We start from the raw sequence: 113,216 nt of genomic DNA on the forward strand, positions 1-113,216 counted from the left end.
CGGAGACCGTCCACGGCGCGGCGAGCTGCCGGAACGTGCGCCCCTCCTGCACGACGCGCCGGCTCCAGGCTTCGAGCTCGTCGACCACGAGGTGCTCGCCGTCGTCTGCTCGCCTGCGGCTGAGGTGGGCCGCGGCGATCGGCGTCGGTACGGGCCCGGTTCGTACGGCATCGAGCACGCGCATGAATGCGCCGGTCGAGGCGGCCGGAACGAGGAGGGGTGTGCCGTCGACGACGTGGTCGACCAGGTTCGCGAGGAGACCGGTGCGTGCGTGGCCGACCGTCGTCGGCACCGCGGCATCCGCCTCGAAGTGCTGCACGACATCGAGCGTGTACCAGAGCACGAGGCGGCCACGGGTGCCGTCGACGATGATGCACGGCTCGCTTCGCCGCGCAGCGGTCAGGCTCAGCGCGCAGGCGAGCCGGCGGCCATCGGCGAGGGTCACCACGAGCGAGGAGGTGTCGTCGGCTTCGATGTCGTTCGCCCGATAGAGATCGAGCTCGACGGAGTCGACCGCCGATTCGAGCTCCGCCCCCGCGACGGCGAGTCCGGTTGCGACCGCGTGGGCGAGCGGGTTCGTGACCGCACCGTCGACGACCGGGACGCCGTCGAGGGTCCGGCGCCCCGCCCACGGTGTGCGTCGCCAGTAGTCGGTCGTGCGCACCCAGGTGCCGAGGGCGCCGAACCGCACGGGCTCGCCGATGGTTCCCGCCGCGATCAGTTCTCGCATCGCGGGCACCGCTGCCGAGCCGAGGCTCTGGAACCCGATCTGCACGCCGAGGCCGGTGGCGGCGGAGGCATCGACGAGGCGGTGGAAGTCGTCGAGCGTCGGCGTCGGCGGCTTCTCGAGCAGGAGCCGTGCACCGGTGTCGAGCGCGGCGAGCGCGAGCGGGAGGTGGGTGTGCATGGGGGTTGAAAGCACGACGATGTCGAGCGCCGCCTCGGTGATCATCTGTCGTGCGTCCGAGTACACGGTCGCGCCCTGCACGTCATCGGTCGGTGCGCGGTGGTCGGCGAGGGCGACGAGCGAGGCGCGGCCTTCGCGTTCGAGGGAGCGAGCCGCGGCGACGTGGCTCGCCCCGTGGCCGTGAATGCCGGCGATGCCGATTCGCGGAAGCGTCGCCGTCAACTGCGCGGCCTTGGGTTCGGCATCGACGGGGTCGTCTCCCGGTTGGCGAGCGCCGGACGCACGTCGATGCCGTCTACGACCGCGTTGGCGTGCGTACCGAGCACCGCGGCGAGCCGCTCGAGCTCGTCGGGATCGGTGATGGCGCGGTCGATGAGCAGCGCATCGAGTCCGAGTTCGAGGGTGCCGCCCTCGGCGACCTCGACGAGCTCGTTCCAGGCGATCGCGGGCCCGATGCCGAGGTACTCGCCGACCCGGGCGAACCACGGCACGGCCGGGCGGTCTGCGGGCTGGGCGAGCAGCACCGTCACCCGACGCTCAGCGTCGGCGACCGCGAGCCAGGGCGAGTTCGAGCCGTGCGCCGTGGCCTCGCCCGTGCCGTCACGGGTGACGACGGTGGCCTCCCATCGGGGGAACCGCCAGAACACGCCTCCGTAGCCGGCGCCCTCGCGGCCGTTCGTGGCCGGGGAGCCGAAGGTGAGGGCGCCGAAGTTGGCGGTGAGGGTGCTGCGCCAGCCGAGCGTCCACGCCTCGCGCTCGCCGATGCGAGCGGCCCGGCCCGTGAGGATGCGCAGCTCGCTGAGCTGGGCGACGTCGCGTTCGTCGATCCAGGTGAGCCGCTCGACGAGCGCGTCGCCGTCGGCATCGACCGAGAGTTCGTCGCGGCGCTGCCTGCCCTGGTTCTCGAGCATGATGGAGCCGACATCCTGCACGTAGGTGCGGCCGCCCCAGTACGAGGTGCCGTTCACGTCGGGCAGGGCGACGCCGATGCCGAAGTGGTGCAGGTGATCGGTCGGATGGCTGTCGGTGACGCGTACTCCCGCGAGCGTCTCGACGGGGTGCAGGAACGGTCGTGGCGAGAGCACCGAATCGATGCTCGTGCCTTCTTCGTAGCGAGCGACGACGCGGTCGCCGATGCGCAGCACCGGACGGCCGGGGGAGAGCCAGCCGGCCGCTTCGGGCGCAGGGCCGGTGCTGCCTCGGGTTTCGAGGATGGCGCGGTACGAGAGCGGATGCGTCGCCGGCGTACCGGCCATCGCATCACGCAGACGCCGCCACGACTGCGCACCCAGTTCGACCCGCGGCACCGACATCGTCGTGAGCGCCGGCGCAGCGAACCGAGAGAGGGGGATGTCGTCGATGCCGGTGACCGAGACCTCGCCGGGCACGTCGACGCCGAGCTCGCGCAGCCGGGCGAGCAGGCCCAGGGCGACGAGGTCGTTGAACGCGATGACAGCCGTCGACCCCGAGGAGAGCACGTGTTCGGCGGCGCGGTAGCCGTCTTCGACCTGCGAGCCGCCGGCGATGTCCTGCACGTCGAGTCGGTCGTATCGTGCGATGAGTTCGGCGAGGCCGCGGCGTCGCAGGCCGTCGGAATACGCCTGCGGCGGGCCGGAGAGGTAGGCGATGCGCGAGTGGCCGAGGGCCACCAGGTGTTCGCCGAGCGTGCGCACCGCATGCTCGTAGTCGACCGAGAGCTCGGCGGCCGGGTCGCTCGCCACCGGCCGATTCACGACGACGATCGGGCCCGAGCGGGCGAGCAGCGCTTCGAGACGTTCCGCCGGCATGCGCGGCGATACGAGCACGAGGGCATCGCACCGTGATCGCGCCTCGATCGCGATCTCCTCCTCGTCAGCGACGCGCTCGGCTGTGTCGGCCACGAGCACGCGGTATCCGTCGAGCGCCGCCTCACGACTGAGTCCCTTGAGCACGCCCTGGAACATCGGGTTCTCGAGGTCGGGCACGACGAGCGCCACCGTGTTGCTGCGACCGCGTACGAGGTTGCGCGCCATCTGGCTCGGCGAGTAGTTGAGCTTCTCGACGGCGTCGCGCACCTTGGCGGAGATCGCCGGGTCGACGGTCTGGTTGCGATTCAGCACCCGCGACACCGATGCCTGCGACACGCCGGCGTACTCGGCGACCTGGGCGATCGTGACCTGCCGGGGCGGGTTCTGCACGTGGACCTCCATCGTGTGGGTGCTGGTTCGACGGTACGCCCGGTGCGGCGCGAAACCGTGCCGACGCGACGTCGGCGGAGAGTGAGCGGCTGTCGCGCAGGCAGTCGCGACAGCCGCTCGGTGACGGCCAGGAGGACCGTCGTCGGGGTGGATCAGATGGCCGCGTCGTCGAGTGCCCGCTGCAGTTCCTCGATGAAGCTCGCCGCCGCCTGCTCGGGCGTCAGCTCGCCGAACAGCACGAGTTGGGTGTGCTGGTCGATGATCGTCTCGATCATGCCGCCGCCCGGCGGGGTGGCGGGGGGCGCATCGCCGACGGCCGGGGCGAGATCGTCGAGGAAGCCGACGACCGTCTGGTTGACCTCGTCGAGCTTGGGCGTGATGTACTCGCGGATCGTCTCGTTCGCCGGAACGCCCCGCTCGGCGAGCAGCAGATCGGCCGCGTCCTCGCTGTTGGCGAGGTAATCGAGGAACAGGGCGACTTCAGCCGGATGCTCGGTCTTCGCCGAGGCGGACCAGAACATCGACGGCTTGTAGTACGGCCAGCCCTCCGGGGCATCCGATGACGACGGCACGCGAAGCGCGACGAGGTCCTGCCCGCTCGCGTCACGCAGTGCCTGCACCTGGTTCGACCACCACGGACCGAAGGCCGACTGGTTCGTGGCCGTGAACGACTCGGCCAGACCGCCCGACTCCCGCTCGATCGTCGCGGCGGGCACAGGCGTCGCCCCTGCGTCGGTCGCGTCGAGCAGCAGCTGCCACCACGAGGCGAGATCCTCTTCACTCGCGGCGACCTCGCCGTCGTCGGAGTAGAGCGAGCCGCCCTGCTGCCGCAGCCAGTTGTTCAGGCCGCCGTCTTCGAAGCCCCACGACTGGGTGCCGACGACCGTGCCGCCGCTGGCGGCGGTCACGGCCTCTGCGGTCTCGATGAAGTCGTCCCAGGTCCAGGTCTCGTCATCGGGCAGGTCGATGCCGTACTGGTCGAGGAGGTCGGCATTGGCGATGATCGTGTACGAGTTGATGCCCACGGGGACGCCGTACTGCGTGCCGTCGAGCGCCCCGGTGCCGAGCACCGCCTCGGGGAAGTCGCCGGTGTCGAGGTTCGTCGAGATGCCGCCGAGGTCGAGCAGCACGCCGTTGGCGGCGTAGGTCGAGAGCTGCTTCTCGTCCATCTGGATGATGTCGGGGATGTCGCCGGCGGCGACCGTCGTCGAGAGCTTGTCCCAGTAACCGGCCCAGTCGGTGTACTGCGGCTCGATCGTGATGTTCGGGTTCTCCTTCTCGAACGCCGCGATGAGCTCTTCGGTGATGGCGTGGCGGGTGTCGTTGCCCCACCAGGTGAACGAGAGCGTCACGGGTTCGTCGGAGAGCTCGAGCTTCTCGGGGGCCGCGGCCTCGCCGCCGCTGGCGCAGGCCGTGAGCGCGAGCATCGTCGCTGCGCCGAAGGCTGCGGCGACGCCGAGACGGCGTCGGAATGTGCCTCGCATGGTGTGATCCTTCCTGCTGGTGGTGCCGATGGTGGTGGGTGGTGCTGGTGAACCGGCGTCGCCGGTTACTTTCCTCCGGTGGTCGCGATGCCCTTGAGCAGGAAGCGCTGGCCGAAGAGGAAGATGAGGAAGATCGGGATCAGCGACACGACGCTCATCGCGAACATCTCGCCGAAGTCGGTCGCACTCTGGGCGTCTTGGAACGCGTTCAGGGCGAGGGGCACCGTGTAGAGGTCGGGCTTCGTGAGGTAGATCAGCTGGCTGAAGAAGTCGTTCCAGGTCCAGATGAAGGTGAAGATCGCGGTGGTCGCGAGGGCCGGCACCATGAGCGGCAGGATGACCTGCGCGAAGATGCGCGGATGGCCGGCACCGTCGATGCGCGCAGCCTCGTCGAGCTCGCGCGGGATGCCGCGGATGAACTGCACCATGAGGAAGATGAAGAACGCATCGGTGGCCAGCAGCTTCGGCACGATGAGCGGCAGGAACGTGTTCACCCAGCCGAGCGACGAGAACATCACGTACTGCGGCACGATGATGACGTGGATCGGCAACATGATGCTGAGCAACATGATCGCGAACCAGAACCGCTTGCCCGTGAACTCGAGCCGGGCGAAGGCGTAGGCGGCGAGGGAGCACGAGACGAGGTTGCCGACGATGCAGCCGAGCACCACGAGTCCCGAGTTCAGCAGGTAGACGTTGAACGGGTACGAGAGGGCGTTCCAGCCGTCGACGTAGTTCGAGACCTCGAAGCTGTCGAGCACGATGCCCGGTTCGCGGAAGATGAGCTCATTCGGGCGGAGCGAGCTCACGACCATCCAGATCACCGGGTAGAGCATGAGCAGGGCGCTCACGATGAGGATCGCGTGCCGGATGAGACTCGAGACGGGCTTTCGAAGCGGATGCCGCGAGCGCCGCGAATCCCGTACGCGGTCGGCGCTCGCACCGGTCACGACCGACTCGGTGAGCGGTTCGCGGGTCAAGGGGTCGTCAGTCCTGGTCATCGTAGAACACCCAATACTTGGAGGCCCAGAAGTTCAGGGCGGTGAATGCGGCGATGATCACGAGCAGGAGCCAGGCCATCGCCGAGGCGTAGCCCATGTCGAGGTTCGCGAAGCCCCGCTGGTAGAGGTAGAGCGTGTAGAAGAGCGTCGAGTCGACGGGGCCGCCGGTGCCGCCCGAGACGATGAACGCCTGGGTGAACGACTGGAATGCTCCGATGATCTGGAGGATCAGGTTGAAGAAGATGATCGGCGTCAGCATCGGCAGCGTGATGCGCCAGAACTGCTGCGATCGCGTGGCGCCGTCGACCGAAGCGGCCTCGTAGTACATGGCCGGGATCTGGCGGAGGCCGGCGAGGAAGATCACCATCGGCGAGCCGAAGGTCCAGACATTCAGGATCATCAGCGTGCCGAGCGCCGTATCGGGGTTGGAGATCCAGCCCTGGCCCTCGATGCCGAAGAAGCCGAGCACCTGGTTGATGAGCCCGTCGACGCCGAAGAGCTGACGCCAGAGGATCGCGATCGCGACGCTCGCCCCGAGCAGGGAGGGCAGGTAGAACGCCGAGCGGTAGAACGCGAGGCCGCGCAGGCCTCGGTCGAGGGCGATGGCGAGGACGAGCGCGAGACCGAGTTGCAGCGGCACCGAGATGAACACGTACTGGAAGGTGACCCAGAGCGAGGTGTGCAGGCGATCGTCTTCGAGCATGCGCGCGAAGTTGTCGATGCCGTTGAAGCGCGGCGGGCTGAGCAGGTTGTAGCGCGTGAACGAGAGGCCGAGGGAGGCGACCATCGGCCCGACGGTGACGAGCGCGAGACCGAGGAACCAGGGCGCGAGGAAGAGGTACGCCGCGCGGTTCTGCTTGCGCTGCGGCGCTGCACCGGGACCCTTGATGCGGCGCAGTTCACCGAGCGCGCTCATCGCCGACCTCGTGCCCGCGTCGCCGAAGCGCCGGCCAGTGCTGTGGTGGATGCCACGTGAAATTCTCCAGTCATCATCATTGATCACAGGGATGAGAAAGCGCTATCTCATTTGCTGGAGACGTTTCTACCGCACCAGATCAGCACCGCGCAAGCGTTTTCCGAGAATCGGTTCGCCGATCGGGCCTGAATTCAGAAAGGGCTTTCTCGGCTCGCGGACCGCACGCCGGCCCAAGCGGTGCCTCACGAGGCATCCGATCGCCCGATGCCGTTCAGCTCGATGCCAGCGCCCGCGTCGTGCTGGCCCGCACGACGAGGCGAGTCGGCAGTGGGGCTCCCGAATCGGGCAGGGGATCGGCGACCTCGGCCTCGCCGAGCAGGCGCATCACGACGTCGACGGCGAGGCGACCCTGCTCGCCCGGATACTGCTCGACCGTCGTGAGGTCGAACATCTCGGCGTACTCGTGTCCGTCGACGCCGACGATCGAGAGATCCCGCGGCACGGCGACGCCGAGCCGGTCGGCTGCACGCATGGCGCCGAAGGCCACCTCGTCGGATGCCGCGAACAGCGCCGTCGGCCGGTGGCCCGGGTGCCCGAGCAGCTGCAGGGCGGCGCGATAGCCGGCCGGCGTGCTCATCTGGGTCTCGACGATGTCGCCCGATGCCGGGGTGAGGTTCGCCGTCGTCATCGCCTCGAGGTACCCGGCCCGTCGCTGCCCCGACACGCTCGCGGGGTGGTCGCGCGCGCCCGCGCCGGCGAGGTGGGCGATGCGGGTGTGACCGAGGTGGAGCAGGTGCTCGGTGGCGAGCACGGCGACCGCTCTGTCGTCGATGCCCAATCGCGCCCCCGCGCCGCCGCTGCCACCGAGGCATACGAGCGGCTTCTCGCGGCGTTCGAGCGCATCGACCTCGTGCCGGTCGAGGTCCACGCCGACCGCGATGACGGCGTCGACCCGCTTGCGGGCGAGGAAGAAATCGAACACCCTGGCGCGTTCTGGGCCGGTCTCGGCGACGTTGTACAGCGTCAGGTCGTAGCCCGCGGCGAGGAGCGCGCGTTCGATGCCCTCGAGCACCTCGCCGAAGAACCAGCGGTTCACGAACGGAATCACGACGCCGACGTTCTTGGTGCGGCCGGTCACGAGGCTCGCCGCGTCGGGTGAGCCGATGTAGCCGATCTCCGCTGCGGCCGCTTCGACGCGCTGGCGAGTGTCGTCGGCCACGTACCCCCGCCCGCTGAGCGCCCGTGACGCTGTCGCCTTCGAGACGCCCGCGAGGCGCGCGACATCCCCGATCACCGGCATCCGCGCCTCCCTCCATCGGGCTGCTCCGATGCAGAGTGTACTGCTCGCGGCGGTCGAATGTGGAACCGTTTCCTGCCCAGTCACCCGAAGCCCGTACTCGCGCGTGTGAGCGCTCTCACCCGGGAACCGCCGATCGCGACAGGAGGTGTCCGAACCGTGACCTGCGATGACTTGTGAGGAGTCCGCCCGTGTCCTACCGTGGATGCTGGAACCGGTTCCCGGCTTCGCCTGCACCACATTCACTCAACGAGGAGATGACATGAGAATCAGACGGCATCGCCGTTGGATGGCCCCCGTGGTGGCGGCCGCGGCAGTCGGCCTCGCCCTTACGGGCTGCACGGGCGACATCGCTGATCCAGACGCAGCAGACGTCGACTGCGGGCCCTACGAGGAGTACGGCACGTTCGAAGACGCGGCGGTCACGGTCGCCGGCACGATCCTCGACCTCGAGGCCGATCGCCTCATGGAGTCGTGGGCCGACTTCGCGACCTGCACGGGCATCGAGGTCGACTATCAGGGCTCGAGCGAGTTCGAGGCGCAGATCGCGGTGCTCGCCGAGGGCGGCAACGCGCCCGACGTCGGCATCGTGCCGCAGCCCGGCCTGCTCGCCAGGCTCGCGACCGGAGGCTGGCTGATCCCCGCATCCGAGGCCGTCGAGGCCAACGTCGACGAATGGTGGTCGGAAGACTGGAAGCAGTACGGCACCCACGACGGCACGTTCTACGCTGCACCGCTCATGGCCAGCATCAAGGGCTACGTGTGGTACTCGCCGGCCGAGTTCGAAGAGAAGGGGTACGAGATCCCCAAGACCCTCGATGAGCTCACCGAACTCTCGGAAACGATCGCGGCCGAGGGCGAGCACAAGCCCTGGTGCGTCGGCCTCGAGTCCGGTGACGCGACCGGCTGGCCCGGTACCGACTGGGTCGAGGACTACATGCTTCGCCTGCACGGCCCCGACGTCTACGACCAGTGGGTGACCCATGGCATTCCGTTCAACGATCCGCAGGTCGCCGAGGCGTTCGACGCCGTCGGAGAGGTGCTGAAGAGCGAAGACATGGTGAACGGCGGCATCGGAAACGTCTCGACGCAGGTCACCGAGGCGTTCCAGACCGCAGGTCTGCCGATCCTCGACGGCGAGTGCTCGCTGCACCACCAGGCCTCGTTCTACGAGACCTTCTGGAACCCCGAGGGCGGCGACGAGGTCACGGTCGCCTCCGACGGTGACGTGTTCGGCTTCCTCCTCCCGCCCGTCAACGCCGATGACCCGCTGTCGGTCACCGGTGGTGGCGAGTTCCCCGTCGCGTTCCGCGACGCCGAAGAGGTCGAGGCGTTCCGCGCCTACCTGTCGAGCGACACCTGGGCGAACAACAGGGTGAGCCTCGGCGGTGTCATCAGCGCCAACACGGGCGTCGATCCCGAGAACGCGTCGAGTGAGCTGCTGACGCAGTCGATCGAGATCCTCCAAGATCCCGAGACGACGTTCCGCTTCGACGGATCCGACCTGATGCCGGGCGCCGTCGGCGCCGATTCCTTCTGGAAGGGCATCGTGGCCTGGGTCACCGGCGGCGAGACCGCGCAGGTGCTCGACACCATCGAGTCGAGCTGGCCCGCGCAGTAGCGCTGCACGCGCAGATACGGGCATGATCGAGGGGCGGGGCATGACAGCCCCGCCCCTCGTCACCCCACTTCAACGAAGACTCCAGTTTCAGTGAAGAACCTCGGGAGGCACGATGACCACGGCCGATCTGCTCGGCAAGCTGCTCCAGGTGGTGATGGGGCTCGCCGTATTCGCGGCGGTCGTCGGCCTCCTCATCTTCTTCATCGACAAGGCCCCCAAGAAGGGCCGTGACTACTGGCAGCTCACCTTCTTCCTGCTCCCGGCGATGCTCTTCATCGTCGTCGGGCTGGTGTACCCCGCCATCCGCACCAGCCTCCTCGCCTTCCAAGACGCCAGCGGCGACTGGACACTCGACAACTTCGTCTGGACCTTCACCCAGCCGGCCGCGATCCGCACCTTGATCAACACGGTCATCTGGGTACTCCTGGTACCGACCATCTCGACGGCGATCGGGCTCGCCTATGCCGTGTTCATCGACAAGTCTCGCGGCGAACGGTATTACAAGGTCATCCTGTTCATGCCGATCGCGATCTCGTTCGTCGGTGCCGGCGTGATCTGGCGGTTCGTGTACGAGTACCGCGGGGGCGATCGCGACCAGATCGGCCTGCTGAACGCGATGGTGGTCGCCGCGGGCGGTGAACCGGTGCAGTGGCTGCAGACCGACCCGATCAACACCTTCCTGCTGATCGTCGTCATGATCTGGATCCAGACGGGCTTCGCCATGGTGCTGTTGAGCGCGGCCATCAAGGGCGTGCCGACCGAGCAGATCGAGGCGGCGCAGCTCGACGGCACCAACGGCTGGCAGCGGTTCATGAACGTGACGGTCCCCGGCATCCGTGGCGCTCTCGTCGTGGTGCTCACCACCATCTCGATCGCGACGCTGAAGGTCTTCGACATCGTCCGCACGATGACCGCCGGCAACTTCAACACGAGCGTCATCGCCAACGAGATGTACACCCAGGCGTTCCGCGCGAGCGAAGTCGGGCGAGGCTCCGCGCTCGCGCTGATCCTGTTCGTGCTGGTCCTCCCGATCGTGATCTACAACGTCAATGTGCTCCGCAAGCAGAGGGAGATCCGATGAGCAGCGTCGCCCCCGCCGACCTTCCCGTCGGCAAGAACCTCGGCTCGATCGAGTCGGCGGAGCTCGCCGAATCCGCAGACCACGGCACGAAAACGGCGCGGGTCAAGAAGCGATTGACGTCGCGCACCGCCACGGTCATCGCGCTCATCATCGCCGTGGTCTGGACCATCCCCACATTCGGGCTGCTGGTCTCGTCGTTCCGCCCGGCCGAGCTCATCCGCGAGACCGGCTGGTGGACGATCTTCCAGAACCCGGGCTTCACGCTCGACAACTACCGCGACGTGCTGCTCTCGACGTCGTCGTCGTCGCCCCAGCTCGGTGCATACATCGTGAACTCGATCGCGATCGCCGTGCTGGCCACGCTGATCCCGCTCGTGTTCGCGTCGATGGCGGCGTACGCCTTCGCGTGGATCAGGTTCAAGTGGGTCAACTGGCTCTTCATCTTCGTGTTCGCGCTGCAGATCATCCCGCTGCAGATGGCGCTCGTGCCGCTGCTCCAGATCTTCTCGACGTGGCTGCGCCCGATGCAGGCCTGGCTGCACGACGTGGTCCCGATCATCCCCGAGCAGAACTACCTGCCGCTGTGGCTCGCGCACTCGATGTTCGCCCTGCCTCTCGCGATCTTCCTGCTGCACAACTTCATCTCCGAGATTCCGGGAGACGTCATCGAGGCGGCCCGAGTCGACGGCGCCACCCACGGGCAGATCTTCTTCCGCATCGTGCTGCCGCTCGCGACCCCGGCGCTCGCTTCGTTCGCGATCTTCCAGTTCATCTGGGTGTGGAACGACCTGCTCGTCGCTCTCATCTTCTCGGGCGGTACCCAAGACGTCGCGCCGCTCACCCAGCGATTGGCGGAGATGGTCGGTACGAGAGGTCAGGACTGGCAACGGCTCACCGCGGCGGCGTTCATCTCGATCGTCATCCCGCTCGCCGTCTTCTTCGGCCTGCAGCGCTACTTCGTGCGCGGGCTGCTGGCCGGGTCCACGAAGGGGTAGCGGGGCACGCCGACTCGTCGAGTACGGGCAGGGGGCGACGGATGCCGCGGGCAGCAGCCTGCGGCATCCGTCGTGCCGCGCCGCCCCGCCGTTCGCCGTCCCGCCGCCCCGCCGTCCCAGGGCGGGGCACGGCCCCGCATCGCCGCGGGCGAACACCGGCGGCCGTGGCGGGGGCGCGGCATAGGGTGAACCCATGAGCATGCATGGGGGAGCGCCGCGTGGCGGCGGCACTGCCGGCGGCGGGCGCGGCGGCGGCGCGGGAGGTGCCGGCGGTGGCTCGCGCCGGGTGTTCTCAGCCGACGAAGCGGCCCAGCGCGCGGCCAACGCCGAGGCGCCGCGAGTGCCGCACCTGCTGCGCCGCATCTCCGAGCTGTTCGCTCCGCACAAGGCCGCGCTCATCACCACGGTCGTGCTCGTGCTCATCGGTGCGGCGCTCGCCATCATCCCGCCACTGCTGACCCAGCGCGCCTTCGATGACGGGCTGTTCCCGGTGGACGCGAGCGGCGAGGTCTCCGGACCGAACCTGCCGGTGCTCATGTGGCTCGTCATCGCGATGATCGCCGTGTACATCGTCTCGGCCCTGCTCGGCGTGTGGCAGACGTGGCTCACCGCCACGATCGGCAACAAGGTGATGGGCGCCCTGCGCGTGCGACTCTTCACGCACCTGCAGGCGATGGAGCTGAGCTTCTTCACGCGCACGAAGACGGGCGTCATCCAGTCGCGGCTGCAGAACGACGTCGGCGGCGTCGCGGGCGTGCTCACCAACACCGTCTCGAGCGTGCTCGGCAATACCGTCACGGTGATCTCGGCGTTCATCGCGATGCTCATCCTCAACTGGCAGCTGACGATCATCGCCCTCGTGCTGATGCCGTTCATGGTCATCGCCCAGCGCAGGGTCGGCCAGGTGCGGGCGCGCATCGCGGGCAAGACGCAGGAGTCGCTGTCGGAGATGACGGCGATCACGCAGGAGACGCTGAGCGTCTCGGGCATCCTGCTCTCGAAGAGCTTCACCCGGCAGAAGAGTGAGATCGAGCGCTACGCCGACGAGAACCAGAACCAGATCGAGCTGCAGGTCAGGCAGCAGATGACCGGTCAGTGGTTCTTCGCGATGGTCAACATCTTCATGTCGTCGATTCCCGCGATCGTGTACCTGGTCGCGGGCTGGCTCGTCACGGGCGGCGTCGCGGATGTCACGGCGGGCACGATCGTCGCATTCACGACCGTGCAGGCGCGCCTGCTGTTCCCGCTCATGGGGCTCATGCGGGTCGCCCTCGACCTGCAGACCTCGAGCGCCCTGTTCGCGCGCATCTTCGAGTACCTCGACTTGAAGCCGGCGATCACCGACCGGCCCGACGCTCGCGCGGTGCCGTCGGGGCCGGCGCTCGGCCGGGTCGAGTTCGACGAGGTCTCGTTCCGCTACCCCGACGCCGACGACGACTCGCGGCCGACGCTCGACGCGGTGAGCTTCACGATCGAGCCCGGGCAGTTCGCTGCGTTCGTCGGGCCGTCGGGAGCCGGCAAGACGACGGTGTCCTACCTCGTGCCCCGGTTGTACGAGGCATCCGCCGGCGCCGTGCGCTTCGCGGGCGTCGACGTGCGCGATCTCGACCAGGAGTCGCTGATCTCGCACATCGGCATCGTCAGTCAGGAGACGTACCTCTTCCACGCCACGATCGGCGAGAACCTGCGGTACGCGAGGCCGGATGCCTCCGACGCAGAACTCGAGGCCGCGGCGCGTGCCGCGAACATCCACGAGACCATCGCCTCGTTCCCCGATGGCTACGACACGGTCGTGGGTGAACGCGGCTACCGACTCTCGGGCGGCGAGAAGCAGCGCATCGCGATCGCGCGCGTGCTGCTGAAGGACCCCGCGGTGCTCGTGCTCGACGAAGCGACGAGCGCGCTCGACACGATCTCGGAGCGGGTGGTGCAGCAGGCACTCGACGACGCCGCGCGCGGTCGCACGACGATCGCCATCGCGCACCGGCTCTCGACCGTGGTCGCCGCCGACGTGATCTTCGTGGTCGTCGCCGGACGCATCGTCGAACAGGGCACGCACGCCGAGCTCGTCGGCGCCGAGGGCGTGTACGCCTCGCTCTACCGCCAGCAGGAGGAACGGCCAGTGCTCGAGAACTGAGGAATCCGGCCCGCTCCTTGCGCCGCGCACGATCAGGATCGGCACTCGACTTCGGGGGGCCAGCCCTCCCCACCGTCGGGACAGCCCCCTGCCCGGGCGGTGCATCGATCGCAAATATGGTTGGAGACGTGGCCACCGCCCGTCGCGACCTCCTCTCGATTGGATTCACTGAGATGTCAAGCACGTCGACCGCGCACAGCCGGTCCGGCCCGGGCCTCATGACGGCCTTCTTCGCACGCCGAACCTGGCGAGAGTTCGCGTTCATCTGGACGGCGCTGCCCACCGCGATGCTCGAGCTCACCTACCTGTCGTTCGCGTTCCTGCTCGGTCTGCTGGCCGCCCTCAGCTACGTCGGCATCTCGATCGCCGAAACCTTCGCGGAGGGGTCGCGACGCATCGGAATGTTGTCGATCCGGCTCGCGCGTCGCCTGCTCGGACTCGAGATCGCCGATCCGCCGTCGGGCGCCGCGCTGGCAGCCGACGCCGATTGGGCCGAGCGGATGCGCGGTCTGGCCACGCGGCGGACCATCGGCTTCCCCCTGCTGCACCTTCCGCTCGCGGTGCTCAGCTGGGCGGGTTCGACGATCGTGCTCGTGGTCGGGCTCACGCTCTCGACGGAATGGGTCGTGGAGAGCATCCGCCCCGGCAGCGTGCAGGTCGTCGGCTACGTCGCCGATACCCCGCTCATGCACGGCGTCTTCACCATCGCCGGGCTCGTGATCCTCTTCTTCGTGTGGCCCGCGGTCAATCGCCGCCTCGCCGGCTTCCACGGCAACGTGATCGCGAACATGCTGGGACGCACCGCTGCCGAGGAGCGCATCATCGAGCTCACGCGTTCACGTCGTGCCGCCGTGACCGATGCCGACGCCACGCTGCGCCGTATCGAGCGCGACCTGCACGACGGCACCCAGGCCCGGCTCATCGGGCTCGCCATGTCGCTTGGCGACGCCCATGAGCGGCTCGCGCGCGGCGACGACCCCGAGACCGTCGTCGCCCTCGTCGAGTCGGCGCGCGCCGCCACCACCTCGACGCTCGCGGAACTGCGCGACCTGGCCAAGGGCATTCACCCGCCGGTGCTCGATGCCGGTCTCGAAGCCGCGCTCGCCTCTGTTGCCGCAGGCTCACCGCTTCCTGTCGAGATCGACTGCCGAATCCAGGGCAGGCCGTCTGCCGTGATCGAGACGATCGCCTACTTCAGCGTGCTCGAGCTGCTCGGCAACATCGTGAAGCACTCGGGCGCAGGCAGGGCCGATGTCGCCGTGGTGCAGCGTGGGGAGCGACTCATCGTCACGGTCGCCGATGCCGGTCGCGGCGGCGCCCACCTGGCCTTCCGCGGCGAGTCCGGTTCCGGCACGGGGCTCGCGGGATTGAGCGGGCGGGCCCGCTCCGTCGACGGAACGCTCACGATCGAGAGCCCCGTCGGCGGACCGACCCGCGTGACGATCGACCTGCCCATGGTGGTCGCCTGATGCGTGTCGCCGTCGCCGAGGACTCCGCGATCATCCGCGACGGACTCGTGGCCCTGCTCGAGGGTCGCGGGATCGAGGTGACCGGGGCCGTCGGCGACGGCGACAGCCTCATCGCGCTGGTTCGCGCTGACCCGCCGGATGTCGTCATCTCCGACATCCGGATGCCGCCCGGCCACAGCGACGAGGGGCTGCGTGCCGCCCTCCGGATCAAGCGTGAGCGCCCGGCGACGGGTGTGCTGCTGTTCTCGCAGTATGCAGAGACCCGGTACGCCCGCACCCTGCTCGACGCGAGCGGCGAGGGCGTGGGGTACCTGCTCAAGGACCGGGTCGCGGATGTCTCGACCTTCATCGAGTCGGTGCGCCAGGTCGCCGCGGGCCACGTGGTGCTCGATCCCGAGGTCGTGACCTCGCTCCTCGGGCGGCGGCGCGCGGCGGGGCCCCTCGCCGGGCTCACCGAGCGCGAACTCGACATCCTGCGGCTCATGGCCGAGGGCCGGTCCAACTCGGCGATCGCCGTCGCGCTGTTCCTCTCACCCGGCACGGTCGAGAAGCACATCACGGCGATCTTCGGCAAGCTCTCGTTGCCGGCGACATCCGACGATCACCGCCGCGTGCTCGCGGTGCTGCGCTATCTCGCGGCCGGGCAGTCCTCGGCCGAGTGAGCTGACGCCGTCAGCTGCCGTCAGCTGCCGTCAGCTGCCGTCAGCTGCCGTCAGCTGCGCTCGGCGAGCATCTCGGTCATGAGCGCGATCTCCGAGGTCTGGCTGTCGACGATGGATCGCGCGAGGGCGACCACGACGTCGTTCGACGAACGGTCGAGCACCGCGTCTGCCATGTCGACCGCACCCTGGTGGTGCGCGATCATCAGCTCGAGGAACCGACGTTCGGCCTCGACGCCGGAGAGCGAGCGCAGCTCCTCGACCTGCGCGGGCGTGGCGAGACCGGGCATGGGAGCACCGGGGAGATGCGCGGTGTCGTCGTCGCCGACGGACGCATCGTCGGTGTGGGCGCCGTGCCCGGCGGCGCCGTCGACCGAGGGTCGCGTCATCCACGTCATCGACGGCTCGCTGCCGGCCTGCGAGAGGCCCCACTCCGAGAGCCAGCCGTACATCTGGCCGGCCTGCTGGGCCTGCGTCGTGGCGATGTCGTAGCCGAGCAGGCGCACTTCGGGGTCGTCGGTCGCGTCGCGAACGATCATCGCGAGCTCGACGCCCTGCAGATGGTGCACCTGCATGTCGCGGGCGAAACCCGCTTCGGCGCTCGTATCGGCGGGCGTGGGGTCGGCGAGCGTCGAGAGACGACCGATCGAGAACGCCGCGATCGCGACGACGACGAGGGCGACGGATGCCACGACGATGACGGCCACTCGACCGCCACGACGACGCACGGGGTCGGCGCCGCCGTCACCGCGCGACGCGTCGGACTCGGGGTTCGAGGTCACGTCACCTTGCCGGGGGCGTCGTAGGCTCCCGTGCACATGGCGCCCGGCTCTGGCACGTTCTGGCTCTTCCAGTACTCCTCGAAGAACGCCGGGATGCGCTCGTCGTCGGCATCGTCGACGGCGAGCTGGGTGTTCCAGCCGCTCAGCACGATCGGCGAGGGCAGGTCTTCGAAGGGGGAGAGCACGACGTACGTCGAGGGGAGGTGCTTCTTCAGCGCCTCGAGTTCGGCGGCCTGGAGCTCGGGGTCGTACGTCACCCAGATCGCGCCGTGCTCGAGCGAGTGCACGGCGTTCTCGTTGGGCACGGGCTGCTCGTAGACGCCGCAGTTCAGCCACATCTGGTTGTGCTCGCCACCGGCGGGCGGGGTCTGCGCGTAGTCGACGACGCCCTCGACGTGGCCCGCGGCGTTGTCGAAGGTCTCGACGCCCTCGATCTCGGTTCCGTCGCCGCCCGCGCTGTACGAGACCGCCTGCGGGGTGAGCACGATGGCCGCGACGATGAGCCCGACCACCGCGACGCCGCCGACCACGGCCGACCAGATGCCGATGCGCCGGTTGCGCTTGGCTCGCGCCTCGCGCTTCTTGAACTCGGCGAGCTTGCGTTCGCGCTCGGCGGCACGTTGCGCCTTCACGGTCAGCTGCTTCTTCACGGCGGGGGGAACGGGTGGGGTCGCGCTCACGCGGGGGCCTCTCGATCGGGGACGTCAGTCCAATACGAACGCATGCGGCTGGGAGAATGCCGGGTCGCGACATCCGCTCGCCCGTCGCCCGGTGTTCGCCGACTTCCGCAGGGCGACGGGGGCTCGTGCGAACGCTCGCCGACGGCTGCGAGGTGCGCAGTAGGATGGCCACGTGATCCTCGCGCTGTGTTGTCGTCGCCGCTGACGTCGACCGACCCAGGCATGCCCGATCGTTCGCCGCTCTCGTCCGCCCACGAAGCGGGCCGAGCCGACCAGCTAGGACACCAGCATGAAGTACGCAGAAACCATCGTCGACCTCGTCGGCAACACTCCGCTCGTGAAGCTGCACCACGTCACCGAGGGTGTGACGCAGGCCACGGTGCTCGTGAAGCTCGAGTACCTGAACCCGGGCGGCTCCTCGAAAGACCGCATCGCCGGGCGCATCATCGATGCGGCCGAGCGTGAGGGCAAGCTCAAGCCGGGCGGCACGATCGTCGAGCCGACCTCGGGCAACACCGGTGTCGGCCTCGCGCTCGTGGCACAGCAGCGCGGCTACAAGTGCATCTTCGTCTGCCCCGACAAGGTGGGCGAAGACAAGCGCAACGTGCTCACGGCCTACGGTGCCGAGGTCGTCGTGACGCCGACCGCGGTCGCGCCCGACAGCCCCGAGTCGTACTACGGCGTCTCCGACCGGCTCGCCCGCGAGATCCCGGGTGCGTTCAAGCCCGACCAGTACTCCAACCCCAACGGACCCCGCTCGCACTACGAGACCACCGGCCCCGAGATCTGGCGCGATACCGAGGGCAAGGTCACGCACTTCGTCGCGGGCGTCGGCACTGGTGGCACGATCACCGGCACCGGGCGCTATCTGCGTGAGGTGTCCGAAGATCGGGTGCGCATCATCGGCGCCGACCCCGAAGGCTCGGTCTACTCGGGCGGCACCGGCCGGCCGTACCTCGTCGAAGGCGTCGGCGAAGACTTCTGGCCGACGGCCTACGACCCCGCGGTGCCGCACGAGATCATCGCCGTCTCCGACGCCGAGTCCATCGCCATGACGAGACGCCTCGCCCGCGAAGAGGGCATCCTCGTCGGCGGTTCGAGCGGCATGGCCGTCGTCGCGGCGCTCTCGGCCGCAGCATCCGCCGGCCCCGATGACGTGATCGTCGTGCTGCTGCCCGACGGCGGCCGCGGGTACCTCGGCAAGATCTTCAACGACAAGTGGTTGCGCGCCTACGGCTTCTCGAACGCCCCCGCCGGTCACACCATCGCCGAGTTGCTCGCGGCGAAAGCCGACCGTACCGAGCCGCTCGTCTCCGTGCGCCCGAACGACACCGTGCGCGAAGCGATCGACCTCATGACCGAGACCGGAGTCTCGCAGCTGCTCGTGCTCTCCGCCGAGCCGCCGGTGGTGCTCGGCGAGGTGCTCGGCGCGCTCCACGAAGAGGCGCTGCTCGACCTCGTCTTCTCGGGGCAGGCGAAGCTCACCGACAAGGTCTCGAGTGTCGTGGGCGAGCCACTGCCGCTCATCGGGGTCAACGAGCCCGTGGCATCCGCTCGCTCGGCGTTCTCGTCAACCCCCGCGATGCTCGTGACCGACGGGGGCAAGGCCCTCGGCGTCATCACCCGCACCGACCTGCTCAGCTACCTCTCGCACTGAGCTGCGACCACCGAAGGCGATCATCACCATGCACGACAACGCACGCTTCGACACCCGCGCGATCCACGCGGGCCAGGAGTTCGACCCGACCACAGGCGCGGTCATCCCGCCGATCTACGCGACCTCGACCTACGTGCAAGACGGCATCGGCGGCCTCCGCGGCGGCTACGAGTACTCGCGGGGCGGCAACCCCACCCGCACGGCACTCGAGACGCAGCTCGCCGCGCTCGAGGGCGGGGCGACCGGGCTGTCCTTCGCCTCGGGCCTCGCGGCCGAAGACGCCCTGCTGCGCACGCTGCTCGCGCCGGGCGATCACGTCGTCGTCGGCAACGACGTGTACGGCGGCACCCACCGGCTCATCCGTCGCGTGCACGGCGCGTGGGGCGTGCGGCACACGACCGTCGACACGAGCGACCTCGACACGGTGCGCGGGGCGATCGAGCCCGGCACGAAGGTGCTGTGGGTCGAGACCCCGTCGAACCCCCTGATGAAGATCTCGGATGTCGCGGCGCTCGCCGAGCTCGGCCGGTCGGCGGGCCTGCTCGTGGTGGTCGACAACACGTTCGCCTCGCCGGCGCTGCAGCAGCCGCTCGCGCTCGGCGCCGACGTCGTCGTGCACTCCACGACGAAGTACCTCGGCGGCCACTCCGATGTCATCGGCGGCGCCCTCGTCTTCGCCGCCGACAGCGGCGACGGTCGTACCGAGCTCGCCGACCTCGCCGAGCGCGTGACGTTCACCCAGTTCGCTGCGGGCGCGGTCTCTGGCCCGTTCGACGCGTTCCTCACATCTCGGGGCATCAAGACGCTCGGCGTGCGCATGGAGCGGCACAGCTCGAACGCCCTCGCCATCGCGCGTCGCCTCGAGGAGCACGCCGGCATCGAGCGGGTCTACTATCCCGGGCTCGAGTCGCACCCCGGCCACGAGCTGGCCGCCCGGCAGATGTCGGGCTTCGGCGGCATGCTCTCGATCGCGCTCGCCGGAGGCGGGCCGGCCGCGCGCCGCTTCGCCGAGTCGACGCAGCTCTTCCAGCTGGCCGAATCGCTCGGTGGCGTCGAGTCACTCGTCAACTACCCCTCGGAGATGACGCACGCCTCGGTGAAGGGCACCGAGGCGGAGGTGCCCGAGTCGGTCGTGCGCCTCTCGGTCGGCATCGAAGACGTCGACGACCTGCTCGCCGACATCGACGGCGCGCTGGCGCGGCTCTAGACCGCGCTCCGCGAGCGGCGGTCCACAGTGCCCCGCGGACGTGCGCGCGTCAGCGGACGAGACCGTTGCGGTACGCCCAGATGACGATCTGCACGCGATCGCGGAGCTGGAGCTTGGCGAGGATCCGGCCCACGTGCGTCTTCACCGTGGCTTCGGCGAGAAAGACCGTGCTCGCGATCTCGGAATTGCCGAGTCCCTGCGCGACGAGACGCGCGATCTCGAGTTCGCGTTCGGTGAGCGCCGACTCGGCAGCGATACGCAGCCCGGGATCGGGAACCACGGGGAGCATCAGCTCGATCAACCGGCCGGTGGTCGACGGAGAGAGCACGGCGTCGCCCCGATGGACGACTCGGATCGCGGCTGCGAGTTCCTCGACGGAAGCGTCCTTCAGCAGGAATCCGGATGCACCGGCGCGCAGCGCTGCGAAGACGTACTCGTCGGCGTCGAACGTCGTGAGCACGAGCACTCGGGTGTCGGGGTGCTGATCGAGGATGACGCGGGTGGCGTCGATGCCGTCGAGCTGCGGCATCCGGATGTCCATCAGCACGACGTCGGGAGTGGAGCGTGCCGCTTCGCGAACGGCGGCGACGCCGTTCGCGGCCTCGCCGACGACCTCCATGTCGGGCTGCGCGCCGACACTCGCCACGGCGCCGGCCCGCACGAGGTCCTGATCGTCGACGATGAGCACTCGGATCATGCCTGGTGCTCCTGGTCCTGCTCCTGGTCCTGGTGCTCCTGGTGCAGGGCGGTCGTCGCGGTCACCGTGAACCGACCGTCGCCGGGGTCGCCGACGGTGACGGTGCCGCCGACGGCCCGCAATCGCTCGCTCATGCCCTTCAGTCCCATTCCGGGCTCGATCGTATCGACGTCCGGTCGCACCTGGATCCCGTCGTTCACCACGGTCACCGTCAAGCGGTCGCCGCCCCACCGCACCTCGAGGTCGACGGTGGCGTCGGGGCGCGCATGCTTCGCCACGTTCGTGAGCGCCTCCTGCACGAATCGGTAGATCGCCAGCTGTACGGCGTTGCCGATCGGCATCGGTACGCCCACCGTCGTGTGCCGCACCTGCCGGCCGAGCGAACGCGCCTGCTCGACCAGCTCGGGCAGGTCTGCGAGTGCGGGCTGCGGTCGTGCCGGGGCATCGTCGTCGCGGATCATCCGGAGCAGGCCCCGGATCTCGCGCAGCGAGTCGCGGGCGGTCTGCTCGATCGTCGTGAGCGCCGTCGCGGCCTGCGACTCGTTGAACCGGGCCACCCGGGCCTGCCCGACGACGACGGAGAGTGAATGGGCGAGGAGGTCGTGCATGTCTCGGGCGATGCGGGCGCGTTCTTCCGCAGCGGCGAGCGCCTCGCGCTGCATCACATCTCGGCGCTCGCTCTCTGCTCGCTCCTCGGCGAGGTGGGTCGCGTGCAGCTGGGCCCGGCGAAGGGATCCGAGCGTCCACGAGCATGCGAGCACGGCCGTGAAGAGGAGGAACAGCAGCCACGGAGCGGGACCGAAGCCCGAGTCGGCGACGCTCGCGTCGGCGGCGTATCGGCCGGCGGCAACGGCGGAACCGACGAGTCCCACTGCGAGCGCGAGCCATCGCACGCCGTAGGCCGCAGCGGCGTAGATCACCATCGGGAACACGAGCGTCGACGGCAGCACGAAGAAGAGACCGGTCACGGCCACCTCGCCGGCAACGGCCGAGGCGATGACGAGCAACGCGGCCGACGGCCGGGCCCGTCGCCAGAGGAAGGCGGTGTGCGCCACGATCGCGAGCGCCGTGGCGACCAGGGCGGCGTTTCCGGGGAGCGACGAGAACGCGACCACCACGGTCAGCGGGAGGAGCGCGATCGCCGCGACGGCGGCGATCACCGCATCCGCTCGAGTGGGTCTCGTCGTCATCTGGCCTTCATCCGGTGGTCCTCGCCGTGGTCCGCTCCAGAGCCCGCTCGTCGTGCGGCGTGTGTCCATCGACGAAGCGGAGCGTGGCCACGAGCACACACAGTCCGAGCATGAGCCATGTGCCGTAGACGCACAACACCATCACCGTCGTGTCGCGGTCTGCGAACTCGACCCGGCCGGTGGCGACACCCGTCGCCTGTGCGATCAACCCGAAGACCATGAGGAACCCCATGCTGAGCAGGGCCATCGAAGCGACCCAGCCGCCCACGATGAGCAGCCGCGCGGGCACGGGCGCCGTCCGGATCGAGGTGAGGAGCAGCACGAGGCCGAGGGCGGCCGCGAAGGTGAGCAGCTCGAGCACGGGGAACGAGGCAAGGTCGGCCGGCGTTCGGTCCGAGGCATCCTGCACCCACCACACGAGCTTCAGCAGCGGGTATGGAATCGCGAATGCGACCGCGGACCAGACCAGCAGGCGCCTCGTCGTCGGCGAGGCGCCGGCGGCGTTGCCCACGCGCAGCCGCCATGCCCACGCGACGGTGATGAGCGCCGCGATCACGTTCGCCCCCCTGGCGAACGCTCCCGGCCAGTCGACGGTCGCGAAATCGCCGGCGGGAATCCCGGTCGCCCAGAAGAATCCGCGGAACCCGTCGAGGATCACACCGCCCGAGGCGCCGAAGAAGAACACCGCCGCGGCCCATCCGAGTACGCCTGCGGCACGACGGCTGCGTAGGGAGCGCGACGCCGCGAGCGAGGCGAGCAGCAGGGCGAGGGCGATGCAGGTGATCCAGTGCGGCGGGAAGATCAGCGCGTAGTCTTCGGTCGGGCCGATGAGGAGCGCGACGGTCGAGGCGAGCATGGCGAGCGTTCCTGCGCCGAGCGTGGCGATGAGCGTGGCGCGTGAGTTCGAGGTCATGTCTCCAGCGTCGCGGGATGCCGCAGACGGGCGCATCCACCGCGGGTCGCGCTCGATCGAGACCTCGGTATCGCGCGTCCTTCGCAGCGTTGGCAGTATATTGACGTAGCGTGGCATTCTGCCAGCGGCGAGGGTCGGCGGGATGCTCCAGAATGAGCGGGTGACTACGAATCAGCCCGGCGCAGCGGCCGGCACGACACCGGGCCAGACGGCCCATCGCGGCAGCCTCGGGCTCGTGCAGGGCACCGCCCTCTACATCGCCAGCGTGCTCGGCACCGGCATCCTCGTACTGCCGGGACTCGCGGCCGCGGCGGCCGGACCGGCCTCGATCGTGGCCGTCGCCGCGGTCATCGTGCTCTCCATTCCCCTCGCGGGCACCTTCGCGGCGCTCTCTGCGCGATACCCCGACGCCGGCGGCGTGGCGAGCTTCGTGCGACGGGCACTCGGCGGCACCGCTGCACGCATGACGGGGTACTGGTTCTACTTCGGGGTCTGCGTCGGCGCCCCGGTGCTCGCGGTGCTCGGCGGCGAGTACGTCGTGGCCGTGCTCGGCATCGACCGGTCCGCCGTGCCGATCATCGGCTTCGCCGTCTTCATTCCCCCGTTCATCATCAACTGGTTCGGCGTGCGCGTCGCGGGGTGGGTGCAGTTCGTGCTCACGGGCCTGCTGATCGCGGTCGTGGTGGGCGTCGTCGCGGCCACCTTCCCGGCCGTCGAGGTCTCGAACTTCGACCCGTTCCTGCCGAACGGGTGGAGCGGGGTGGGTGTCGCGATCAGCCTCTTCGTCTGGGCGTTCGCCGGCTGGGAGGTCGGCACGCACATCGCCGGGGAGTTCAAGAACCCGCGGCGCACCATCCCGCTCGCGACCGCCATCGCCGTGGCCGTGGTGGGGGTCGCCTACCTCGCCCTGCAGTTCGTCACCGTCGCAGTGCTCGGCGACCGCGCCGGCGACAGCCAGGTGCCGTTGCTCGATCTCGTCGAGACCACCGCGCCGGGCATCGGGCCGGTGCTCGTGGCGATCATCGCGGCGATCGTCACCGTCGGCGTGATGAACGCCTACCTGCCGGCCTTCGGCAAGCTCGGTGCTGCGCTCGGGCGCGACGGCGACCTGCCGCGGTTCTTCGCGAAGGGCGCGGCCGACGGCGAGGTGCCGCGCCGGGCGCTCGCGCTCACCGGCGTGCTCATCGTCATCTACTTCGGGCTCATGCTGCTCAACGACCTCGATCTCACGGGGTTCATCCTCATTCACACGAGCAACATGGTGGCGATCTACGCCGCGGGCATGCTCGCCGCGACCCTGCTGTTGAAGCGCTGGTCGTTCGGCTGGTGGCTCGCCGTCGTCGCGACGATCATGACCGCCGGGCTGCTCGTGCTCGCCTGGACGAACCTCGTGGTGCCGCTCGTGCTCGCGGTCGCCGCAGTGCTCGTCACGGTCGTGCGCCGCGTGCGCGGACGCCGGCGTCCGGCTCGACAGGAGCCGGCTCCGGTCGCGCCGACGGAGTTCATCGGGGCCGGCATCGCCTCCGGCATGGGTTCCACGACCACCACGACCATCGCAAAGGACACACCGTGACCGAGTACCGCGCCCACTTCGACGCCGAGATCGACTTCGTGAACGGCGGCGGCCTTCGAGCCGAGGCGTTCCGGCTCGACCTGCCGTCGGCCGAACTCACCGAGGCCCAGATCGGCGAACTGCTCGTGCGCCACCTCGGACTCGCACTCGTCGGCCGCGTCGCGCTGACGAACCTCGCGATCGTCGAAGAGGCGCACCGCGGGTCGCGGGGCGTCGCCGACGGTTCCGGGTCGAGCGCCGAGACATCCGCTGCTCTCGCGCCCGCCCAGCGCGGACGGCTCGTCGATCTCAGCCACACGATCAGCGCCGGGCTCGTGACGTACCCGGGCATTCCCGCACCGGTGATCACTCCGCACCTCACCCGTGAGGCCTCGCGCGCGCATTACGCACCCGGCACGGAGTTCGAAATCGACGTCATCGCCTTGGCCGGCAACACCGGCACCTATCTCGACAGCCCGTTCCACCGCTACGCCGACGGCGGCGATCTCGCGAGCCTGCCGCTCGAGACCCTGGTCGGCGTGCCGGCCGAGGTGTTCAGACTGACGGATGCAGCGGAGCGCGGCATCCCCGCCGGGGTCTTCCTCGATCGCGACCTCGCCGGCACCGCGGTGCTGCTGCACACCGGTTGGAGCCGTCACTTCGGCCGGTCCGAGTACGCCACGGGTGCGCCCTTCCTCACCGAGGCGGGCGCGCATCACCTCGCCGACGTCGGCGTCGCGATCGTCGGCATCGACTCGCTGAACATCGACGACGCCGAGTCGGGCGGGGAACGCCCGGCGCACTCGATCCTGCTGCGTGCCGGCATCCACGTGGTCGAACACCTGACCGCCCTCGACGCGGTGCCCGTGCGCGGAGCCCGCTTCACGGCGGTGCCGCCGCGGGTCGCGGAGTTCGGCACGTTCCCGGTGCGCGCGTTCGCGGAGCTGCCCACGCAGTCACCTGCCGACTGAGCCGGCGGCGGCTCGCCGAGCCGGGCGTTGCGGTGGCATCCGTCGCCATCGTGCGTGAGGATGGACAGATGATCGCACCCGAGTACTCCCTCCGCGACGGCAACACGATTCCGGCGCTCGGGCTCGGCACCTACGGACTCGACGACCAGATGGGCATCGACGCGATCACCGCCGCCATCGCCGACGGCTACCGACTGATCGACACCGCCTACAACTACGGCAACGAAGAGGCCGTCGGCGAGGCGATCCGTCGCACCGACGTCGACCGCAGCGACCTCGTCATCACCACCAAGCTGCCCGGCCGGCACCACGGGTTCGACGAGACCATCGCGAGCTTCGAGCAGTCGCGTGCGCGCCTCGACCTCGACTGGGTCGACCTGTACCTGATCCACTGGCCGCTGCCGCGCATCGACAAGTACATCGACAGTTGGCGCGCGATGATCTCGCTGCGTGAGAAGGGGCTCGTGCGAGCGATCGGCGTCTCCAACTTCACCCCGGCGATGCTCACCCGTCTCATCGATGAGACCGGGGTCGTGCCGGTCGTGAACCAGGTCGAGCTGCACCCGTACTTCCCGCAAGACGAGCTGCGCGCCTTCCACGACGAGCACGGCATCCGCACCGAGAGCTGGAGCCCGCTCGCGCGGCGCACCGAACTGCTCGCCGAGCCGATCATCGTCGAGATCGCCGCGGCGCACGGCGTCTCGCCCGCGCGGGTCGTCCTGCGCTGGCATGTCGAGCTCGAGGCGGTGCCGATTCCGAAGTCGTCGGATGCCGAGCGCCGACGTGAGAACCTCGACGTCTTCGGGTTCTCGCTCACGGCCGAAGAGATCGATGCGATCTCCGCCCTCTCCCGCGGCCGCATCTGGGGCGCCGACCCCGAAACCCACGAAGAGCTCTGAGCCGCAGCCGGCACTCGTTCGACCGGCGTTCACGGTGGCGTCACATCCTGTTCCGATGCATCCGTGAGCCTCTGACGCATGACCCTATTGCTGAAGGGCGCCGTCGCGGCATCCGTCGCCGCCGTGCTGCTGCTCGCCGCTCCCGGAGTCGCCTCGGCGACGACCGCGGCCGCCGCCTCCGGGCGCCCCGGTCCCACCGGTCCGGCCGTCGTGACGACCGACAACGAGACCCCGGTGCTCTACGACGACGAACAGGGCGGCAACGCGGTCGGCGACGACCCTGCGATCTGGGTGCACCCCGGCGACCCCGATGCGTCGATCGTGATCGTCACCGCCAAGGAGGGCGGGCTGCGCGTCTACGACCTCGGTTCGAGCGAGCTGCAGACGCTGCCGGGCACGATCGCGCCGCGCGCGGACGGCGTTGAGGGGCGTTACAACAACGTCGACATCGCATACGGCGTCGAGCTCGGCGGTGAGGCGGTCGACGTGGCCGTCGTCTCCGACCGCTACAACGACCAGCTGCGCTTCTTCACGATCGACCCGAGCGGCAGCGCCGCCGCCGTGCCGCTCGTCGAGGTCACCGCCGCCGAGCAGCCGTTCCTCTTCAGCGCCGACCGTGCGGCGGTCGACGAAGGCCATACCGCGTACGGCGTCGCCGTCTGGCAGCCGGAGGGCGGCGGCGAAGCGCGCGCCGTCATCACCCAGGAGGGCGCCACGACCCTCGCGACCGCTCGGCTCGTGGAGATCGACGGCGCGCTCGGGTACACGGATGTCGCGACGACCGTGATGCCCGCGTCGTTCCCCCTGCCCGACGGCACGACCTGGACGCCGTGCGACGAGCCAGGCACCGCTCCGCACTTCGAGGGCCTCACGGTCGACCAGCGCACCGGCGTGCTCTACGCCGGGCAGGAGGACGTGGGTCTCTGGCGGTTGCAGCTGCCGCTCGGGTCGGGCGAGCCGACCCTGATCGACCGCGTGAAGGACTTCGGCATCCATGACGCCTACGACCCCGAGACCGAGGAGTGCGCAGCGATCGACCCCGACGCGGTCGGTTACGGCGGTTCGGCGCTCGAAGCCGACGCCGAGGGGCTCGACCTCTACTACGGCCCCGGCGCGACCGGGTACCTCATCGTCTCGAGCCAGGGCGATGACACCTTCGCGGTCTACAACCGTCAGGGCCGCAACGCGCTCGTCGGCACCTTCCGGGTCGATGGCGTCGACGGCGTCGACGAGATCAACGGCTCCGACGGACTCGCCATCACCAACCGACCCGTCGGCGGCTTCACGCGCGGCCTGCTCGTCACCCACGACGAGCCCGAGACCGGCGCAGGCGTCGATGCCGAGCGAGACGCCACCAACTTCTCGTACGTCGCGTGGGAGGACGTCGCGGCGGCGCTGCACCTTCGAGTGAGCACGTCGGCCGGCAACGACCCTCGCTTCCGGTAGGGCGAGCAGGGCGGCGCGACGGCGTGCGGGCGGCCGAGTGCCGGCCGCCACGCGGCATCGCATCTTCCGCTTGAGCTCAAGTGGGGTTGAAGTCGTAGGCTCGACAGAGTGACCGAACCGACTGCCCCGACGCCAGCGCCGCTCTCGACCGACGATCACGAACCTTTCGGGGCAGTCGCGGCGGCGACATCCGCTGCGCCGGTGTCGCCGCCTCCGCCCGTGCCGGCGAAGGGCCCCCTGTCGAAGCCGTACCGCTGGCTGTCGATCGGCATGTTCTCGCTCATCTTCCTCGCGGCGTTCGAGGCGATGGCGGTCACGACGATCATGCCGCTCGTCGCCGATCAGCTCGACGGTGAGTCGCTCTTCGCGCTCGCCTTCGCCGTACCGCTCGCGGCGGGCATCATCGGCATGGTGCTCGCGGGCAACTGGACCGACCGGTCGGGACCGATCCCGTCGCTCGTGACCTCCGCCGTGCTGTTCGTGATCGGCCTCGTGATCGCGGGCACCGCCACGAACATGGAGGTGTTCATCGTCGGGCGCTTCGTGCACGGACTCTCGGGCGCCGCCGTCATCGTGCCCCTCTACGTCATCGTCGGCCGCGTCTACCCCGAGGCCCTGCGGGCGCGAGTCTTCGCGGGCTTCGCCGCGGCGTGGGTCATTCCCTCGATCGTCGGACCGGCACTCGCGGGCATCGTCGCAGAGGCGATCAGCTGGCACTGGGTGTTCCTCGGCGTGATCGTGCTCATGGTTCCGGCCGCGGCGATGATGCTGCCGCCCATCCTCCGGGTACGCGATCAGGTGCAGGGCGACGCCTCGGTGCGCTGGAGCCTCGCGCGCGTCGGGTGGTCGGTGCTCACCGCCGCGGCAGCGCTGTCACTGTCGCTGTCGAAGGAGGTCGGGGAGCCATGGCGGTGGGTCATCGCCGTCGTCGCCATCGTGCTCGTCGCGGTGGCCGTGCGACCGCTGCTGCCAGCCGGCACGCTGCGCGCCGCGCGCGGCATGCCGGCCACCGTGCTGCTCCGGCTCATCGTCGCCGGCGCGTTCTTCGGCTCCGAGATCTACCTGCCGTACCTCTTCATGGAGCGGTACGAGTTCTCACCGAGCCTGGCCGGCGCGGTGCTCACGGGCGCCGGCGTCAGCTGGGCTGCCGCGTCATGGCTGCAGGGTCGTCTCGGCGACCGTGTGTCGAACACGCAGGCGGTGCAGATCGGATCTGCGGTGCTGGCGGCGTCGCTGGCGATCGTGCTGCTCGTCGCGGCCTTCACCCTGACGCCCGCGATCGTATTCGTCGCGTGGACGCTCGCTGGCGGCGCCATGGGCTTCATGTACCCGCGGTTCTCGGTCGCGGTGCTCGCACTCTCGCCGGTATCGGCACAGGGGTTCAACAGTGCGGCTCTCTCGATCGGCGAGTCGCTCGGGGCATCCGTCGCCCTCGCCGTCACCGCACTCGTGGCGAGCGCGATCGTGGGCGGGGCATTCACCGCCGAATTCGCGGTGACCGTCGTGATCGCACTCGTTGCAATGGTGCTGGCGTCTCGTGTGCGACCGCGCGCCGAGGGCTGATCCAGGAGGCCGCTCCCAACGGCCCGCGGCCCGCTGAGGTACCCACCTCTGCGGGTCTGATGCCCGCGAGACCAGCAGATCCGGGCGACTCGAGATGAGGCGAGGCGAGGGACCGGCTCCGCTCCCGGGCGGCGCTACTTCGGTGCTCGACGCGGCGCGGTGAGGCTCCGGCCGCCGAGGAACTCGATCATCTCGATCGCGGGCGCCTCGAGGGTCGGCCCGCGTCCGAACTCCCAGCCTGCATCGGGCGCACGGAGCGCGTGCCCGCGGATGACGGCGCGGATCTCGGTCGGGGCCGTGGCCGCGAGATGGAGCGCGACCGCGCCACTCGTGACCGGAGCGAGGGTCGGTGGGAACGGGGTCTGGCGCACGACCTCGAGGTACAGCAGCACGGCGCGGCTGAGCAGGCGCACCGGGATCTTCCGTGTGCCGGTGCGTGCGATCTGGGCGAAACCCCGAAGCTGCGCGGCGGGCTCGCGCCCGGCGGCCGACTGGGCGCCTCGGGGCGCGACTCTCGCGAGCTCCCGTTCGTCGATGCGCACGGTCGGCACGGCGTCGATCACGATCGCGGTCTGTTCGAGCACTTCGGCGTACTCCGAACGACGATCGGAGTGCACCCCCGATTCATCCGCCCGCTCTCCGTGCGAGAGCGGCAGGTAGCGCATGAAGTCGTTCACCGCTCCATTGTCGCCGTTCGATGAGTCGGCGGCGCCCGGATCGGCCGAGTGACCCACGAAATTCGATGTGACTGTCACACATGTGACGGTCACATTCCGCCACGAGGATGGCATACTGAGTCCTCGAACGCATGTGACCGTGCACATGCGCAACGCGAACGGGGTCGATCGTGTCAGACGAGGCGCAGCGGGGGCGAGCCCCCAGCATCCGCGATGTCGCCCGCATCGCCGGCGTCTCGCACCAGACGGTCTCGCGGGTGCTCAACCATCACCCGAGCCTGCGTCCCGAGACGAAGCAGCGGGTGCTCGACGTCATGGCCGAGCTGCAGTACAAGCCCAATCGCGCCGCACGCGCGCTCGTCACGAGTCGCTCGCGCACCATCGGCATCCTCGCGGCGTCGAGCACGCAGTACGGCCCGGCCTCGAGCATCGCCGCCATCGAGACGGCGGCGCGCGCCGCCGGCTACTGGGTGAGCACGGCGAACATCGAATCGTCGGATGCCGCGTCGATCACCGACGGCCTGGAGCATCTGGCCGCGCAGAGCATCGAGGGGCTCGTCGTCATCGCGCCGCAGGTGCGGGTGTTCGACACCCTCGCCCAGCTGTCGATCGACGTGCCGTACGTGACGTTGCAGTCGACCGATCGCGACCTCGGCCCGACGCTGTCGGTCGACCAGATCGCCGGCGCCAGGCTCGCCACGCGGCACCTGATCGAGCTCGGGCACCGAAACATCTACCACCTCGCCGGGCCGCAGGACTGGATCGAGGCCGAGGCGCGGATGCGCGGATTCCTCGAGGAGATGAGCGCGCAGGATGTCGCGACGACCGCGCCGATCCTCGGCGACTGGACGGCCGAGTTCGGGTACTACGCGGGGCGCGAGCTGCTGACCGTGCGCGACTTCACGGCGATCTTCGCCTCGAACGACCAGATGGCGCTCGGGCTCATGCACGCGATTCGCGACGCCGGCCTCGACATCCCGGGCGACGTCTCGATCATCGGATTCGACGACATCCCCGAGGCGGCGCACTTCTGGCCGCCGCTGACCACGGTGCGCCAGGACTTCGCCGAGATCGGGCGGCGCTGCGTCGCGCTGCTGATCGGGGCGCTCGATCCCAGCACCGTCGAGCATCGCCAGTCGATCGTGCCCGAGCTCATCGTGCGGAGTTCGACGGGCGCGCCGTCGTTCTGAATCGGAGCTGCGCGCGGCCGGGATGAGTCGCCCTCGCCGCCTCGTTATCGTTCTGTGACCCATCCGAGTTGACAGACGGTTCGATCGTAGGGCTAACATGAAACTCGCCATGTGAACGGTCACATCGATCGGGCACCGGCCAGCATCCCCTTGATCGACAAAGGAGTCCACGTGTCCGCCGCACGCTTCGCGCACGATCGCCGCCTGGCTTCGAGCCACGCCGCGCGGTGCCGGAAGGCCGTGCGATGAGCGGGTTCGGACCACAGATCGAGGTGACGATCGCTCGCGTTCGCGCCGACATCGCCAAGCTCCACGCCGACCTCGTGCGGCACGGGCTCGTCGTGTGGACGAGCGGGAACGTCTCGGGCAGGGTGCCGGGAGCCGACCTCTTCGTCATCAAGCCGAGCGGCGTCTTCTACGACGACCTCGCGCCAGAGAACATGATCCTCTGCGACCTCGACGGGGTCGCCGTTCCGGGTACGCCCGGCAGCGAGCAGGCGCCCTCGGGCGACACCGCGGCGCACGCCTACATCTATCGGAACATGCCCGAGGTCGGCGGTGTCGTGCACACCCACTCCACCTACGCCACGGCATGGGCGGCACGGGGCGAAGAGATCCCGTGCGTGATCACCCCCATCGCCGCCGAGTTCGGCGGCCCGGTCCCGGTCGGTCCGCTCGCGGCCGCCGGCGACGACTCGATCGGCCGCGGCATCGTCGAGACGCTCGCCGGCCATCGCAGCCGGGCGGTGCTCATGCGCAATCACGGTCCGTACACGATCGGCGCGAACGCCCGAGAGGCCGTGAAGTCGGCGGTCATGCTCGAAGACGTCGCCCGCACCGTGCACCTGGCGAGCGAGGCCGGTGCCGTCGTGCCCATGCCGCAGCCCGAGATCGACGGACTCTACGACCGCGCCCAGCAGACGTACCTGCTCGCAGCCTCAGCCGGCCGCGTGAAGTCGGCGAAGTCCGCGGCGAAGTCCGCCGCGAAGTCGCCGGCGAAGGCGACCACGAAGTCGGCGCGAGCCACGGCGAAGTCGGCGAAGCCCGCTGCGCCGACCGCCTCGCCGCCGCAGACCGGAGAGCAGGCATCCGATGCCCGCCAGAAGGTCGCTGATCGACGATGACCGAACGATCGGCACCACCAGAAGCTTGCGCAGCTCGCCCCCACGGGCCGGCGCGAGGGAGACGACCGGCATGGACACGGCCGACTCCGACTGTCACCAAGACAATGACGTCCATTGATTGACACAGTGAAAGGACACACCGTGAAGAACTCGAAGAAGGTGCTTCTCGCAACGCTCGCGGCCGGTTCGATGCTCGCGCTCGCCGCGTGCTCGGGCGGCGGCTCCGGCGACGGCGGCGACGGCGGCGGCGAAGGCGGCCTCATCGGCGTCGCGATGCCGACGAAGAGCTCGGAGCGCTGGATCCAGGACGGCGACGCCGTCAAGGCCCAGCTCGAGGAGCAGGGCTTCACCGTCGACCTCCAGTACGCAGAGGACGACATCCCCACGCAGGTCTCGCAGATCGAGAACATGATCACCAAGGGTGCAGAGGCCCTGATCATCGCTTCGATCGACGGCACCACGCTCACGAGCGTGCTGCAGGATGCCGCTGACGCGGACATCCCCGTCATCGCGTACGACCGACTCATCCGCGACACCGAGAACGTCAACTACTACGCATCGTTCGACAACTTCGTCGTCGGTCAGCAGCAGGCGTGGTCGGTGCTCAACGGCCTCGGCCTCGCCGAGCTCGACGGAACGCCGATCGAGGGCGCGCCCGCCGGGCCGTTCAACATCGAGCTGTTCGCCGGCTCGCTCGACGACAACAACGCGTTCTTCTTCTTCGACGGCGCAATGGACGTGCTCCAGCCGCTGATCGACGACGGAACGCTCGTCGTGAAGTCGGGTCAGGTCGACATCGAGCAGGTCGCGACGCTCCGTTGGGACGGCGAGACCGCCCAGAGCCGCATGGAGGACATCCTCACGGCTGACTACTCCGACGGCTCGACGGTCAACGCAGTGCTCTCGCCCTACGACGGCATCTCGCGCGGCATCATCTCGGCCCTCACCGACGCCGGCTACACGGTCGGCGAAGGCTGGCCGGTCATCTCCGGCCAGGACGCCGAGCTCGACTCGGTCAAGGCGATCAACTCGGGTGAGCAGTTCGCGACCATCTTCAAGGACACGCGCCAGCTCGCCGAGGTCGCGGTCGACATGGCCGCAGCGCTGCTGAACGGCGAAGAGCCCGAGGTGAACAACACCGAGGACTACGACAACGGCGTGAAGGTCGTGCCGTCGTACCTGCTCGAGTCGCAGATCGTCGTCAAGGACAACATCACCGAGGTCCTCGTCGACAGCGGTTACTGGACCGAAGAGGAAATCAAGGGCTAGTCAGTACCGGAAATTCGCCGGTCGAGTAGCGGCGAACCCGCATATCGGGACTCGACGAGGGCTACGCTCTCGAACAGGTCTCGATATGCGGGCTTCGCCCGCTGCTCGACCAGCGGCCCGGCAATGAAGCAGGAGCAAGGATGACCACCAACATTCTCGAGATGCGCGGCATCACGAAGACGTTCCCGGGCGTGAAGGCCCTGGCGAATGTGACCCTCTCGGTCGAACGCGGCGAGGTGCACGCCATCTGCGGCGAGAACGGCGCAGGCAAGTCGACCCTGATGAAGGTGCTGTCGGGGGTCTACCCGCACGGCACCTACGACGGCGACATCGTCTTCGAGAACGAGACGGTGGAATTCCGCGACCTCACCGACAGTGAGGCCAAGGGCATCGTCATCATCCACCAGGAACTGGCGCTGAGCCCCTATCTGTCGATCGCCGAGAACATCTTCCTCAACAACGAGTTGAAGGGCCGCGGCGGGCTCATCGACTGGAACAAGACGAACTTCGAGGCGTCGAAGCTGCTCGCCCGGGTCGGCCTGCGCGAGAACCCGACGACCAAGATCATGGACATCGGCGTCGGCAAGCAGCAGCTCGTCGAGATCGCCAAGGCGCTCTCGAAAGAGGTGAAGCTCCTCATCCTCGACGAGCCCACTGCAGCGCTCAACGACGAGGATTCCGACCACCTGCTCGACCTGATCCTGCACCTCAAGGGGCAGGGCATCACGTCGATCATCATCAGCCACAAGCTGAACGAGATCAAGAAGGTCGCCGACTCGGTGACGATCATCCGCGACGGCAAGACGATCGAGACGATCGCGAAGCAGGATGTCACGGAAGACCGCATCATCAAGGACATGGTCGGCCGCGACCTCGAGCACCGCTATCCCGACCACACGCCCAACATCGGCGAGGAGCTCCTGCGGGTCGAGGAGTGGACGGCGCACCACCCGCAGGACACCTCGCGGGTCGTCGTCGACAGCGTCGACCTCCACGTGCGTTCGGGCGAGATCGTCGGCATCGCCGGCCTCATGGGCGCCGGGCGCACGGAGTTCGCGATGAGCCTGTTCGGGCAGTCGTACGGCTCGAAGATCAGCGGCCGGGTGTTCCTTCGCGGCAAGGAGATCAAGACGCGCACGGTCTCCGAAGCGATCGAGCACGGCATCGCCTACGCGACCGAAGATCGCAAGACCTACGGCCTCAACCTCATCGAGGACATCAAGCGAAACATCTCGATGGCATCGCTGAAGAAGCTCGAGAAGTACGGCCTCGTGCACGACAACGAGGAGTACAAGGTCGCGAACGAGTACCGCACCTCGATGAACATCAAGGCGCCGAGCGTGCTCGTGAAGACCGGCAAGCTCTCGGGCGGCAACCAGCAGAAGGTCGTGCTGTCGAAGTGGATCTACTCCGACCCCGACGTGCTGATCCTCGACGAGCCGACCCGCGGTATCGACGTGGGTGCGAAGTACGAGATCTACACGATCATCAACCGTCTCGCCGCCGCGGGAAAGGGCATCATCGTGATCTCGTCGGAGCTGCCCGAACTGCTCGGCATCTCGGATCGCGTGTACGCCCTCTCCGAGGGCCGCATCACGGGTGAGCTCCCGGTCGAGGAGGCCACTCCTGAGGCGATGCTCAAGCTCATGACCATGGAAAAGCCCCGCTAGGGCGCGGACGAACCACGAGACACGGAAGACACGGAGACACCATGTCGAACACCCCAACGCAGACCCCGCCCCCCGGCGACTCGCAGGCGGTCGGCGCGACCATCAACCCGACCCAGAACAAGTTCACCGAACGACTGAGCCACGTGCTCGCCGACCTCGGCAAGAACGGCATCTTCATCGCCCTCATCGCGGTGGTCGTGCTGTTCTCCATCCTCACCAACGGCATCCTGCTGCGGCCGCAGAACATCTCGAACCTCGTGGTGCAGAACGGCTACATCCTCGTGCTCGCGATCGGCATGGTGATGGTCATCATCGCCGGCCACATCGACCTGTCGGTCGGATCGGTCGCCGCGTTCGTCGGCGCGTGCTCCGGCGTCTTCGCCGTGCAATGGGGCCTGCCGTGGTGGCTCGCGGTCATCCTCTCGCTCGGCATCGGCGCCCTCGTGGGCGTGTGGCAGGGCTTCTGGATCGCCTACGTCGGCATACCCGCGTTCATCGTGACACTGGCGGGCATGCTCATCTTCCGCGGCCTCGCGCTCGTCGTGCTCGGCAACGCGAACATCGGCTCCTTCCCGGTCGAGTACCGCGCGCTCGGCAACGGCTTCCTCACGGACGTGTTCGGCGAGTTCGAGATCGATCCACTGACGCTGGGCGTCGGAGCGATCGCGATCATCGCCCTCATCGTGCAGCAGGTGCGCACGCGCCGCGGGCGTCAGAAGTACGGCCAAGAGGTCGAGCCCATCGCGTGGTTCATCACGAAGCTCGTGCTCGTCTCGGCCGGAATCGGCTTCTTCGCCTACTCGCTCGCCTCGTACAAGGGCATCCCGATCACGCTGATCATCCTCGCGGTGCTCGTGCTGGTCTACGGCATCGTCATGAACCGCACGGTCTTCGGCCGGCACATCTACGCGATCGGCGGCAACCGCCACGCTGCAGAGCTGTCGGGCATCAAGACGCGTCGCGTCGACTTCTGGCTCTTCGTGAACATGGGCGTGCTCGCCGCGCTCGCGGGCCTCATCTTCACCGCGCGATTGAACCTCGCGGGGCCGAAGGCCGGTGACGGCTTCGAGCTCGAGGCGATCTCTGCGGCGTTCATCGGTGGTGCGGCGGTGCAGGGTGGCGTCGGCACCATCGGTGGTGCGATCATCGGTGGTCTCATCATCGGTGTGCTCAACAACGGCATGTCGATCCTCGGCATCGGCATCGAGTGGCAGCAGGCCGTGAAGGGCCTCGTGCTGTTGCTCGCCGTCGCGTTCGACGTCTACAACAAGCGCCGCTCCGGCGGTCAGTAGCACTTCTCGAGAACGGGCGGATGTCGCGTGCAGGTCACGCGGCATCCGCCCGTTCGTCGTTGCCGGGTCGCGGTTGCACGGGCGCCGCGTCATCCGTTGCCGAGCCATCCGTCGACCGAGCCTTGGGGTTGAGGGAGCGCATCGTTAGCGCTAACATTGGACTTCGTTAGCGCTAACGACGTGCGCACCGAGCCATCGCGACAGAGGAGTCACCAATGCCCGACGCCACCGAGCAGCCCGCCGCGAGCGCTGACGGCAGCCCCGCGTTCGCGCCAGAGATCGATGCGGCGATCGCACGCGTCCGCGACGATGTGGCACGGCTTCACGGCGAACTGACCCGCAACGGGCTCGTCGTCTGGACGGGCGGCAACGTCTCGGGCCGAGTGCCGGGCGCCGACCTCTTCGTGATCAAGCCGAGCGGCGTGAGCTACGACGAGCTCGCGCCCGAGAACATGATCCTCTGCGACCTCGACGGCAACGTGGTTCCCGGTACGCCCGGCTCCGACCGCAGCCCGTCGAGCGATACCGCTGCGCACGCCTACGTGTACCGGAACATGCCCGAGGTCGGCGGCGTCGTGCACACCCACTCGACCTTCGCGGTCGCGTGGGCTGCTCGTGGTGAAGAGATTCCCTGCGTCATCACCGCGATGGCCGACGAGTTCGGCGGTCCGATCCCGGTCGGCCCGTTCGCGATCATCGGCGACGATTCGATCGGTCGCGGCATCGTCGAGACGCTGTCGGGTCACCGGTCGCCGGCGGTGCTCATGCAGAACCACGGCCCGTTCACGATCGGGGCGAACGCGAAGGCGGCGGTGAAGGCCGCCGTCATGGTCGAGGATGTCGCGCGCAGCGTGCACTTCGCGCGTGAGGCGGGCCCGCTCATTCCCATTCCGCAAGACGCGATCGACCGGCTCTACGACCGCTACCAGAACGTGTACGGGCAGGGCGGCGCAGCCGCACCCGGTGCGACGACCGGGGAGGCAGCCCGATGACCGAGTCCACCACTGCGCAGGCCCTCGCCGAGACGCGGGCCGCGATCCTCGAGGGGCGCACGTCGCTCGGCATCGAGTTCGGGTCCACCCGCATCAAGGCGTGCCTCGTCGGCGACGACCCGACGGTCGTGCTCGCCGTCGGCAGCCACGAGTGGGAGAACCGCTTCGTCGATCGCGTGTGGACCTACTCGCTCGACGACGTGTGGTCGGGCCTGCAGGCGGCCTACGCCGACCTCGTCGCCGACGTGCGACGCCGCTACGACGTCGAACCGCAGACCTTCGGCGCGATCGGCGTCTCGGCGATGATGCACGGCTATCTCGCCTTCGACGCGAACGACGAACTCCTCGTGCCGTTCCGAACCTGGCGCAACACGTCGACCGGGCCGGCGGCGGCCGAGCTCAGCGAGCAGTTCGGCGTCAACATTCCGCTGCGGTGGTCGATCGCCCACCTGCACCAGGCGATCCTCGATGAAGAGCCGCACGTCGCGCAGCTCGACTTCTTCACGACGCTCGCCGGCTACGTGCACTGGCGGCTCACCGGCCGAAAGGTGATCGGCGTCGGCGACGCATCCGGAATGTTCCCGATCGACTCGGCGACGAACGACTACGACGCGTCGCTGCTCGAGGTCTTCGACCGGGTCGTCGCGCAGCGCGCCCCCGAGGTGCGCCTCACCGAACTGCTGCCCGAGGTCCTTCCCGCGGGCAGACAGGCCGGCGAACTGACCGCCGACGGCGCCGCGCTGCTCGACCCGTCGGGCGCGCTCCGGCCCGGCGCGCCGATGTGCCCGCCCGAGGGCGACGCCGGCACCGGCATGGTCGCGACCGGATCGGTCGCCCCCCGTACCGGCAACGTCAGTGCCGGCACGAGCATCTTCGCGATGGTCGTGCTCGAGCGCCCGTTGGAGCACTCCCACCACGAGCTCGACCTGGTCGCCACCCCGGCCGGCGACCCGGTCGCGATGGTGCACTGCAACAACGGCGCGAGCGAGCTGGCGGCGTGGGCGGGCATGTTCGCGCAGTTCGCCGCGGCCGCCGGCGTCTCGATCGACAGCGATCGCGTGTTCGAGGTGCTCCTGACCGAGGCGCTCGCCGGTGAACCCGATGCCGGCGGACTCCTGGCCTACAACCACCTCGCGGGCGAGCCGATCGCGGGGCTCACCGAGGGCCGGCCGCTCTTCGTGCGCACCCCCGAGAGCCGGCTCACGCTCGCGAACTTCATGCGCGCCCAGGTGTACGGCGTCTACGGCACCCTCAGCCTCGGCATGCGCGTGCTCGCGTCCGAGGACGTGGTGCTCGAGCGGATGTTCGCCCACGGCGGCATCTTTCGCACCGCCGGCGTCGCCCAGCGGTTCCTGGCCGGTGCGCTCGACGCTCCGGTCGCCGTCGGCGAGACCGCCTCGGAAGGCGGGGCGTGGGGCATCGCCGTGCTGGCGTCATACCTCTCGTCGGCGTCGGAGCTCGACCTCGCCGCGTATCTCGGCGAGCGCGTCTTCGCGAGCGCCGGGTTCGAGACCGTCGACCCCGAGCCGGCGGATGTCGCCGGCTTCGCCGACTTCCTCGACCGCTACCGGGCGGGGCTGGCCGTCGAGGCCGCCGCCGTCGACGCGCTGTGACCGACTCCGTACGCTTCACGAATCCCGCGCCAGCCACCGACTCCGCTTCACTCACGAACTCCGCTTCACTCACGAACTCCGCATCACTCACGAACTCCGCATCACTCACGAACCTCGCACCAGGGAGAACCGCATGACCCGCACCCCGCTCACCACCTCGCTCGACGGCTACGAGGTCTGGTTCCTCACCGGTAGCCAGAACCTCTACGGCGAAGAGACGCTCCGCCAGGTCGCCGCGCAGTCGCAGCAGATCGCCGAGACCCTCGGCGACGCAGCCGGCGTGCCGGTCAAGGTCGTCTGGCAGCCCGTGCTGAAGGACTCCGACTCGATCCGCCGCATGGCGCTCGAGGCCAATGCAGCAGACCACGTCATCGGCGTCATGGCCTGGATGCACACGTTCAGCCCCGCGAAGATGTGGATCGCGGGCCTCGACGCGCTGCAGAAGCCGCTCCTGCACCTGCACACGCAGGCGAACGTCGAACTGCCCTGGGGCGAGATCGACTTCGACTTCATGAACCTCAACCAGGCCGCGCACGGCGACCGCGAGTTCGGGTACATCCAGACCCGCCTCGGCGTCGCCCGCAAGACCGTCGTCGGCCACGTGAGCGACCCGCGCGTGCAGGCCGAGGTCGGCACCTGGCAGCGGGCCGCGGCCGGCCTCGCGGCATCCCGCAGCCTGAAGCTCGCCCGGTTCGGCGACAACATGCGCTACGTCGCCGTGACCGAGGGCGACAAGACCGAGGCCGAGCTGCGGTTCGGCGTGCAGGTCAACACGTGGGGTGTCAACGAGCTCGCCGACGCCGTGCACGCGGCATCCGATGCCGAGATCGACCTGCTGACCGCGGAATACGAAGACCTCTACGACGTCGTTCCCGAGCTGCGCAAGGGCGGCGACCGCCACGACAGCCTGCGCTACGGCGCCGCGATCGAAGTCGGCCTGCGCTCCTTCCTCGAAGAGGGTGGGTTCGGCGCGTTCACGACCAGCTTCGAAGACCTCGGCGCGCTGCGGCAGTTGCCGGGTCTCGCGGTGCAGCGGCTCATGGCCGAGGGCTACGGCTTCGGTGCCGAGGGCGACTGGAAGACGGCCGTGCTCGTGCGCATCGCGAGCGTCATGGGTGCCGGCCTGCCCGGCGGCGCCTCGCTCATGGAGGACTACACCTACGACCTCACGCCCGGCGACGAGCTCATCCTCGGCGCGCACATGCTCGAGGTGTCGCCGTCGCTGACGACCGCCCGGCCGAGCCTCGAGGTGCACCCGCTCGGCATCGGCGGCAAAGAGGACCCGGTGCGGCTCGTCTTCACCGCCGACCCCGGCCCCGCCGTCGTCGTCGCGCTGAGCGACATGCGCGATCGGTTCCGCCTCACGGCGAACGTGGTCGAGAACGTGGCGCCGCGGCATCCGTTGCCGAACCTGCCTGTCGGCCGCGCAGTGTGGAAGCCCGCCCCCGACTTCGCCACGAGTGCCGCAGCCTGGCTCACCGCCGGCGCGGCGCACCACACGGTGATGTCGACCGCGGTCGGCGTCGAGGTGTTCCGCGACTTCGCCGAGATGGCGAAGACCGAGCTGCTCGTGATCGACGAGGCGACGACGCTGCCCGGGTTCCAGCACGAAGTACGCTGGAACCAGGCGTACTACCGACTGGCACAGGGCCTCTGATCGGGGCGGTTCATGGCTGGGCGGGCATCGCGGGGGAGTGAGGCGGCGGCTGACGCTGCCGGTGCACCGATCGCGGCTGCCGCGCCCGGCGTGCCCACCGTGCCGGCGACCTCGCCGACCGAGGCGCCCGGCACGGGCGTGCCGACCATGTTCGACGTCGCGCGCCTCGCCGGCGTCTCGCACCAGACGGTGTCGCGCGTGCTCAACGACCTCACGGGCGTCGCCGCGTCGACCAAGGTGCGCGTCGAGCAGGCGATCGCCGAGCTGAACTACACGCCGTCGCCCGCAGCGCGAGCCATGGCGAAGCGTCGCTCGGGCAACCTCGGACTCATCCAGGCGGGGCGGCCCGACTACGGTCCGTCGAACGCCGCCCTCGGCTTCAACGAGGCCGCGCACGAGGCCGGCTACACGGTCAGCCAGGCGAGCATGCGTTCGCTCGACGCCGACGTGCTGCGCCAGGCCGTGCACCGGCTCGCGTTGCAGCGGGTCGAGGCGATCGTGCTCATCTCGGGCGAGCGCGAGGGCGTCGGCGTGCTCGGCGGCATCGACGCGGGCGTGCCGCTCGTCGTCGTCGCCTCCGAGCCTGCGCCCGGGCTGCATCGCGTCGCGATGGACCAGTACGAGGGCGCACGGCTCGCCACCCGGCACCTCATCGGGCTCGGTCACCGGGAGATCCGGCACATCGCCGGGCCGAGCGAGTCGATGGATGCCGCGGAGCGCCGCCGCGGTTGGGCCGACGTCATGCGCGAGCACGGGCTCGCGGCGCCCGAGCCGATCGAGGGCGACTGGCTCGCGGCATCCGGATACGAGGCCGGCCTTCGCCTTGCCGCCGACCGTGAGGCGACCGCCGTCTTCAGCGCCAACGACCAGATGTCGCTCGGACTGCTGCACGCCTACCGCGAGGCGGGGGTGCGCGTGCCCGACGAGGTGAGCGTCATCGGCTTCGACGACATTCCCGAAGCGGCGCACTTCGCTCCGCCGCTCACGACCATGCGGCAGGACTTCGACGTGCTCGGCCGCGACGTCGTCGCCACCGTGCTCGACGTGCTGCGCGGCGAAGCGGATGCCGCGGACCGCACCTCACGCGTGCCCGAACTCGTCGTGCGCGGCAGCACGGCGCCGCCTGCGTCTGCGCGCCGCTGACGTTTGCGGTTCCCGCCGGTCGCGCAACGAGCGTGCCTGCGCCGGGCGAGTGGCGAGCGTAGCGAGCGTGCCTCCGCCGGTCGAGTGGTGAGCGCAGCGAGCGTATCGAGACCCGAAGCAGTTGTCTCGATACGTCGCTCGCGCACCTCCTCGATCGACGTCCCTGCGGCTACCCCTGCTGGCTGTAGTCGGGCAGCTGCTGCAGGGTCCAGCTGTTGCCGTCGGGGTCTTTCACCGTGATGAAGCGGCCCCACGCCTGCTCGTCGACGCCTTCGGCCTCGACCCCCTTCGCACGGAGGTCGGCGAGCACGGCGTCGGCGTCGGCGATGACGACCTGGATCGAGTCCTGCGTGCCCGGTGCCAACGTGCCGCCGAGCCCGGTGCCGATCGCGATCGAGCACGCCGAGCCGGGTGGAGTGAGCTGCACGAAGCGCAGCTCCTCGGTGACCTGCTGGTCATGGTCGGCGTTGAAGCCGAGCTTCTCGACGTAGAACTCCTTCGCGCGGTCGACGTCGGTGACGGGCACGAAGATGAGCTCGATCTTCCAGTCCATGGTGACTCCTTCGAGGTTCGAGGTTCGAGGTTCGATGTTTCGATGGTTCGAGGTTCGATGCGAGATGCAGTGGAGATGCGACGCGTCTCATCGAATCGCCTGCTCCGAAGATAGGCAACGAACTGGTCAGTTTCCGTCCGCATTCAACGATCGGTGGATGTCGCGTCGCAGCGACCCGCCGCCGCTCGTGGCGCTGCCGACGTATCCGTGACTCCGGCGCAGACGGGTGGAAGGATGGATCGCATGGCATTGCACATCACGGGAGACCCGGCCGCCGACGAGCTGCTCAGCGACGACGCGTTCGCGCTGCTCACGGGAATGCTCCTCGACCAGCAGGTGACCATGGAGTCGGCGTTCGCCGGACCCGAGAAGATCCGCGCGCGCATCGGCTCGATCGACCCGGCGACGATCGCCGGCTACGAGCCTGAGGCGTTCGTCGAGGTGTTCAAGCAGACGCCGGCCGTCCACCGGTTCCCGGGTTCGATGGCCGGCCGGGTGCAGGCGCTCGCCGAGGCGGTCGTCGCCGACTGGGGCGGCGAGGCATCCGCGATCTGGACGCAGGGCGACCCCTCGGGCGCCGAGGTGCTCGCGCGACTGAAGAAACTGCCCGGCTTCGGCGACCAGAAAGCGCGCATCTTCCTCGCACTGCTCGGCAAGCAGCGCGGGTTGTCGGCGCCGGGCTGGCGCGAGGCCGCGGGTGCGTACGGCGAGGAGGGCGCGTTCCGCTCGGTCGCCGACATCGTCGACCCCGAGTCGCTCACGAAGGTGCGCGCGACCAAGCAGGCCGCGAAGGCCGCCGCCAAGGCCGCGAAGGGCTGAGCCACCGCGTGCCGGGTGCCGGGTGCCGCGTGCTGCGTGCCGGGTGTCGCGAGCCGAGTGCTGCATGCCGGGTCCCGGTGCTGCGTGCCGGGTGCCGGGTGCTGCGTGCCGGGTGCCGCGTGCCGGGTTCGCCGGGCTCCTGGACTTCGTCCCGCTGTCAGGCAATAGGCCGCTCGTCAGGCCGGTCTGGCCAGTTTCGGCCTGAGCAGCGGCTTATTGCCTGAATCTGGGTCTTACCGCGTCGGCTGCCTGGGTCGGGTCGCACCGCGACTGGTTGCCTGAGTCGGGTTGCACCGCAATCCGGATCTTCGTCCCGCTGTCAGGCAATAGGCCGCTCGTCAGGTCGCTCTGGCGAATTGCGGCCTGAGCAGCGGCCTATTGCCTGAATCAGGTCGTACGGCGTCGGGGTGTCTGAGTCGGGTCGTACCATGACGGGCGGCCGCCTGAGTCGGTCGTACGGCGTGGGGGCGTCTGAGTCGGGTCGCACCGCGACGCGGGCGCGTGAGTCGGGTCGTGCCGCGTCGGGGTGCCTGAGCCGGGTGACACCGCGACAGGATGTCTGAGTCGGGTCGTACTGCGTCGGGGTGCGTGAGTCGGGTGGCACCGCGACGCGGGCGCAAGGCGCATCGCTCAGCCGACGAGGAAGCCCGCGATCTTCAGCGCCATCGACTTCGGCTCCCAGGCGTGGTCGGTGGCGGGTGCAGTGTCGAGCACCGCGTTCGGCAGGTTCGCGACGAGCGAGTCGGCCGCCGGACGCATGAGGTCGAGCGTCTGCTCGCCGACGAGCACGAGCACCGGCTGTGCGATGCCGGCCCAGAGCGCCGGCCTCGATGCGCTCTGCGTCCACGCGAGGGCCTCGGAGTCGGGTTCGAGGCTCGGCCCCATCGCCGTCATGATCGGCCAGCCCGGGCTCGCCTTCGAACCCTCGAGCCACTCGCGCGGCATGTCCTTCATGAAGTACTCGATGGTGGCGTCGCCATCGCCGACGGCGAGGCGTTGCCGCAGGCCGGCGAGGAATTCCGCACCGCCGGTGCCGAGCTCTTCATCGAGCGGCACCTCCCAGAGCACGAGCTTCGAGATCGGCAGGCCGGATGCCGCGGCGGCGAGTGCGATCGCTCCGCCCGAGGAGCTTCCGAACAGCGCGACGGCGTCGTCGGCGCCCTCGGTCGCGACGGCCACGAGTGCGCGCAGGTCGTCGAGGGTCTGCTCGAGCGTGATCGGCCCGTCGGCCGGGCTCTCGCCGCGGCCGCGCCGGTCGAAGCGCACGACCGAGAAGCCGTGGCTCGCGAGCTCGGTCGCCAGTTCGCCGCTCGCCGGGTCGAAGGCACGGAACTGCATCGCCCCGTCGACGAGGATGACCGGCGGCCCGGAACCCTGTCGCTCGTAGGCGATCTGCGTGCCGTCGGCGGATGTCACGTACTGGGTCATCGTCGAGTCCTCACTCCCGTGAGGTCAGGCTACCCAGCGGGTGCGACCGCCGCACCTCCCCGCGCGAGACTCCTCAGCCGAGGCGGGCGGATGCCGCGACCGCGAGCGTCTCGGCCGCCGCCAGGGCGGTGTCGACCGACTCGTCGGGTGTCTGCACGGCGAACAGGTAGGCACGGTCGCCCTCGATCTTCGCGACGGTGCCGCCGTCGGTTCCGACCCGGCCGATGCCCACGAAGTCGGGCAGCGCCGTGCCCTGCTCGAGCGAGTCGACGGGTTCGTGCGTGCCGTTCAGGTAGTCGTCGGTGAACTCACCGGCGGGCAGCACGGAGACGAGCACGGTCGTGCCGGCCGACTCCCACTCGCATTCGGTGAAGCCCGCACCGAAGTCGGAGCCTGTGGGCGTCGGCACGGTACCGCCGAACAGGGCGGCGAGTTCGTCATCGGTCACCAGCCCGCAGGAATCGGTCGCGCTGGGCTCGGCTCCGCCGCCGCATTCCGCGCCGATCTCCGCCGCGATCGTGTCGAGGTGCGCAACCGACTCGGGCGTCGCCTGGGTCTCGAACACGTCGGCGAGGGCCTGTTCCTGGGCGGCACGGTCGCTGCCCGCGGCATCCGCTGCCGTGACCGCCGAGTCGAAGATGCTCGCGACGGCCGCCCATTCCTCGGCCACCGCGGGCGGCGGGTCGAGCGACTGCAGGCCGGAGTCGATCGCGCGGGCGGAGTCGAGCAGTGTGTTCGGGTCGAAGTTCGCGTTGAGGTCGGTGAGCGTGCCGGCGAGTGCGGTGAGCTCGGCGCACGCGGCGTCGTCGGATGCCTCGGGCGGCGTGGAGCTCGCAGGTGGCTCGCTCGACTCGGGCGTCGCGTCGGGGGAGCCGCTGCTGCACGCGGTGAGCGTGAGCACGGCCAGTGCAGCGAGACCGAGCAGGCCCGAGGAGACGGCACGCATCAGGGCGTCTCCGGTCCGGCACGGAAGCGAGTTTCGGCACCGGCAGCGGCAGCGGTGAGGCCGCGTACGCGACGAAGCCCGACGAGAGTGGCGCCGGCGAGCAGCAGGGCGAGGCCGACGGATGCCGCACCGACATCCGGCCCGCTCTCGGCGAGCTGCTTGCCTCCGGCTGTCGGAACCGGGGCGGCGCCCGCGGGAGCGGCTCCAGCGCCGGGATCTGCCGGCACCACGGGCACGACGGGCTCCACCGGGTCGACGGGCTCGACCGGCTCGCCGGCGAACGTCAGCGTTCTGGTGATGTAGTCGGCCGGATCCTCGACGGGCGCCCCCGACCCGCAGCTCACACCCATCACGATGACGTCGCCGGGCTCGCTCGCGACCGGCGTCGGCACGACGAACGAGAAGTTGCCGCTCGCATCGGCGGTCGTGTCGTCGAAGTGGGTCACCGGCGGCGGGCCGGCGAAGTCGACGGCGATGAACACCGCTTCGCCGGCGTCGCATCCGCTGCCGTTGACCGTGAAGGACTCTCCGGGCACGACCCCTGCGGCGGGCGTGACCACGGCGGTGAGCGGCGCTCCGGCGTACGCGAGCGCACCGAACCCGATGACCGTCTGTTCGCCGTCGCACGTGACGGTCACGCCGAACTGGGCGATCGGCGGGGCGATCTCGGGCAGCTCTCCCGGTGCACCGTGCACGGCGACGGTGGCGCTGAACGCGCCGGCCCCGTCGGCGGTGACGGTCGTCGATCTCGAGCTCGACGCGCCGCCGATCGCGGGGATCCAGGTGCCGACGAGCACCTCGCTCCCTGCGGAGCATCCGGCGCCCGTCACGTCGATGGTGCCCCCCGGCACCACGACGGTCGGGGTGAACGACGCGGTCGCCGCAGCCATGGCGGCTTGCGCCGGGATCAGCACTGCGGCGAGCGTGAGTGCGGAGGCAGCGCCGAGAGTGGCGAGTCGTAGGGGTCGCATGGATTCCGTTCCTCAGGTCGTCGGCGGGCGCAGTTGCCCTACGCTTGATGCCACCAGCCCAGCGGGCGTCTGTCATCCGTAGCGACTACGGGAGTGTGAGCCGAGATGCACCTCAGGTCGCTCGAGCTCGCCTCGCTGGTCGAGGCCGTCACGGCGGCCGATGCGCCGAGCATTCTCGTCACCGGCGAGCCGGGCGCGGGCAAGAGCTGGCTGATGGCCCGCCTGCGCGACCGGCTCGGCGAGGGCACAGGTGCAGGCGCAGGCGCAGGCGCGGGCGAAGACGAAGGCAAGCGCGAAAGCGCCGGCCAGCGCGCGGCCGCCGGCGCCGACGCGCCCCTGCTCCTCACCGCGAGCGGCCATGCCGCCGAGGAGCACCTGCCGTTCGCCGCGCTGCACCAACTGCTCGAGCCGCTCCTCGACCGGCTCGACGCACTCGCGGAGCCGCAGCGGCTCGCGCTCGCCGGAGCGCTCGCGCTGGCGGTCGCAACCCCGCACGAGCAGTTCGCCGTCGCGGTCGGCGTCAAGGCGCTGCTCCAGGACGCCGCGCGCGAGCGGCGGGTCGTGCTCATCGTCGACGACCTGCACTGGGTCGACGAGTCGACGCGGCAGGTGCTGGTGTTCCTCGCGCGGCGGCTGCGCGGCAGCGGGGTCTCACTCGTGTGTGCATCGCGTCCACCGGTCGACGTCGGTGACAGCGTCGACGTCGCCGACGCCTTCGATCGACGGATGTCCCTCGCCGCCCTCGACGATGTGCAGAGCCGCGAGTTGCTGCGGCAGCGGTACCCCGACCTCGGCACCCTGGCGGCCGGCCGGGTGCTCGAACTCGCCCGCGGGTTGCCGCTCGCGCTCGTGCAGCTGCCCGCCGAACTCGACGCCTCGCAGCGGCGCGACGAAGAGCCGTTGCCCGAGGTGCTGCCGGCCGGCGACCGCCTCGAGCGGCTCTACGCCACGCGCATCGCGGCACTCGACGAGCCGGCGACGATGGCCGCGCTCGCCGTGTGCCTCGCGCCGCTCGACCGCGGTGAGGCCGAGCGGATGCTCGCGCTGCTCGGGCTCGAAGCCGCGGCGCTCGACCGGCCGCAGCGGCTCGGGCTCGTCGAGATGCGCGGGGCGCGGTTCGAGCCGAGCCATCCGACGCTCGCGCCCGTGCTCATCCGCACCGCGACGCACGCGCAGCAGGCCGCCGTGCACCGGGCGCTCGCGACCGTCTTCGCCGACGACGTCGAGCGACGCGCCCTGCACGTGTGGGCCGAGCCCGGCGCCGACCCGCGACGCGTGGCAGCCGCGCTCGATGCCGCCGCCCAGAGTGCAGCGGCACGGTTCGCCTACCCCGAGGCGGCCGAGTTCTGGGAGCGGGCGATCGCCGCGGCATCCGACAGCGCGCAGGTGCTCGAGTGGCAGGCCGCCGCCTTCGAGGCCTATGCGCACATCGGCGCCCGCGCCCCCGCGCTGCGCCTCGTCGACGCGATGATGGCGTCGAGTGACGACGCCGTGCAGCTGGCCCGCTGGCAGATCGACAAGCTGCGACTCGGCTTCTGGACCGACGGCGACCGATCGCGCGACGACCGCAGCGTCGAGCTCGCCGCCGCAGCCGCTCCTCGCGAACCCGAGGTCGCGGCCGAGCTCGTGGTGACGCACGCGATCGAGCTCGCGGTGTTCGGCGAGTTCGCCGCCGCCGCCCAGGTGCTCGAGCGGGCGCACTCGGCGGGGTTGATCGACCGCTCGCGCACCGACGCGGCACCGAGCCTCGTCGACGAGTTCATCCGGGTCATGCTCGCCGACGACGCGGGGCTCGACCTCGACAGCTGGCGCGAACGGATGCTCCGCGCCGACCCCGGCACGGCGAGCGCGGCGTTCCCCTTCATCACCCTGCAGCTCGCCTGGCACGGACGCACCGACGACGCCCTCGCCCTCGTCGCCCACTTCGACGCGCTCGCCGCGCACACGAACCTCGTCGGCCCGCGCACCACCGCACTCGCCGTCGAGGCGGTGGTCGACGTCGTCACCGGGCGGTGGCATGACGCCGACGCCCGCTTCGCGGAGTGCGAGCAGCTCTGCATCGACACCGGCATTCTCGGGCCGCTCAGCTATATACAGCTGCGCCACGCGTGGTTGCTCGCGGCGAGGGGCGCCACCGACGAGGCGCTCGCGCTGTGCGAGCTCGCGGTGCCCGACGCCGAGCGCACGACGCCGCTCTTCCGGCACGTGCTGTGGTGCGCCATGGGGCTCGCGAAGCTCACCGCCGGCGAGCTCACCGAGTCGATCGCCGTGCTCGACGCGGCGGCCGCGCTCGAGGAGCGCGCCGGCATCGTGCAACCCGGCTACAGCTCGCGGTTCGGCGACTGGTTCGAGGCGCGGTGGCGGTATCGCGATTCGGATGTCGCGAGCCTCCGCCGTGAGCTCGAGCGCTTCGAATCCCGCATTCACGCGGCCGACAACCCGGCGAACGCGATCGCGCTGCGCTGCCGGGCGCTGCTCGCGCCCGAGGCAGAGGTGGATGCGGCGTTCGGGGCCGCGCTGCGCGCACACGATCGGCTCATCGACCCGTACCAGGCGGCACGCACGCGGCTGCTCCACGGCATGCGGCTGCGCCGGGCACGACGCAAGGCGGATGCCCGAGGTCCGCTGCGCGAGGCCGCCGCCGCCTTCGACGCGCTGGGGGCGTTCGCCTGGGCGGCGGGGGCGCGATCCGAGCTCGCCGCGTGCGGGGAACGCCGGCCCGTGACCGCGCCGGGCGACCCGCTCGCCGAACTGACGCTGCGCGAGAACGAGATCGCGCGGCTCATCGTCGCCGGGCTGTCGTCGGCGGCTGCGGCGGCGCGACTCAGCGTCTCGGTGCGCACGGTCGACTCGCACCTCGCGTCGATCTACCGCAAGCTCGGCGTGCACGGGCGCGGTGAGCTCGTGGAGTTCGTCGGGCGGTGACGGGCGGGCGGGCGTGCGGGGTCTCGATACGCTCCTTCGTCGCTACTCGACCGGCGGTTGCAGGTCTCGATACGCTCCTTCGTCGCTACTCGACCGGCGGTTGCGTCAGGTCTCGACCGGCGGCGGCGGGAGTGTCGGTGGGTGGTGGCAACATGGGGGTTACAACACCACATGTAGGGGTCGGCACCGCGAATCACCCCCAAGGATTCCGATTCGCGACACGCCCGGCATCCGTCCACAGCCCAAGAGATTTCGATCGCACGGGGTGTGGATAACCTCGGGGCCTACCGCGGAAATACGCCGATCGCCGCGACATCCGTTGTTCACAACCGGTGGAAAACCCGGTGGATAACTACACGAATGTAACTACAGCATGTTGTGGCAGTCGAGTTCCGTGGGCACTAGATGTAGTATTGAGGTACGAAATAGCAACACGGGGGAACGGCTCCTCCAGAGCCTGAGAACGAGGGGAAAACAATGACGGTTACGGTCTACACCAAGCCTTCTTGCGTCCAGTGCAACGCGACGTATCGCGCCCTCGACAGCAAGGGAATCGAGTACGAAGTGCTCGACCTGTCTGTCGACGAGAACGCCCTCGCGCAGGTCAAGGAACTTGGGTACCTGCAGGCTCCGGTCGTCATCACCGATGAGGGCCACTGGTCGGGTTTCCGTCCCGACAAGATCGACGAACTCGCGTCACGACTCGCTTAGCGGCCGCCGGTGAGCTCGGGGGAGTGAGCCGGTGAGGAACGCAATCGCGAAGGACGAACCATGACGAATCTGGTCTACTTCTCGAGCGTTTCGGGCAACACGAAGCGATTCATCGAGAAGCTCGGCCGCCCTGCGGCCCGCATCCCGTTGCACGCTCGTGAAGATGCATTGCATGCCGACGAGCCCTACGTGCTCGTCGTGCCGACCTATGGCGGAGGCGACGGCAAAGGCGCCGTGCCGAAGCAGGTCATCCGCTTCTTGAACGATCCCGACAACCGCTCGAACATCCGCGGCGTGATCAGCGCCGGCAACACCAACTTCGGGTCGGCCTTCGGTCTCGCCGGCGACATCATCGCCGCGAAGACCGGGGTGCCGCACCTCTACCGCTTCGAAGTATTCGGAACCCCTGACGACGTTCGCGCCGTCGATGATGGATTGGACGCATTTTGGCAAACGCAGCAGCAACTGACGGCGTAGCGCTCATGGACGCACCGCGCGTGGCGAGTGGCATGGACTACCACTCCCTCAACGCGATGCTGAACCTCTACGGTCCGAACGGCGAGATCCAGTTCGACAAAGACAAAGAGGCGGCGCGCGAGTACTTCCTGCAGCACGTCAACCAGAACACCGTCTTCTTCCACTCGCTGAAAGAGCGCCTCGACTACCTCGTCGAGAAGGAGTACTACGAGCAGGCCGTGCTCGACCAGTACTCGTTCGAGTTCATCACCAAGCTCAACGACCTCGCGTACTCGAAGAAGTTCCGCTTCGAGACGTTCCTCGGTGCGTTCAAGTACTACACGAGCTACACGCTGAAGACGTTCGACGGCAAGCGCTACCTCGAGCGCTTCGAAGACCGCGTGGTCATGACGGCCCTCGGCCTCGCCCAGGGCGACGAGAAGCTCGCCGTGAACCTCGTCGAAGAGATCATCGGCGGCCGCTTCCAGCCGGCCACGCCGACCTTCCTCAACACGGGCAAGGCGCAGCGCGGCGAGCTCGTCTCCTGCTTCCTGCTGCGCATCGAAGACAACATGGAGTCGATCTCGCGCGGCATCAACTCCGCCCTGCAGCTCTCGAAGCGCGGCGGCGGCGTGGCGCTCTCGCTCTCCAACATCCGTGAGGCCGGCGCCCCGATCAAGCAGATCGAGAACCAGTCTTCGGGCATCATCCCCGTGATGAAGCTCCTCGAAGACAGCTTCAGCTACGCCAACCAGCTCGGTGCCCGCCAGGGCGCAGGTGCGGTGTACCTCAGCGCGCACCACCCCGACATCATGCGGTTCCTCGACACGAAGCGTGAGAACGCCGACGAGAAGATCCGCATCAAGACGCTCTCGCTCGGCGTCGTCGTGCCCGACATCACGTTCGAGCTCGCCAAGAACGGCGAAGACATGTACCTCTTCTCGCCGTACGACGTCGAGAAGGTCTACGGCAAGCCGTTCGGCGACATCTCGGTGACCGAGAAGTACCGCGAGATGGTCGACGACCCCCGCATCAAGAAGACGAAGATCAACGCCCGCGAGTTCTTCCAGACCCTCGCCGAGATCCAGTTCGAGAGCGGTTACCCCTACATCGTGTTCGAAGACACGGTGAACAAGGCGAACCCCATCAAGGGCCGCATCAACATGTCGAACCTCTGCTCCGAAATTCTGCAGGTCAACACGCCGACGACGTACAACGAAGACCTTTCGTACAACGAGATCGGCAAAGACATCTCGTGCAACCTCGGTTCGCTGAACATCGCGCTCACGATGGACTCGCCCGACTTCGGCAAGACGGTCGACACCGCCATCCGCGGCCTCACCGCCGTCTCGAACATGAGCCACATCGCCTCGGTGCGTTCGATCGAAGACGGCAACGACAAGTCGCACGCCATCGGCCTCGGCCAGATGAACCTGCACGGCTACCTCGCCCGTGAGCGCATCTTCTACGGCAGCGAAGAGGGCATCGACTTCACGAACATCTACTTCTACACGGTGCTGTTCCACGCCCTGCGCGCGTCGAACAACATCGCGAAGGAGCGCGGCGAGACCTTCGACGGCTTCGCCGACTCGAAGTACGCGTCGGGTGAGTTCTTCGACAAGTACACGGATGCCGCGTGGGTGCCCGAGACCGCGAAGGTCACGCAGCTCTTCGCCGACTCGAACGTGCACATCCCGACGCAGCAGGACTGGCTCGAGCTGAAGGCCTCCGTGCAGGAGCACGGCATCTACAACCAGAACTTGCAGGCCGTGCCGCCGACCGGTTCGATCTCGTACATCAACAACTCGACGGCATCGATCCACCCGATCGCCTCGAAGATCGAGATCCGCAAAGAGGGCAAGCTCGGTCGCGTCTACTACCCGGCGGCGTTCATGACGAACGACAACCTCGAGTACTACCAGGACGCGTACGAGATCGGCTACGAGAAGGTCATCGACACCTACGCCGCGGCGACGCAGCACGTCGACCAGGGCCTCTCGCTCACGCTCTTCTTCAAAGACACGGCGACGACCCGCGACATCAACAAGGCGCAGATCTACGCATGGAAGAAGGGGATCAAGACGATCTACTACATCCGCCTGCGTCAGATGGCCCTCGAGGGCACGAACCTGGAGGAGTGCGTCAGCTGCATGCTCTGACCCGCCTCAGGCTTCCAAACTGATCACTCCAACTCGAGACATCCGTCAGAAGGATTGAAATGACTCTCACCGATCCAGTGAACTCGGCTCAGAACGACCCCGCACACACGGGCGGCAAGCTGAAGCTCGTCAGCCACGTCAACGCGATCAACTGGAACAAGATCCAAGACGACAAAGACCTCGAAGTCTGGAACCGTCTGGTCAACAACTTCTGGCTGCCCGAGAAGATTCCGCTGTCGAACGACATCCAGTCGTGGAACACGCTGACTCGCGACGAGCAGATTCTGACGATGCGCGTGTTCACCGGTCTGACCCTGCTCGACACGATTCAGGGCACAGTGGGTGCGGTCTCGCTCATCCCCGACGCGATCACGCCCCACGAAGAGGCCGTCTACACGAACATCGCCTTCATGGAGTCGGTGCACGCGAAGAGCTACTCGTCGATCTTCTCGACGCTGTGCTCGACGAAAGACATCGACGATGCGTTCCGCTGGTCGGTCGAGAACGAGAACCTTCAGAAGAAGGCCGCGATCGTCATGGAGTACTACCAGGGTGACTCACCACTGAAGCGCAAGGTCGCCTCGACGCTGCTCGAGAGCTTCCTGTTCTACTCGGGCTTCTACCTGCCGATGTACTGGTCGTCGCGGGCGAAGCTCACCAACACGGCCGACATGATTCGCCTCATCATTCGCGACGAGGCCGTGCACGGGTACTACATCGGCTACAAGTTCCAGAAGGGGCTTGAGCAGCTCTCGCAGGCCGAGCGCGACGACCTGAAGGACTACACGTTCTCGCTGCTCTACGAGCTCTACGATAACGAGGTGCAGTACACGCAAGACCTCTACGACGGCGTCGGCCTGACCGAAGACGTCAAGAAGTTCCTGCACTACAACGCCAACAAGGCCCTCATGAACCTCGGCTACGAGCCGATGTTCCCGAAGACCGTCACCGACGTGAACCCGGCGATCCTCTCGGCGCTGTCGCCCAACGCTGACGAGAACCACGACTTCTTCTCCGGGAGTGGCTCGTCGTATGTCATCGGCAAGGCCGTCGTCACCGAGGATGAGGACTGGGACTTCTGACGAACGAATCCGATCCGGTCCCCGAGGCGCTCCCGTATCCTGCGCCTGAAGGGTGGCTGCCGGACGCGCAGTACTTCTCGACTCCGGTGATCTGGGCCGTGGGTGGTGCCGCGGTGGCGGCCGGCATCGGTTCAGCGCTGCTCACTGCGGCGGGGTCGCTGGTGTGGGGCGTCGTGCTCGCCGTACTCTTCGGGTTGCTCGCGCTGGCGGCTACCGCATTCGGCCTCTTCGCCGTGCGTCGGAGTCCTCCAGTGCTGATCAACGCTGTGACGCTCGGCCGAGCCACGGCGCGGCCTGTCGACGACTGGGTGCACTTCTGCCGTGAGCGCCCAGTGCGGATCTGGAGCGTGCTGTGGTTGATCGTGATGGGGCTCGGCACCGGTGTGCTGCTCGGGCTGGCGATGCCGGGCGTGCTGGGCGCAGCGGGCGGCCTTTGGTGGCTGTTCCTGTTCGTTCCGTTGCTCGCGCTCTGCCTCGTGCCTATCGGGGCCGGGGTGCTCCAACTCCTGCTCGACGGCAAGAACACCTCTTTCGGCAGGATCCCGGTCGGACTCACCCTCAGTCGTCATGGCGTGGCGCGGTATCTGGTCGCCGGAGGTGTGAGGTGGGTGCCGTGGGAGACGATCAGCGGCGTCGAGACGCAGCTCCACTCTCGCGTCAGCATCAGCCGCATCGGTAGGGCCGAGCCGTTGGAGTTCACCGCCGGTGTCTTCGAGCAGGACGCGGTGCTCCTGTACTGTGCGGTGCGTTTCTACGCCGAGCACCCCGAATTGCGCAAGGAGCTCAGCACGATCGTCGCGCAGCGCCGCTTCGAGAGCTGGGATCGCGCACTCAGCCTTCGCTGAAGACCGCGTTCTCTCGGCTTGCGCATGCCCAGTCGTCGCAGACGAGCAGCGCGGGTCTCACAGGCTTCGGGCTGCAGGCACGAGATAATGAAGCATGTCCTCTTCCGTTGAACGCCGTTCCAATCCAACGGCCTGGGCCGCGTTCTGGGTCGCGCTGGCCGGCCTCGTGCTCATGCCCATCCCGCTGTTCATCGGGCTGATCCTCGGCGGCGGCCTCTCGATCGTCGCCGCAATCCTCGCTGTGATCGCCCTCCTCAAGGGGCTCGCGCGTAGCGGCAAGGGCATCGCGCCCGTCGTGTTCGCCGGGATCTTCATCGCGCTCACCTGGGGCGGCATCTCGGTCGGCGGCGGCACGATCTGGTAGGTCGACCGGCCGGCGGTTTCCCGCTCATCAATCCCGCTCCGCGCCACCGCGGGCACGGAGTGCGATGAGTCCGGATGTGCTGTACTCCCGCTCTACGAGACTGTGTAGTACTGCCTAGACTCGATCGCGTGGTCGACGAGGTTATCAACGCGTACTCACGCCGGGCAGCGGAGTACATCGACCTCTTCGGGTCGATGAGCGCAGTGCACCCTTCAGATCGTCAACTCGTGTCGACATGGGCCAGCGGGATCGAGGGCAGCGTCATCGACGCTGGTTGCGGTCCAGGTCAGTGGACGAACTTCCTCGCCGAACGAGGGCTTCCTGTGCTCGGCGTGGATCTGGTCCCCAAATTCATCGAGCGCGCCCGCAGCACGTATCCCGATGTGCCTTTCACGGTCGGCAGTCTCGACGCCCTCGATGCCGAGACAGGTTCCACGGGCGGGGTTCTGTCCTGGTACTCCCTCATCCACCATGAGCCTGGGACGATCCGGGTTCCCCTCCTGAATTTCAGCCGCGTGCTCAGGCCCGATGGCACGCTGCTCATCGGATTCTTCGAGGGCCCGGTAGTCGAACAGTTCGCTCACGCGGTCGCGCCTGCATACCGATGGTCTGTGGATGCCCTCAGCGACGAGCTGATGGAAGCCGGCTTCGATGTGGTCGAATCCCACGTCAGGAAGGCTGCCGGCCAGCGGTCCCAGGCAGCGGTTGTTGCCCGACGGCGAGATGCCCGCTGAGGGCTCCGCTTGCGGACCGGCGTGCGGGGCCGAGGTCGTCGTCGACGACGCACAGACCGCAGGGATACCGCGTCGCGACGCTCAACCGCCGTACCCACTGAACGATTCGCATACGGGACTGGCACCGGGTCGGCGGCATTCGTGTCGAGCCCACCGGGTCATCGAAGAGGAGAATTGAAGCATGACGGAACCGGCCGAGTTCATCGACCGAACGCTTCAAGCCGAGGGCTCCGAAACGCGAGCGCAGGCGGAGGCCGATCGAATCGGCGACAGCCTCAAGTTCTATGGCGCATCAGTGGGAGCGGTGCGGGGAGCCGTGCGTGACGCCCACCGGCGGCATCCGGATCTGACACATGACGAGGTCACCGCGCTCGCGTCGGAGCTGTGGGCTGAGCCGGTGTACGAGCGCCGGCTCGCCGCGGTCGTGCTGCTCCAGGGGCAGGTACCGTCGCTGCTCGTCAGCGACTTCACCCGCTTCGAGCAATTCCTGCGGTCGGCTGGCACGCGAGAACTCGTCGATCCGCTCGTCGCCGATGTCGTGCGCCCGCTGCTTCAGCGAATGGCGGGTGCCGATGCTGCCCGGGCGCGACGCATCGTCGATCGGTGGGCGCACGAAGGCCTGATCGAACCGTAGTCACACGACTGACGCCGTCGCCGGAGCGTGCGAGACTGCCTCGGTGACGGATATCGAGCTCGCGCGCATCGGGGCCGGCACGGTCACCCTCCACGACGCGCGCCGCAAGGTGCGGTGGAGCGTCGACCTCGAGCCGTTCGAGATCGGGGTGTACCCGGTGACGCAGGAGCAGCTCGCCGAGATGATCGGTGAAACTGCGACGCATCCCCGCCGGCCCGCCACGGGCGTGAGTTGGCTGCGTGCGATCAGGTTCTGCAATGCGGCATCCGAATGGGAGGGGCTCGACCCCGCCTACACCTTCGACGGCGAGGATGTCACGTGGCACATCGACGCCGACGGGTACCGCCTGCCGACCGAGGCGGAGTGGGAGTTCGCGTGCCGGGCGGGGTCGACGCGCCCGCACTACGGCCCGCTCGACGAGATCGCCTGGGCGAGCGCCGACGGCGTGACCGCGCCGCAAGACGTCGGCGGGAAGCATCCGAACCTCAACGGACTCTTCGACACCCTCGGCAACGTGTGGGAGTGGTGCTGGGACCTGCTCGACCCTGCCCGCTACGACGCCTACCGCGTGTTCCGCGGAGGCGGGTTCGCCGACGACGCCTGGAGCGTCAGGGCATCGACGCGGCGCGGCGGCGCTCCGCGCATGCACCACGAAGACGTCGGGTTCCGTGTCGCGCGCGGCGGGTTCGATGCGACGGATGCCGCGCAGGGCTGGTCCGCGGAGGCAGACCTGGAGCGCGCGGCGATCGACGGCCCGCTGCCATCGGGGTGGACGCCGCGCCGCTCGTGAAAACGCGAGTGTCGCGGCGTCGGAGACGGGGTCAGTCTGCTGCGGCCGTTTCCCGGGGCGGGTTGTGCATGAACTCGAAGCGGATGCCGTTGTCTTCCTCGACGAAGGACGCGTAGTAGCGGTCGTTGAACCTCGTGAACACCTTCGGCTCGCGCACCGCCGTCCAGCCGGCGCCGATCGCGATCTCGTGCAGGCGATCGACCTCGGCGCGCGACTCGACGGGGAAGGCGAGGTGCTGCCAGCCGACCGTTCCGTGTTCGTGCGGGCCGGTGCCCGACTCCCGCGCGGGGAAGAGGATGAGCTCCTCCTCGCCCTTGTACCAAGAGACGCCGTTGTCGGCATCTTGTCGCGTGCAGCCGAGCGCCTGCATCACGGGGTCGAACTGTGCGATCGAGCGGGGCAGGTCGTCGACGCTGATGCCGAGGTGGTCGAAGAGGGGCATCCGGTCATCCTATGAGACCGTCGGCCGACCCCCAATACTGGGGGAGTGCCGTGGTACGAAGCGCCTCCTCGGCTCTGCCAAGGTGAACGGATGTCTTCAATTCCGCCAGTTCCGGGGCAGCAGCCGGAACCCGCCGCATCACAGCCGACCGCACCGTACGGCGCATCGCCGAGCGGGCAGCCGTACGGCACGTTGCCCGTCGCCGGGCAGCCGCAGTACGCGGCATCCCAGCCAGGGGCACCGACCCCCGCGCCGTCGACGACGAACGGCCTCGGCATCGCCGCGATCGTGCTCGGTGGCATCGGCCTGCTGCTCGCGTTCATTCCGATCATCGGCGGGTTCGGTGGATTCCTCGCCTTCGTCGGCCTCGTGCTCGGCGTGATCGGCCTGTTCCTGAAGAACAAGTCGAAGCTGCCCGCGATCATCGGAGCGAGCCTGTCGGGCCTGGCGCTGCTCCTCTCGATCGTGATGGCGCTCGTGTACACGGCCGCGTTCGTCGCCGCCGTCGACGAGGCCGGCATCGACGCGCCGGCCATCATCGAGGAAGGCGATGACCCCGCGGAAGCACCCGCGGAAGAGGCGCCCGCCAACGATGGGCCTGGCGCTCGTGACAACCCGGCACCGTTCGGCTCGACCGTGGTCATCGACACCTTCGAAGGTGCGGTCTGGGAGGTCACTGCAGCGGCCCCGAACCTCGACGCGACCGCCGATGTGAAGGCGGCGAACGAGTTCAACCCCGACCCTGCGCCCGGCAACGTGTACGCGATCCTGCCGGTGACGGTGACGTACCTCGGTGAAGATTCCGGCACCCCGTTCGAGCTGCGGTTCACGTACGTGAGCCCCGCGGGCCAGTCGTACGAAGGCGGCTTCGTCGTCATGGACGGCCAGCTCTCGGATGTCGCCGAGCTCTACACCGACGCGAGCGGCACCGGCAACGTCATCATCGAGATCCCTGCTGAAGGCGCCGCCGGTGGCGTCTGGGGTGTCGAGTACATCCTGGGCGACGAGCCGATCTTCTTCGGCAACGCTCAGTAGTCTCCAGAGACGACGTCGAGGGTCGGGTCGCTGCGGTGGCCCGACCCTCTCTCGTGCGCGAGCGGATGTCGCGGGCTACAGCTCGAGGAAGTAGTAGAACGCGCGCTCGCCGCTGTCGGGGTCGACGCCGTTGAACCCGTGGCGCTCGTAGAAGCGCTGCGCATCGACATCCTCAGCGTCGACGTTGATCTCGATCGCCGAGACGCCCTGCGCTTCGGAGTCGGCGACCAGCAGGTGGATCATCGCCGCTCCAAGACCGCGACCTCGTTGCTCAGGTGCGACATAGAGCTCGTCGAGCAGGGCCACCGGGCCGTGGTACCAGACGTTGCTTCGCAATGTCACAAGCGCGACGCCCGCGGCCGGCTCGCCCGCGAGGTACGCGATCGTGCTCGGCTCGGCGAGCAGTGACTGCAGGCGTTCGGTCAGAACGGCCGTGCCCGGGGTCGGCGTATCGAATTCGGTGTTGAAGTCGTGCAACAACTGCGCCACCGTCTCGGCATCGTCTGGCCGGGCGCGTCGAGGAGCAGGATCCGCGGGAAGGTCCGACATGAGCGCAAGACTAGCTGCGTGACCCGCTCGCCGCGCCTATCGAATCGTCGACAGTCGCTGCGCGAGTCGGAGCGACTCTGCTGACCCGAGCTGCGGCCGCTGGCGAGGCTTCGCCACGAAATGCTCGAGCACCGTCACGTCGCGAGCGTCGCCGCGAATGCGGATCGTGGTCGCGTCGCCCGGGCCGAACGGCACTCCGACGTGCTCGGCCGCCGAGCGACGAACGGTCAACGTCGGTCGTTCGTCATCGGGGTCGCGGCTCGGCTCGACGCGCTCGACGTCGCGCCATTCGAACACCGTGGCGGCCTCTCTGATGTGCGGCCTTCGAACACCGGCGCCGTGCTTGACGTCGCGGAGCGTGTGCACGGTCAGGTATTCGGGCGCGAGTGTCAACACGGCTACAGGTCGGCGGTGCTTGCGCGTCTCGCGCACGATGTAGGGAACCGCTCCCACGGCGATCGCCGCGAATGCGAGGCCGAACAGGCCGTACATCCATGCGGGCCCCGAGAGGTTGGCGGCGCGTGCCGGTCCGCCCTCGATGGTGGCGTCCCAGCCGAGGGCGGCCCCCACCATGATGGCCGGCACGAGCCAACTCGCAGCGACGATCATCACCGCCATCAGCGTGAAGAGCTGCAGGAGCAATTCGGGAACCCACCGCGAGTGCCCGACGCGCTCGAGCACGCCCGTCACGCCCGGTTTGCCCGAGGTGCGCCAGCCGTAGATCGCTGCATCGCGCGCCGCGCGGCGTCGTTGCGAACCCGTCATGCTGCGAGCGCTCGCCGAGGGGGCCGACAGATCAACGGGGTGCTCAATGGGCGGAGGCCGTGCATGCCCTACAGGCTACGTGCACGGAACGACGGCCGGATGCCTCGGGGGGAACGCTATCCGACGGCGTCGTCGAAGTCGCGCCGCAGGTACTTCGGCGCCTGCACACGCCACGCCTCTGTGACCAACTCGGCGAGATGGTCGTCGTCGATGCCCTCCATGCGGAACGCGACCTTCGGTTCGCCCCAGCGGGTCGTGGTGCCCAGGAACACCTCGGGCGCCATCTCGCGAAGGGCGAGCGCCTCGACGGGGTCGGCGACCTTCACCCCGACGACGAGCTCGGCCGCGATGATCTCGCGCAGGTCTTCGGGGATGCTCGGCCACGGGTGGCACTCCCACGCGAACAGCTTGCCGCGAACGAACCACGCCGCGCCGCCCGTGGTGGCACGCTCCTCGCTGCCCGGCAGCGCGCCGGCGGTACGGCGCAGGTCATCGAGGGTGGCCATGGGAGCGAGCCTATGCCGCACGACCGACAGCGAGGCATCCGAATCAGGCGTCGCTCGCGCGCATGCCCGCTGAGCCCAGCACGCGTTCGACCGTGAGCTCGAGCACGACCCGCTGCGGATTCACGCGGGGCTGCCGGTAGCGTGCGGCATAGAGCTCGACGGCGAGGGCGACCGATTCGGCATCGGTGCGAATGCGAGCCGGACCTTCGAAGCTGATCCAGCGCCGCCCATCGAGGGTGTTGACGCTGGCGCGCCCGCTGCGCTCGGCGTTCACGAACTTCTGCGAGCCGCGGCTGCCGATGACGCGGACGATGCCGTCGAGGTAGGTCATGCCGACCGGCACCGAGTGGATGCGCCCGTCGCGACCGAGCGTCGAGAGCGTGGCGAGGTGGTACTCCGAGAGGAACTCCCGTGCGGTGTCGGTCAGCACTTCGCGCCTTTCGTGCAGGTCGTGGCGGTGTCGCAGAGATCAGGCCCGCACATCGAGTCTACGAAGGGGGCGGATGCTTCGAGGCATCCGGCCTGTCGTCGTGTTGAACCGCGATGCCCCCTCTGCGCGCGGGCCGATGGGGAGTGCTCCCCATTCTCCGGATGCCGCGGTGCGTGGTGTGATCGGTGTGCGCGACAGGGGCGCAGACCACACCGGCCGCCGCTTCGGCGCCCGAGAACGGGGAGATCACTGATGAAGAAACTCAAAAGGGGGATCGCCGGGGGCGTTCTGGCGGTCGCGATCGCCGGGCTCTGCGCCGTCGCACCGACGACCGCGGCGAACGCGTACAGCACGGCGACCGGCAAGGGGTGCACCGCGTACGAGTACTCGAACGGCGGATACGCGACGTGCATCGCACAGATCCAGCGGATGCTGAACGCGCTCGCCCCGAGATACGGCGGCTCAGTGCTGGCCGTCGACAACGGCTTCGGCCCCAAGACCCTGGCGGAGGTGCGCCGATTCCAGTCGTGGGTGTATCTGACGTCCGACGGGATCGTCGGTCGCAACACGTGGAACATGCTCTGCGCGTACGCGGGCCAGGTCAACTTCGCCTACCCGGGCTCCGGTGCGACGAAGAACGTCGCCTGGCAGGCCGCATACGACGCCGGATGCTACGTCGAGAAGCCGGCCGCGGGATCGCCGGGCTACATCACGATCTCGAAGTACTGATCGCACGCGCGCCGCGAACGAAGGGTGGATGCCGCGAGGCATCCACCCTTCGCCGTCTCGCCGATCAGATGGGGCCCTGGCGAGCTGGGTCGAACGCGGCGACGACGACGAGCGTCGTCAGGACGGCGAGGCTCACCGAGCCGGCTCCGCAAGCACCCGGCCGCTGACCGCCAGCGCGAGACCCCGCGGCATGAGTCGCACGAGCGCGCTGGTGAGCGCATTGGTGCGGCCGGAGACGACGCTCGCGACCCGACGGCGACGGTCGAGGCGGCGGAGCGCGAGGCCCACGACCTGCTCGGGCGTCTGGAAGCGGCCGACGGCGGCGTTCTCGGTGCCGACGACGTCGAAGAACTCGGTACGCGTCGCGCCCGGGCTGACGGCGAGCACCTGCAACCCCGACGCGCGGGTCTCGTAGGCGAGCGCCTCGGTGAAGTTCAGTACGAACGACTTGGATGCCCCGTACACCGCCATGTCGGGGCAGGGCTGGTAGGCCGCAACGCTCGCGATGTTCACCAGGGCCCCTCGCCCCTCGTGCACGAGATCGGGCAGGAACTCCTGCGTGATCGCCACGACGGAGGCGACGTTGAGCTGCACCATCTCGGCGATGCGGGCAGGAACCGCGTCGACGAACGCGCCCTTGACCCCGAAGCCGGCGTTGTTGACGAGGGTCTGGATGCGAATGCCCCGTTCGTCGAGGGCGTCGCGCAGCGCTGTGTGGGCATCGTGCCGGGCGAGGTCGAGCACGATGGGCGTCGCGCGTACGCCGTGCTGGCGCTCGATGTTCGCGGCCAGTTCGCGCAGTCGCCCTTCTCGGCGGGCGACGAGCACGACGTCGGCGCCGCGACGAGCGAGTCCGATTGCGAACTCGGCTCCGAGGCCCGAACTCGCACCGGTGATGAGGGCAGTGGTTCCGCTGAAGTCTGTGGTCATGAGTGCAAATGTAGACAGTGACAGCATTGTTGTCAATGTCTACTTTGAGGTAGGGTGCAGGGGTGACCGAACGCGCCTACCATCACGGCAACCTGCGCCAGGCGCTGCTGGAGCGCGCATGGGTGACGATCGACAGTGACGGCCTCGATGTCCTGTCGCTGCGGCAACTCGCCCGCGATGTCGGCGTGAGCCACGGGGCGTCGGCTCGGCATTTCGCCGACCGCACCGCCCTGCTCGACGCGATCGCGGTGGCGGGCTTCGTGCGCATGAACGAAGCGCTCGCCGCGGCTGTTGCGAGCGAGACGACGTTTCCCGAGCAAGTGCGCGGTGCCGGCCTCGCCTACATCGGATTCGCAGTCGAGCACCCCGCGATCCTCGACCTCATGTACAAGGCGAAGCATCATCCCGACGCGTCGGCCGAACTCCGCGGGTTCAGCCGCGCGAGCATGACCGTCGTGGTCGAACTCGTTCGCGCAGCACAGTCTCGAGGCGAGGTTCGACCCGGAGACGTCGAACGCCAGTCGCTCGTCGTGTTCGCCGCGGTGCACGGCGTCGCCGCGCTCGCCACCGACGACCTGCTCGATGGGGTTCCGTGGCGCGATGCCGCCGCCGCGACGATCGATGCCGTGCTCAGTGCGCTCACGGGCGCAGCGGCGACCTGACGCAGGCGAAGCGGTCTCCTCGCCGTGTCGGCCGGCCCATCTACTCGACGAGCTTGCCGGCGACCGACACCTCGCGCATGAGGGCGGCGATCTCCGCCGGGATCGGCGGGATCTCCTCACGCGTCACGCCCGCCGTGGGCGACCAGACGAGGTTCACCTGCAGCGAGGCATCCGTCTCGGGGTGGTCGCTGCGGTTGTGGCATCCGCGGGTCTCGCGCCGTTCGAGCGCTGCCTCGAGGGTGGCGCGCGCGGCGAGGGCGGCCGACTTGAGGTCGAAGGCGTGGGCCAGGTCCTGGTACCCGGCGATGTCGGGGTGCACGCCGATGTCGGCCATGCGGGCCTCGATCGCGTCGAGCTCCGCGAGTCCGGCGAGGAGGCCTGCTTCGTCGCGCACCACGCCGGCGTGCTCGGTCATGGTGTCGCGGATGGCGCGCTGCAGGGCGCGCACGTTCTCGGTGCCGTCGGAGGCGAGCAGCCCCGCGATCTCGTCGCGCGCGGTCTGCACCGCGGCGGCCGAGCGTGTCTGCGCGGCGAGCGACGCCGAGTAGGCCGCGGCGGCCTGGCCCACGATGCGTCCGAAGACGAGCAGTTCGATGAGCGAGTTGCCGCCCAGGCGGTTCGCGCCGTGCAGGCCGGAGGATGCCTCGCCGATGGCGTAGAGGCCGGGGACATCCGTGCCGTGGTCGTCGGGGCGCACCCACACGCCGCCCATCGAGTAGTGCGCGGTCGGCGCGATCTCGATCGGCTGCTTCGTGATGTCGAGCATCTGCAGCTCGAGCATGGTCTGGTACACGCGGGGGAGACGGGTCATGATCGTCTCGCGGGGCAGGTGCGAGACATCCAGCCAGACACCGCCGTTGGGGGTGCCGCGACCCTCCTTGATCTCGGTGTAGCAGGCGAGCGCCACGCGGTCGCGCGTGGAGAGTTCGAGCCGCTCGGGGTCGTACTTGGCCATGAAGCGCTCGCCGAGACCATTGGTGAGGATGCCGCCTTCACCGCGTGCGGCTTCGCTGATGAGCGTGCCCGCGGCGCTCTCTGGCTCGATGATGCCCGAGGGGTGGAACTGCACGAGTTCGGGGTCGCGCAGCCGGCCGCCGGCCTCGACGGCGAGCCGGAACGAGTCGCCCGTGTTCTCGTCGCGCCGCGACGAGGTGCGCCGCCAGATGCGGTTGTGGCCGCCGGCCGCGAGGATGACCGCGTCGGCGTGGATGAGGTAGTGGGTGCCATCCTCGAGGTCGAAGCCGTAGGCGCCGAACACCGCGCCGTCGTCGTTGACGAGGATGCGCGTGACGTAGACGGTGTCGAGGATCGGCACGTTCAGCTGCGCAGCCCGGTTGATGAGCGTGCGCTGGATCTCGAGCCCGGTGTAGTCGCCCGCGAACGCCGTGCGGCGGTAGGTGTGGGCGCCGAAGAAGCGCTGCGAGATGCGGCCGTCGTCTTCGCGGGCGAAGGGCATGCCGTAGCGCTCGAGGTCTTCGATGCCGCGGGCCGCGCCCGAGGTGACGATCTCGACCGTGTGCGGGTTGGCGAGCAGGTAGCTCTCCTTCAGCGTGTCGGCGGCGTGCTGCTGCCAGCTGTCGTCGGCATCCATGGTCGAGAGCGCCGCGTTGATGCCCCCGGCCGCGAGCGAGGTGTGGGCATCGGACTTCGGGCGCTTGCCCAGGGCGAGCACGTCGACGCCAGCCTCGGCGAGCTCGATGGCGGCGCGCAGGCCTGACCCGCCGGTGCCGATCACGAGGACGGTCGTGGAGATCTGGCGCTCTGAAGTGGTCATGCGTTCAACGCTAGGTTCACGACTGCGATTACTCCAATGCATATATAGCGTGACGACGATGCGCGTACGCTATCGACATGAACCTCGAACAACTCCGCAGCTTCGTCGAGGTGGCACGGTTCGGCAACTTCACCCGAGCCGCCGAAGAGCTCTACCTCGCGCAGCCCTCGTTGAGCCGACAGATCGCCGCGCTCGAGCACGACCTCGGCGCCGAACTGTTCCACCGCGCACGCGGGGGCAGCACGCTGACGGTCGCGGGTGAATCGCTGCTGCCGCTCGCGCGCCGTATGCTCGCCGACGCCGAATCAGTGCGGCGGGAGCTCGCCGAACTCGCCGGCCTCGAGCGCGGCCGGGTGCGGCTCGGCGCCACGCCCACCCTCTGCATCAGTCTCGTCGCCGAGGTGCTCAGCACGTTCCACGCGGAGTATCCGGGCATCGAACTGCACCTCTCCGAGCAGGGCTCGCGCCGGCTGCTCGACGAACTCGCGAGCGGCGAGCTCGATCTCGCCTTGATCACCACGTCGGATGCGACATCCGCTGACCGCTTCACCGTGACCCCGCTGCTGGTCGAAGAGCTCGTCGTGATCTCGTCGGCCAGCGTGCCGCCCGTCGTTCGTGGTGACACCATCGGGCTCGCGGATGTCGCGGCGTTGCCGCAGATCGTCTTGAGCCCGAGCTACGACCTGCGCAGCGCGACCGACGCCGCGTTCCGGGCGGCGGAGCTCACCCCCGAGGTCGTGCTCGAGGGCGTGGAGATGGATGCCGCGCTGCGATTCGTGGAGCGCGGGCTCGGCGTCGCCATCGTGCCGGCGATGGTGCTCATCGATCGGCCCGGGCTGCGATCGGTGCGCTTGGGCGCGCCGACGCTCGCGCGAACGATCAGCGTCGCCCGGCCCGCCGACGTCGCTCCGACCGCCGCGGTCGAGGTCATGCGGCACACGATCACGGCGAGTGCCACGGCGTTCGCGGCGCGGGCCGGCGAGACCATGCGGCTCGCGGGCATTGGTGCGTGAACTGTTCTCCGTCTGTCGCTACGCCGCCGAGCAGTGATGCGTGCCCGCGGGCGGCGCCTCGGGCAGCGCGGCGGCATGCGCCGCGTCGTGCACGACCTCGCCGCCGACGATCGTGAGGTCCGCGCGCTCGCCGAGGAGTCGCGCGGGCTCGGCTTCGAGGTCGTAGAGGTTCGACGACCAGGTCACGAGATCCGCGCGAGCGCCGACGCGAAGCATGCCCAGCGAGTCTTCGGCATGCCACGCCCAGGCGCCCTCGGCGGTGTAGCCGCGCAGTGCCTGGTCGAGCGACATCCGCTCGGCCGACGTCCATGATGACGAGCCGTCGAGGCCCGCCCGGGTCATCGCCGAGTAGAAGCCGACGAGCGGGTCCATCTCGCCGACCTGCCAGTCGCTCGAGAGCGCCACGTGCGCGCCCGACTCGGCGAGCGATCGGAACCGCCAGGCCCGGCTCCAGCGCTCTTCGCCGACGTTGTCCATCCAGGTGCCGCCGACGAGGTCGGGGGAGCAGTGCCGGGGCTGCATCGCCGCCGTCACGCCGAGCGCGGCGAAGCGCGTCAGGTCGTCGGGGTGCAAGCACTCGACGTGCACGATGCCGTGGCGGCGGTCACGGGTGCCGTTGGTGCGGGCGGCGTGCTCGATGGCGTCGAGGGCGATGCGGATGCCGCCGTCGCCCGTGGCATGCGTGTGGGTCTGGAAGCCCAGCCGGTCGAGCTCCGTCACGATGCGGGTGAGTTCGCCGAGCGGCGCGCTCGGGTGGCCGCGGTGACCCGGGCGATTGGCGTACTCGTCGAGCATCCACGCCGTGTGCGGCTCGATGACGTCGTCGGCGTAGAGCTTGACCGGGCCGAAACGCAGTCGCTCGTCGACGGGAGCCGAGTCGACGGCCTCGCGCAGATCGGCGCGGAACGCGGCATCCGCATCCATCGGGTGGAAGAGCGCGGCGATGACCCGGCTCGAGAGCTCGCCCTCGTCGCGAGCGCGCAAGAGCAGGCTCATCTCCGCGAGCGGTACCTGCGGTTCGACGACGGTCGTGATGCCGGTGGCGCGCGCCATGCGAAGGCTCGTGAGCAGCTTGCGGTAGCGGCGCTCGGGGGAGTACATCGGGATGTCGCGTTGCAGCGCCGCGAGCCCTGCGGTGGTCATCGCGCTCGTGTAGAAGTCGGTCACCCAGCCGGTCGGTTCGCCGGTGGCGGGGTCGATCTCGGGATTGCCCCACGCGATGCTGTCGGCACGACGGATGCCGAGAGCCCGCACCGCCGCATCGTTGAGCCACACGGAGTGCTGGTCGTAGGTGGTGACGAATACGGGCCGATCGGTGACGCCCGCCAGATCGGCCGCGCGTGGCCGGCGTCCGGGAACCACCGAATACACGGCGTTCTCGGCGCAGATCCAATCGAGGTCGAGCCGGGCATCGGCAAGGTTGCGGATGCGGCGGCGCACCTCGTCGAGCGACTCGGCGCCCTCGAGTGAAACGGCATCGGCATCGAAGCCGAGCAGCAGGTGGTTGTGGCTGTCGATGATGCCGGGGGTGACCAGCCGGCCCTCGAGCTCGACCGTCTGGCGTGCGGCCGGGGCATCCGCTGCACCGCCGACATAGCTGATGCGTCCGTCGGTGGTGCCGACGGCCTCTGCGGTGGGGTGGGCGTCGTCGAAGGTGCGAACGAGGCCGCCGGTGAGGAGCAGGTCGATCATGCGCGGGGCTCTCCGATGGTCGTGGCGGCGGCAGCGCCGCTGTCCGCGCCGGTCTCCGCCTCGGCATCGAGCAGCACGAGGTGCGTGCCCGAGCGCGGGCGCAGGTAGGCGAAGTAGTAGAGGAACCCGGCCGCGACGATGCCGAGCGAGATGGCGAGGCTGAGCCACTGCGCCGGGTCGAGCAGTGCGCTGAGGATGATGCCGGCGATGACCAGCATCGCGACGACCGGCGGCACCGGGAACAACGGCATGCGGTACGCGCCGGCCGTGGCCTTGCGGCGGTGGTTGACGAGCGCCGCGAGCGCGATGAACAGATAGCTGAAGGCGACCGTCGAGCCGGTCGCGGTGAGCAGCACGTCCATGGGAATGGAGCAGGCCGCCAGGGCGATGCCTCCCATCGTCGCGGTCGCCACGATCGGCACGCGCGAGCCGGCACTCACTCGGCTGAGCGGGCGCGACAGGGCACCGGGTAATGCGTTGTCACGGGCGGCCGTGTACAGCAGGCGGCCGGCCTGCAGGGCGATGGCGATGATCGCGTTGATGATGGCCAGCGCGATCGCGAGCAGCACGACGAGGCTCACGATGTCGCCCGACTGCTCGGCGAGGAACGACTCGACCGGCAGCTCCGCGCCGAACAGGCCGGGCAGGCTCGAGGCGCCGAGCAGGATGGCGGTGAGCGGCACGACCTCGGCCACGACGGTGATCACGCAGCTGAGGATCACGGCCTTGGCGATGGAGCGCGTCGCGTTCCTCGTCTCCTCAGAGAAGTAGACCGCTCCGCCGTAGCCGTTGTAGGCGAAGATGCCCTGCGTCACGGCGAGCAGCAGGCCGCCGACGGCGAGCGGCGCCATGGCGTTCGTCGACGGGTCGAGGAACTCGGGGCTCAGGAGCGTGAGGGGCGAACGCTCGATGCTGATGAAGCCGAGCACCGCGAGCAGCGCGAGGGCGGCGAACTCGATGAAGAGGAACACGCCGGTGAGCCAGGCGTTGGCGCGGATGTTGAAGCAGGCCGTGACCGTCGCCAGCGCGACGACGGCGAGGGCGGTGCCGAGCGGCGTGAGCCCGGCGATCGCGACGCCGAGGTAGTCGGCGACGCCGAGGCCGAACACGGCGAGGATGAGCGGCAGCGAGACGAGGCTGATGAAGAAGGTGGCGACGCCGAAGGCCGGGCCGAGCGCGCGGGTCACGAGCGAGTAGTCACCGCCCGACACCGGATAGGCGCTCGCGAGTTCGGCGTAGCAGAAGGCGATGAGGATGCTCACGACGCCGGCGATGACGAACGCCCAGAACACCCCGGTGCCGTAGGTGGCGAGGGCCGCGCCGCCGAGGATGAAGACGCTGGAGGCCGGCGAGATCGACGACAGGGTGATGAGCACGTTGCCGCCGACGCCGAGACTGCGGGCGAGGCGCGGTTGCTCGGCGCGCTGCACCTCGGCGGGGGTGGGCGGAGCCTGCTCGGTGGCTGCTGCGTTGGAGTCCATCGGTCTTCCGTTCTCGGGGGAGATCTCGGGTTCGAGATTCTTTGACATCTGCGTCAAGGAATGGGGCGATGCTGTCATTCTTTTGCGCTAGTGTCAAGGAATGGCGCGACCGAAGAAGCAGGAGGCCAGGCGGGCGGACCTCGTGGAGGCCGCGCTCGCCGCCGTCTCGGAGCACGGGCTGCGTTCGCTGTCACTCGCGGATGTCGCCACGCAGGCCGGGCTCACCCGCGGCGCGATCCTCTACTACTACGACGACCTCGACGCGCTGCTGCGCGAAGCGCATCGCGCCGGCCTCGAACGTTTCTGCGACGGGCGAGACGCCGTGGTCGCGACGATCGCCGAGCCTCAGAACCAGCTCGCCGCCGCCATCAGGGCGGGCCTGCCGAGCGGGCCGGATGACGCACTCATGCGCCTGCTCTACGAGTTCGACGTGCTCGCGGGAACGTCGGAACTGCACGACGAACTCGTCGAGCGGATGTATCGGCGCCAGCTCGCCACGTATGCGGGCGTGATCTCACGAGGCGTCGAGGCGGGCGTCTTCGCGCCGCCGATGCCGGTCGAGCAACTGGCGATGAACCTCGTCGCGCTCGAAGACGCCTACGGGCTGCACATCGTGGCAGGGAACAGCCTCGTGACCGTCGCGCTCGCCGAGGCGGCGATGCGGGCGGTCGCCGACAACCTGGGGTGCCCGACCGCGGTCTGAACTCCAGCTCGTCGATGGCTCCGGCGCGCGACGGCCGAGTCCGCAGAAATCGGCGGATCGCGCTGCGCGGATGTTTCCACCGCCCGGCCTCGAAGGTCAAGGCGTTGTGGGCAGAGATTCGAACGCACAGACTGGCCAGTGAGGACAGAGCGGGGGAAGCATGCTGCAGGCCAGGATCAGGATCGACGGGCGGGAACATTTCATTCCGCCCGAGAACGACGCCGAGTCGCTGATGCGAACGATCACGGAACAGGTGCGCACCGGCGGTGGATTCGTGGAGATCATTTCGACGCCCGGTCGTGCGTTGAGCATTCTCGTCTCTCCGGGAATGAGTTTGTCCATCGAGATCACGCACGTCGACGAGGAACCCGCGGCATCCGGCGCTGAGATCGAGCAGGCGTCGCGGGCGCAGTCGTGGTTGGACCCGCTCGACCTGTTGTGATCCGATTCGATGATGCGGTGCGAATTAGCAGAGCCGGACGCGCTGAGCAACCCCGGAATCGGCGCTCGCTCGCGAGCCGGACTTCGCGCTACGGTGTGCACACGAGGAGGAACCCGTGGGAAAACTGCACTACGCCAACCAGATCTTCGAGATGGACGACCGCATGCTCGCCCATCTCCAGCTCATCATCGGAGTGAAGCTCCGACGGGGCGAGAACTTCTTCATGTCTTGGAAGGCGCACCCCTCCTCGGGTGAGGGTCGCCGGGCGATCTGGATCGACAACGGCGTGTCGATCTGCTTCGAATACGCATCCAGCCACGAGTTGAAGCTGAACATGGAGTGGGCCGAGAAGCTCGCCGACTCCGCGGGCAAAGGCGGGGGCCTCACCATCATGGCCGAAGACATTCCCCTCATGCCCGAAGCGAGCTGATTCCGGGTCGGCGCACGCGCTGAAGCATCCGGCACCCTGCCCTGCCCGGTTCTGCCTGGGCGGTGGCTCCCCATTGGCTCATCGTTGCGTCTGGGTAAATTTTCGCTTCGGAATTATGCATTTGTAGTCACGTGAACGCGTTCCTATGCTCGGACCATCGTGCTCCGCGGGACGCACGCGACACAGAGGGAGCGTCGAGTCGATGCGAAAGGTACAACTCGGTCAATCGGGGTTGCAGGTCAGCGAGTTCGTGTTCGGAGCGGGATCGATCGGCGGTGTCGGGACGTCGGCGGCGACTCGAGGGTTCGGGCTCAGCGCCGATGAAGGACAGGAGCGGCTCGACGAGGCCAGGGCGCTCGGCATCAACATCGTCGACACCGCCGACGCCTACGGTGGCGGCGAGAGCGAGAAGGCCGTCGGCCGATGGCTCGCGGAGCGCAAGCCCGCCGAGGTCATCGTCACCACCAAGGTCGGTCTCGTCAGCCATGCCGACGGCACGCGTGGCGTGAATCTCACCCGGGAGCACATCGAACGCCAGCTCGCCCAGAGCCTCGAGCGGCTCGGTCGCGTCGACCTGTACCTGTCTCACGCGCCCGACCCGGTCACGCCGATCGAGGAGACCATCGCCACGTTCAGTGAGGCGCAGGCTGCCGGGCGCATCGGCGCCTACGGCGTCAGCAACATCTCAGCCGAGAAGCTCGAGGCCATCCTCGCGGCGGCTGACGCGAGAGGGCTGCACCGGCCGGTGTCTGTGGAGAACCGTTTGAACCTGCTCGACCGGGGCGACGAAGCGGAGGTGCTGCCGCTCGTCATAGCCGAGGGGCTCGGCTACACGCCATTCTCGCCGCTCGCCGGTGGAGTGCTCTCCGAGCGGTACCTCGACGGTGCAGCGCCCGAGGAGGGGAGTCGGATTGCGGTGGCGGGCAACATGTACTACAAGGGCTTCCACACGCCGGAGAACCTCGAACGCGTTGCCGCGCTTCGCGACGTAGCGGTCGAACTCGGGGTCAGCGTTTCGGGCCTCGCCCTCGCCTGGCTCCGCGATCACCCCGGTGTCACGGCACCGATCATCGCGCCGCGCACGTCCGCCCAGTGGGGTGCTGTGACCGAGGCCGCAGGACTCCGGCTCGAGCAGCCGGTGCATGCACGAATCTCAGCGCTGTTCGCCTGAGCCGCTCACGCCGACGTCGTCAGCATCCGATTCTCCGAAGATCCCGCTGAAGGTGCTGCGGACGCGCTGGCGCAGCCACCGGTGCGCCTTGTCGTTGTTGTAGCGCTGGTGCCAGGCCAGGAACAACGTGACGACGGGAGTCTCGATCGGAAGCGGTCGCGTCACGAGGTTGAGGTTCTGCAGCGTCGGTCGACACATGTGTTCGGGCACCGCGACGATGATGTCGCTCTGCGACGCGAAGTAGAGCGCGGCCGTGCTGGTGGGCGCCGACGCCAGCACCCGGCGCCGATGTCCGAGTCGCCCGAGCGCCTCGTCGATCGGGTCGACGAGGCGCCCGCGGCGAGAAACCGTCACGTGCGCGGCGTCGGCGAAGTGCGCGACGGTGAGGTCTTGATCGGCGAGGGGATGCTCGGATCTCATCGCGGCGACGAGGCGATCGGCGCCGATCGTCTCGTAGCTGACCTCGGGGAGCTCGGGTTTCGTCGAGCTGATCTCGAGGTCGACCTGCCCATGCCGGAGGTCGTTCGTATCGACGCTCGATTCGGCGAGGAAGCGAACCGCCACCCCCGGCGCCTCGCGCTGCACGACTCGGAGGAGGTCGGACCCGATCGCAACGGTCACCGCGTCGTGTCCGCGCAGCGTGAAGGTGCGCGCCAGCGTGCTCAGGTCGAGCTCTCGTTCCGGTTCGAGCAGTGCCTGCGCGCGCTGGACGAGGTCGTGCACATCGCTGCGCATCGCCAGCGCGTGCGGAGTGGGGGTCATGGTTCGGCCGGTGCGCACGAGAATGCCGTCACCGGTCGCCCGTCGGATTCTGCCGAGCGTTCGGCTCATCGCCGGCGCCGAGAGATTGAGGCGGTCGGCTGCTGCGGTCACCCCGCCCTCTTCGAGGAGCGCATCGAGGGCAATCAGCAAGTTGAGGTCGAGTTGCACGAGAGTAAATCTAGCGCGGATGGGATTATGCGCCACGCATATGAGCGCGCGACATTGATTGCGTCCGAGTAAATCGATATCTGTCGACAATGCATTTGACGTCACTCCTCTCGAGTCCTTAACGTCGAGGCAGCCAGTCGGGGCGGAGCGCCCACAGAGCCGAGAGAGAGCAACCGTGACATCAGAGCCTCGTGAACTCGTTCACCCCGCCGTCGGCGGACCGAATCCACTGGTCGCCGACGACCAGATCATGGTCCGCCAGGTCATCGACGCCGTACGAGCGGCAGGCGTCCGGATGCTCGAGATCTTCTCTCCGCGGCCGGAGTACACGACGCGAGACGAGGTCGTCGCCGCGATCCATGCCAACGACTTCGAGTCCCTGGCGGTGCTTCGCCCGCATCTGAACGCGATTCGCCCGGCCGCCGGCTGGGTCGAGGACGAGCTCGAGAGCGGTCCCCTCCCAGACGGCGAATGGTGGGTGGCGGATCCGGTCGAAGGCAACATCAACCACGTTCACGGCATGCCCGACTGGGGGGTGACCGCCACCCTGGTGCGCGACAACGTGCCGGTGCTCACCGCCGTGCACATGCCGTTGACCGGCAACACGTACCATGCGGTCCGGGGCGGCGGCGCCTTCCTCGACGACGTCCCGATCCACCCTTCGGGGAAGACGCGTCTCGACGGTGCCCTGGTCGGCACCGGCCAGGCGCGCCCGGGGGAGTCGGCGCTCACCTACGAGCGCATCGGCGCATCCGCGACGGCGATGCTGAACGCGGCACTCGTGATTCGGGTCTCGGTGCCCGCTACGCTGCAGCTCATCCACGTCGCATCCGGCCGCATGGAGGCGTTCTGGCAGTTCAGCCAAGTGCGTTCCGGCCTGCTCGCCGGCGCCCTGCTCGTCGCCGAGGCCGGTGGCGAGGTCACCGACACGCGCGGGCGACCGTGGACGCTCGACAGCGAGGACTTCCTCGCTTCGACGCCCGGACTCCACGCCGAAGCGGTCGCGACACTCTCGAAGATCACCTGAAGCAGTTCCATCGAAGAACGAGGAGACAGCACATGAGTTCCATTGCAATCCTGGGATCGGGTCGCGTCGCGAAGGCGCTCGCCGGAGGGCTCACCTCCGCCGGACACGAGGTGATCGTCGGCAGTCGATCGCCGCACGAGGCCGAAACGGCCTGGGAGGGAGCGGAGGTCGCGTTCGACACCGTTCCCGGCGCCCTGCGTGCGGCGACGATCGTCATCAACGCGACACCCGGCAACTCCACCGTCGCCAGGTTGAGCGAGGTGCGCGAACTGCTCGACGACAAGCTGCTCATCGACGTGTCGAATGCCGTCGAGCGTGGCGCCGAGGGTCAGCCGGGCGGACTCGTCTACCCGAACGGCAGCCTGGCCGAGTCGCTGCAGCACGCGCTCCCGGGCACCCGGGTCGTGAAGACGCTGAACACCATGCTGTTCATGGTCATGGCGGCTCCGTCGAGCCTGGCGCATCCGGCAACGGTGTTCATCTCCGGCGACGACGCCGGTGCGAAAGAGGCGACGAGCGCGCTGCTGCGCGACCTCGGCTGGGGTGACGAGCAGATCCTCGACCTCGGCGACATCCGCTCGGCGCGGGGGCCGGAGTCGGTGATGCTGCTGGTGCCCGACGTCATGCGGTCGCGTGGATTCGCCCCGTTCGCCGTCGCCATCGTGTCGTGAGCGCACCGGTGACGCACGACGGCTCGTCGGTCTCGGGTTGGGCGGATGCATCGGGGGAGGTGCGTGCGCGCGCCGTCCCGACCGCAATCCGTGCGGCACGACAGGCATCCGAGACCCACGGCGCATTCATCGCCGTCGTCGATGCCCCGCCCGAGGCCCTCCACGGCGAGCTGTCGGGCCTCCCCTTCGCGGTGAAGGACAACATCGATGTCGCGGGCGTGCCGACGACGGCGGGAAGCCCGCTGTTCGACGGGCCGCCCGCCGAGGTCGACGCCGGCATCGTCAGCGTGCTCCGCGATGCCGGGGCGGTCGTGGTGGGCAAGACGAACATGCACGAGCTGGCGTTCGGCATCACGTCGAACAACGCCGCCTTCGGCCCGGTGCGCAATCCGTTCGACCTCACTCGGTCGGCGGGCGGCTCGAGCGGCGGAAGCGCTGCAGCCGTCGCGCTCGGTGTGGTGCCGTTCGCCGTCGGCACCGATACCGGTGGGTCGGTCACGATCCCATCCGCGTTCTGTGGGATCGTCGGCTTTCGCCCATCGACCGGACGGTATCCCGTCGACGGGCTCGTCAACCTGTCGACGACGCGCGACACCCCAGGTCTTCACGCCCGCACCGTGGCAGACGTACGCCATCTCGACCGGATCATCTCCCGCTCGCCGAGCGCACCGGATCGCCCGCTGCACCAGGCTCGGATCGGGATCCTGCGGTCGAGGTTCGCCGACATCGACCCCGACATCGCCGAAGCCGGGGACCGAATGCTCGAGCGGTTGAGCGAGGCCGGCGCCACCGTGATCGACGTGCACATCCCCGACGACCTCGCCTCGGGCGGCGGCGCGGGCATCGAACTCGTGCTGTACGAGGCGGAACGCCTCATCGCCGCGAGGGCCGGTGAGCTGGCCCACGCCCACGTGCGGTTCGCCGACCTGGTCCTCAAGATCGCGTCGGCCGACGTGCGCGGTCTCGCCGAGATGATCGCGACGAATCCGCTGTCCGTCGAGGCGTACGAGGCGGCTCGCGCCGTCAGGTGGGATCTGCGTCGGCGATATGCCGCGGCATTCGAGGAATCCGGCGCCGATGCGCTCGTCGGGCCGAGCTGCGCGGTGCTGCCACCGCGCATCGGCGAAGACGAGTTCGTCGAACTCAACGGCGTGGAGGCGCCGGTGTTCGCAACGGTCACCCGGAACACCGCGCCGGGCACCGTCGCGGGCGTACCGATGCTGACGCTTCCGGCCGGGAGGAGCCGCACCGGGCTTCCGATCGGGATGACGTTCGAGGGCGGCTTCTTCGCGGACGACGCCCTCTTGTCGCTCGGTTCGCAGATCGAGGATCTCGGGCTCGAATGAACTGCGTCGGCCAGGAGGCACGCCCTCGCGTTCCTCCTGGCCGACGCATCCGTGCCCTACGAGCCCGTGTACTCGGGAGCGCGCTCCTGTCGGAGGGCGGCGAGTCGTTCTCCGAAATCGCGAGATGACATGAGCTGGTACAGGGCGGGAATCAGGTCGGCGTAGACCGCGTGCGCGTGGCCGTCCCATGCGCGGTGGGCGAGGCGCAGCGTCTCCCTCACGGCGAGCGGCGGATGCTGCGCAATGCGCTCGGCCAGCTCGATGGCTCTCGTCAACTGCGTTCCGGGCGCGACCACCTCTTGCACCAGGCCGAGGCGCAGCGCCTCCGCGGCATCCCACTCGTCTCCGGTGAGGATCCACCGCATCGCATTCGCCCAGCCGACGTCGAGTGGCATCCGGATGCCGGCGCCACCGGCCGGGGTGGTGCCCCTGCTGACTTCGCCCTGGCTGAAGGTGGCGTCGTCGGCGGCGATCCGGATGTCGGCTGCGAGCATCAGCTCGTGCGCCATCGCGCCGACCTTGCCCTGCACGGCGACGACGAGGGGTTTCGACAGTCTCGTCGAGGTGCCGAACGGGTTGATCCGGCCTCGACCGTCTGCCGTGTACATCCGCTCCCTCAGCATGGGCAGGAAGGACTGCGGATCCAAGCCGACCGAGAAGTCGCGGCCTGCGCCGGAGAGCACCAGCACCCGGACGTCCCGGTCGTACTCGGCCGTGTGGAACGCTGCCGCCAGCGCGTCGAGGGTGTCGGGGTCGATGGCATTGGCGACCCCTTCGCGGTTCAGTTCGATGAGCGCGAGCGCGCCGCTTCGCGTGTACCGCACAGTTTCATCCGACGTCATGATGATGCTTCCTCTCGATTGCCTCGTGTCTTCACACCGTACGAACGGCGCTGGCTTTCATCAAATGCAGTTTCGCTATCGGTGGATTTACTTGAACGCATTCGACGATCACCCGGGTGTGGCGCATTGATTGCGTCTGGGTAAATCCGGGAGTAGCAAGAATGCATTTGCATGCCTCTGTGGTCGAACTTACGATCGACCCATCGCCCGCAACGCGGCGGCCGATGAGCCCGGAGACGGAGCGCCATGATCATGTCCGCACGAACCCGCCGTGCCAGCGGCGGAGTCGACCCCGCATCCGGCCACGCCGCCCATCCGGCGATTCACCTCGCCGACGTCGGCAAGGTCTTCGACAGCGGGTTCCATGCCCTTGCCGACATCGAGCTCGACGTCGCGGCCGGAGAGTTCGTCTCCATCGTCGGGCCGAGCGGCTGCGGCAAGTCGACGCTGCTTCGCGTCATGGCCGGCCTGACCGCAGCAAGCGGAACGATCGAGGTGCGAGGGGCGCTGGTCTCTGGCCCGCGTCGAGACATCGGCCTGATGTTCCAGAAGCCCGCGCTGCTCGAGTGGAAGACCGCACTCGAGAACGTGCTCGTTCCCGTCGCCGTGGCCCGCCGAATCACGAGCGGCGACATCCGGGAGGGCCTGCGACTGCTCCAGCTCTTCGGCCTCGACGGATTCGCGTACCGATTCCCGAGCCAGCTCTCGGGCGGGATGCAGCAGCGCGTCGCCCTTGCGCGACTCATGATGACCGGCGCATCCGTTCGCCTGCTCGACGAGCCGTTCGGCGCGGTCGACGAGCTCACCCGTGAGCGACTGAACATCGAACTCCTGAACGTCCACGGCATGGGCGCCACCACGACCGTGCTGGTCACCCACAGCATCTCCGAAGCGGTGCTGCTCTCGGACCGCATCATCGTCATGGCAGCCGGACCCGGCCGAATCGTCGCCGACCTGGCTGTGCCGCTGCCGCGACCACGCAACTCAGGTCTGCTGCAGACGCCCGAGTTCCAGTCCATCGCATTCGCCGCCCGCACCAGCCTGTTCGGTCACCTCGACGGAGAGATGAACGCCGATGAGTAACGACAACGCGACCGCCACCGCTGCAGTCGGCGCGGTCCAACCGACACGGCGCCGGCCGCGTGCGCCGCGCGCCGGGTGGGCGGCACCGCTCGCCCTGTTCGTGGTCGTGGTGGTCGCATGGGACCTGGCCGTGTCACAGGGATGGATCAGCGACCTGATTCTGCCGCGACCATGGGCGGTGGTCGTCTCGACCTACGAACTCTTCGCGACCGGCATGATCTGGGAGCACTTCTGGGCGACGCTCTACGAGACCTTCGCCGGATTCGCGTTCGCGGCGATGCTCGCGATCTCGATGGCCCTCGCGGCCGGCTGGTCGAAACTGCTGCGCAGCATGATCCAGCCGTACGCGGTGACGCTCCAGGTGCTCCCGATGCTCTCGCTCGCGCCGATCATCGTCTCCGCCCTCGGGTTCGGCTTCGAATCGAAGATCGTCGTGGCGGGCCTCATCGCGTTCTTCCCGATCTTCGTCAACACGCTGACCGGGCTCTTGATGCCCGACCCGCAACAGGAGGAGCTCTTCCGCTCACTCGGAGCGAGCAAAGCGAAGACCTTCGTGCACGTGCTGCTCCCGACCGCTGCCCCGATGATCTTCGCCGGGTTGCGGATCGGGCTCACCCTCGCACTCGCGGGCTCGATCGTCGCTGAATTCGTCTCGGCCCAACGCGGCCTCGGCCTGCTCGTGCAGCGATTCAGCTACCAACTCAATCTCGACGACGCATTCGCGGTCATCGTGGTGCTCACCGTCATCGGGTTGGCGCTCTACGGCGCAGTCGGGGCAGCCGACCGTGTCGTGGTGTTCTGGCGAGACGAGACGCAACTCGCCCGGCGATCGCGCATGCGCGCTCGTCGCTTCGAACGACGGCTGCAGAAGGCCCCGGTCGAAGCGTCCTCGAACCACATTCCATCATCACGAGATCTCCCAACAACGTCGGAGGCGACACTGTGAACACGAATCGAATGACTGCGCCCACGAATCGAATGCACCGGCGAACGGTGACCCGCGCCGCGGTCATCGTGCTGAGCCTGGTGATGCTGAGCGGCTGCGCGAGCCCGGCGCCGGGCGAGGCCGAGGGCGGTTCCCGCACGATCGTCGTCGCGACACCGGCGCCCGACTCCCTCTTCACCTTCAACGAAGTCGTCGCGAACGAGCTCGGCTTCTACGAGGAGGAGGGCATCAGCGTCGAGCGGGTGGCGCTGTCCGACTCGATCCCGGTCGCCGGTCTCGTGCAGAACGGAAACGCCGACATCGGCATGATCTCGGCGAGCGACGCGCTCGCCGCGGCATCCAAGACGGAAGAACTGGCACTGCCCTACGACGAACGCACCGGAGGCAGCGGATTCATCTTCGGAATCGTCGTGCCGGAAGACAGCGGCATCACCGACCTCTCGCAGCTCGAAGGAGAGAGCATCGGGTTGGCGTCGCCGGATCAGGACTTGGCGCTGCTCGCCTCGGCATTGAAAGAGGTCGGTCTGAGCATCGACGACGTCGACCCCATCATGGTCGGACCCGGCGGGTCATCCGTTGCGGAATCGCTGAGCTCGGGACGGATCGCGGCGTATACCGGCACGATCGCCGATTTCGCCGCGTTCGGTGATGCCGGCCTCGACGTGGTGAACATCATCCCGGAGGGACTCGAAGGGCTGCCGGTGGGCGGCTACATCGTTCGAGCTGCGGACCTCGAGTCTGACGAGGACCTCGTCGCGTTCTTCCGTGCCCTGGCGAAGGGCACGTTCGTCGCCCTCGAACGGCCGGAGATCGCAGCCATCGTGACCCAGAAGGTGGCGCCGGAGCAGTGGCGCGAACCCGAGGTGGCGGAGTTCCTGCTCGAGGGCCTCGCCGAGACCCTGACACCGTATGACGGCGTCAACTTCGGTGAGATCAAGGTCGAGCGCTGGGCGAATGCGCAAGACCTCCTGATCGAAACCGGGAGCCTCGCCGGGCCGGTCGACCTGCAGGCGCTCCTTCGAACCGACCTGCTCGGGCAGATCAACGACTGGGACCGCGACGAGGTGCTCGCCGAGGCCGACGCCTGGCTCGCCGAGAACAAGGGGTGAGCCGCGCATGAGCCCGATGGACCGGCGAAACCCGTTCGCGGAGCTCTCCGCGGCAGCCGCGGTGCGTGCGATGCGCGACGGAGAGCTCCGAGCGGTGAGCTATGCCACCGCGTTGCTCGAGGCGTGCGAGGCGAGCGCCGACCTCAACGCCTTCATCACCCTCGATGGCGAGGAGGTGTTGCGCGCCGCGCGATCGGCCGACCGGCGCCGGAATTCCGGTGCGTCGCTCGGGACCCTGCACGGGCTGCCGATTTCGGTGAAAGACAGCATCCACACCCGCGACTACCCGACGACGAACGGCACGCGGTCGATGATCGGACACCGACCCGCCGAGGATGCCGACATCGTTCGGGGGATCGTCGAGGCCGGCGGCATCGTCATGGGCAAGACGAACCTGACGGAACTGTCATTCGGCTGGACCAGCAACAACGGCACCTTCGGGCCCGTGCGGAACCCGTACCAGCACGACCTCGTACCCGGGGGCAGCAGCGGCGGCTCCGCTGCGGCGGTCGCGGCGCGCCTCGCACCGCTGGCGATCGGCGCCGACACGCTGGGCTCGATCAGGATCCCCGCGGCGTTCTGCGGAGTGGTCGGCTTTCGACCGAGCTACGGGAGATACCCGAACTCGGGGTCGTTCGGCCTCACCGACGACCGACTCGACCAGCTCGGTCCGCTCGCCCGTCGAGTCGAGGACATCGCGCTGATCGACAGCGTCTTCTCGCACGGCGAACCGCAACTCCCGAAGCGCTCCCTCGCCGGGGTCCGCATCGCCGCGCCGCCGTTCTACTGGAGCGGTCTGGAGTCGACCGTGGGCTCCGTCGCCGACGACGCGATCCACCGTCTCGAGGCGGCCGGTGCAGTGGTCGTCCGCGCCGAGATACCGAGCACCATGCAGGCCGCGTTCGATGTCGCGGCGGCGATCATGCTGTTCGAAGCGATGCCGAGCATCCGGCGATACCTCGACGCGTTCGCCGTCGATGTGGGTTTCGACGAACTGGTGGGGCAGATGGCCGACGGGCAGCGCGAGTTCTTCACCGACGTCGCCATGCATCCCGGCCGCCCACCCCACGAGGCATACGATGCGATGCTCGTGGTGCAGCGGCAACTGCGGGACTCGGTCCGAGAGTACTTCGCCGGGCACCGGATCGAGATGCTCGTCTTCCCATCCGTCGCGGCGCCGCCACCGCCCATCGGTGAGGAACACGAGGTCGTCGTCGACGGTGAACGGGTGTCGTTCTTCGCGGCATTCGGACGGAACACCGCGCTTGCTCCCGCAGCCGGGTTGCCGGCGCTCACCCTCCCGGCGGGCCTGTCGTCGACCGGTCTGCCGGTCGGGCTCGAATTGACCGGCCTGCCCGGGAGCGACCGCGACGTTCTGGCGCTCGGAGCGACGATCGAGCAGCTCCTCGAGTTCCGCGGCAAGGGGCGGCCGTCGCTCCAGACGAGTCGATCCGTGCCCTGACGGCGACGCTCTCAGCCCTTCAGCCCCGTGTGCGCGAGTCCTTGCACGAACTGGCGCTGCGCGACGAGGAAGACCGCGAGCACCGGCAGCACGGTCAGCGTGGTCGCGGCCAGCTGCACGTTCCACATGGGCCCGCCGTAGGCGTCGACGTACTGCGTGAGCGCCTGCGGAAGCGTGAACATGTCTTTGCTCGAGAGGTAGACGATCGGTTCGAGGTAGAGGTTCCACGACTTCAGGAAGGTGAAGATCGCCACGGCCGCGAGCGCCGGTTGCGACAGCGGAAGGGCGACGCGCCAGAAGATGCCCCAGCGGCCGAGGCCGTCCATGCGACCGGCCTCCTCGAGCTCGGTCGGCAGGCCCAGGAAGAACTGCCGCATGATGAAGATCGACAGCACCGCAGGTGCGCCGAAGATCGGAATGACGACGAGCGGCCAGTGCGTGTCGATGAGCCCGAGGCCGTTGACGAGCCGGAACAGCGGCACGATCGTCACTTCCGACGGCACCAGGAGGCCGACCAGCACGACGAGGAACAGGGCGTTCGCGCCCGGAAACCGGATGCGAGCGAAGGCGTACCCGGCCATCGCCGCGACCAGCATGGTGCCCACCGTGACGATCGCCGCGATGTAGAGGCTGTTCCAGTACTGCTGGGCGAATGGCTGCAGCGCGAACACCTCGCCGTAGGCCTCGAACGTCGGGTTCGCCGGCCAGAGCGTCGGCACCTTCTGCAGGATCTCGCTCATCGGCTTCAGGCTCGACGTCGCCATCCACAGCGTCGGGAAGATGAACGGGATGCTGATCACGGCGAGCAGGGCGACGAGCCCCGCCGAGACCCAGCGTCGCTTCGCACGGGAGGAACCGGCCCGCGACCGCCGGGGCGGCGTGGGGGAGCCTGTGGCGATTGCGGTCGTGCCGGCCGTGGAGTCTGCGGCGCTGTCGGCCGTGGGCTCGGTCGGAGCCATCGGAGCGTCAATTCTCATGGAAGACCCACCTCTTTCGCGTCTGCCATTGGATCAGGGTGAGGACGAGCACGATGATGAACAGCAGCACCGAGATCGCACTCGCGTAGCCGAAGTCGTTGAAGCGGAACGCCTGCTGGTACAGGTAGTAGACGAGCACGGTCGTCGAGTTGCCTGGTCCGCCGCCGGTGAGCACCGCGATCTGTGCGAACACCTCGAGTGACCCGACGATCGTGAGGATCGACACGAGCAGCACGGTCGGACTGATCAGCGGCAGCACGATCGACCGGAAGCGCCGCCACGCGCCGGCGCCGTCGATGCGGGCCGCCTCCATGATCTCCTCGGGCACGCCCTGCAGCGCGGCGAGGAACAGGATCATGTTGAGCCCGACGTTCTTGAACACCTGCACGATGATCACCGAGAGCATCGCGGTGAAGTCGCCGCGCAGCCAGTTCGGCCCTTCGATGCCGATGAGCGCGAGGAATCCGTTGATGCCGCCGTCGGCCTGCAGCAGGAAGCTCCAGATGATCGTCCATGCCACGAGCGAGACCACGACCGGCGAGAAGAAGAAGGTGCGGAATGTCGTCGTGCCCGGCAGCTTCTGGTTCAGCAGCACCGCCAGCACGAGCGCGAGCGTGATGTTGAACACCACGAGCCCGATCGAGAACCACAGGCTCGCGAGCAGCGAGTCGTGCAGGCCATCGTCGGCCAGCATCCGTTCGTAGTTGTCGGCGCCGGTGAACTGGAACGTGTTCGCGAGCACGTTCCACTCGTGCAGTGAGAACCAGAACACGGCGATCAGGGGTGCGATCACGAACACGAGCGCGCCGAGCACCGCAGGGGCGACCATCGTGTACCCGACGACCCAGTCGCGCCGTGCCACCGCGGAGCGGCGAGGGCGAACAGTTCGCCCCTTCCGCTCCGCGGTCTCGGCCGTCGCGACGACGGCAGCGTCAACCATGCTGCCTCAGCCCTCCAGCAGTGGTGCGATCGTCGAGCAGGTGTCGGCGAGCACGGCTTCGGCGTCGGCGTCCGCGGTCCACAGCGCGTCGAGCTCTGCCCGCACCGTGTCCTGCAGCTTGGCGAAGTTGACGTGCGTCGGCTTCGTCACGGCACCCTGGATGCCGTCGACCACGACGGCCTGCAACTGCGCTTCGCTGAGCTTCGGGTTGGCGGCGCCCAGCGTCTCGGCGTTCAGGAGCGACTCGCGCGGCGGCGGGAAGTAGGCGGCGAGCTTCTCGGCGTTCTCGGGATTCGTGAAGAACGCGAGGAAGTCGGCCGCGACGGCCGGGTGCTCCGCGTTCGCGAAGACGCCGATGCCGGCCTGGCCGATCACGTTCTGCTGTCCGGCCGGCCCAGCAGGGAGCGGAAGGATGTCCCACTGGAACGAGCCGTCGAGCGCAGAGGCGCGACTGATCTGCGTCACGGTCATCGCAGCCTCCCCGGCGAAGAAGTCCGCCGTCGTGCCCGGGCCGGGCATCGCGGCATCCGTGAAGATGGCGTCGTGGATCCAGGTCATCGCCTCGACCATCTCGGGATCGGTGAGGGTGCACGTCGTGCCGTCCTCCGACCACGGCGCGGCCTCCCAGCCGTTCCAGATGGTCGACAGGTTCTCCCAGGCCTTGTAGTCGAAGTCGCGCACGACGAGGCCCTGCTTGCCGGATGTCGCCGCGGCCGCGGCCGACAGGTCACGAGCGGCATCGAAGGTCCAGTCGCCCGACGCCTCGAGATCGGCCGGGTTCGGCTGACCGGCGGCGGCGAGCTGGTCGGTGTTGACGAAGATCGCGAACGGGCTGTTCGAGAACGGATAGGCGTACAGCCCGTCGTCCTTCTGCCACAGCGACAGCGACGACGGCAGCAGGTCGTCGTAGTCGTAGCCCTCGGCTTCCGACAGCGTCGGTGCGAGGTCGGCCAGCGCCCCGCTCTCGACGAATTCGGGAGCGTAGCTCTCGAGGATCCAGCCCAGGTCGGGGGCGTTGCCGCCGGCGAGCTGCGTGGTGAGGGTCGTCGTGTACTCGGCGAAGGGGATCGCCTCGAAGGAGACGTCGGAGACGAGCTCGGGGTGCTCGTCGACGTACGCATCGGCGATCTCCTGGAAGAGCGCGAGCTGCGTCTCATCCGCGGTCCAGACCGTCATGCGCAGCTCGACGGGTTCATCGGGCGTGGTCGCCTCCGGCGTACCGCTGCAGCCGGTGAGGGCGAGCGCGACGGCGGCGATGCCCGCGCTCAGTGCCAGAGGTGCACGCGCGCGACGCGACGATGGGTGGCTCATGGTGTCTCCTGTTCTGTGCTTGCTGTTGGTTGGTGCAATGGTCGGGGTCGTGTCTCAGTACGCATGGACGCCGTCGGGCCAATGGCGCTCGACACCCGAGGCGTCGAGCTCTCGCTGGTAGTCGGAGAGCCGGCCTGCATCGGCGTGCACGGCGTGCGGCGTGCTGCCGGTGGCGACGCAGTAGGCGGCGAGGTGGCCGGCGGCCTCGCCGATGTTCCACTCGACCGGGTGCAGGCGGTAGCAGCCGTTGGTGATGTGCGTCGTGCCGATGTTCTTGCCCGCCGCGAGCAGGTTCGTCGTGCGCTGCGGGATGAGCGCACCGAGCGGGATCTCGAACGGCGTCGAGGCGACGTCGATGTAGGTGTCGCCGCCGGTCGAGGGGTGCAGGTCGATCCGGTACATCCCGACCCCGACCGACTCCTCGTAGCGCGTCGCGCCGGCCTCGCCTCGCACGGCGTACGAGACGTCGTTCTCGGTGACCGTCGTGAGTGCACGGATGCGTCGCGACTCACGGTGGTACGGAGCCTGTGCGAGGCCGTCGGCGGAACCCATCAGGTCGGGGCGCAGCCGCAGTCCGGGATAGCCGGCGCCCCCGTCGGGGCGCGGGGCCTCGGTCTGCATCCAGTAGAACATCGACAGGCTGAGCTGCCGGGCGTCTTCGTAGCGTGCCAGCTCGACGTCGCGCGGAGCGTCGAGCACCGGCGCGAGGAAGTAGTCGATGCACGGCCAGTTGACGAGGCACACGTCGCTCTCGTAGAACCCGTCTTCGAAGAGCTCACGCGCGGCGATGCGCCGGAAGGTCCAGAGATTGGTGTCACCCGCGTTGCGCGACTGGTCGGCGTCGACGGCGAACACGTCGTCGCCGGGGTTCGGGCCGAAGATGCGCGGCTCCATCTTCAGGGTGCGCGGGTTCGGCGCGTTCCAGGAGAGCAATCGATCACCCTGCCAGGCTGCGGGCGCGTACTCCCGCCAGAAGTCGTAGCGCGCGGGGCGTTCGATGGTGTGGTCGCCTTCGACGTGCTCGACCGCGAAGCACACGCTCAGCGCCTGCACGTTGTCGGGCTGGGCGACGTCGGGAGCGCTCGGCTCCCCGGTCTCTGCGCGCGACTCGAATCCGGTGACGTATTCGGTGCCGGTGAGCGGCAGCAGCTCGCCGGTCTCGGTCGCGTCGAGCACGTAGTCGGCCCGCACCGTGACATCCGCTGCGCCGATCTCGGAGCCCAGGGTGACGGTTGCGATGCGGTCGCCGTCGACGGTCGCGGAGGTGGGGCGCACGCGTTCGAGGAGCTGGATGCGGCCGGTCGAGCGATGCGGCGCGAGCATCTCCTCGAGCACGCCGACGGCGATGCGGGGCTCGTGGCAGAGCTTCGACACCCAGCCGGCACCGGGATTGAGCTCGGCGCGATCGCGGGCGGCCTCGACGAGCGGATACCGGCGACGGTAGACGTCGCGGATGCCGTCGCGCAGCGCGCGATAGCGAGCCGTGACGCCGAACGACTCCACCCAGGGGTGCTCGTCGGGCGGCACCGCCTGCGAGGTGAGCTGCCCGCCGACCCACGGGTACTCCTCGGTCAGGATGACGCGCGCTCCCCGGTCGGCGGCGGCGAGGGCCGCGGCGACGCCGCCCAGTCCTGCTCCGACGATGAGGATGTCGGTCGAGAGTTCACGCGTGGTCACGAATTGTTCCTTCGGGGAGATCGGCGGTGGTGGGTGCGACGGCGAGTGATTCGCCGTCGATGTCGGGGCAGTCGAGGATCTGGCGATAGTCCTCTTCGTCGAGGGCCGGTGGATTCGGCATCCGGCCCTCGGGCGCGCGCGGTGTCGAGGACTCCTGATCGACGATGCGAGACAGGAGCACGAGTGCACGCGCGCCCATCTCCTCGCGCGGAATCGAGAAACCCGACCACGTGCGGCCGCCATGGCGGGGGTGGTGCGGTTGCCCGAGCAGCAGCATCGAGATGTCGCCCGGCATGCGCACGCCGCGCGACTCGAGCTCGTCGGCGAGTTCTTCGGGGTAGTTCTCGGGTGCGACGAGGATCGCGGTGAGGCCCCGTTCGATGATCTCGCCGGCGGCATCGGGGATGTCGTGCACGTCGACGAAGCGCAACGGCAGCCCGTGTGCGCGCATCGCGCGCCGGTACCCCTCGACGCGGTCGAGCGTCGGCTGGTCGCTGCTCTGCGGACCCGCGTACCCGATGCGATCGTGACCCCGGGCGACGAGCCGGTCGATCTGGCGAGCGGTGGCCGTGACGTAGTCGACGCCGACGTACGGCAGCCGGCGGCCTTCGCTGACCCTCTTGCCGATGAAGACGAACGGGTAGTTCGTGTCGAGCAGGTGTTGCAGCTCACCCCGGTCCTCCTGCTGGCCGAGCAGCAGGCAGCCGTCGGCGATGCCGAGCCGCTGCCATCCGTCGCGGGAGAGCTGGCGCTTGCCCGCGACGACGCGGGCGGAGGTGAAGAGCAGGATGTCGACGCCGAGCTTCTCCGCCGCGTGCTCGATGCCGACGAGGAATGCGCCGTAGAAGTCCTGGCCGCCGCGGGGGAAGGTGGACTCGTAGGTGAACACGCCGAGGATCTGGTTGCGGCCGCCGGCAAGGCGTTGCGCGACGGGGTTGGCGGAGTAGCCAGTGATGCGGATCGCGTCGAGCACGCGGCTGCGCGTCTCTTCCGAGATGCGCACGCCGGCCGGGGCATTGCCGTTGAGCACGAAGCTCACGGTCGACTGGCTCACGCCGGCCATTGCGGCGACATCGGCCTGCGTGAAACGCTGACGCGGCATCGATCCTCCTCGATCGGTACTCAGGGTGACGAGATTGCAGTCTGCGGCTCACTCGGCGGAGGCGTCAAGGTGATAATGCGCATTATTAGCGCTGGGCCGGGGCGCAGGGCGGGATGACACCGGCCCGGATAATTCGCATTACGCGAGCGGCAGCGGCCGGTGGAATCGCAGCCCGCGAAGTCGGACATTTGCGGGTGCGGTTTTCCGTGCGGCGAGTACTCTGGAAGGACTGGTCGCCGACGCGCAGCTCCGATGAGCAGGCGCCGATCGGCACAGCGGGCAACCGACGATCCAACGCCCGAACGGAGCAAGCGCAACGATGTCCTGGGACGACAGCGACGACGCAGACGATGACGACTTCGGCGGGCATCGAGCGGCTCGAGCTCCCGGCCGCGCCGGGGCATGGAGCGTTGCGCGCCGTGTGCTCGCCTACTCGGGTGTGGCGGCCGGCACCGTCGGACTCGTCGTCGGCGCGGTCTTCGCGGTGAATGTGGCGGGCCTCGCCCTCAAGCCCAGCGGGTTCGCGACGCCGACGGAGAAGGGGCCGAGCGTGGCGTTGCCGCCCATCACCCTGACCCCCGACCTCGGCGAACCGGGCGACGAACAGCAACTCCCGACGAGTGAGGATTCTGCGCCGGTCGCGGGCTCCACGGGATCGCTCGTTCCCAGCATCGATCCCGAGTGGATTTCGCGCACGGCAGCCGCCACGGGGATTCCGTTGCGCGCCCTCGCCGCCTACGCGTACGCGCACATCTCGATCGCCGAGGAACAGCCCGAATGCGGGCTCGACTGGACCACGATCGCAGCGATCGGATCGATCGAGTCGGACCACGGAAGCCATGGCGACGCCGTGCTCGCCGACGACGGCACCTCGAGCCCGGCCATCATCGGCCGAGCACTCGACGGCGACGGCGTGGCCAGGATCGGCGACACCGACGGCGGGCGCTTCGACGGTGATGTCACGTGGGACCGCGCGGTCGGGCCGATGCAGTTCATCCCGTCGACCTGGGCGAAGTGGGGAAGCGATGCGAACGGCGACGACGTCGCCGACCCCAACCAGATCGACGACGCCGCGCTCTCGACGGCGCGGTACCTGTGCGCCGCAGGGGCGATGACGAGTTCCGAGGGATGGCGCGCAGCGGTGTTCTCGTACAACCACGACAACGACTACGTCGACAAGGTGGCGACCGTCGCCAACGGCTACGCACCGTCGGCCGAGTAGCCGACCGGCCGTCGACCGCGGTTCGGTCAGTCGGCGTCGCGAGCGCTGTTCGAGTCGGATGCCCCGGCGGCGTGTGCCGCAGCCGCCGCCGCGCGCTCCGCCCACTTCGGCGTCTCGCCGTAGCGCTGGAACGACACGAGCCGGCCCGCAGCGCTGTCGTCGATGACCTGCGCGAGCCGTCGCTCGCGCGTGGCCTCCTGCTTCGCCGAGAGCACCCAGTGCGTGACCTGTCGGCGGTAGGTCGGCGTGGCCGCCTGCCAGAAGGCGGATGCCGCGGCATCCGCTGCCAGTCGCGCGGTCGCCTCGGGCGGCAGTTCGCTGTTCGGGTTCTCGTGGGAGTAGACGCCCGAGCGGTCTGCGCGCCGTCGTTCGAACGCCGCGACGCCGGCGGGGTGCATGCGCCCTTCGGCGGTGAGTCGTTCGACGAGGGCGATGTTCACGCTCGACCAGATGCTCGCGGCCTTGCGAGGGGTCCAGCGCTGCCGACGGGCATCGTCATCGATGCGCTGCGAGACCGAGTCGATCCATCCGAAGCACAACGCCTCTGGCACCGCCTGCTCCCACGTGAGCCCACGGTCGGGCACGTGCTTCTTGTACAGGCCCATCCACAGTTCGGTCTCGGTGTCGTGGTTCGCCTCGAGCCACGCGCGGAACTCTTCGGGCCCCGAGAAGAAGACGGCGGGACGCTCTTCGCTGCCACCCGGTGCGCCGATGCTCGTGGTCATGGCACGAGTCTGCCACCAGGCACCGTCATCGCGTCGGTCCGGCGAGGACCACCCCCATTCGGGGGTGATGCAAGGATGGGGCTGGCCGGTAGCGTGTGAATCGCCCGACGCCTTGCAGGTCTGGATCTCAGGCGGTGTCGGAGAGGGATGGGGGTCCCATATGCCGCAACAATCTGACATCCGCTCTTCCGTCGTGGCGGATTCATTGCCGCCGGCGCGATCGCTTCCGTTTCCCCCGACACCGTCGGGCAGCGTCGCGGGTCGGACGATGCAGGAATCGACGTACTCGCCGCGGCCATCCGAACGCCATCTGCCGGATGACGCCCCGAACGTGCTCATCGTGCTCATCGATGACGCCGGCCCCGGCCTGCCATCGACGTTCGGCGGTGAGGTGAACACGCCGACCCTTGATCGGCTACGCGGAGAGGGAGTCGGATACAATCGCTTCCACACGACGGCGATGTGCTCGCCGACACGTGCGGCGCTCCTCACCGGCCGCAATCACCACCGGGTCGGCAACGGCCAGATCGCCGAACTCGCGAACGACTGGGACGGCTACTCGGGTCACATCCCGAAGAGCACGGCGACGGTCGCCGAGGTGCTCCGCAACTACGGGTACGCGACCGCCGCCTGGGGCAAATGGCACAACACCCCCGCTGAGGAGACGACGGCCGCCGGGCCGTTCGACCGATGGCCGACCGGCTACGGGTTCGAGTACTTCTACGGATTCCTCGCTGGGGAGGCATCCCAGTACGAGCCGAACCTCGTACGCAATACGACGACGGTGCTTCCGCCGAAGAGTCCCGAGGAGGGGTACCACCTCAGCGAGGACATCGCCGACGATGCCATCGGCTGGCTCCGGACGCACAAGGCACTCGCGCCCGACCAGCCGTTCCTCATGTACTGGGCCAGCGGCGCCATCCACGGGCCGCACCACGTCACGAAGGATTGGGCCGACAAGTACCGCGGCAAGTTCGACGACGGCTGGGATGCGTATCGGGAGCGGGTGCACGAGCGGGCCAAGGCCGCCGGGTGGATTCCGGAGGATGCCGACCTCACCCCGCGGCATCCGCAGATGGCCGCCTGGGAGGACATCCCCGAGGAGGAGAAACCGTTCCAGCGCCGGCTCATGGAGGTCGCCGCCGGGTTCGCCGAGCACGTCGACGTGCAGGCCGGCCGGGTCATCGACGAACTCGAACGCCTCGGCTACGACGAGAACACCATCGTCATGTACGTGTGGGGCGACAACGGCTCATCCGGCGAAGGCCAGAACGGCACGATCAGCGAGCTGCTCGCGCAGAACGGCATTCCGAGCAAGGTCTCCGATCACATCGCCGCGCTCGAGGAGCTCGGCGGTCTCGATGCCATCGGAACGCCCGCCACCGACAACCAGTACCACGCGGCATGGGCCTGGGCGGGCTCCACCCCGTACCAGGGCATGAAGCTCCTCGCCTCCCACCTCGGCGGCACCCGCAACCCGCTGATCGTCAAGTGGCCGGCGAAGCTGCAGCCCGACACGACCCCGCGCACGCAGTTCCACCACGTCATCGACGTCGTGCCGACGATCTACGACATCCTCGGGATCTCGGCCCCCGACATGGTCAACGGCATCCCGCAGGAACCTCTCGACGGCGTCAGTTTCGCGTATTCCCTCGACGATGCGGATGCGCCGGGCCGCCGCATCACCCAGTACTTCGAGATCATGGGCAGCCGAGCCATCTACTCGGACGGCTGGATGGCCTCCGCCATCGGGCCCCGACTGCCGTGGCTGCAGGGGCTTCCCGCGGGCATCCAGACCTGGACCCCCGACCAGGACCCGTGGGAGCTCTACAACCTCGACGAGGACTGGACGCAAGCGCACGACGTCGCGGGCGAACACCCCGAGAAGCTCGCCCAGCTGAAGGAACTCTTCGCGATGGAAGCGGCGAAGAACAAGGTCCTGCCGGTCGGTGGCGGGCTCTGGATCGTGGCCCTGCACCCCGAACTGCGCATCTCACCGCCCTATACCGAATGGGCGATGACCGGCGACACGACCCGAGTGCCGGAGTTCTGCGCCCCCGCCCTCGGCAACCGGCCGAACACGGTCACCATGGCCGTCACGCTCCGCGAGCGGGCGAACGGGGTGCTCTACAAGCTCGGCGGCGCCGGCGGCGGCCTCACCTGCTACCTGGCCGACGGCGTACTCACCTACGAGTACAACCTCTTCCTCATCCAGCGCACGATCATCGCCGCTGCATCGCCGCTCCCCGCCGGCGAAGCGACGATCGAGGTGGAGACCACCTACGCCGAGCCGCGGCCCGCCGGACCCTTGAACATCGTGATCCGGGTGAACGGCGAAGAGGTGGCGACGGGAGTGGTGCCGGTCAGCGCGCCGCTGCTGTTCACCGCGAACGACTGCCTCGATATCGGTCGAGCGTATGGGGGTGCCGTCTCACGCCACTACGTCGACCGGATGCCCTTCTCGCTCGAGGGATCGATCGATACGGTGCGCATCGCCTACATCGCCCAACCGGGGAGCGACTAGACGGCCGGCGGCCGACAGCCGGCGCGGCGGCCGCCGGGCGTGGCGATCGATCACGATCGCCACGCCCTCACGCACCCTGCCATGACGCGGAAGGGGAGTGCATTCGCCCGGGTCTGATCGACGGTGCCCGTCAGATGCAGGTCGAGCTCGGGGCAGTGGAAGAGCCAGGTTCCGGTCGATCCGGAGTGACCGACCAGCGTGACCGGGCCACGCCCGCCCGTCGCGAGTCGGCCGACCGTGAAGAACATCGTGCCGAGGCCGTAGCGGAGCACCGGAATGTTGCGCAGCCGGTTGGATCGCTCGGTGAGCAGGCCGACGGTGCGGGCATCGCTGAAGAGCTCGCCGCCGAGCAGGGCCCGCTGGAAGGCGAGCAGGTCGGCAGTCGTGCTGTACAGGTCGTTGCTCGCCTCGATGAGCAACGGCAGCTCCACCGGTTGCTGCTTCACCGCGAGGGTCGAGGGCGCCGCGGTCGCCGAGTCGCGCGGCGGATGGCCCGGGAGCCACGTGTGCTCCAGCCCCAGCGGGGCCAGGATCCGCCCGGCCAGCAGCTCGGCGAACGAGCTGCCGGTCACGACCTCGAGAATGCGGATGAGCAACTGGAATCCGGTGTCGGAGTAGCGGGCCGCCTGCCGGGCGGCGCTGAGGTCCTGGGGTGCGAAATGCGGATGCTGCTGCTCGCGCGTCGCTCGGATCGTGTCGTCGAACGACCAGGTGCGATCGTCGCCGGCGACGAGCGCCCGATACAGGCTCGTGCCGTCGCTGCGCTTCTCGAAGTGGTCGGGAAGCCCGGAGGTATGGCTCGCGAGATGGTGCACGGTGATCTCACCCGAACGCTCGAGGCCCCGGTGCACGTGCAGGCCCGTCGTCACCTCGGGCGGCAGGTAGGTGCTGATCGGGGCGGCCAGCTGGAGCTCGCCGCGTTCGTGCGCCTGCAGCACGAGCGTGATGATGAAGCGCTTCGTGATGCTCGCGATGAAGAACGGCGTCTCGGGTCGCAACCGGTCGACGCCGGGGCCGCAGGCGGCAGACCATCGGCGCCGGCCCGTGCCGTCGGCGACGGCGAGATTGGCGTGACGGATGCCGCGCTGTGCCACGAGACGTTGCAGCAGGGTCGTCATGCGCGCGTCGAGGTCGGGGTCGACGCGATTGTCGGCGGCGGTGATCATTTCCAGTGGTGGTCTCACGTGGGTCCTCGTTCTCGCTCCGAATGAGATGCAACATGCCTCATAGACATGTCTATAAGACATATCTATGAGGGTCAAGCGCGTAGACTCGGGCGATGGCCCACGTGATCCTCGGTCTGCTCCTCATCGCGCCGAAGAGCTTCTACGACCTCATCAAGGGGTTCGAGTCGGGAGTCGCGCTCTTCTACAGCGCGAGCTCCGGCTCCATCCGTCGCGCACTCGACACGCTGCTCGAGCGTGGCCACGTCGAGGTCGGCAGCATCGAGGCCGGCGGGCGGGGCCGCAAGGAGTATCGCGTGACGGAGGCCGGCCGGCGCGAGTTCCACAGCTGGATGACGGGGGATCTGCCCACCGGCGACTTCGAAACCGCAGCGCTGTCGCGGCTCTACTTTCTCGGGCTCGTCGAGCAGGCCGAACGCGCACCGGTGCTCGCCGGCATCGTCGGGCGCATCGAAACCGACCTCGCCGCCCTCGCCGCCCTCGACTCGCAACTCGAATCGGTCGAGTTTCCAGCGGAGCACCGCGACATCGCCAGGCACCAGCTCGCCACTCTCGACTACGGCATCGCGTCGGCCCGCTTCGCCCTCGACTGGTTTCGAGCGCACCTCTCCGCCCAGGAAGCCGCAGCTGGTGCCGATCCGCGCGAACCCGGTGCGTGACTGCAGCTCCCCACCGCGGCGCGCTCCGGTAGCCTCGCCGCTGCTCGCCGGGCGACGTACGATGGCAGCGTCAACGCCCGATCCGACGGGAGGCGCCATGGTGCAGGTTCGCGTGCTCGGCATCGCGCTCGACGCTGCAGGGCAGCACATCGTGCTGCTCAAGCCGCTGCTGGAGGAGCGCGGCGTGGGGCGGGTGCTGCCGATCTCGATCGGCGAGCAGGAGGCGACCTCCATCCTCATCGCGATCTCGGGCGAGCGGCCGCCCCGGCCGTTGTCGCACGACCTGATGAAGGTGCTGCTCGACACCGTGGGTGCCACGGTCGAGCGCGTCGAGGTGACCCGCATCGAGGCGGGCACGTTCTACGCGGAACTCTCACTGCAGTCGGTGAGAGGGCCCTACACCGTCGACGCACGGCCCTCGGATGGGATCGCGCTGGCGTTGCGCGCCGAGGCGCCGATCTTCGTCGATGACGAGGTGCTCGACGATGCCGGGATTCCGGCCGAGCTGGCCGAACGGCCCGATGACGACGAGGTGCGCCTCGACGAGTTCAAGGAGTTCCTCGACAAGGTGGAGCCCGAGGACTTCCAGGGGTGACCTGCCGCCCCGCCGCTCGCCGCGAACGGAGGGGCAGGCGCGACCGACAGAATGGCAGGCATGATCGACGCGATTCGCCCCCTCACCGAGATGCCCGCGCCGCAGTTCGTGATGTCGGCCGACGGCATCCGGCTCGCGACCTACCAATGGGGAGCCGATGATGCCCCGACGGTGCTGTGCGTGCACGGCTTCGCGTCGAGCTGTCGCGACAACTGGGTGGCGACGGGGTGGGTGCGCGACCTCACGAGTGCGGGATTCCGCGTGCTCGGCGTCGATCAGCGCGGGCACGGTGCGAGCGACAAGCCGTACGAGGCATCCGCGTACGGCATGGACGCGCTCGTGGCCGACATCGCGACCGTGCTCGACACCTACCTGCTCGACACCGTGCTCTACGCCGGGTACTCCCTCGGGGCTCGCGTCGGCTGGCAGGTCGCGGTGCAACTGCCGGACCACGTCGATCGGGCGGTGCTCGGCGGCATTCCCGACGGGCGTCCGCTCGCGCGCCTGCAGATCGAGCAGGCGCGCGCGTATGCCGACGACGGCATACCGGTCGAAGACCAGGTGACGCGAAACTACGTCACGCTGGCCGAGCGGGTCCCCGGCAACGACCTCCGTGCGCTCGTGGCGCTCGCGGAGGGCATGCGCCTCGGCGATGCCGACCCCGATGTGAATCACCCGCCGACCCAGTCGATCCTGTTCGCGACCGGCAGCGAGGACGCGATCCTCGAGCGGTCGCGACTGTTGGCCGATGCCACGCCGAACGGCACCTTCGTCGAGTTGCCCGGCCGACACCACTTCAACGCACCGGGTTCGCGGGTCTTCCGGCAGGCCGCCGTCGAGTACTTCGGGGAGGTTCGCTGAAGCCGGGTGCGGTCGCGCATCCGGCGGACTAGCGTGGAAGGGTGTCCGCTCCCGCGACCGATGCACGGGCCACTCACGCCGACGGCGTCGAGCGCCTGCTCGCGAGCTACCGGGCGGTTCCGCAGGCGGCATCGGTTCGCCTCGCCAAGCGCACGTCCAACCTGTTCCGGTCGCGGGCGTCGACGGATGCCCCCGGCCTCGACACCTCGGGACTGACGCACGTCATCGCGGTCGACCCCGACGCGCGCACGGCCGACGTGGCCGGCATGTGCACCTACGAAGACCTCGTTGCGGCGACGCTGCCGCACGGGCTCGCGCCGCTCGTGGTGCCGCAACTGAAGACCATCACCCTCGGCGGTGCGGTGACGGGACTCGGCATCGAGTCGACGTCGTTCCGCAACGGCCTGCCGCACGAGTCGGTGCTCGAGATCGACGTCCTCGCCGGTGCCGGCGAGATCATCACGGCATCACCGGTCGAGCACGCCGAGCTGTTCCGCGCCTTCCCCAACTCGTACGGCTCCCTCGGCTACGCGGTGCGCCTGCGCATCGAGCTCGAGCCGGTCGAGCCGTTCGTCGCGCTCACGCACCTGCGGTTCCACGCGCTCGACGATCTCGTCGACGCGATGGGCGACGTCATCGAGACCGGTCGCCTCGACGGGGCATCCGTCGACTTCCTCGACGGTGTGGTGTTCAGCGCCGAAGAGAGCTACCTCTGCGTCGGCACGCGGACCGCGGCACCCGGCCCCGTCAGCGACTACACCCGCCAGCAGACCTTCTACCGCTCCATCCAGCACGACAACGGTGCGAAGCACGACCGGCTCACCATTCACGACTACCTGTGGCGCTGGGACACCGACTGGTTCTGGTGCTCCCAGGCGTTCGGCGCGCAGCATCCGCTGATTCGCCGATTCTGGCCGCGGCGGTACCGGCGCAGCCGCTCCTATTCGACGCTCATGCGCCTCGAACGGCGGTTCGACCTCGGCGATCGCCTCGAGAAGCTCAAGGGCCGTCCGCCGCGCGAACGCGTGATCCAAGACGTCGAGGTGCCGATCGGGCGAACCGTCGGGTTCTTGGAGTGGTTCCTCGCGAACGTGCCGATCGAGCCGATCTGGCTGTGCCCGCTCCGACTTCGCGGGGCCAGCGGCTGGCCGCTCTACCCGATCCGACCGCAGCAGACGTACGTCAACGTCGGCTTCTGGTCGACGGTTCCAGTGGGCGATGTCGAAGGCGCGACGAACCGCTCGATCGAACGCGCCGTCAGCGAGTTCGACGGACACAAGTCGCTGTACTCCGACTCGTACTACTCGCGCGAGGAGTTCGATGAGCTCTACGGCGGCGAGACCTACCGGGCCGTGAAGCAGCGGTACGACCCCGACTCACGACTCCTCGACCTCTATGCGAAGGCGGTGCAACGGCGATGACCACGACCAAAGGCCAAGCGACAGCGGGGCAGGCTGAAGCCGCGGCGACGACGGATGCCGCGGCAGCACCGGACTCGTCGACGAAGCTCACCCTCGCCGAGATCCTCGAGATCGTCGTCGCCGGGCGGCTCCCGCTGAAGTTCACCGCTTACGACGGGAGCTCGGCGGGGCCGCCCGATGCACCGTTCGGACTGGACCTGAAGACACCGCGAGGAACGACGTATCTCGCCACCGGCCGCGGCGATCTCGGCTTGGCGCGCGCCTACATCGCGGGCGACCTCGACATATCCGGGGTGCACCCCGGCGATCCCTACGAGTTGCTCAAGGCACTCGCCGACAGCCTGGTCTTCAAGCTGCCGCCGCCGCGGGTGATGGCCCAGATCGTCCGTTCGATCGGCGTCGAACACCTGCGGCCGATCGCACCGCCGCCGCAGGAGGCGCCGGCTCGCTGGCGACGCGTCACCGCCGGCCTGCGACACAGCAAGCACCGTGACGCCGAGGCGATCCACCACCACTACGACGTGTCGAACACCTTCTACGAGTGGGTGCTCGGGCCGTCGATGACCTACACCTGTGCGTGCTACCCGGGCGCCGACGCATCCCTCGACGAGGCGCAGGAGAACAAGTACCGGCTCGTGTTCGAGAAGCTGCGGCTGAAGCCGGGCGACCGGCTGCTCGACGTCGGCTGCGGGTGGGGCGGCATGGTGCGCTACGCCGCGCGCCGCGGGGTCGACGCCATCGGTGTCACGTTGTCGGAGGAGCAGACGTCGTGGGCGCAACGCGCCATCGCGGAAGAGGGACTGGGTGAGCTGGCCGAGGTCCGCTTCGGCGACTACCGCGACATCGCCGAGAGCGGCTTCGACGCGGTGTCGTCGATCGGGCTGCTCGAGCACATCGGCGTGCGCAACTACGCGTCGTACTTCGGATTTCTGCAGTCGAGGTTGCGGCCCGGGGGACTGCTGCTCAATCACTGCATCACCCGGCCCGACAATCGCTCCGAACCGTCGGCCAGGGGGTTCATCGACCGCTACGTGTTCCCCGATGGCGAGCTCACCGGCTCGGGCCGCATCATCACCGAGGCGCAGGATGTCGGCTTCGAAGTGCTGCACGAGGAGAACCTGCGCCAGCACTACGCGCTCACCCTGCGCGACTGGTGCGCCAACCTGGTCGCCCACTGGGACGAGGCCGTCGCCGAGGTCGGGTTGCCGACCGCGAAGGTGTGGGGCCTGTACATGGCGGGGTCGCGCCTCGCCTTCGAGAGCGGCGGCATCCAATTGCACCAAGTGCTGGCCGTCAGGCCCGACGACCGCGGCGGCGGCGCTGGTGGGGAGCTGCCGCTGCGGCCGTGGTGGACGCCCTGACCTGCCGGCGCGCCCGGCCGGTGAGCACCGGCCGGGCGCGAAGGCTCACGGAGCGACTGCCATCGAGAAGACGTGCATCGCCGGGTTGGACGGCAACACGATGAAGTCGACGGTCTTGCCCGGCGTCAGCGGCACCGAATGGGCGAACATGCGGTACTGGTAGGCGGCGTCACCGTACCCGCTCGGCCGGTTCCGACCGGTCGTCGAGACCACGAGTTCGGCACCGTGCGCGTCGGCCGCTTGGAACGACCAGTTCGGGAAGCCGATCGTTCCCGCGCTCGTCGTGCCATCGGTGTAGAAGACGGTCACCGCGCCGGTCGCGCCCAGGTTGGAGCCGGATCCGAGGAACACGAGACGCTGTCCCTGCGCACCGATCCGGAGGGCCTGCCCCGAAGCCGTGACGTTGTCGGCGGTTCCCGGCTGCGCCGTGGGCATCTGCAGGGTGGCGCCGAGCGCCTCGAGCTCTGCGCCCGGTCCGGCGCCAACGGCCGCGAGCTGCTCCGCCGAGAACGAGTTTCCGTCGCCGTCGAAGTTGCCGGGCGTCGGGTTCGACTCGGACGTGATGCCGGTGCTGTTGAAGAGGTCGGCGAGGGCACCGGTCGGCGGCGCCGTCGGGATAGAACGCGTTGCCGTCGCAGTGCCGGCACCGTCGCCGCCCTTGTAGGTGGCGGTCGCGGTGAAGACACGCAGCGCGAAACCGGGGCGCTTCTCGGGGATGCGCACCTGGAAGCTCGCCGTCTGGTTGCCACCGGGCTTGATCGAGTCCAGCTTCTGCGACGCCGGCACCACCTGCCAACCGACCGGGCCGGCGAATGAGACGGCGACCGAGGACATCTTCGAGTCCGAATCGTTCGACACCGTGACCGCGATGTCGGCGATCGCAGGTCCGTCGAGGCTGATGTCGGGGATCGCAACCGCGATCTCAGGAGCCGGCTCAGCCGATTCGGATGCCTCGGGTGCGACGGTCTCCGACGGGTTCGCGGACTCGGTCGCCGGCCCCTCCGATGCGGGCACTTCGATCGTCGGCGCCGTGGTGGCTGGCGCTTCGGGACCGGGAGCGTCGGTCTCGGGCGCCGCCGTCTCTGGCGCTTCGGAGGAGACGGGCGGCTGGGTTGCGGCCGGCGGCTCCTCGGCGAATGCACCGGACACGGTCGAGGTCGACCAGGTGGATGCCGTGAGCACGAACACGCCGGCGATCGCGGCCCGGCGAAGGAACTTCATGGACATGGGTTTCCCTTTCTCAGCTGGTCGATCAGACGACGGCGGGCATGACGGATCGCACCGAGTCGAGCCCGAGGCGGAGCTTCTTCCACTCGCCGCGGGTGAAGTCCGGTACTTCGACGGGTTTGCCGCCCTTCTCGAGCGAGTGCACGCTGAGCGGCACCGGTGCGCACCACGCGGCGGAGTCGTAGACGTCGATGTCGGGCACGAGCCCTGAGCGCATCTGCTGCACGATGCGCCACTGCAGGATGTAGTCCATGCCGCCGTGGCCGCCGCCGGCGGCGGGACCCTCGAGGTCCTTCCAGAGCCAGTGGTCGAACTCGGTGCGCATCGCGCTCGCCCCGCGCCAGGTGTCGCCGCCGTGGTAGGGCTCGGCGTAGATGCGAGCGCCCGTCGAGTCGGCGCCGACGTAGTCCTCGAAGATGCCCCGGCTGCCCTCGAGCGTGTTGATGCGGCTGTAGGGGCGCGCCTGGCTCACGTTGTGCTCTGCGCGGATCGTGCGGCCGTTCGCCGTCGTGATCATGCAGGTCACGAGGTCGCCGTTGATGTACTCCTCCTTCCACGACCGGTGGTCGCGCGGCACGAAGCGCTCGCGGTAGTCGGCGAGGCCGCGAGGCGCCGTCGCCGTCGCGGTCAACGTCTCGAGGCGGTCGCCCCGGTTGATGTCCATGGCGGCGGCGATAGGAGCGAGCCCGTGCATGGGATAGAAGCTCGCGGTGCTCCGCGTGTGCCAGAGCCGGCGCCAGTCGTCGGTGTAGTAGCCGTCGTTGAACAGCAGGGCGCGCAAGTCGTGCAGGTAGCCGCCGTGACCGCTCGTCACGTCGCCGAAGACTCCCTCGTGCGCCATCTTGAGCATGGCGAGTTCGTTGCGGCCGTACGAGCAGTTCTCGGCGAGGAACAGGTGCTTGCGTGTGCGTTCCGAAGTGTCGACGAGGTCCCAGAGCTCGTCGAGCTCCGTTGCGATCGGCAGCTCGATCGCCGCGTGGGCTCCCGCGAGCAGGGCGGCCTTGCCGTGCGCGTGGTGGAACTCCCATGGCGTCGCGACGTACACCAGATCGAGCTCTTCGGTGTCGAGCATCTTCTGGAAGGACTCGTCGCTGCCGCCGTACTCGCGTGGCCTCGGCTTTCCTTTGCCGGCGACCCGGTCGGCCGCAGTCTTCGCGCGGTCGGCTCTGATATCGCAGACCGCAGTGACGGCGGTGCCGGGCACGTCTACCCAGCCGTTGAGCATGCCCATGCCTCGATTGCCGAGACCGATGAGCCCGATCTTGACGACGTCGACGGCCCGGAACGGCTCGTTCGCCATCGAGTGCGCGCCATCCTTCCGGGCGGGAGCCGGCGCCGCGTTGCCGACCGACGGGACCACAGCGGTGACGGCGACGCCGGCGAGGATCCCGCCGAGGAGATTTCGTCGACTGAAGCCGAATGCCGCTGACCCCCGGTCGATCGGGATCGAGGTCTCGGCAGGGTGAGGGGTGGTGAAGAATCGCGTCATTGCACTCTCCAAGGGTCGAGGAATGGTCAGTACCCACACCTTGGAGGAGTTGATTGATTCCTGTCAAGAGTTGATCGAATATTGCCCGAATCGATCAGAAGTAATCATACTGATTGCGCGTGAGGCGGTGCATCCCGAGGTATCCCTGCAGGGGCATGTTCTGCAACACTGCACAGAATGCGCGGCTCACCGGTGCTATTTCCCACCAGGACCACAGGCGCTCGCGAAATGACCCGCTGAGCGGAGCGTGTTCGTATGCCCGTGGCCGTCGACGACCACCGTTCCCCTCAGGAGCGTCGAGGAGCGGCGCTTGCCGCGGAGACGCACGCCTCGAGCGCGACCCACGAGAGCATCGCGCACTTCACGCGCATCACGTACTTCGAGACGCCGTGGAAGGCGATGGCGTCGCCGAGGAGTTCCTCGTCGACTTCGCCGGCGCCCTGCGAGCGCATCATCGAGCGGAACCCGTCGATCAGCTGTCGCACGCGTTCGACATCGGCGCCGGTCGCGAGCTCGGTCAGGGCTGACGCCGAGGCCATCGAGATGCTGCAGCCGTCGCCGACCCAGCCGATCTGTTCGACCACGGTTCCGGATGCGTCGAGCCTGATGCCCATCGTGATCTCATCGCCGCACGTGGGGTTGAGTTCGTGGTGCGTCGCGTGCGGGTCGGCGAGCTCGCCGTCGCCGATGCGGCGGCGCGAGTGGTCGAGGATGAGCTCTTGGTACAGCCCCGAGAGGTCGCTCATGCGCCGACCCCGAAGAAGCCGCGCACTTCGGCGAGGGCCGCCGCGAAGCGTCGGATCTCGTCGGCCGTCGTGTACACGTAGGCGCTCGCACGCGTAGTGGCGCGAAGGCCGAGTCGTCGGTGCAGCGGCTGCGCGCAATGGTGGCCGACCCGCACGGCGATGCCCTGCGAATCCAGGAACTGGCCGACGTCGTGCGCGTGCACGCCGGCGACGTCGACGCTCGCGAGGGCCGCTCGATCGATGCCAGCAGCCGGGCCGAGCAGGCGGACGCCGGGAATGCCCGCGACCTCGTCGACGAGCAGCTCGGCCAGGGCGTTCTCGTGCTCGTGCACGCGCTGCATGTCGAGCGCGTCGAGGTAGCGCACTGCCTCGGCGAGGCCGACGGCCTGCGACACCGGCTGGGTGCCGGCCTCGAACCGTTGCGGCGCCGGCAGGAACGACGCCGACTCCATGGTCACCGTCGTGATCGTCGATCCGCCGGTGCGGGCGGGCGGCAGGGCGTCGAGCAGCGCCGCACGCCCGTAGAGCACGCCGATGCCGGTCGGCCCGAGCATCTTGTGCGCCGAGAACGCGGCGAAGTCGACGCCGAGGGCGCCGAGATCGGTGGGCCGGTGCGGCACCGACTGGCAGGCGTCGAGCAGCACGAGCGCGCCGTGCCGGTGCGCGAGTTCGACGATCTCGGCGACGGGCGCGACGTGGCCGGTCACGTTGGAGGCGTGCGCGAACGCGACGAGACGCGTTCGGGCGCCGATGACGGATGCCGCGTCGTCGATGCCCCACGTGCCGTCGTCGTGCACGGGGATCCAGCGCAGCGTGGCTCCGGTCTTCGCGGCGAGCCGCTGCCAGGGAATGAGATTGGCGTGGTGCTCCGCCTCGGTGACGACGATCTCGTCGCCCGGGCCCAGCGCGAACAGATCGGCATCGGGGCCGCCGAGGCCGGCTGCGGCATCCGCCATGCCGAGCGCGACGATGTTGATCGCATCGGTCGCGTTCTCGGCCCACACGATCTCGCGCGGGTCGGCACCGACGAACCCGGCGACGGTCGCGCGGGCATCTTCGAAGGCGGTCGTCGAGGTGCCGACGAGCGTGCTCGCACCGCGGTGCACCGCGGCGTTCGAGCGTTCGAGGTAGTCGCGTTCGGCGTCGAGCACGGCGCGCGGCCGCTGGGCGGTCGCGCCGGAGTCGAGGTAGGCGAGCGGATGCCCGTTGAGTTCCTGTGCGAGGTACGGGAAGTCCTGCCGGAGCCCGGCCGGCAGCAGACCGTCGATGGTCGTCGTTCGGTCGAGGGTCACTGTTCCTCCCAGCATGCCGGCACGGGCGGATCCACGTGGCGGCGTGCTTCCAGTCTGACGCAGTTTTCGGCGGTCATCGCCGATCGCGGCGGTATCGGCCCTCCGGTTCCGAGTATGCGTGCGGGAGCCGGTCGGGATACCGTGACGGTATGGCCCGGATCGTGAGTGAGCGCGACGATCGCGACGATCGCGACGACGAGGTCGACCTGCTCATCGATGCATGGTCGCGTCGGCTGCCGGGCGTCGACCTGACGCCGCTCGACGTGATGTCACGGCTGCGTCGTGTGGCGAACCGGCTCGGCCGCCTGCGGGCGAGTGCGTTCAGCGGCGCGGGCCTCGCAGCATGGGAATTCGACGTGCTCGCTGCGCTGCGTCGTGCCGAGCCGCCGCACGAGTTCAGTCCGGCGCAGCTGATCGAGGCCACCATGATCGGCAGTGCCGCGATGACGAACCGGCTCGACAACCTGACCCGTCGCGGGCTCGTCGAACGACGCCCGAACCCGCGTGACGGGCGCAGTGTGCTCGTGCGCCTCACGCCCGACGGCACGACCCGCGTCGACCAGGCCATGCGGCTGCTCGCCGAGCGCGAGGCCGAGGAACTGCGTGGCCTCAGCCGCGAGGAGCAGGCGACGCTCGCGGCGCTGCTGCGTCGGCTCGCACAGGAGTAGCACTGTCGGCGTCAGCCGTCGGGGTGCCCGCCGTAGACGCGGAGCTTGTACTCGGTCGTCTCGAGCGCGAGCCGGAGCTCCCGAATCCGGCGGGCGATGCGGTCTCGCTGTTCGAGCATGATGGCTCGGCGTTCGGCCACGGTGCCCTCGCCCTGCTCGACGAGCGCGATGTACCGCTTCAGGTCGTGCATGGTCATGCCCGACAACCGCATGCGGGTGAGGAAGACGAGGCGCCGCAGATCGAATGCGGAGTACAGGCGATGGCCGGCGGAGTTTCGCGCGGGCCGCACGAGGTGCTCCTGCTCGTAGTAGCGCAGGGTGTGCGTCGTCAGGCCGACGAGCCGTGCCGCCTCGGAGACGCTCCTGAGCGTGGCCGAGGCGTCGATCGTGGTGTCATCGAGCAGCTCGAGCAACGCGTCGATCGCCGCGGCCGTGGGCTCGTCGCCGGTTGCGAGAAGGCGCTCGATCAGCGCATCGGTGGCCATGGACGCCATGCTACGTCGCTCAGAACGCGCGCACGGCGGGAGCCATGCCGGGAAAGTCCGCCGACTCGCTGACGTGCGCCCATGCCGCGACGTCGTCGAGTGCGTGCTGGTACACGCGAGTGAGATTGCGCACCGCCTCGGCGCCGAGCGGGAGCCGGAGCGGCGCATCGGGGTGGTCGAGGGTCGCGCGAATGATCGCAGCGGCTCGCTCGGGGTCTCCCTCCTGTACGCCGTCGGCTTCGGCCATGTTCGCGCGAACGGCGTCGACCGCCCCGTCGTAGCTCGCGTTCCGCTCCGCGGCGATGAGCACGTCAGCGGCGTTGAACGCGGTGCGGAACCGGCTGGGCTCCACGATCAGCACGCGGATGCCGAACGGCGCGACCTCACCGGCGAGCGCTTCCGACCAGCCTTCGAGCGCGAACTTCCCTGCCGAGTAGCTGCCGACTGCCGGGAACGACATGCGTCCGCCCTGGCTGCTCATCTGCACGATCGCACCGGATCCCTGTTCGCGCAGGTACGGCAGCGCGGCGCGGACGTAGGCCGCGGGTCCGAACAGGTGCTGGTCGAGCATGTCGCGCAGCGCGGCATCCGTGACCTCTTCGGCGGTGCCGACCTGCCCGGCGCCGGCATTGTTGACGAGCACGTCCAGACTGCCGAACGCGCGTACTGCACGGTGTACGACTGCGGCCGCTCCGGCCGTGTCGCGCACATCGTGCTCGATCGCGAGCAACCGGTCGCCGTACTTCGCCGTGAGTGCGTCGAACCGCCCGGCCCGCCGAGCCGTGCCGACCACGCGTTCTCCCGCCGAGAGCGCGGCCTCGGCGAGAGCGAGGCCGAGGCCCGAACTCGCACCGGTGATGACCCAGGTCCTGCCGGTGCTGGTGCTGGTGCTGGTGCTGGTGCTGGTGCTGTCTGTCGTCATGGTCTCGACGGTAGGGATTCGAGCGCGCTCGAAGGCAAGCGCTCCTTCGGAATCTCCGCCGCACGACTGATTCCCGACGCCGAGCGGGTGGCTAGCGTGGATCCGGTGAGCGATGAGCAACGAGTGAGCGACGAGCCGGCTCAAGAGACCGGGACGGCGCGCAATGCATTCGCCGAACGTCGCCCCGTGCCGTGGGCGGCGATCGCCGTCTTCGCGGTGGTCTCGGGCGGACTCGCGTGGCTCGTCGCCACGCCGCTCTGGGTGCGGGGCCTGGGCATGACGGATCCGCTGCTTCCGGTGTTCGCGGTGCTCATGATGCTGACGCCCGCGATCGCGACCATCGCCGCGCTCGTCGTCGAACGCCGGCAGAACGCTGCTCGCGGTGAGCGCGGTGCCCGTGGCATCCTGCGCGAGCTCGGCATGTGGCCGCTCAGGCCCGCCGGGCGCACAGTGGGTCTGACCGTCGCGGCGATCTTCGTACTGCCGCTGCTCGTCGCCTTCGGGCTGCTCATCGTCGGCGTGCTCGGACTGGCCGAATTCGACCTCGTCGGATTCTCGGGCTTCGCCGCGCAGCTCCAGGCTGACCTGACCGTCGGCGACGTCACGCCCCCGGTCGGTCTGCCGCCCATCGGCCTGCTCGTGGTGCTGCAGCTCGTGATGATCCCCATCGGCGCGATCATCAACGCGCCGTTCGCCTTCGGTGAAGAGGTCGGCTGGCGCGGCTGGCTGCTGCCCGCGCTGCGGCCCCTCGGCGACTGGCCGGCCATGCTCATCTCCGGCGCGTTCTGGGGGTTCTGGCACTCGCCGCTGATTCTGCTCGGCTACAACTTCGGCCTCACCGATGTGACCGGCGTGCTGCTGATGATCTTCGCGTGCACGCTGCTCGGCGTGCTCCTCGGGTGGACCCGCCTGCGCACCGGTTCGGTGTGGCCGGCGGTCTTCGGGCACGGCGCGTTCAACGCCTCCGCCGGGCTCGGCGGCGTGCTCGTCGCGGCCGGTTCGCCAGTGCCGCCGGTATGGGTCGCCGGACCGCTCGGCCTCATCATGTGCGCGGTGTTCGCCGCCGTCATCGCCGTGCTCGCTGCCGCAGGTCAGTTCCGGCGCGCGCGCCTCGCTGCACGGCTCGGCACGGCCGCGGCGCCTGCGCGCGTGCCGGCTCAGCCGACGAGCGGCGTGTAGTCGATCTCGAGGAACTCATCGACCTCGTGCGCCCAGCGATCGCGCACGAACGCGACGTGAGCGGGGTGCGTGTTGTACGCGTCATAGGCCGCCTGGTCGGCGAACTCCATCGAGAAGCCGAACGCGAAGGCGTTCTTCGGGCTCACCTGCCGGAGCTGCTCGAATCGTTCGACGCCCGGGATGCCGGCGAGCTCTTCGGCGGCATTGAGGAACGCGAGCTCCTCTGCGGACGCGGCGGCATGACGAAGTCGGAAGGCGACGGTGTGTCGGATCATGTGTTCACTGTAGGGGCGACGGTGCCTGACGAACGCAGGGCACGAGCGCCGGCGTGAGAGGTTGGAGGCATGACCCTTGTCACGCTCGCCACCCCGGGCGGCACCTTCACGCTGCGCCGAGCGCGGCGCGATGACCTGCCCGCGCTCATCGCGCTCATCGCAGCCGACGCCCTCCGCATGAACGACGACAGCGCGAGTGCCGACGATCTTCCGCACTACGAAGCCGCCTTCGCAGCGATCGACCGTGACCCTGCGCACACCCTCGTGGTCGCCGAGTCCGCGACGGGCGACGTCGTCGGCACGATGCAACTCACGCTGATTCCGGGGCTGGCACGGCTGGGCGCTGCACGCCTGCAGATCGAGGCGGTGCGGGTCGCCGAGTCGACACGGGGCGGTGGCCTCGGCGCAGCGATGATGCAGTGGGCGATCGACGAAGCGCGAGCGCGCGGGGCGGCACTCGTGCAACTCACCTCGGACGCCCGGCGTGACGATGCCCACCGCTTCTACGAGCGGCTCGGGTTCACGGCTTCGCACGTGGGCTTCAAGTTGTTCCTCTGATCTCGGCTTCCGTCAGCCGTCGCGGTTCTGCTCGCGCCCCTCGGCCAAGAAGGCCAGGCGGTGCAGGGTCTCCCGATTCCGCATCGACAGCAGCGGATCCGTCAGGAACTTCGGTATCACGGCCGCGGGCCCGGCAACCGGTGCCTCCTGCATGCGCACGAGACATCCGTCGCCGCGCGCCCGCACCTCGATCGTCACGAGGGCCTCGCCGATCGGCCAACCCCGCGCGCGCATGACCGCGCGGCGTGGCGGCGCCCACTCGACGCTCACCGTCTCGTCATCGATCAGCATCGGCCACACGCCGACGGAATGCTGCAGCGCGCTGCCCTCGGCCGGCCACGCGCGATCGACGTCGCGCATCCTCGACGCACCCACGACCCAGGCCGGGTACAGCCAGCCGTTGGAGAGCACCTCGAAGACGGACTGCGGCGAACACGCCATTCGACGGACGTTTCCCGACATGTTCGTCCTCCCGATCAGGGCGACACGGCGGACGAACATGTCCAGCCGTCATCCGTCGAGTATCGATGGATCCGCTGCCCGCCGACAGGGCTTGACGACGCCGTGGCCGAAGGTGTCGAGGTTCGCCATCCATCGGGCTGTGCGCTGGGAGGCGCCGCTCACGGCCGAGCTGTCGGTTCGACCCCCAGCCATTTCGCGAGCTCGCGCAGCTCTGCATCGACGGCGTCGCGGATGTCGCGGGTCAACGGGACATCTTCGTGGATCGCGTTCACGGCGAGCACGCCGGCCTTGCGGTCCACCTTGGCGTCGAGCTTGCCCACGAGTCGATCACCGTGCAGGATCGGCAGCGCGAAGTAGCCCCAACGACGCTTGGCGGCCGGCTTGTACATCTCGAGCACGTACTCGAAGTCGAAGAGCTGTCGGGCGCGAACCCGGTCGTAGGTGAGCCGGTCGAACGGGGAGAGCAGCGCGGTGCGACCGGTGAACGGCTGCCCGAGCGCGGCGGGGTCGACTCGCCAGACTCCCGGCACGCCGTCGACGACCGCGGGCTCGCCCGCCTGCCCGACGTCGACGGGCTCGAGCGGCATGGTCGTGCTCTTCTCCCGGGCGATACCGAGTGCGGTGAGGCGGCGGTCGTTGCGAAGCCGGAGCGCTTCATCGGCGGGGATGACCGGCGCGCCGAGCAGCTCGGCAGGGTAGACGCGCTCGGCGAGGGTCCACAGCCGCTCGCGTCCGCGCCGGGCGGCGATCGCGACCTCGCCGCGCATCATGAGGAGTTCGAGCATCCGGCCGACGTTGCGATCGTGGGTCCAGCCGGTCGACACCCACCGCACGACGCTCGTATCGGGAACGTCGCGCGAGAGCAACGGCACCGGCGAGTCGCCGAGCCGGCTCAGGATGTCGCGGCGGAAGCCGCCGTTCTGCTCGAGCCACTCGCGCGACCTCGACCACGTCGGCCAGGTCTCCATGTCGGCCCGCAGGAGCGGGAGGTCCTCGATCGGGCGGATGAGTGCGTCGACCTCGAAGAGGCTGCGGTCCTGCTCGAGGGCGTGCACGAGATCGGCCGGCCGGTACGCCGAGCCGAGTCGGCTCCACGCCACGAGGTCGGCGTTCGGTGCGATCGCCGCGGTGGGGTCGATCTGCAACAGCGTGAGTCCGCGCACCATCTCGAGCAGGTCGCGCGGCCGTGCGGCATCGAGCAGTTGCGCCCGCACCGCGATGCGGCGCGCTTGGGTGCGGTCGAGGCGGTGCGGCTCCATACGGTCACGGTACCCGCGACCTCCGACGACGGTCGCCGACGCGTGGGCGCTGAGACGGTGGCCGCGAGCAGGCCGACGCGATACGGTTCCCTCGTCGATGCGAAGCGCGTCGACGGGGAGGAGTGATCATGACCGAGCAGCGACTGCCGGCGGCGATCCAGGCGTTCGTCGATACGACGAATCGCGCAGACTCGACGGGGTTCGTGGCGGCGTTCGCGCCGGACGCGTATCTGAAGGACATGTCCCGCGAGTTCCACGGACGTGACGGCGTCGCGAGTTGGAACGAGACCGACAACATCGGCCGGCAGGAGCGGTTCGAGGTGCAGAGCGTCAGGGCGGGCGACGCCCCCGACGAGTACATCGTCGCCGTCACCGTCTCGGGCAACGGCTACAACGGCCCGGCGGACTTCGCCTTCCAGCTGTCGGGCGGCCTGATCTCGCGGTTCGTCATCTCCTGAGCGTCGATCGCTCGCACGTACGCCACGCCACGCCACGCCACGCCGCGAGGCGAGACCTCAACGGCCGGCGGCATCACGCTCCGGGGAGCGCTGAGCTCGCAGTCCACGGCCTCGCTGCGCCCACGTCGACGCCCGCAGCGCAGGGCGCCGCAACGCCGCGTTCGCGGCGAACGCCACCACCATGCCGAGCAGGGCTCCGGCGGCGACGTCGTGCGGGTAGTGCACCCCCTCGGCCACCCGTGCGCACGCGACGACGACCGCGAGCACTGCGGCCACCCAGACCACCCAGCCGCGGCCGGTAGCGACGACGATCGCGGCGAAGAGCGCGAACGCGACGGTCGAGTGGTTCGAGGGGAACGACCAGTCGCCCGCGGGCGGGCACTCCGCCACCGCGACGACGCCACGGCACGGGCGATCCTGTGCGACCACCAGCTTCAGGCCCTCGCTCGCGAGATAGGCGAGCGGTGCCCCGACCGCCGCGGCGCTGCCCGCGGCGAAGCGGGCGACATCCGTGCGCCATGCGCGCAGGATCGCGATCGCGAGCAGCGCAGCGAGCGCCAGGAGCCCGGCCGGCGCCGGCAGGTCGATGCCCGGCAGGGGTGAGGTCATCGGCGCGATCGCCTCGAAGAGGACGACGCTCAGGCTGCCGGGAAACGGGAGGAACAGCACGAGTGCGGCGAGCCCACCGACGACGAGTACGGGGGCGGTGAACCAGGGCGCCAGAGGTTTCATCCGCTCGACGCTACCGACGGCGTGACCGCCGTTCGTCAGCCTCCGGATGCAATCGAGATCAGCCTGCAGGCTGATCTCGCCGACTCACCAGCCCGTCGTGAGCACCCGGTCGAGCGCGTCGACGAAGGCGTCCGCGCTTTCGCGGGTCAGGCACATCGGCGGCTTGATCTTCAGGACGCACTGCCGATCGCTCGTCGGCTGCACGATCACGCCGAGTTCGCGCAGGCGCTCGCAGATGGCCGTCGTCTCCTCGGTCGCGGGCTCGAGGGACTCGCGGTCGCGCACGAGCTCGAGGCCGAGGTAGAGCCCCGAGCCGTGCACGGCACCGATGAGCGGATGCCGCGTGCCGAGCTCCGACATCCGCTCGCTGAAGTACGCGCCGACGTCGCGGGCATTCTGCTGCAGCCGCTCGTCGCGAATGACATCGAGCACCGTGAGACCGACGACCGACGACACCGGGCTGCCGCCGGCGGAGGAGAAGAAGTACCCCTGAGAGCGGAATCGCTCCGCGATCTCGCGCGTCGTGATGACGGCGCCGAGCGGATGCCCGTTGCCGACCGCCTTCGCGACGGCAACGATGTCGGGCACCACGTCCTGCTGCTCGAAGCCCCAGAGCCACTCGCCGAGTCGCCCGTAGCCGACCTGCACCTCGTCGGCGACGGCGAGCCCGCCGTGCGCCCGCACCGCGGTGTAGACCGCTTGCAGGTAGCCGTCGGGCAGCGCGATGCCGCCCGCGTTGCCGTAGTACGTCTCGGCGATGAACGCGCCGACCGGGGTGCCGACGGCAGCGAGCCGATCGACCTCGGCGACGGCGTCGTCGGCGTACCGGGTGGATGCCGCGCCGCGATAGCGCCCGCGGTAGGAGTTCGGCGCGTCGACGGAGTGCACCCAGTCGGGGCGGGTCTCGAGGGCGCCCGGGTTGTCGGCGATCGAGGTCGACACCGCATCGGCGAGATCCGTCCAGCCGTGGTACGCCTCCCGCACGGTCAGGATGTCACGGCGATCGGTGGCCGCGCGGGCGATGCGCAGGGCGAGGTCGACCGCCTCGGAGCCGCTGTTCACGAGGAAGACCGCGTCGAGCCCGTCGGGAAGCAGCTCGCCGAGACGCTCGGAGAATTCCACGAGGGCGGGTGAGTTGAAACGGGAGTTCGTGTTGAGCAGCTTCCACTGCTCGGTCACCGCGTCGACGAGGCGCGGGTGCGCGTGCCCGATCGAGGTGACGTTGTTCACGGCGTCGAGGAAGACCCGGCCATCGGCGTCGATCAGGTACTCGCGCCAGCCGCGCATCATGATCGGCGGCTCGTCGTAGTAGTACTCCTGTGCGTCGGCGAACGCGTGGCGGCGACGCGCGATGAGCGCAGCGGCCTCGGTGCTCGGCGCCCCGCTCGGCACCGATGCGGTGTCGTCGGGCTTCGCGCCCGTGAGCAGCGGTGTCGGGTCGGCAACCACGGCGCGCCACGAGCGAGCGAGCGACGGGGTCGTGAGCGCCGGGACATCCGTGCCGTCGCGTTGCACGCGCACGCTCAGGCTCGAGTCGACACGGCCGATCACCTGGCCGGGCACGACCGCTGACTGCGACTCGACGAGGGCGTCGGTGCCGTCGAGGCTCAGCACGAGGCCGTCGCCGCGCAGCACGAGGCCGTCGATGGTCACCTCGACCACGCCCGCCCAGGGTGCGACGAGTTCGGCGGATGCCGCGAGCGTCACGTCGATGCCGAGACTCACGTTCTCGGGCTCCGACGCCGAGAGCGGGCTCGAGCGGGTGAGACGTCGTTCGCCGAATCGGGTCGTGGCGGCGCCTGCGCCGGCGGCGAGTGCCTCGGCGGCGAGCGCCCCCTCGATCTCGGGATCGAGCCATCGCCCCTCGTGCAGCCCCGGGCTCGTCGCGGAGTAGTCGAGGGCGGTGACCTCGCCGGTCGTGAGCCGAGGAATCAGGGGCAGGTACGCGGGCAGGCGCAACTCGTCGGGTTGCTCGCCGATGGTCGTGAGCACGAGAGCCGTGGCCACCGGCAACGGCACCGAGGTGGCGGCGTCGAAGATGGCGAGCTCGTGCTGCAGGTTCTCGATCGCGTACTCGTTGTCGGGATCGGTCGCGATGACGTGGTGCCCGCTGGCCACGAGGATCGCGCCGCGCAGCACCACGAGCGGCCAGAGCGACTCGGCCTCCACCCTCTGCATCGGGCGCACCTCGTGGTAGGCGGCGAGGCACCGAAGGCTCGCCGGCAGGTCGACGCCGTCGTGATGCAGCAGTGACGACAGGGTGATCGCGACCTCGCCGACGGCCCAGCTGCGATTGAGGTCGCCGAAGTCGATCACGCCATCGGGAATGCGCGTCACCGGGTCGCTCCAGACGACGTTGTCGTCGGTCAGGTCGCCGTGGATCACCTGTACAGGCAACGCGCCGCCGTTGCGTTCGACGACCGACCACGCGGCATCCGCTGCGCTGCGAAGCCTGCGGCGAAGGGCGGGGTCGCCCACATAGGGCAGCAGCGCGTCGAGCACGGCGGGGGCGCGGCGCAGGTCCCACTGGTGCGGTCGCTCGACGTCAGATGCCTCGAGGCCGTCGAGTGCGGCGTCGACCTCGGCAGCGAGCCGGCCGATTGCGCGCACGGCCGTGGGTGAGAGGTAGCCGCCGCCCGAGAGCGGCGCGCCCTCGAGGAAGTCGAGGAGACGTGCGTTCAGGCGCTGCCCGTCGAATTCGAAGCTGCGCACGCTCGTTGCCGGCTCTGGCCCCGCCCCTACTCCTGCTCCCTCGGGGTCGCGGCGGCTGCGCGGAACTCGAACGTGCGGCGCGAGCTCGGCGACCCGGTCGGCGGCGAGCGACTGCGCCTCGAGCTCGGCGGCGGTGGTGCCCGGGTTCGCGATCTTCAGCAGGAGCGGCCGGCCCTCGCCCTCGAGCAGGAAGTTGCGATCCTGATGGCTGCCGAGCGAGCGAGCGGATGCCTCGACGCCGAAGAGTTCTTCCGCGACGGCGGCCGCGTCGTCGGCGCTGAGGTCGGGCGGTGTCGGCTGCACGAGTTCGAGCTCCGAGGGGAAGGGCGATGTCGACATGGCTGAATCCTGACAGTGAATGCGATTGAACGGTGGAGCTCGGCCCGAGCGCGCGTGCCGGCGGCAGACGGCGTTCAGCCCGGCCGGTCGAAGACGAGATCGCTCGTCGGGGCGGTGCAGCAGACCAGTACCGAGCCGGCCGGAGGGGGCACGAGCGGTTCGCTCAGGTACTCGACCGTGCCGCTGCGCAGCACGCGTGCGCAGGTGCCGCACGCGCCGACGCGGCATCCGCTCGGCCAATCGAGGCCGATGCCCTCGACGGCGTCGAGGACCGAGCCCGAGTCGGGCCGCCACTCGAGTTCGTCGTCCCCTGCGGTGATGGTGTGGGGACCGACCGAC

At 69.0% G+C, this 113,216-nt stretch carries 103 protein-coding genes and 1 pseudogene (2 of these 104 running past the window's edge); 58 read left to right on the forward strand and 46 right to left on the reverse strand.

Annotated elements, in window-relative coordinates; genetic code table 11:
* The 6 genes from AC6CH0_RS07840 to AC6CH0_RS07865 form a co-directional block, all read right to left on the reverse strand.
* On the reverse strand, positions 1-1,129 hold the 5' portion of the coding sequence (locus AC6CH0_RS07840) for a Gfo/Idh/MocA family protein (RefSeq protein WP_498099432.1). 5 nt of this gene lie to the left of the window's left edge; only the first 1,129 of its 1,134 coding nucleotides appear in the window; it begins with the start codon at positions 1,127-1,129; its stop codon lies off the left edge, out of view.
* Positions 1,126-3,084: a DUF6807 family protein gene (locus AC6CH0_RS07845; RefSeq protein WP_498099434.1), complete on the reverse strand. Its 1,959-nt coding sequence runs from the start codon at positions 3,082-3,084 to the stop codon at positions 1,126-1,128. Before AC6CH0_RS07845 ends, AC6CH0_RS07840 begins: the two co-directional genes overlap by 4 nt.
* A 152-nt stretch (positions 3,085-3,236) precedes the next feature.
* The gene (locus tag AC6CH0_RS07850) at positions 3,237-4,568 is read right to left on the reverse strand and encodes an ABC transporter substrate-binding protein (RefSeq protein ID WP_498099436.1); all 1,332 of its coding nucleotides are present in this window, start codon (positions 4,566-4,568) and stop codon (positions 3,237-3,239) included.
* 65 nt (positions 4,569-4,633) lie between these two features.
* Positions 4,634-5,404, reverse strand: a complete 771-nt coding sequence (locus AC6CH0_RS07855; RefSeq protein ID WP_498101072.1) for a carbohydrate ABC transporter permease — start codon at positions 5,402-5,404, stop codon at positions 4,634-4,636.
* 151 nt (positions 5,405-5,555) lie between these two features.
* Complete coding sequence (locus AC6CH0_RS07860) at positions 5,556-6,485, reverse strand: carbohydrate ABC transporter permease (RefSeq protein ID WP_498099438.1); 930 nt, start codon at positions 6,483-6,485, stop codon at positions 5,556-5,558.
* A gap of 271 nt (positions 6,486-6,756) precedes the next feature.
* Positions 6,757-7,785: a LacI family DNA-binding transcriptional regulator gene (locus AC6CH0_RS07865; RefSeq protein WP_498099440.1), complete on the reverse strand. Its 1,029-nt coding sequence runs from the start codon at positions 7,783-7,785 to the stop codon at positions 6,757-6,759.
* 259 nt (positions 7,786-8,044) lie between these two features.
* On the opposite strand from AC6CH0_RS07865, the gene AC6CH0_RS07870 reads away from it, so the two are divergent.
* From AC6CH0_RS07870 to AC6CH0_RS07895, 6 genes are all read left to right on the forward strand, one after another.
* Complete coding sequence (locus AC6CH0_RS07870; protein WP_498099442.1) at positions 8,045-9,403, forward strand: ABC transporter substrate-binding protein; 1,359 nt, start codon at positions 8,045-8,047, stop codon at positions 9,401-9,403.
* A 112-nt stretch (positions 9,404-9,515) separates the two neighbouring features.
* Positions 9,516-10,484 (forward strand): carbohydrate ABC transporter permease, encoded by a 969-nt coding sequence (locus tag AC6CH0_RS07875; protein ID WP_498099444.1) that lies wholly within the window; start codon positions 9,516-9,518, stop codon positions 10,482-10,484.
* Positions 10,481-11,479, forward strand: a complete 999-nt coding sequence (locus AC6CH0_RS07880) for a carbohydrate ABC transporter permease (protein WP_498099446.1) — start codon at positions 10,481-10,483, stop codon at positions 11,477-11,479. Before AC6CH0_RS07875 ends, AC6CH0_RS07880 begins: the two co-directional genes overlap by 4 nt.
* A gap of 199 nt (positions 11,480-11,678) precedes the next feature.
* Positions 11,679-13,616: an ABC transporter ATP-binding protein gene (locus AC6CH0_RS07885; RefSeq protein WP_498101074.1), complete on the forward strand. Its 1,938-nt coding sequence runs from the start codon at positions 11,679-11,681 to the stop codon at positions 13,614-13,616.
* 173 nt (positions 13,617-13,789) lie between these two features.
* Positions 13,790-15,085 carry a sensor histidine kinase gene (locus AC6CH0_RS07890; RefSeq protein ID WP_498099448.1) on the forward strand — a complete coding sequence of 432 codons (1,296 nt, stop codon included), beginning with the start codon at positions 13,790-13,792 and terminating at the stop codon, positions 15,083-15,085.
* Positions 15,085-15,747 (forward strand): LuxR C-terminal-related transcriptional regulator, encoded by a 663-nt coding sequence (locus tag AC6CH0_RS07895; protein ID WP_498099450.1) that lies wholly within the window; start codon positions 15,085-15,087, stop codon positions 15,745-15,747. The genes AC6CH0_RS07890 and AC6CH0_RS07895 overlap by 1 nt, the downstream gene beginning before the upstream one ends.
* Positions 15,748-15,797: 50 nt before the next feature.
* Here AC6CH0_RS07895 and AC6CH0_RS07900 read toward each other — a convergent pair whose 3' ends face one another.
* Entirely contained in the window at positions 15,798-16,526 is a 729-nt protein-coding gene (locus tag AC6CH0_RS07900; protein WP_498099452.1) for a DUF305 domain-containing protein, read from the reverse strand.
* On the reverse strand, positions 16,523-17,206 hold the full coding sequence (locus tag AC6CH0_RS07905) for a thioredoxin-like domain-containing protein (RefSeq protein ID WP_498099454.1): 684 nt from the start codon (positions 17,204-17,206) through the stop codon (positions 16,523-16,525). The genes AC6CH0_RS07900 and AC6CH0_RS07905 overlap by 4 nt, the downstream gene beginning before the upstream one ends.
* Before the next feature lie 289 nt (positions 17,207-17,495).
* Here AC6CH0_RS07905 and AC6CH0_RS07910 point away from each other — a divergent pair, with 289 nt between their 5' ends.
* Positions 17,496-18,863, forward strand: coding sequence for a cystathionine beta-synthase (locus AC6CH0_RS07910; protein WP_498099456.1), 1,368 nt, complete (start codon positions 17,496-17,498; stop codon positions 18,861-18,863).
* A 28-nt stretch (positions 18,864-18,891) separates the two neighbouring features.
* Positions 18,892-20,070 (forward strand): cystathionine gamma-synthase, encoded by a 1,179-nt coding sequence (locus AC6CH0_RS07915; protein ID WP_498099458.1) that lies wholly within the window; start codon positions 18,892-18,894, stop codon positions 20,068-20,070.
* Between the two features lie 49 nt (positions 20,071-20,119).
* On the opposite strand, the gene AC6CH0_RS07920 is transcribed toward AC6CH0_RS07915, so the two are convergent.
* Genes AC6CH0_RS07920 through AC6CH0_RS07930 form a run of 3 tightly spaced genes read right to left on the reverse strand, consistent with a single transcriptional unit; the run spans position 20,120 to position 22,870 of the window.
* Positions 20,120-20,767, reverse strand: coding sequence for a response regulator (locus AC6CH0_RS07920; protein ID WP_498099460.1), 648 nt, complete (start codon positions 20,765-20,767; stop codon positions 20,120-20,122).
* The gene (locus AC6CH0_RS07925) at positions 20,764-21,957 is read right to left on the reverse strand and encodes a sensor histidine kinase (RefSeq protein WP_498099462.1); all 1,194 of its coding nucleotides are present in this window, start codon (positions 21,955-21,957) and stop codon (positions 20,764-20,766) included. Before AC6CH0_RS07925 ends, AC6CH0_RS07920 begins: the two co-directional genes overlap by 4 nt.
* A gap of 7 nt (positions 21,958-21,964) precedes the next feature.
* Positions 21,965-22,870 (reverse strand): hypothetical protein, encoded by a 906-nt coding sequence (locus tag AC6CH0_RS07930; RefSeq protein WP_498099464.1) that lies wholly within the window; start codon positions 22,868-22,870, stop codon positions 21,965-21,967.
* 160 nt (positions 22,871-23,030) lie between these two features.
* Between AC6CH0_RS07930 and AC6CH0_RS07935 the strand changes: the two genes are divergently transcribed.
* The 5 genes from AC6CH0_RS07935 to AC6CH0_RS07955 all read left to right on the forward strand — a co-directional run bounded on the left by AC6CH0_RS07935 (position 23,031) and on the right by AC6CH0_RS07955 (position 29,301).
* Positions 23,031-24,443 (forward strand): APC family permease, encoded by a 1,413-nt coding sequence (locus tag AC6CH0_RS07935; protein ID WP_498099466.1) that lies wholly within the window; start codon positions 23,031-23,033, stop codon positions 24,441-24,443.
* Complete coding sequence (locus tag AC6CH0_RS07940) at positions 24,440-25,393, forward strand: cyclase family protein (protein ID WP_498099468.1); 954 nt, start codon at positions 24,440-24,442, stop codon at positions 25,391-25,393. Before AC6CH0_RS07935 ends, AC6CH0_RS07940 begins: the two co-directional genes overlap by 4 nt.
* Before the next feature lie 68 nt (positions 25,394-25,461).
* Positions 25,462-26,292 (forward strand): aldo/keto reductase, encoded by an 831-nt coding sequence (locus tag AC6CH0_RS07945; RefSeq protein WP_498099470.1) that lies wholly within the window; start codon positions 25,462-25,464, stop codon positions 26,290-26,292.
* Positions 26,293-26,370: 78 nt separating this feature from the next.
* On the forward strand, positions 26,371-27,738 hold the full coding sequence (locus AC6CH0_RS07950) for a phytase (RefSeq protein WP_498099472.1): 1,368 nt from the start codon (positions 26,371-26,373) through the stop codon (positions 27,736-27,738).
* 108 nt (positions 27,739-27,846) lie between these two features.
* Positions 27,847-29,301, forward strand: coding sequence for an MFS transporter (locus AC6CH0_RS07955; protein WP_498099474.1), 1,455 nt, complete (start codon positions 27,847-27,849; stop codon positions 29,299-29,301).
* A gap of 134 nt (positions 29,302-29,435) precedes the next feature.
* Here the strand turns inward: AC6CH0_RS07955 and AC6CH0_RS07960 are convergent, their stop codons facing one another.
* On the reverse strand, positions 29,436-29,978 hold the full coding sequence (locus AC6CH0_RS07960) for a hypothetical protein (RefSeq protein ID WP_498099476.1): 543 nt from the start codon (positions 29,976-29,978) through the stop codon (positions 29,436-29,438).
* Positions 29,979-30,148: 170 nt separating this feature from the next.
* On the opposite strand from AC6CH0_RS07960, the gene AC6CH0_RS07965 reads away from it, so the two are divergent.
* From AC6CH0_RS07965 to AC6CH0_RS08005, 9 genes and pseudogenes are all read left to right on the forward strand, one after another.
* The gene (locus AC6CH0_RS07965) at positions 30,149-31,168 is read left to right on the forward strand and encodes a LacI family DNA-binding transcriptional regulator (RefSeq protein ID WP_498099478.1); all 1,020 of its coding nucleotides are present in this window, start codon (positions 30,149-30,151) and stop codon (positions 31,166-31,168) included.
* Between the two features lie 245 nt (positions 31,169-31,413).
* Positions 31,414-32,094 (forward strand): annotated as a pseudogene (locus AC6CH0_RS07970) (L-ribulose-5-phosphate 4-epimerase); the annotation flags it as partial.
* Between the two features lie 387 nt (positions 32,095-32,481).
* Positions 32,482-33,561, forward strand: a complete 1,080-nt coding sequence (gene chvE, locus AC6CH0_RS07975; protein WP_498101076.1) for a multiple monosaccharide ABC transporter substrate-binding protein — start codon at positions 32,482-32,484, stop codon at positions 33,559-33,561.
* Between the two features lie 140 nt (positions 33,562-33,701).
* Entirely contained in the window at positions 33,702-35,231 is a 1,530-nt protein-coding gene (gene mmsA, locus AC6CH0_RS07980) for a multiple monosaccharide ABC transporter ATP-binding protein (protein WP_498099480.1), read from the forward strand.
* Between the two features lie 41 nt (positions 35,232-35,272).
* On the forward strand, positions 35,273-36,523 hold the full coding sequence (gene mmsB / locus AC6CH0_RS07985; RefSeq protein WP_498099482.1) for a multiple monosaccharide ABC transporter permease: 1,251 nt from the start codon (positions 35,273-35,275) through the stop codon (positions 36,521-36,523).
* 215 nt (positions 36,524-36,738) lie between these two features.
* Complete coding sequence (locus tag AC6CH0_RS07990) at positions 36,739-37,515, forward strand: L-ribulose-5-phosphate 4-epimerase (RefSeq protein WP_498099484.1); 777 nt, start codon at positions 36,739-36,741, stop codon at positions 37,513-37,515.
* Positions 37,512-39,128: a xylulokinase gene (locus AC6CH0_RS07995; RefSeq protein ID WP_498099485.1), complete on the forward strand. Its 1,617-nt coding sequence runs from the start codon at positions 37,512-37,514 to the stop codon at positions 39,126-39,128. Before AC6CH0_RS07990 ends, AC6CH0_RS07995 begins: the two co-directional genes overlap by 4 nt.
* A gap of 133 nt (positions 39,129-39,261) precedes the next feature.
* A complete protein-coding gene (gene araA, locus AC6CH0_RS08000) occupies positions 39,262-40,785 on the forward strand; it encodes an L-arabinose isomerase (RefSeq protein ID WP_498099487.1) in 1,524 nt (507 codons plus the stop codon).
* A 12-nt stretch (positions 40,786-40,797) separates the two neighbouring features.
* Entirely contained in the window at positions 40,798-41,928 is a 1,131-nt protein-coding gene (locus tag AC6CH0_RS08005) for a LacI family DNA-binding transcriptional regulator (protein ID WP_498099489.1), read from the forward strand.
* A 169-nt stretch (positions 41,929-42,097) separates the two neighbouring features.
* Here AC6CH0_RS08005 and AC6CH0_RS08010 read toward each other — a convergent pair whose 3' ends face one another.
* On the reverse strand, positions 42,098-42,481 hold the full coding sequence (locus AC6CH0_RS08010; protein ID WP_498099491.1) for a glyoxalase superfamily protein: 384 nt from the start codon (positions 42,479-42,481) through the stop codon (positions 42,098-42,100).
* 234 nt (positions 42,482-42,715) lie between these two features.
* Here AC6CH0_RS08010 and AC6CH0_RS08015 point away from each other — a divergent pair, with 234 nt between their 5' ends.
* Positions 42,716-43,300 carry an HhH-GPD-type base excision DNA repair protein gene (locus AC6CH0_RS08015; RefSeq protein WP_498099493.1) on the forward strand — a complete coding sequence of 195 codons (585 nt, stop codon included), beginning with the start codon at positions 42,716-42,718 and terminating at the stop codon, positions 43,298-43,300.
* A gap of 630 nt (positions 43,301-43,930) precedes the next feature.
* Here AC6CH0_RS08015 and AC6CH0_RS08020 read toward each other — a convergent pair.
* The 3 genes from AC6CH0_RS08020 to AC6CH0_RS08030 all read right to left on the reverse strand — a co-directional run bounded on the left by AC6CH0_RS08020 (position 43,931) and on the right by AC6CH0_RS08030 (position 46,645).
* A complete protein-coding gene (locus AC6CH0_RS08020; protein WP_498099494.1) occupies positions 43,931-44,728 on the reverse strand; it encodes an alpha/beta fold hydrolase in 798 nt (265 codons plus the stop codon).
* A 73-nt stretch (positions 44,729-44,801) separates the two neighbouring features.
* Positions 44,802-45,674 carry a hypothetical protein gene (locus tag AC6CH0_RS08025; RefSeq protein ID WP_498099496.1) on the reverse strand — a complete coding sequence of 291 codons (873 nt, stop codon included), beginning with the start codon at positions 45,672-45,674 and terminating at the stop codon, positions 44,802-44,804.
* Entirely contained in the window at positions 45,674-46,645 is a 972-nt protein-coding gene (locus AC6CH0_RS08030; RefSeq protein ID WP_498099498.1) for a hypothetical protein, read from the reverse strand. Before AC6CH0_RS08030 ends, AC6CH0_RS08025 begins: the two co-directional genes overlap by 1 nt.
* A gap of 105 nt (positions 46,646-46,750) precedes the next feature.
* On the opposite strand from AC6CH0_RS08030, the gene AC6CH0_RS08035 reads away from it, so the two are divergent.
* The 10 genes from AC6CH0_RS08035 (at position 46,751) to AC6CH0_RS08080 (ending at position 57,345) form a co-directional block, all read left to right on the forward strand.
* Entirely contained in the window at positions 46,751-49,570 is a 2,820-nt protein-coding gene (locus AC6CH0_RS08035; protein WP_498099500.1) for an AAA family ATPase, read from the forward strand.
* A 477-nt stretch (positions 49,571-50,047) separates the two neighbouring features.
* Positions 50,048-50,281: a glutaredoxin-like protein NrdH gene (gene nrdH / locus AC6CH0_RS08040; RefSeq protein ID WP_026481845.1), complete on the forward strand. Its 234-nt coding sequence runs from the start codon at positions 50,048-50,050 to the stop codon at positions 50,279-50,281.
* Between the two features lie 60 nt (positions 50,282-50,341).
* Positions 50,342-50,758, forward strand: a complete 417-nt coding sequence (nrdI, locus tag AC6CH0_RS08045; RefSeq protein ID WP_498099502.1) for a class Ib ribonucleoside-diphosphate reductase assembly flavoprotein NrdI — start codon at positions 50,342-50,344, stop codon at positions 50,756-50,758.
* A gap of 5 nt (positions 50,759-50,763) precedes the next feature.
* On the forward strand, positions 50,764-52,896 hold the full coding sequence (gene nrdE / locus AC6CH0_RS08050; protein WP_498099504.1) for a class 1b ribonucleoside-diphosphate reductase subunit alpha: 2,133 nt from the start codon (positions 50,764-50,766) through the stop codon (positions 52,894-52,896).
* A 59-nt stretch (positions 52,897-52,955) separates the two neighbouring features.
* A complete protein-coding gene (gene nrdF, locus AC6CH0_RS08055) occupies positions 52,956-53,978 on the forward strand; it encodes a class 1b ribonucleoside-diphosphate reductase subunit beta (RefSeq protein WP_498099506.1) in 1,023 nt (340 codons plus the stop codon).
* Between the two features lie 86 nt (positions 53,979-54,064).
* Positions 54,065-54,823 carry a hypothetical protein gene (locus AC6CH0_RS08060; protein WP_498099508.1) on the forward strand — a complete coding sequence of 253 codons (759 nt, stop codon included), beginning with the start codon at positions 54,065-54,067 and terminating at the stop codon, positions 54,821-54,823.
* A 94-nt stretch (positions 54,824-54,917) separates the two neighbouring features.
* Positions 54,918-55,187, forward strand: coding sequence for a hypothetical protein (locus tag AC6CH0_RS08065; RefSeq protein WP_498099510.1), 270 nt, complete (start codon positions 54,918-54,920; stop codon positions 55,185-55,187).
* Between the two features lie 128 nt (positions 55,188-55,315).
* Positions 55,316-55,921: a class I SAM-dependent methyltransferase gene (locus AC6CH0_RS08070; protein WP_498099512.1), complete on the forward strand. Its 606-nt coding sequence runs from the start codon at positions 55,316-55,318 to the stop codon at positions 55,919-55,921.
* Positions 55,922-56,102: 181 nt separating this feature from the next.
* Positions 56,103-56,555: a DNA alkylation repair protein gene (locus AC6CH0_RS08075; protein WP_498099514.1), complete on the forward strand. Its 453-nt coding sequence runs from the start codon at positions 56,103-56,105 to the stop codon at positions 56,553-56,555.
* A 43-nt stretch (positions 56,556-56,598) separates the two neighbouring features.
* Positions 56,599-57,345: a formylglycine-generating enzyme family protein gene (locus AC6CH0_RS08080; RefSeq protein ID WP_498099516.1), complete on the forward strand. Its 747-nt coding sequence runs from the start codon at positions 56,599-56,601 to the stop codon at positions 57,343-57,345.
* A gap of 31 nt (positions 57,346-57,376) precedes the next feature.
* Here AC6CH0_RS08080 and AC6CH0_RS08085 read toward each other — a convergent pair whose 3' ends face one another.
* The gene (locus tag AC6CH0_RS08085; RefSeq protein ID WP_498099518.1) at positions 57,377-57,787 is read right to left on the reverse strand and encodes a VOC family protein; all 411 of its coding nucleotides are present in this window, start codon (positions 57,785-57,787) and stop codon (positions 57,377-57,379) included.
* 90 nt (positions 57,788-57,877) lie between these two features.
* Here AC6CH0_RS08085 and AC6CH0_RS08090 point away from each other — a divergent pair, with 90 nt between their 5' ends.
* The gene (locus tag AC6CH0_RS08090; protein WP_498099520.1) at positions 57,878-58,822 is read left to right on the forward strand and encodes a DUF4190 domain-containing protein; all 945 of its coding nucleotides are present in this window, start codon (positions 57,878-57,880) and stop codon (positions 58,820-58,822) included.
* Between the two features lie 75 nt (positions 58,823-58,897).
* On the opposite strand, the gene AC6CH0_RS08095 is transcribed toward AC6CH0_RS08090, so the two are convergent.
* The 4 genes from AC6CH0_RS08095 to AC6CH0_RS08110 all read right to left on the reverse strand — a co-directional run bounded on the left by AC6CH0_RS08095 (position 58,898) and on the right by AC6CH0_RS08110 (position 61,072).
* Entirely contained in the window at positions 58,898-59,371 is a 474-nt protein-coding gene (locus AC6CH0_RS08095) for a GNAT family N-acetyltransferase (RefSeq protein WP_498099522.1), read from the reverse strand.
* A gap of 36 nt (positions 59,372-59,407) precedes the next feature.
* Positions 59,408-60,136 carry a hypothetical protein gene (locus AC6CH0_RS08100; protein WP_498099524.1) on the reverse strand — a complete coding sequence of 243 codons (729 nt, stop codon included), beginning with the start codon at positions 60,134-60,136 and terminating at the stop codon, positions 59,408-59,410.
* A 116-nt stretch (positions 60,137-60,252) separates the two neighbouring features.
* Positions 60,253-60,642: an MmcQ/YjbR family DNA-binding protein gene (locus AC6CH0_RS08105; protein ID WP_498099526.1), complete on the reverse strand. Its 390-nt coding sequence runs from the start codon at positions 60,640-60,642 to the stop codon at positions 60,253-60,255.
* 43 nt (positions 60,643-60,685) lie between these two features.
* Positions 60,686-61,072: a PPOX class F420-dependent oxidoreductase gene (locus tag AC6CH0_RS08110; RefSeq protein WP_498099528.1), complete on the reverse strand. Its 387-nt coding sequence runs from the start codon at positions 61,070-61,072 to the stop codon at positions 60,686-60,688.
* Positions 61,073-61,324: 252 nt separating this feature from the next.
* On the opposite strand from AC6CH0_RS08110, the gene AC6CH0_RS08115 reads away from it, so the two are divergent.
* Positions 61,325-61,801 carry a peptidoglycan-binding domain-containing protein gene (locus tag AC6CH0_RS08115; protein WP_498099530.1) on the forward strand — a complete coding sequence of 159 codons (477 nt, stop codon included), beginning with the start codon at positions 61,325-61,327 and terminating at the stop codon, positions 61,799-61,801.
* A gap of 132 nt (positions 61,802-61,933) precedes the next feature.
* Here AC6CH0_RS08115 and AC6CH0_RS08120 read toward each other — a convergent pair whose 3' ends face one another.
* Positions 61,934-62,731: an SDR family NAD(P)-dependent oxidoreductase gene (locus AC6CH0_RS08120; protein WP_498099532.1), complete on the reverse strand. Its 798-nt coding sequence runs from the start codon at positions 62,729-62,731 to the stop codon at positions 61,934-61,936.
* Between the two features lie 62 nt (positions 62,732-62,793).
* Between AC6CH0_RS08120 and AC6CH0_RS08125 the strand changes: the two genes are divergently transcribed.
* Complete coding sequence (locus AC6CH0_RS08125; RefSeq protein ID WP_498099534.1) at positions 62,794-63,393, forward strand: TetR/AcrR family transcriptional regulator; 600 nt, start codon at positions 62,794-62,796, stop codon at positions 63,391-63,393.
* 40 nt (positions 63,394-63,433) lie between these two features.
* Here AC6CH0_RS08125 and AC6CH0_RS08130 read toward each other — a convergent pair whose 3' ends face one another.
* Entirely contained in the window at positions 63,434-65,167 is a 1,734-nt protein-coding gene (locus AC6CH0_RS08130; RefSeq protein WP_498099536.1) for an L-aspartate oxidase, read from the reverse strand.
* Between the two features lie 77 nt (positions 65,168-65,244).
* On the opposite strand from AC6CH0_RS08130, the gene AC6CH0_RS08135 reads away from it, so the two are divergent.
* Entirely contained in the window at positions 65,245-66,180 is a 936-nt protein-coding gene (locus AC6CH0_RS08135; RefSeq protein WP_498099538.1) for a LysR family transcriptional regulator, read from the forward strand.
* Between the two features lie 18 nt (positions 66,181-66,198).
* Here the strand turns inward: AC6CH0_RS08135 and AC6CH0_RS08140 are convergent, their stop codons facing one another.
* Together AC6CH0_RS08140 and AC6CH0_RS08145 are read right to left on the reverse strand one after the other, a co-directional pair.
* The gene (locus AC6CH0_RS08140; RefSeq protein WP_498099540.1) at positions 66,199-67,872 is read right to left on the reverse strand and encodes an amidohydrolase; all 1,674 of its coding nucleotides are present in this window, start codon (positions 67,870-67,872) and stop codon (positions 66,199-66,201) included.
* Entirely contained in the window at positions 67,869-69,401 is a 1,533-nt protein-coding gene (locus AC6CH0_RS08145; RefSeq protein ID WP_498099542.1) for an APC family permease, read from the reverse strand. Before AC6CH0_RS08145 ends, AC6CH0_RS08140 begins: the two co-directional genes overlap by 4 nt.
* Positions 69,402-69,453: 52 nt before the next feature.
* Here AC6CH0_RS08145 and AC6CH0_RS08150 point away from each other — a divergent pair, with 52 nt between their 5' ends.
* The 3 genes from AC6CH0_RS08150 (at position 69,454) to AC6CH0_RS08160 (ending at position 72,099) form a co-directional block, all read left to right on the forward strand.
* Entirely contained in the window at positions 69,454-70,056 is a 603-nt protein-coding gene (locus AC6CH0_RS08150; protein ID WP_498099544.1) for a TetR/AcrR family transcriptional regulator, read from the forward strand.
* A 557-nt stretch (positions 70,057-70,613) separates the two neighbouring features.
* A complete protein-coding gene (locus AC6CH0_RS08155) occupies positions 70,614-70,928 on the forward strand; it encodes a DUF7882 family protein (protein ID WP_498099546.1) in 315 nt (104 codons plus the stop codon).
* Between the two features lie 202 nt (positions 70,929-71,130).
* Positions 71,131-72,099: an aldo/keto reductase gene (locus AC6CH0_RS08160; RefSeq protein ID WP_498099548.1), complete on the forward strand. Its 969-nt coding sequence runs from the start codon at positions 71,131-71,133 to the stop codon at positions 72,097-72,099.
* Here the strand turns inward: AC6CH0_RS08160 and AC6CH0_RS08165 are convergent.
* On the reverse strand, positions 72,082-73,029 hold the full coding sequence (locus tag AC6CH0_RS08165; protein WP_498099550.1) for a LysR family transcriptional regulator: 948 nt from the start codon (positions 73,027-73,029) through the stop codon (positions 72,082-72,084). The genes AC6CH0_RS08160 and AC6CH0_RS08165 overlap by 18 nt on opposite strands.
* A 175-nt stretch (positions 73,030-73,204) precedes the next feature.
* On the opposite strand from AC6CH0_RS08165, the gene AC6CH0_RS08170 reads away from it, so the two are divergent.
* The 3 genes from AC6CH0_RS08170 to AC6CH0_RS08180 are packed head-to-tail and all read left to right on the forward strand — an operon-like array spanning position 73,205 to position 76,073.
* The gene (locus AC6CH0_RS08170) at positions 73,205-74,056 is read left to right on the forward strand and encodes an inositol monophosphatase family protein (protein WP_498099552.1); all 852 of its coding nucleotides are present in this window, start codon (positions 73,205-73,207) and stop codon (positions 74,054-74,056) included.
* 32 nt (positions 74,057-74,088) lie between these two features.
* Positions 74,089-74,727 (forward strand): NADPH-dependent F420 reductase, encoded by a 639-nt coding sequence (locus tag AC6CH0_RS08175; protein ID WP_498099554.1) that lies wholly within the window; start codon positions 74,089-74,091, stop codon positions 74,725-74,727.
* Positions 74,724-76,073: an amidase family protein gene (locus AC6CH0_RS08180; protein ID WP_498099556.1), complete on the forward strand. Its 1,350-nt coding sequence runs from the start codon at positions 74,724-74,726 to the stop codon at positions 76,071-76,073. Before AC6CH0_RS08175 ends, AC6CH0_RS08180 begins: the two co-directional genes overlap by 4 nt.
* Before the next feature lie 56 nt (positions 76,074-76,129).
* Here the strand turns inward: AC6CH0_RS08180 and AC6CH0_RS08185 are convergent, their stop codons facing one another.
* Positions 76,130-76,915, reverse strand: coding sequence for an enoyl-CoA hydratase-related protein (locus AC6CH0_RS08185; RefSeq protein ID WP_498099558.1), 786 nt, complete (start codon positions 76,913-76,915; stop codon positions 76,130-76,132).
* A gap of 252 nt (positions 76,916-77,167) precedes the next feature.
* Between AC6CH0_RS08185 and AC6CH0_RS08190 the strand changes: the two genes are divergently transcribed.
* Genes AC6CH0_RS08190 through AC6CH0_RS08205 form a run of 4 tightly spaced genes read left to right on the forward strand, consistent with a single transcriptional unit; the run spans position 77,168 to position 81,515 of the window.
* The gene (locus tag AC6CH0_RS08190) at positions 77,168-77,998 is read left to right on the forward strand and encodes an ABC transporter ATP-binding protein (RefSeq protein ID WP_498099560.1); all 831 of its coding nucleotides are present in this window, start codon (positions 77,168-77,170) and stop codon (positions 77,996-77,998) included.
* Positions 77,991-78,944, forward strand: a complete 954-nt coding sequence (locus AC6CH0_RS08195; RefSeq protein ID WP_498099562.1) for an ABC transporter permease — start codon at positions 77,991-77,993, stop codon at positions 78,942-78,944. The genes AC6CH0_RS08190 and AC6CH0_RS08195 overlap by 8 nt, the downstream gene beginning before the upstream one ends.
* A gap of 47 nt (positions 78,945-78,991) precedes the next feature.
* A complete protein-coding gene (locus AC6CH0_RS08200; RefSeq protein ID WP_498099564.1) occupies positions 78,992-80,053 on the forward strand; it encodes an ABC transporter substrate-binding protein in 1,062 nt (353 codons plus the stop codon).
* Positions 80,054-80,060: 7 nt separating this feature from the next.
* Positions 80,061-81,515: an amidase family protein gene (locus tag AC6CH0_RS08205; RefSeq protein ID WP_498099566.1), complete on the forward strand. Its 1,455-nt coding sequence runs from the start codon at positions 80,061-80,063 to the stop codon at positions 81,513-81,515.
* Positions 81,516-81,526: 11 nt separating this feature from the next.
* Here the strand turns inward: AC6CH0_RS08205 and AC6CH0_RS08210 are convergent, their stop codons facing one another.
* The 5 genes from AC6CH0_RS08210 to AC6CH0_RS08230 are packed head-to-tail and all read right to left on the reverse strand — an operon-like array spanning position 81,527 to position 87,522.
* A complete protein-coding gene (locus tag AC6CH0_RS08210) occupies positions 81,527-82,492 on the reverse strand; it encodes a carbohydrate ABC transporter permease (protein WP_498099568.1) in 966 nt (321 codons plus the stop codon).
* Positions 82,482-83,432, reverse strand: a complete 951-nt coding sequence (locus tag AC6CH0_RS08215; protein ID WP_498099570.1) for a carbohydrate ABC transporter permease — start codon at positions 83,430-83,432, stop codon at positions 82,482-82,484. The genes AC6CH0_RS08210 and AC6CH0_RS08215 overlap by 11 nt, the downstream gene beginning before the upstream one ends.
* Before the next feature lie 6 nt (positions 83,433-83,438).
* Positions 83,439-84,743, reverse strand: a complete 1,305-nt coding sequence (locus AC6CH0_RS08220) for an ABC transporter substrate-binding protein (protein ID WP_498099573.1) — start codon at positions 84,741-84,743, stop codon at positions 83,439-83,441.
* A 54-nt stretch (positions 84,744-84,797) separates the two neighbouring features.
* Complete coding sequence (locus tag AC6CH0_RS08225) at positions 84,798-86,420, reverse strand: FAD-dependent oxidoreductase (protein WP_498099575.1); 1,623 nt, start codon at positions 86,418-86,420, stop codon at positions 84,798-84,800.
* Positions 86,407-87,522 carry a LacI family DNA-binding transcriptional regulator gene (locus AC6CH0_RS08230; RefSeq protein WP_498099577.1) on the reverse strand — a complete coding sequence of 372 codons (1,116 nt, stop codon included), beginning with the start codon at positions 87,520-87,522 and terminating at the stop codon, positions 86,407-86,409. The genes AC6CH0_RS08225 and AC6CH0_RS08230 overlap by 14 nt, the downstream gene beginning before the upstream one ends.
* Before the next feature lie 319 nt (positions 87,523-87,841).
* Between AC6CH0_RS08230 and AC6CH0_RS08235 the strand changes: the two genes are divergently transcribed.
* Positions 87,842-88,744 (forward strand): lytic transglycosylase domain-containing protein, encoded by a 903-nt coding sequence (locus AC6CH0_RS08235; RefSeq protein ID WP_498099579.1) that lies wholly within the window; start codon positions 87,842-87,844, stop codon positions 88,742-88,744.
* Positions 88,745-88,770: 26 nt separating this feature from the next.
* Here the strand turns inward: AC6CH0_RS08235 and AC6CH0_RS08240 are convergent, their stop codons facing one another.
* Complete coding sequence (locus tag AC6CH0_RS08240; protein ID WP_498099581.1) at positions 88,771-89,469, reverse strand: YdeI/OmpD-associated family protein; 699 nt, start codon at positions 89,467-89,469, stop codon at positions 88,771-88,773.
* Between the two features lie 268 nt (positions 89,470-89,737).
* Between AC6CH0_RS08240 and AC6CH0_RS08245 the strand changes: the two genes are divergently transcribed.
* Complete coding sequence (locus AC6CH0_RS08245; protein WP_498099583.1) at positions 89,738-91,993, forward strand: arylsulfatase; 2,256 nt, start codon at positions 89,738-89,740, stop codon at positions 91,991-91,993.
* Positions 91,994-92,043: 50 nt separating this feature from the next.
* Here AC6CH0_RS08245 and AC6CH0_RS08250 read toward each other — a convergent pair whose 3' ends face one another.
* The gene (locus tag AC6CH0_RS08250) at positions 92,044-93,177 is read right to left on the reverse strand and encodes a serine hydrolase domain-containing protein (protein ID WP_498099585.1); all 1,134 of its coding nucleotides are present in this window, start codon (positions 93,175-93,177) and stop codon (positions 92,044-92,046) included.
* Between the two features lie 95 nt (positions 93,178-93,272).
* Here AC6CH0_RS08250 and AC6CH0_RS08255 point away from each other — a divergent pair, with 95 nt between their 5' ends.
* The 5 genes from AC6CH0_RS08255 to AC6CH0_RS08275 all read left to right on the forward strand — a co-directional run bounded on the left by AC6CH0_RS08255 (position 93,273) and on the right by AC6CH0_RS08275 (position 98,074).
* Positions 93,273-93,836, forward strand: a complete 564-nt coding sequence (locus AC6CH0_RS08255; protein ID WP_498099587.1) for a PadR family transcriptional regulator — start codon at positions 93,273-93,275, stop codon at positions 93,834-93,836.
* Between the two features lie 97 nt (positions 93,837-93,933).
* Positions 93,934-94,431: a bifunctional nuclease family protein gene (locus AC6CH0_RS08260; RefSeq protein WP_498099589.1), complete on the forward strand. Its 498-nt coding sequence runs from the start codon at positions 93,934-93,936 to the stop codon at positions 94,429-94,431.
* Between the two features lie 60 nt (positions 94,432-94,491).
* The gene (locus AC6CH0_RS08265; protein ID WP_498099591.1) at positions 94,492-95,292 is read left to right on the forward strand and encodes an alpha/beta fold hydrolase; all 801 of its coding nucleotides are present in this window, start codon (positions 94,492-94,494) and stop codon (positions 95,290-95,292) included.
* 41 nt (positions 95,293-95,333) lie between these two features.
* A complete protein-coding gene (locus tag AC6CH0_RS08270; protein ID WP_498099593.1) occupies positions 95,334-96,713 on the forward strand; it encodes an FAD-binding oxidoreductase in 1,380 nt (459 codons plus the stop codon).
* On the forward strand, positions 96,710-98,074 hold the full coding sequence (locus tag AC6CH0_RS08275) for a class I SAM-dependent methyltransferase (RefSeq protein WP_498099595.1): 1,365 nt from the start codon (positions 96,710-96,712) through the stop codon (positions 98,072-98,074). Before AC6CH0_RS08270 ends, AC6CH0_RS08275 begins: the two co-directional genes overlap by 4 nt.
* Before the next feature lie 45 nt (positions 98,075-98,119).
* On the opposite strand, the gene AC6CH0_RS08280 is transcribed toward AC6CH0_RS08275, so the two are convergent.
* The 4 genes from AC6CH0_RS08280 to AC6CH0_RS08295 form a co-directional block, all read right to left on the reverse strand.
* A complete protein-coding gene (locus AC6CH0_RS08280; protein WP_498099597.1) occupies positions 98,120-99,301 on the reverse strand; it encodes a beta-sandwich domain-containing protein in 1,182 nt (393 codons plus the stop codon).
* 25 nt (positions 99,302-99,326) lie between these two features.
* Positions 99,327-100,790, reverse strand: coding sequence for a Gfo/Idh/MocA family protein (locus tag AC6CH0_RS08285; protein WP_498099599.1), 1,464 nt, complete (start codon positions 100,788-100,790; stop codon positions 99,327-99,329).
* A 287-nt stretch (positions 100,791-101,077) separates the two neighbouring features.
* Positions 101,078-101,536, reverse strand: a complete 459-nt coding sequence (gene sufU, locus AC6CH0_RS08290; protein WP_498099601.1) for a Fe-S cluster assembly sulfur transfer protein SufU — start codon at positions 101,534-101,536, stop codon at positions 101,078-101,080.
* Positions 101,533-102,843, reverse strand: coding sequence for a SufS family cysteine desulfurase (locus AC6CH0_RS08295; protein WP_498099603.1), 1,311 nt, complete (start codon positions 102,841-102,843; stop codon positions 101,533-101,535). Before AC6CH0_RS08295 ends, sufU begins: the two co-directional genes overlap by 4 nt.
* A gap of 134 nt (positions 102,844-102,977) precedes the next feature.
* On the opposite strand from AC6CH0_RS08295, the gene AC6CH0_RS08300 reads away from it, so the two are divergent.
* Complete coding sequence (locus tag AC6CH0_RS08300) at positions 102,978-103,496, forward strand: MarR family winged helix-turn-helix transcriptional regulator (RefSeq protein ID WP_498099605.1); 519 nt, start codon at positions 102,978-102,980, stop codon at positions 103,494-103,496.
* Between the two features lie 11 nt (positions 103,497-103,507).
* Here AC6CH0_RS08300 and AC6CH0_RS08305 read toward each other — a convergent pair whose 3' ends face one another.
* Both AC6CH0_RS08305 and AC6CH0_RS08310 read right to left on the reverse strand, forming a co-directional pair.
* Positions 103,508-103,981 (reverse strand): MerR family transcriptional regulator, encoded by a 474-nt coding sequence (locus tag AC6CH0_RS08305; RefSeq protein WP_498099607.1) that lies wholly within the window; start codon positions 103,979-103,981, stop codon positions 103,508-103,510.
* A 19-nt stretch (positions 103,982-104,000) separates the two neighbouring features.
* Positions 104,001-104,903 (reverse strand): SDR family NAD(P)-dependent oxidoreductase, encoded by a 903-nt coding sequence (locus AC6CH0_RS08310; protein WP_498099609.1) that lies wholly within the window; start codon positions 104,901-104,903, stop codon positions 104,001-104,003.
* A 105-nt stretch (positions 104,904-105,008) separates the two neighbouring features.
* On the opposite strand from AC6CH0_RS08310, the gene AC6CH0_RS08315 reads away from it, so the two are divergent.
* A complete protein-coding gene (locus AC6CH0_RS08315) occupies positions 105,009-106,082 on the forward strand; it encodes a CPBP family intramembrane glutamic endopeptidase (RefSeq protein ID WP_498099611.1) in 1,074 nt (357 codons plus the stop codon).
* Here AC6CH0_RS08315 and AC6CH0_RS08320 read toward each other — a convergent pair.
* Positions 106,061-106,357: a Dabb family protein gene (locus AC6CH0_RS08320; RefSeq protein WP_498099613.1), complete on the reverse strand. Its 297-nt coding sequence runs from the start codon at positions 106,355-106,357 to the stop codon at positions 106,061-106,063. The genes AC6CH0_RS08315 and AC6CH0_RS08320 overlap by 22 nt on opposite strands.
* A gap of 69 nt (positions 106,358-106,426) precedes the next feature.
* Between AC6CH0_RS08320 and AC6CH0_RS08325 the strand changes: the two genes are divergently transcribed.
* Positions 106,427-106,915 carry a GNAT family N-acetyltransferase gene (locus tag AC6CH0_RS08325; RefSeq protein ID WP_498099615.1) on the forward strand — a complete coding sequence of 163 codons (489 nt, stop codon included), beginning with the start codon at positions 106,427-106,429 and terminating at the stop codon, positions 106,913-106,915.
* Positions 106,916-106,927: 12 nt separating this feature from the next.
* On the opposite strand, the gene AC6CH0_RS08330 is transcribed toward AC6CH0_RS08325, so the two are convergent.
* Together AC6CH0_RS08330 and AC6CH0_RS08335 are read right to left on the reverse strand one after the other, a co-directional pair.
* Positions 106,928-107,377, reverse strand: a complete 450-nt coding sequence (locus AC6CH0_RS08330; protein WP_498099617.1) for an SRPBCC family protein — start codon at positions 107,375-107,377, stop codon at positions 106,928-106,930.
* A gap of 158 nt (positions 107,378-107,535) precedes the next feature.
* On the reverse strand, positions 107,536-108,636 hold the full coding sequence (locus AC6CH0_RS08335; RefSeq protein ID WP_498099619.1) for a DNA glycosylase AlkZ-like family protein: 1,101 nt from the start codon (positions 108,634-108,636) through the stop codon (positions 107,536-107,538).
* Between the two features lie 128 nt (positions 108,637-108,764).
* Between AC6CH0_RS08335 and AC6CH0_RS08340 the strand changes: the two genes are divergently transcribed.
* A complete protein-coding gene (locus AC6CH0_RS08340; RefSeq protein ID WP_498099621.1) occupies positions 108,765-109,094 on the forward strand; it encodes a nuclear transport factor 2 family protein in 330 nt (109 codons plus the stop codon).
* A gap of 57 nt (positions 109,095-109,151) precedes the next feature.
* On the opposite strand, the gene AC6CH0_RS08345 is transcribed toward AC6CH0_RS08340, so the two are convergent.
* The 3 genes from AC6CH0_RS08345 to AC6CH0_RS08355 form a co-directional block, all read right to left on the reverse strand.
* A complete protein-coding gene (locus tag AC6CH0_RS08345; RefSeq protein WP_498099623.1) occupies positions 109,152-109,826 on the reverse strand; it encodes a phosphatase PAP2 family protein in 675 nt (224 codons plus the stop codon).
* A gap of 84 nt (positions 109,827-109,910) precedes the next feature.
* Positions 109,911-112,877 carry an aminotransferase gene (locus AC6CH0_RS08350; RefSeq protein ID WP_498099625.1) on the reverse strand — a complete coding sequence of 989 codons (2,967 nt, stop codon included), beginning with the start codon at positions 112,875-112,877 and terminating at the stop codon, positions 109,911-109,913.
* Positions 112,878-112,951: 74 nt separating this feature from the next.
* Positions 112,952-113,216: the end of an MOSC domain-containing protein gene (locus tag AC6CH0_RS08355; RefSeq protein WP_498099627.1), read on the reverse strand. Its footprint extends 1,571 nt past the window's final position; only the last 265 of its 1,836 coding nucleotides appear in the window; the start codon falls outside the window, past its right edge; the stop codon is at positions 112,952-112,954.

This window comes from Agromyces sp. GQ35 (assembly GCF_059758475.1).

Excerpts from the sequence above, each read along its gene's own strand:
- AC6CH0_RS08015 (WP_498099493.1), top strand. The coding sequence starts at position 42,716 with ATGGATCGCATGGCATTGCACATCACGGGAGACCCGGCCGCCGACGAG.
- chvE (WP_498101076.1), top strand. The coding sequence starts at position 32,482 with ATGCTCGCGCTCGCCGCGTGCTCGGGCGGCGGCTCCGGCGACGGCGGC.
- mmsA (WP_498099480.1), top strand. The coding sequence starts at position 33,702 with ATGACCACCAACATTCTCGAGATGCGCGGCATCACGAAGACGTTCCCG.
- AC6CH0_RS08330 (WP_498099617.1), bottom strand. The coding sequence starts at position 107,377 with ATGTCGGGAAACGTCCGTCGAATGGCGTGTTCGCCGCAGTCCGTCTTC.
- AC6CH0_RS08310 (WP_498099609.1), bottom strand. The coding sequence starts at position 104,903 with ATGACGACAGACAGCACCAGCACCAGCACCAGCACCAGCACCAGCACC.
- AC6CH0_RS08010 (WP_498099491.1), bottom strand. The coding sequence starts at position 42,481 with ATGGACTGGAAGATCGAGCTCATCTTCGTGCCCGTCACCGACGTCGAC.
- araA (WP_498099487.1), top strand. The coding sequence starts at position 39,262 with ATGACCCGCACCCCGCTCACCACCTCGCTCGACGGCTACGAGGTCTGG.
- AC6CH0_RS08220 (WP_498099573.1), bottom strand. The coding sequence starts at position 84,743 with ATGAGCCACCCATCGTCGCGTCGCGCGCGTGCACCTCTGGCACTGAGC.
- AC6CH0_RS08335 (WP_498099619.1), bottom strand. The coding sequence starts at position 108,636 with ATGGAGCCGCACCGCCTCGACCGCACCCAAGCGCGCCGCATCGCGGTG.
- AC6CH0_RS07990 (WP_498099484.1), top strand. The coding sequence starts at position 36,739 with ATGCCCGACGCCACCGAGCAGCCCGCCGCGAGCGCTGACGGCAGCCCC.
- sufU (WP_498099601.1), bottom strand. The coding sequence starts at position 101,536 with ATGAGCGACCTCTCGGGGCTGTACCAAGAGCTCATCCTCGACCACTCG.
- mmsB (WP_498099482.1), top strand. The coding sequence starts at position 35,273 with ATGTCGAACACCCCAACGCAGACCCCGCCCCCCGGCGACTCGCAGGCG.
- AC6CH0_RS07895 (WP_498099450.1), top strand. The coding sequence starts at position 15,085 with ATGCGTGTCGCCGTCGCCGAGGACTCCGCGATCATCCGCGACGGACTC.
- AC6CH0_RS08120 (WP_498099532.1), bottom strand. The coding sequence starts at position 62,731 with ATGACCACAGACTTCAGCGGAACCACTGCCCTCATCACCGGTGCGAGT.
- nrdF (WP_498099506.1), top strand. The coding sequence starts at position 52,956 with ATGACTCTCACCGATCCAGTGAACTCGGCTCAGAACGACCCCGCACAC.
- AC6CH0_RS08215 (WP_498099570.1), bottom strand. The coding sequence starts at position 83,432 with ATGGTTGACGCTGCCGTCGTCGCGACGGCCGAGACCGCGGAGCGGAAG.
- AC6CH0_RS07925 (WP_498099462.1), bottom strand. The coding sequence starts at position 21,957 with ATGACGACGAGACCCACTCGAGCGGATGCGGTGATCGCCGCCGTCGCG.
- AC6CH0_RS08130 (WP_498099536.1), bottom strand. The coding sequence starts at position 65,167 with ATGACCACTTCAGAGCGCCAGATCTCCACGACCGTCCTCGTGATCGGC.
- AC6CH0_RS08325 (WP_498099615.1), top strand. The coding sequence starts at position 106,427 with ATGACCCTTGTCACGCTCGCCACCCCGGGCGGCACCTTCACGCTGCGC.
- AC6CH0_RS08075 (WP_498099514.1), top strand. The coding sequence starts at position 56,103 with ATGACGGAACCGGCCGAGTTCATCGACCGAACGCTTCAAGCCGAGGGC.
- AC6CH0_RS08245 (WP_498099583.1), top strand. The coding sequence starts at position 89,738 with ATGCAGGAATCGACGTACTCGCCGCGGCCATCCGAACGCCATCTGCCG.
- AC6CH0_RS08175 (WP_498099554.1), top strand. The coding sequence starts at position 74,089 with ATGAGTTCCATTGCAATCCTGGGATCGGGTCGCGTCGCGAAGGCGCTC.
- AC6CH0_RS07890 (WP_498099448.1), top strand. The coding sequence starts at position 13,790 with ATGTCAAGCACGTCGACCGCGCACAGCCGGTCCGGCCCGGGCCTCATG.
- AC6CH0_RS08345 (WP_498099623.1), bottom strand. The coding sequence starts at position 109,826 with ATGAAACCTCTGGCGCCCTGGTTCACCGCCCCCGTACTCGTCGTCGGT.
- AC6CH0_RS08145 (WP_498099542.1), bottom strand. The coding sequence starts at position 69,401 with ATGTCAAAGAATCTCGAACCCGAGATCTCCCCCGAGAACGGAAGACCG.
- AC6CH0_RS08340 (WP_498099621.1), top strand. The coding sequence starts at position 108,765 with ATGACCGAGCAGCGACTGCCGGCGGCGATCCAGGCGTTCGTCGATACG.
- AC6CH0_RS07915 (WP_498099458.1), top strand. The coding sequence starts at position 18,892 with ATGCACGACAACGCACGCTTCGACACCCGCGCGATCCACGCGGGCCAG.
- AC6CH0_RS07995 (WP_498099485.1), top strand. The coding sequence starts at position 37,512 with ATGACCGAGTCCACCACTGCGCAGGCCCTCGCCGAGACGCGGGCCGCG.
- AC6CH0_RS08275 (WP_498099595.1), top strand. The coding sequence starts at position 96,710 with ATGACCACGACCAAAGGCCAAGCGACAGCGGGGCAGGCTGAAGCCGCG.
- AC6CH0_RS07855 (WP_498101072.1), bottom strand. The coding sequence starts at position 5,404 with ATGCTCTACCCGGTGATCTGGATGGTCGTGAGCTCGCTCCGCCCGAAT.
- AC6CH0_RS08100 (WP_498099524.1), bottom strand. The coding sequence starts at position 60,136 with ATGACGGGTTCGCAACGACGCCGCGCGGCGCGCGATGCAGCGATCTAC.
- AC6CH0_RS07860 (WP_498099438.1), bottom strand. The coding sequence starts at position 6,485 with ATGAGCGCGCTCGGTGAACTGCGCCGCATCAAGGGTCCCGGTGCAGCG.
- AC6CH0_RS08030 (WP_498099498.1), bottom strand. The coding sequence starts at position 46,645 with ATGCGACCCCTACGACTCGCCACTCTCGGCGCTGCCTCCGCACTCACG.
- AC6CH0_RS07850 (WP_498099436.1), bottom strand. The coding sequence starts at position 4,568 with ATGCGAGGCACATTCCGACGCCGTCTCGGCGTCGCCGCAGCCTTCGGC.
- AC6CH0_RS08035 (WP_498099500.1), top strand. The coding sequence starts at position 46,751 with ATGCACCTCAGGTCGCTCGAGCTCGCCTCGCTGGTCGAGGCCGTCACG.
- AC6CH0_RS08260 (WP_498099589.1), top strand. The coding sequence starts at position 93,934 with ATGGTGCAGGTTCGCGTGCTCGGCATCGCGCTCGACGCTGCAGGGCAG.
- AC6CH0_RS08210 (WP_498099568.1), bottom strand. The coding sequence starts at position 82,492 with ATGAGAATTGACGCTCCGATGGCTCCGACCGAGCCCACGGCCGACAGC.
- AC6CH0_RS08185 (WP_498099558.1), bottom strand. The coding sequence starts at position 76,915 with ATGACGTCGGATGAAACTGTGCGGTACACGCGAAGCGGCGCGCTCGCG.
- AC6CH0_RS08350 (WP_498099625.1), bottom strand. The coding sequence starts at position 112,877 with ATGTCGACATCGCCCTTCCCCTCGGAGCTCGAACTCGTGCAGCCGACA.
- AC6CH0_RS07945 (WP_498099470.1), top strand. The coding sequence starts at position 25,462 with ATGATCGCACCCGAGTACTCCCTCCGCGACGGCAACACGATTCCGGCG.
- AC6CH0_RS08285 (WP_498099599.1), bottom strand. The coding sequence starts at position 100,790 with ATGACGCGATTCTTCACCACCCCTCACCCTGCCGAGACCTCGATCCCG.
- AC6CH0_RS08135 (WP_498099538.1), top strand. The coding sequence starts at position 65,245 with ATGAACCTCGAACAACTCCGCAGCTTCGTCGAGGTGGCACGGTTCGGC.
- AC6CH0_RS08190 (WP_498099560.1), top strand. The coding sequence starts at position 77,168 with ATGTCCGCACGAACCCGCCGTGCCAGCGGCGGAGTCGACCCCGCATCC.
- AC6CH0_RS08235 (WP_498099579.1), top strand. The coding sequence starts at position 87,842 with ATGTCCTGGGACGACAGCGACGACGCAGACGATGACGACTTCGGCGGG.
- nrdH (WP_026481845.1), top strand. The coding sequence starts at position 50,048 with ATGACGGTTACGGTCTACACCAAGCCTTCTTGCGTCCAGTGCAACGCG.
- AC6CH0_RS07865 (WP_498099440.1), bottom strand. The coding sequence starts at position 7,785 with ATGCCGGTGATCGGGGATGTCGCGCGCCTCGCGGGCGTCTCGAAGGCG.
- AC6CH0_RS08305 (WP_498099607.1), bottom strand. The coding sequence starts at position 103,981 with ATGGCCACCGATGCGCTGATCGAGCGCCTTCTCGCAACCGGCGACGAG.
- AC6CH0_RS08295 (WP_498099603.1), bottom strand. The coding sequence starts at position 102,843 with ATGCTGGGAGGAACAGTGACCCTCGACCGAACGACGACCATCGACGGT.
- AC6CH0_RS08205 (WP_498099566.1), top strand. The coding sequence starts at position 80,061 with ATGAGCCCGATGGACCGGCGAAACCCGTTCGCGGAGCTCTCCGCGGCA.
- AC6CH0_RS08230 (WP_498099577.1), bottom strand. The coding sequence starts at position 87,522 with ATGCCGCGTCAGCGTTTCACGCAGGCCGATGTCGCCGCAATGGCCGGC.
- AC6CH0_RS08085 (WP_498099518.1), bottom strand. The coding sequence starts at position 57,787 with ATGCCCCTCTTCGACCACCTCGGCATCAGCGTCGACGACCTGCCCCGC.
- AC6CH0_RS08105 (WP_498099526.1), bottom strand. The coding sequence starts at position 60,642 with ATGGCCACCCTCGATGACCTGCGCCGTACCGCCGGCGCGCTGCCGGGC.
- AC6CH0_RS07910 (WP_498099456.1), top strand. The coding sequence starts at position 17,496 with ATGAAGTACGCAGAAACCATCGTCGACCTCGTCGGCAACACTCCGCTC.
- AC6CH0_RS08090 (WP_498099520.1), top strand. The coding sequence starts at position 57,878 with ATGTCTTCAATTCCGCCAGTTCCGGGGCAGCAGCCGGAACCCGCCGCA.
- nrdE (WP_498099504.1), top strand. The coding sequence starts at position 50,764 with ATGGACGCACCGCGCGTGGCGAGTGGCATGGACTACCACTCCCTCAAC.
- AC6CH0_RS08095 (WP_498099522.1), bottom strand. The coding sequence starts at position 59,371 with ATGTCGGACCTTCCCGCGGATCCTGCTCCTCGACGCGCCCGGCCAGAC.
- AC6CH0_RS08025 (WP_498099496.1), bottom strand. The coding sequence starts at position 45,674 with ATGCGTGCCGTCTCCTCGGGCCTGCTCGGTCTCGCTGCACTGGCCGTG.
- AC6CH0_RS07870 (WP_498099442.1), top strand. The coding sequence starts at position 8,045 with ATGAGAATCAGACGGCATCGCCGTTGGATGGCCCCCGTGGTGGCGGCC.
- AC6CH0_RS07950 (WP_498099472.1), top strand. The coding sequence starts at position 26,371 with ATGACCCTATTGCTGAAGGGCGCCGTCGCGGCATCCGTCGCCGCCGTG.
- AC6CH0_RS08005 (WP_498099489.1), top strand. The coding sequence starts at position 40,798 with ATGGCTGGGCGGGCATCGCGGGGGAGTGAGGCGGCGGCTGACGCTGCC.
- AC6CH0_RS08160 (WP_498099548.1), top strand. The coding sequence starts at position 71,131 with ATGCGAAAGGTACAACTCGGTCAATCGGGGTTGCAGGTCAGCGAGTTC.
- AC6CH0_RS08280 (WP_498099597.1), bottom strand. The coding sequence starts at position 99,301 with ATGTCCATGAAGTTCCTTCGCCGGGCCGCGATCGCCGGCGTGTTCGTG.
- AC6CH0_RS08195 (WP_498099562.1), top strand. The coding sequence starts at position 77,991 with ATGAGTAACGACAACGCGACCGCCACCGCTGCAGTCGGCGCGGTCCAA.
- AC6CH0_RS08115 (WP_498099530.1), top strand. The coding sequence starts at position 61,325 with ATGAAGAAACTCAAAAGGGGGATCGCCGGGGGCGTTCTGGCGGTCGCG.
- AC6CH0_RS07875 (WP_498099444.1), top strand. The coding sequence starts at position 9,516 with ATGACCACGGCCGATCTGCTCGGCAAGCTGCTCCAGGTGGTGATGGGG.
- AC6CH0_RS08020 (WP_498099494.1), bottom strand. The coding sequence starts at position 44,728 with ATGACCCAGTACGTGACATCCGCCGACGGCACGCAGATCGCCTACGAG.
- AC6CH0_RS08140 (WP_498099540.1), bottom strand. The coding sequence starts at position 67,872 with ATGATCGACCTGCTCCTCACCGGCGGCCTCGTTCGCACCTTCGACGAC.
- AC6CH0_RS07930 (WP_498099464.1), bottom strand. The coding sequence starts at position 22,870 with ATGACCTCGAACTCACGCGCCACGCTCATCGCCACGCTCGGCGCAGGA.
- AC6CH0_RS07920 (WP_498099460.1), bottom strand. The coding sequence starts at position 20,767 with ATGATCCGAGTGCTCATCGTCGACGATCAGGACCTCGTGCGGGCCGGC.
- AC6CH0_RS07880 (WP_498099446.1), top strand. The coding sequence starts at position 10,481 with ATGAGCAGCGTCGCCCCCGCCGACCTTCCCGTCGGCAAGAACCTCGGC.
- AC6CH0_RS07885 (WP_498101074.1), top strand. The coding sequence starts at position 11,679 with ATGCATGGGGGAGCGCCGCGTGGCGGCGGCACTGCCGGCGGCGGGCGC.
- AC6CH0_RS08265 (WP_498099591.1), top strand. The coding sequence starts at position 94,492 with ATGATCGACGCGATTCGCCCCCTCACCGAGATGCCCGCGCCGCAGTTC.
- AC6CH0_RS08150 (WP_498099544.1), top strand. The coding sequence starts at position 69,454 with ATGGCGCGACCGAAGAAGCAGGAGGCCAGGCGGGCGGACCTCGTGGAG.
- AC6CH0_RS08240 (WP_498099581.1), bottom strand. The coding sequence starts at position 89,469 with ATGACCACGAGCATCGGCGCACCGGGTGGCAGCGAAGAGCGTCCCGCC.
- nrdI (WP_498099502.1), top strand. The coding sequence starts at position 50,342 with ATGACGAATCTGGTCTACTTCTCGAGCGTTTCGGGCAACACGAAGCGA.
- AC6CH0_RS08320 (WP_498099613.1), bottom strand. The coding sequence starts at position 106,357 with ATGATCCGACACACCGTCGCCTTCCGACTTCGTCATGCCGCCGCGTCC.
- AC6CH0_RS08255 (WP_498099587.1), top strand. The coding sequence starts at position 93,273 with ATGGCCCACGTGATCCTCGGTCTGCTCCTCATCGCGCCGAAGAGCTTC.
- AC6CH0_RS08065 (WP_498099510.1), top strand. The coding sequence starts at position 54,918 with ATGTCCTCTTCCGTTGAACGCCGTTCCAATCCAACGGCCTGGGCCGCG.
- AC6CH0_RS08300 (WP_498099605.1), top strand. The coding sequence starts at position 102,978 with ATGGCCCGGATCGTGAGTGAGCGCGACGATCGCGACGATCGCGACGAC.